This window comes from Rhodovarius crocodyli, assembly GCF_004005855.1.
Classification (GTDB): Bacteria; Pseudomonadota; Alphaproteobacteria; order Acetobacterales; family Acetobacteraceae; genus Rhodovarius; species Rhodovarius crocodyli.
This window is the reverse complement of sequence record NZ_SACL01000001.1, coordinates 669,227-779,631: the sequence shown is the minus strand read 5'-3', so window position 1 is coordinate 779,631 and position 110,405 is coordinate 669,227. Positions and strand designations below refer to the sequence as shown.

Below are 110,405 nucleotides of genomic sequence, written 5' to 3'. Positions count from 1 at the left end.
CAGGCCCGCCGCTGGCGTAGCGCAGCCCGCCCTGGCGGGCGAGGGCGAGGAATTCCGGCAGGGTATGCGCGGGCAGGGTGTTCCGCACCGCCATGATGAAGGGCATGCGCACCAGGCGGGTGATGTGCCCCAGGTTCAGCGCATCATAGGGCAGGCGGCGCAGGTGCGGCCCGGCCGTGATGGTGCCGGCGCCGTCCAGCGACAGGGTGTAGCCGTCGGGGGCGGCACGCGACATCGCCTCCACCCCGATCACACCGCCCGCCCCGCCGCGGTTTTCCACCACAACGGTCTGGCCCAGCTCATGCCCCAGGGGTTCCGCCAGCAGGCGGGCGGTCAGGTCCACGCCGCCGCCGGGCGGAAACGGGACGATCATGCGGATGGGACGGTTCGGCCAGGATTGCGCGCGGGCCATTCCGGGCGCCGACAGGAACGGGGCGGCAAGCGCCGCGCGGCGGGTGAGGCTGATCATCGGTTGATTTTCCCTCGGAGGAACGGCACACAGGCATAATGGAACGATGTTCCAGCCTAGACAACCTGCCAATGGGAGAAAACGGAACGGTGCCACCAGATGATGCCTTCCCGGCGCGCACATCATCCGGCCAGAATGATCGCATGAGCGACATCAGCCAGAATCAATCGCTTCAGCGCGGCCTCGCCATATTGGCCGAGCTGTCGGAGGCCGCCCCCCTGGGCGTGCGGGACCTGGCGCGCCGTTCCGGCCTGGCGCCGGCCATCGCCCAGCGCCTGATCAACACGATGGCGCATGAGGGCTGGCTGGAACAGGAGGAAGCCAGCCGCCGTTACCGGCTGGGCCCCAAACTGATGGCCATCGCGGCCCGGCTGGACGTGCGCGACCGCATGACCGAGGCCGCCGCCAAGGCCTTCGCCCCCATGGCGGCGCGGGGGTTCAATTCCTATCTGGGCGCCCTGCGCGGGGAACGCGCGCTGTACATGGTCACGCTGCAGTCCAACGGCCCCATCGGCATCCGCTCCGCCCCCGGCGACCTGGGCTGGCTGCATTCCACCGCCATGGGCAAATGCCTGCTGGCCGGCATGTCCGATGAGGCGGCGCTGGCCCTGCTGGGCCCCGGCCCGTTGCACCCCGTCACGGCCGACACGCTGACCGACCCGGCGGAGGTGGTGGCCCAGCTGCCCGGCATCCGCGCCCAGGGCTATGCCATGATCCAGGGCGAGAACCTGCCGGGCGTGACCAGCATCGGCGCGCCGGTGAAGGATGCGGCGGGCACCACGGTGGCGGCCATTTCCGTCGCCTGGATCCCGGCGGCCGCGCCCGGCCAATCCGTGCAGGAAGCCACCGACGCCGTGCTGGCGGCGGCGCGCGCCATATCGGGGGCTATCGGCGGCGAGGGCTGATCGCTCTATCCTCCGTTCAACGGAGGAAAACGATCATGACCCTGCTGCGCGAGGAGCGCCGGCCGGACGGCGTGGCGCTCATCACCCTGGACCGCCCGGCCCAGCGCAACGCGCTGTCGCTGGAGATGCTTCAGGCCCTGTCCGCCGCGCTGGCCCGCGCACAGGACGCCCGCGCCGTCGTGCTGCTGGCCGAAGGCCCGGCCTTCTGCGCCGGGCATGACCTGCGCGAACTGACCGCCGCCCGCGCGGAGCCCGATGGCGGGCGCGGCTTCTTCACCCGCACCATGGCGGCCTGTTCCGCCGCGATGCGCGCGGTGGTGGAACACCCCGTGCCGGTCATCGCCGCCGTGGAAGGCATCGCCACCGCCGCGGGCTGCCAGCTGGTGGCCAGCTGCGACCTGGCCGTGGCCACCCCCGCCGCGAAGTTCTGCACGCCCGGCGTGGATATCGGCCTGTTCTGTTCCACCCCTGCCGTCGCCCTTTCCCGCAATGCGGGGCGCAAGCAGGCCATGGAGATGCTGCTGACCGGCCGGCTGGTCCCCGCCGAGGAAGCCGCCGCCCTGGGGTTGGTCAACCGCGTGGTGCCCGATGCCCGCGCCGCCGCGCTGGAACTGGCCGCGGGCATCGCCGCGCGCGGCGAAACCACCATCCGCATGGGCAAGGCGGGCTTCCTGGCGCAGGAGGGGCGGTCGTTGCAGGAAGCCTATGACATCGCGTCGGCCGTCATGGTAGAAAACCTGATGGCCGCAGATGCCAGGGAAGGGATCGACGCCTTCCTGAATAAACGTCCAGGGAAAAAACAGTGATGGATCTCCATCCGCATCCTCGGAAATTCGAGGACGGGCTGGGCCAAATGCCCGCCAACCATCAGGCGCTGACGCCGCTGCATTTCATGGAGCGCGCGGCGTCCGTGCATCCGAAGCGGTTGGCCGTGGTGCATGGAACCATCAGGCGTAACTATGCCGAACTGCGCGACCGCTGCGTGAGGCTGGCCGATGCGCTGTCTCAGTTGGGGCTCGGCCGCGGGGACACCGTCGCCGCCCTGCTGCCCAACATTCCGGAGATGCTGGAGGCCCATTACGGCGTGCCCATGGCCGGCTGCGTGCTGAACGCCATCAACACGCGGCTCGATGCCGACACCATCGCCTATATCCTGGACCACGGAGAGGCACGGGCCATCCTGGTGGACCGGGAACTGGTGCCCCTGCTGCGCCAGGCGCTGGAACACACCGCCCGCCGCCCCACCATCATCGAGGTGAACGACCACACCGCCCCCAGCGAGGAAACGCTTGGCGGCGTGGATTACGAGGATTTCCTGCGGCGCGGCGATGCGCATTTCGCCTGGACGCCCCCGGCCGACGAATGGGACGCGATCACCCTCAACTACACCTCCGGCACCACGGGCCGGCCGAAGGGTGTCGTCTATCACCATCGCGGCGCGCATCTGCTGGCGATCGGCAATGTGCTGTCGGGGGATATTCCCCGCCACCCGTCCTATCTCTGGACGCTGCCGATGTTCCACTGCAACGGCTGGTGCTTCCCCTGGACCATCACCGCGCTGGCCGGCACCCATGTGTGCCTGCGCGCCGTGCGCGGGCCGCTGATGTGGCAGCTGATGGCCGAGCACGCCGTGACCCACATGTGCGGCGCGCCCATCGTGATGTCCACGCTGCTGGCCACCCCCGCCGAGGAGAAACGCGACCTGGGCCGTGAGGTCAGCTTCGTCGTGGCCGGCGCACCCCCGCCAGAGGCCGTGCTGGCCGCCATGCGCCAGGCGGGCTTCGGCGTGGTGCATGTCTATGGGCTGACGGAATGCTACGGCCCCTCGGTGGTGAATGAGTGGCACGCCGAATGGCGCGCCCTGCCTGGCCCCGACCAGGCCGCGCTGATGGCCCGCCAGGGCGTGCGCTATCACGCGCTGGAAGGGCTGGAGGTGCTGGACCCCGAAACCCTCGCCCCCGTGCCCGCCGACGGCGAGACGATGGGCGAGGTGATGATGCGCGGCAACGTCGTGATGAAGGGCTATCTGAAGGACGAGGCCGCCACGACCAAGGCCTTCGAGGGCGGCTGGTTCCACACCGGAGACCTCGCGGTGCGCCACCCCGGCGGCTACATCCAGCTGAAGGACCGCAGCAAGGACATCATCATCTCGGGCGGCGAGAACATCAGCAGCATCGAGGTGGAGGATGCGCTGTACAAGCATCCGGCGGTGGCCGTGGCGGCGGTGGTGGCCCAGCCGGACGACAAATGGGGCGAAGTTCCCTGCGCTTTCGTGGAACTGAAGGCGGGGGCCGAGGCATCGGACATGGAGCTGATCGCCCATGTCCGCACCGTGATCGCGCATTTCAAGGCGCCGAAACGGGTGATCTTCCAGGAAGTGCCCAAGACCAGCACGGGCAAGATCCAGAAGCATGTGCTGCGAAAGCAGATAAGGGGATAGGAGTATCGTTCTTTTTTGTAAAAAAGAACCAAAAAACTTTTGAGAGTTTGGGGTGCATCACTTCCAGGGATGCGCTCCACAACTCGAAAAGTCTTTTTGCTTCTTTTTCTTCAGAAAAAGAAGATTATCCCACCACGCTCAGCGCGATCAGCATCAGCACACCCAGCACGATCCGGTACCAGCCGAAGGGTGTGAACCCCACGCGGCCGATAAAGCCTACGGCCGCGCGCACCACCAGCAGCGCCACCACGAAGGCCACCACGAAGCCGATGATCACCAGGCCGAAGCCGTCCATCGAGATCTCGTCCCGCGCCTTCAGCAGGCTGTAGGCGGTGGCGGCCAGCATGGTGGGGATGGCCAGGATGAAGCTGAATTCGGCCGCCGTCTTGCGGTCTACGCGCAGCAGCAGGGCGGTGATGATGGTGGCGCCGGAGCGCGAGGTGCCCGGGATCATCGCCAGCGACTGGCCGAGGCCGATGATGACGGCGGCCAGCGGGCCGATCTGCGGCACGGAATGGATCTCGGGCTCGGGCATCTTGCGCTCGATCGCGATGATGGCGATGCCGCCCAGGATCAGCATGACGCTGACCACCCAGGGGTTGAACAGCAGCCGCGTGATGGGCCCATGCAGGGTCGCGCCCAGCACCATGGCCGGCAGGAAGGCCAGGATGATGTTGGTGGCGTAGAAGCGCTCGGCCGTGTTGGGGCGCGCCATGCCGGTCACGATGCCCCACAGCTTGCCCCAGTACAGCACCACCACCGCCAGGATGGCACCCAGCTGGATGCCGATCTCGAACACCTTGCCGGGCGGCCCCTCGAAGCCGATCACATGACCCAGCAGGATCAGGTGGCCGGTGGAGGAGATCGGGAGGAACTCGGTCAGCCCCTCGACCAGGCCCATGAGGATGGCGGAGGCAATGGCGGTGATGTCCATGGCCTGCGGTGTAGAACGGTCTGGCGGTTCAGGCCAGCGCGTCAGGGATGGCGGCCGGGTCGTCGTCCACGATGATCACATGCAGGTTACGCGGGCCATGGGCGCCGAGCTCCAGCGTCTGCTCGATGTCCGCGCTGCGAGAGGGGCCGGTGACCAGCATGACGTTGCGCGGCATGAAGCCGCCGGTCAGCGCATCCTGGTTGGTCGCGCGCAGCTTCGCCCAGGCTTCCTCATAGGCGCCCACGATGTCGCTGGCGCGCAGCACCACCATGGCGGCATCGGGCAGCAGGTTCAGGCTGGTCGGGCGCTCGGGGGCGCTGGGCAGCATCAGCGTGCCGGTCTCCGCGATGCCGGCGAAGCCGTGCTGCAGGCTGGCCTGGTCGCTGCCCTGGCCGCGCCGCGCCTCGAAGGAGAGCATCGGGAAGCGGTCCCACGGCATGGCCGCCAGCATCGGGTGCGGCGCCATGGCGAAGCGCGCCGGCAGGTTCTGTGCGGCCAGATAGTCCGCCACGGCGGCGGGCACGGAATCGGCATCGGGCACGCGCGCGGCGGTGGCGAATTCCTTTTCCAGATTGGCGATGAACAGCGCCACCTGCTGCGGCCGCGGCAGGCGTGAACGCGCGGGGATGATGTGCGTGGGGTGCGCCATCAGCCGCGAGTCCAGCATCGCCTTCTGGTCGGCCGGCAGCGGGCCGCGCTTCAGCCCGCGGCGGATGGAATTCAGGATTGTGTCACGGCTCATGCGCGGGGGCCTTGGGTTTCATCGCGGCCTCGGCGCGTTTCAGCGCGTCCTCGATGCGGTTCAGTTTCGCCTCGATCTCGGAAGGGGGCTGCTCGCCGGCCAGCAGCCATTGCAGCGTGGTCTGGTATCGGGCTTTCGGCGGTTCGGACATCGCTCATGTCTTGCCGCGCTGGCGCCGGGCGTATTGCGCCATGAAGGTGCCGCCCTCGGGCACCGGCAGGTCGCGCCCCGCGGTCCAGCCGCCGGCGAAGGGCAGGGACTGGAAGGCACCCCGCCCGCGCCCCAGCAGCTTCAGCGTGCGCGCCCCCAGCCTGGTGGCCAGCCGATAGGCCGCCGGCCGCTTGGCGAACCACGCCCAGAAGCCCAGCGCGCGGCGCGCAACCGGGGGTGTCAGGTGGCGCTCGAACTCGCGTTCCCGCCAATGCCGCATCAGGGATGGCAGCGGGATCTTCACCGGGCAGACGCTCTCGCACCGGCCGCAGAAGGTGCTGGCATTGGGCAGGTGGCCCGCCTTGTCCACGCCCTTCAGCGTGGGGGTCAGCACGCTGCCCATCGGCCCCGGATACACCCAGCCATAGGCATGCCCGCCGATCGCGCCATAGACCGGGCAGTGGTTCATGCAGGCGGCGCAGCGGATGCAGCGCAGCATGTCCTGGAACTCGGTGCCCAGCATGCCCGACCGGCCGTTGTCGATCAGCACCACATGGTATTCCTCGGGCCCGTCCAGATCGGGTTCGCGGCGGTGCCCGGTCGAGAAGGTGGTGTAGACCGACAGGTCCTGGCCGGTGGCGCTGCGCGCCAGCAGGCGGATGAAGGTGCAGGCATCCTCCAGCGTCGGGACCATCTTCTCGATGCTGGCCAGCACGATGTGGACGCGCGGCAGCGTCTGCGTCAGGTCGCCATTGCCCTCATTCGTGACGATGACGCTGGTGCCGGTTTCCGCGATCAGGAAGTTGGCGCCGGTGATGCCGACATCGGCGGTCAGGAACTTGTTGCGCAGCCGCGCGCGGGCCTCGGTCAGGATGTCCCGGCGTTCGTGGAATTCGCGGTCGGCCGGCAACTCGGTATGCGCGCGGCGGAAACTGTCCTCCCAATCCTCCCGGTTCAGGTGGAAGGCGGGGGCGATGATGTGGCTCGGCGGCTCATCGCGCACCTGCAGGATGTACTCGCCGAGGTCGGTCTCCACCGGCTCCATGCCATGCGCTTCGAGATGGGCGTTGATGCCCAGCTCCTCGCTGATCATGGACTTGCCCTTGGTGACGGTGCGCGCCCCGGCATCCTGGCAGATCTTGAGCACGGCGGCTCGCGCATCGTCGGCGGTCGGGCACCAGTGCACCACGCCGCCCGCGCGCTCCACATTGTCGGCATAGCGTTCCAGGTAGAAATCCAGATGCGCCAGCGTGTGGTTCTTGATGTCCCGCGCCACGTCGCGCAGCGCCTCGAATTCCGGCAGCCCGGCCACGGCGGCGGCCCGTTTGGCCTGGAAACCGTCGCGGAAGCGCGTCAGCGCCTTCTGCAATGGGGCATCGGCCAGGGCGGCGGATGCTCGTTCCTTGAACTGCGGCGAATGCACTTGCATCATGGCAGAGTAGCGCCCTGTCGACAGGTGCGACAGGGGTTGTTGCCCAAGGGGTTGTTGCAACGCCATGGCGCTTGGGCTTACCTCGGCCATCCGCCGCCGGAGTAGCGCCGCCATGAACGAGATCTCCATCCCGCGTCCCAACAACCTGGACGCCTACTGGATGCCCTTCAGCAACAATCGGGCCTTCAAGCAGAACCCGATGATGCTCGCCCGTGCCAAGGGCATGTTCTACTACACGCCGGAGGGCCGGGAGGTCATCGACGGCACCGCTGGCCTGTGGTGCTGCAACGCCGGCCACGGCCGCACCGAGATCACGGAAGCCATCCAGAAGCAGGCCGCCGTGATGGACTACGCGCCCACCTTCAACATGGGCCACCCCATCGCCTTCGAGGCCGCCGCCCGCGTGGCCGAGATGACGCCCGACGGCATGGACCGCGTCTTCTTCACCAATTCCGGCTCCGAGAGCGACGACACCGCGCTCAAGATCGCGCTGGCCTATCAGAAGGCCAAGGGCCAGAGCAGCCGCGTGCGCCTGATCGGGCGTGAGCGCGGCTATCACGGCGTGGGCTTCGGCGGCATGTCCGTCGGCGGCATCGGCGGCAACCGCCGCCAGTTCGGCGGCCAGCTTCCCTATGTGGACCACCTGCCGCACACCCATGGCCTGAAGGAGAACTTCTTCGCCAAGGGCATGCCCGAGCATGGCGCCTTCCTGGCCGACAAGCTGGAGGACCTGGTGGCCCTGCACGGCGCCGACACCATCGCCGCCGTGATGGTCGAGCCGGTGTCGGGCTCCACCGGCGTGCTGGTGCCCCCCGTGGGCTACCTGAAGCGCCTGCGTGAGATCTGCACCAAGCACGGCATCCTGCTGATCTTCGATGAGGTCATCACCGGCTTCAGCCGCATCGGTGCGCCCTTCGGCTGCGAGCGTCTGGAAGTGATCCCCGACATGATCACCATGGCCAAGGGCCTGACCAACGCCGCCGTGCCCATGGGTGCGGTCGCCGTGATGAACGAGGTGTACGACACCGTCGTGAACAACAGCCCGGCCGGCATCGAGCTGTTCCACGGCTACACCTATTCCGGCCACCCGCTGGCCGCCGCCGCCGCGATCGCGAGCGTGGACATCCACCAGAAGGAAGACCTGGCGGGCCGCGTGCGCGACATCGAGCCGTACTGGGAGCAGGCCGCGCACAGCCTGAAGGATGCGCCGAATGTGGTGGACATCCGCAACTTCGGCCTGATCGCGGGCATCGAGCTGTCCTCCCGCCCCGGCGCCCCGGGCGCCCGCGCGATGGACATCCTGCGCAGCTGCTTCGACGACGGCCTGCTGGTGCGCGTCACGGGCGACATCATCGCCCTGTCCCCGCCGCTGATCATCGAGAAGCCGCATGTGGACCGCATCTTCAACACGCTGGGCGACGCCCTGCGCAAGGCGGCCTGAACCGGTTTGAGGGGGGCGTGCCCCCCTCACTTTAAGTCTTTTGCAAGCCATGCTGCGTAAGCCTGTCCGGCAGGACGGCACAGGCAGCATGAGCGATACCACCACCCCCCATCGCCCCCTTGGTGAACGCGAGCGCTTCGTCGCCTTCGCCTTCGCCGCCGCGGATCTGCTGGTCGAGGCGGATCTCAGCGGGCGCATCATCTTCGCCACCGGCGCCTTCCGAGCCCGCCTGAACCGCAGGCCCGAGGAGCTGATCGGCCACCCGGTCGCAAGCGTCGTGGCACCGGCCGACCGCGCTGCCCTGACCGCCGCATTGGCCGTGCTGCCCCTGCGCGGCAGGCTTGAGCCCGCGACGCTTCACCTGGCGGACGCGGCGCAGACGCCCTTTGTCGTATCCGGCCTGCACCTGGCCCTTCCGGGCCACGTCGCGCGGCTGTGCCTCAGCTTCGCGCCCATGCCCGGGCGCCTGCCCGACGCACCCGCCGCCATCCCCGCCAGTGCCGCCATGCTGCAGGATGCCGAGGAAAGGATGCGCCGTGCCGCGACCGGCGAGCCGGTGCCCGACGCCCCCGACAAGCTCGGCATGGTCGAGATCCGGGGCGAGATCCCCGAGGCGCTGATGCCCGACATCCGCCGCGTGGTGGGCGATGCAGGCGGCGGTGCGTGCCTGGCGGCCGAGGTCGCGCCGGGCCGGTTCTCCCTGCTTCCCCGCGCCGGTGAACGGCTGCCCGACACCGCAGCCCTTGCCCAGCAGCTGGACGCCATGATGCCGGCGAACGCCAAGGGCAATGTCCGGGTGGATGCGCTGCCGCTCTCGGCGGCCGGGCTGTCACCGCTGCAGGCGGCCCGCGCGCTGCGCAACTGCCTGTCCGCCTTCGCCGCCGGCGGCATTCGCGGCGTGGCCGAAGCCGGTTTCCAGGACGGCCTGCCGGGCTTCGTCGCCGATGTCGCGCAGCGCAGCCAGGTGTTGCGCCGCGCCATCCGGGAAGGGCGCTTCGCCCTGGAATACCAGCCCATCGCCTCCCTCAGCGACCGCAGCATGCACCACTACGAGGCACTGCTGCGCCCGGAGCGCGGCCTGCTCGGCCGCAACCAGGGCCCCGCCGAATTCGTCAGCCTGGCCGAGATGGTGGGGCTGACCGAGGATCTGGACCTGGCGGTGCTGGAACACGCGCTGCGGGCCATTCCGCGCCTGGGCGCGGGCGAGCGTATCGCGATCAACATCTCCGGCCTGTCCATGCAGAGCGAGACCTTCCGTGCCGAGCTGCTGCGCCGGCTGGACATCGTGCCGGATGCCTGCCGGCGCATCATGGTCGAGCTGACGGAAACCGCCGAGATCGAGCATGAGGACGGTGCCGTGCGCACCCTGGCCGCGCTGTCCGAACGCGGCGTGCCGGCCTGCCTGGATGATTTCGGTGCCGGGGCGGCGGCCTTCCGTTACCTGAAGGCCTTCAAGGTGGATTACGTGAAGGTGGATGGCGCCTTCGTGGAGGCCGCAGTGAAGAACCCGCGTGACCGCAGCTTCGTCTCCTCCATGGTCGACCTTTCCCTGGCCGTCGGCGCCAAGGTGATCGCGGAGCGCATCGAGACCGAGGAGCACGCGGCCACCATGCTGGCGCTGGGGGTGGAATTCGGCCAGGGCTGGCACCTGGGCCGCCCCGGCCCGCTGCCTGAACGCCCTGCCGGCCGCGTGGCCGCCAAGGTGATTACCCGCCACGAGGACTGGAGCTGACCCACAAAAAAAAGCCGGCCCCCGCAGAGGGCCGGCTCTTAGTGGGTCTTGGGAAAAGGAAGTTTAGTCGGCCTGGGCCTTGAGAGCGGTCAGGCGAGCCCGGCCGGTCTGCTGGCGGTTGGCCAGCAGCGAGGCCAGGGAAGCGTCAGCCTTCAGCCGGCGAAGATGCGCGTTGCGCGCAGCCTTCCGGCCGTCGGACCAGACCAGGGCGAGGGGCGCCAGCGCCAACGCCAGCATGAACACGCCCAACACGACGGGGGTGAATTGGCTGGTCAGTTCGAACATGGCTTTATCTCCTGGTCTGCGGTGCGGCGTCGTCACGACGCTGACTGATGATGAGCTTTTAGCCATGTGCGTCTGAACCCACGCTGAGTGCGGCATTCAGCCTTGGTTCAGAGTGAGGGGTCTGTTATCGTCAATCATGCGACGCAAGTTGTTGTTAACGCTGGGGCTCGGGGCGCTGTTTGCGTCTGCTGCATTGCTGCCAGACCATTTTGCCTCGGCGCAGGATCGCAGAGATCATGAACGGGCGCGTGCCGCGCTTGAGGCCGGAGAGATCAGGCCCCTGTCGGAAATCCTGAAGCTGGTGGAAGCGCGCTTCCTGGGCCGCGTGATCGAGGCCGACCTCGACCGCGACGACGGCATATGGCTCTATGAATTCAAGATCCTGCCGCCCAATGGCCGCCTGTTCCGGGTGGAGGTGAATGCCGCCACCGGGGCGGTGCTGCGCACCAGCGGGGATGTCCAGTACCGGCGTTAGGCGCCGTAGAACTCCCGGTACCAAGCCACGAATTCCTGCACGCCCCGCGTCACCGGGGTTTCGGGCACTTCGCCGGTCAGGGCGCGCAGCAGGGCGGGTTCGGCCCAGGTTGTCTCCACCTCGCCGGGCTGGCGGTCGCGGTACAGCTTCTCCGCCTGGCGCCCCAGGGCGCTTTCCACCGCCGCGATGAAATCCATCAGCTGCACCGGATTGCCGCCGCCGATGTTCACCACGCGAAAGGGTGCGACCGGCGAAAGGCTGTCCATCTCGCCCACCTGGTGGCCTTCCACCGGCGGATGCGCGGCCAGGCGGGTGATCGCCTCCACCAGATCATCCACATAGGTGAAGTCACGCGCCATGCGGCCGTGGCCGTACACCTCGATGGGTTCACCGGCCAGGATCGCGCGGGTGAACCTGAACAGCGCCATGTCCGGCCGGCCCCAGGGGCCATAGACGGTGAAGAAGCGGAAGCAGGTGACGGGCAGCTTCCACAGATGCGCGTGGGAATGGGCCATCACCTCCATGCTGCGCTTGCTTGCGGCATAGATGTTCAGGGCGGTGTCGGCCTGGTCGTCCTCGCGGAAGGGCAGCTTGTCGGTCGCGCCATAGACGCTGCTGGTGCTGGCCATCAGCAGATGGGCGGGCGGGTGCTTCCGGCAGGCCTCCAGCACATGGAAGCTGCCCTGGATGTTGCTGGAGACATAGTCCTCCGGCGCCTTCAGCGCGTGGCGCACACCGGCCTGGGCGGCCAGATGCACCACCAGCTCCGGCCGCAGCCCGTCCACCACCGCCTCCAGCGCGGGGCGGTCGGTGATGTCCAGCACATGGGGGGTGAAGCGCGGGTCCTCGGAGAGGATGGCGTGGCGCGCCTGTTTCAGCGCCACGTCATAATAGGCGTTCATGTTGTCGATGCCGGCCACCGTATGGCCCTTCGCCAGCAGGCGACGGGCCAGGTGGAAGCCGATGAAGCCGGCGCTGCCGGTGATGAGAACGCGCATCCGGCAGCTCCGACGGGGGCGGTGCCCCTTACTTCTTGGCGCCCAGCGCCGCCTGCGCCGCCGCCAGACGCGCCACCGGCACGCGGTAGGGCGAGCAGGAAACGTAGTCGAGGCCGACGCTCTCGCAGAAGGTGATGGAGGCCGGGTCGCCGCCATGCTCGCCGCAGATGCCGAGCTTGAGGCCGTTCTTCACCGTCCGGCCCTTGCTGGAGCCGATCTTCACCAGCTCGCCCACGCCTTCCACGTCGATCGACACGAACGGGTCCTTCGGGAAGATGCCGTGCTCCAGATATTCCGGCAGGAACTTGCCGGCATCGTCGCGCGACAGGCCGAAGGTGGTCTGCGTCAGGTCGTTGGTGCCGAAGCTGAAGAAGTCCGCGTTCTCGGCGATCTTGTCGGCGTTGAGCGCCGCGCGCGGCAGCTCGATCATGGTGCCGACCAGGTATTCCAGCGTCGTGCCCGTCTCGGCGAAGACGGCGGCAGCCTGCTTCTCCACCTGGGCGCGGGTGATCTCCAGCTCACGCGTGGTGGCCACCAGCGGGATCATGATCTCGGGCACCGGGGCCTTGCCGGCTTCCTTGGCGACGATCACCGCGGCCTCGAAGATGGCACGCGCCTGCATCTCATAGATCTCCGGATAGGAGATGCCGAGGCGGCAGCCGCGATGGCCGAGCATCGGGTTGGCTTCCGCCAACTCCTCGCCGCGGCGCTTCATGGTGGCCAGGTCCGTGTTCAGGCTCTGCGCCACCTCGGCCATCTCGGCATCGGTGTGGGGCAGGAACTCGTGCAGCGGCGGGTCCAGCAGGCGGATCGTGACGGGCAGGCCGGCCATGATGCGGAACAGCTGGGCGAAGTCGTCACGCTGGAAGGGCAGCAGCTTGGCCAGCGCGTCGCGGCGGCCCTGCTCCGTCTCGGACATGATCATCTGGCGCACCGCGCCGATGCGCGCGGGGTCGAAGAACATGTGCTCGGTGCGGCACAGGCCAATGCCCTCGGCGCCGAACTTGCGGGCGGTGTCCGCGTCCAGCGGGGTTTCGGCGTTGGCGCGCACCTTCATGCGGCGCACCTGGTCGGCCCATTCCATCAGCGTGGCGAAGTCACCCGACAGCTTGGGCTCGATCATCGGCACGGAGCCGACGAAGATCTCACCGGTCGCGCCGTCGATGGTCAGGGTCTCACCGGCGCGGACGATGTGGCCGCCGGCCGACAGGGCCTGGGCGCTGTAGTCCACCGTGATGCCGCCGGCACCGGCCACGCAGGGCCGGCCCATGCCGCGGGCCACCACCGCCGCGTGGCTGGTCATGCCGCCGCGCGTGGTCAGGATGCCCTTTGCGGCGTGCATGCCGTGGATGTCCTCGGGCGAGGTCTCGATGCGGACGAGGATGACGGCCTCGCCCTTGGCGGCGCGCGTCTCGGCCTCATCGGCGGAGAACACGACCGCGCCGCAGGCAGCGCCCGGCGAGGCGGGCAGGCCCTTGGACAGCACGGTGCGCGGCGCCTTCGGGTCCAGCATCGGGTGCAGCAGCTGGTCGAGCGAGGCGGGCGGCACGCGGTTGATCGCTTCCTCGCGGCTGATCAGGCCTTCATTGGCCATCTCCACCGCGATGCGCAGGGCGGCGCCGGCGGTGCGCTTACCGGTGCGGGTCTGCAGCATGTACAGCTTGTTCTGCTGCACGGTGAACTCGATGTCCTGCATGTCCTGGTAGTGCTTTTCCAGGGTCTCGCGGACCTTCACCAGATCGGCATAGGCGCCGGGCATCACCTCTTCCATCGGCTTCTCGCCGGGCTTGGCGCGGCCCTTGCTCATGGGCTGCGGGGTGCGGATGCCCGCCACCACGTCCTCGCCCTGGGCGTTCACCAGATACTCGCCGTAGAAGATGTTCTCGCCGGTGGACGGGTCACGCGTGAAGCAGACGCCGGTCGCGCAATCCAGGCCCATGTTGCCGAACACCATCGCCTGGACGTTCACGGCGGTGCCCCAGCTGGCCGGGATTTCGTGCAGGCGGCGATAGGTGATGGCGCGCTGGTTCATCCAGGAGCCGAACACGGCGCCGATCGCGCGCCACAGCTGCTCCTTCGGGTCCTGCGGGAAGGGCTTGCCGGTGACTTCCTCGACCATCTCCTTGTACTCGGAGACGACGCCCTGCCAGTCGGCGGCGGTCAGGTCGGTGTCTTCCATCACGCCGCGCGTCAGCTTGGCGTGCTCGATGATTTCCTCGAAGCGGTGGTGATCGACCTCAAGCACCACATTGCCGAACATCTGGATGAAGCGGCGGTAGCTGTCCCAGGCGAAGCGGTCGTCCCCGCTCGCCTTGGCCAGGCCGGCCACGGTGATGTCGTTCAGGCCCAGGTTCAGCACCGTATCCATCATGCCGGGCATGGAGGCGCGGGCGCCGGAGCGCACGGAGACCAGCAGCGGCTTGGTGGCATCGCCGAACAGCAGGCCGACCGAGCTTTCGACATGGGCCAGGGCGGCTTCCACCTCGGCCGTCAGTTCCGCCGGGTAGGTTTCCTTGTTGGCATAGTAATAGGTGCAGACTTCGGTGGTAATCGTGAAGCCCGGGGGAACCGGCAGGCCGATGCTGGCCATCTCGGCCAGGTTGGCGCCCTTGCCGCCCAGCAGGTTACGCATATCGGCGCGGCCTTCGTTACGGCCGGCGCCGAAGCTGTACACCCATTTGGTCATCAGATGTTCCTCAGGCTTCAATCTGGGAGAGTTCTGCCACATCAGCCATGGATGTGGCGAGACGGTGGAGCAACCGCAGGCGGTTGGCCCGGAGGTCGGGATCGGGGGCGTTCACCATGACGCTTTCGAAAAACGCATCCAGGGGAACGCGCAGGGCGGCCAGGGTTTCCACCGCAACTGCGAAATTCTCAGCCTCCAGCGCGGCGCGGGCGGCGGGTTCCGCCGTCTCAAGCGCGGAAAACAGCGCTTTTTCGGCCTCGTCGGCCAGAAGGGCGGAATTCACCGGACCGTCATGCGGCCCGTCCTTCTTGTTCTCGATGCGCAGGATGTTCTGCGCCCGGCGCGCGGCGGCCAGAAGGGCGGCGCCGGTCTCGGTTTCAACCAGGGATTGCAGGGCCGATGCCCGGGCAAGGATGCGCAGGATGTCATCGTCGGTGCCGATGGAGGCGGCGACGAGATCATGGCGCCCGCCCTCGGCGCGGAGCTGGACGCGGAGGCGTTCGAGGATGAAGGCCGTGACATCGCTGGCGATGGCATTCAGGTCCAAGTCGACATCACTAATCTTACGGATAGACCTTTGAACGCCACCCGCCGCGAACAACACGTTGCTCCATAGGCGGAGCCGCAGATTGTTCTCACGGATAATTCGGATCACACCCAGCGCAGCACGACGTAGCGCGAAGGGGTCGCCCGAGCCGGTCGGCTTCTCGCCCACCGCGAAGAAGCCCGCCAGCTGGTCCAGCTTGTCAGCCAGCGCCACGGCGATGGCCACCGGGCCGGTCGGCACGGCGTCGGTCGGGCCCAGCGGACGATAGTGTTGGGAGACAGCCTCGGCCACTTCCGGTGTCTCGCCACCGCGCGCGGCATAGTAGCCACCCATGATGCCTTGTAGTTCCGGGAACTCGCCTACCATGCCGCTCGCAAGATCTGCTTTCGCGAGCTTGGCGGCACGCGCTGCGAGATCCGGGTCAGCGCCAACAAACGGGGCCAGACTACGACTCAGTTCTTCCAACCGTCGCACGCGGTCGCCCTGCGTGCCCAGCTTCGCGTGGAACACCGCGCCATCCAGCTTCGGCAGCAGGCTCTCCAGCGGCGCCTTCAGGTCATGGTCCCAGAAGAAGCGCGCATCGGACAGGCGCGCGCGCAGCACGCGCTCATTGCCCGCCACCAGCGCGGCACCGCCATCGGCCGCCGCGATGTTGGCCACCAGCGCGAAGCGCGGCGCCGCCGACCCATCAGCCTTGCGCAGCGCGAAATAGCGCTGGTTGACGCGCATGGAGGTGCGCATGACCTCCGCCGGCAGGTCCATGAAATCGTCGTCGATGCGGCCCAGCAGCGGCACCGGCCATTCGACCAACCCGGCCACCTCGTTCAGCAGACCCTCATCGGGCACCACGTCCAGCCCCTCGGCCGAGGCCAGCGCCGCGATGCCCTCGCGGATCGCGGCCAGCCGCTCCTCGGGCTCCACCACCACGAAACGGTCACGCAGCTTGCTCACGAAATCCGCATAGCCCGAGACGCGGAAGGCGCCGGGGCCGTGCACGCGATGCCCCTCGGTCTCGTCGCCGGAGGCGATGCCATGCGCCGCGTCGTCCTCGCGCGCCAGGGCAAAGGGCACTACCTGGCCATCCAGCAGGCACAGGATGCGTTGCAGCGGCCGCACCCAGGTGAAGCCGCTGATGCCCCAGCGCATGGATTTCGGCCAGGGGAAGGACCACAGCACCCCCGGCAGCGCGCCGGCGATCAGCGCCGCGGCCTCCGTGCTGGAACCGGGCTTCACCAGCACCCAGAAATCGCCCTGCTGGGTGAGGTCTTCCTTGGTCGCGCCATGCTTGCGCAGGAAGCCGGTCAGCGCGGCCTCGGGCGCGCTGGTGCGCGGGCCGCGCTCTTCCTTCGGCGCGGTCTCGGCACTGGCGGCCACCTGCATCACCAGGCCGATCCGGCGCGGACCATGGAAGCCGCGGGGCGCGCCCTGGGCGATCGGCGCCAGGGCGGCGCCCACCAGGCGGCACAGATCCTCTGCCGCGCGGGCCTGCATACGGGCCGGGATTTCCTCGGTGAGGAGCTCAAGAAGCAGTTCGGGCACTAGATCGCAGCCTTCACTTCGATGGTCGGAACGTCACGCGGGGTCATGGGTCAGGCGGCCTTGGCCAGCCAGCTTTCGCAGCAGGCCTTTGCCAGCGTGCGCACCCGGCCGATATAGGCCGCGCGCTCCGTCACGCTGATGGCGCCGCGCGCGTCCAGCAGGTTGAAGCGGTGGCTGGCCTTGATGCAGTGGTCATAGGCCGGCATGGCCAGGCCCTTCTCCACCAGCGCCAGGCATTCCTGCTCGGCTTCCTCGAACTGCTTCTTCAGCAGGTCGATGTTGGCGAATTCGAAGTTGTGGGCGCTGTATTCCTGCTCGGCACGCAGGAACACCTCGCCATAGGTCACGCCGTCGTCGTTGAAGCGCAGGTCGTACACGTTCTCGACGCCCTGGATGTACATGGCCAGCCGTTCCAGGCCGTAGGTCAGCTCGCAGCTCGGCACCTCGCACGGGATGCCGCCGACCTGCTGGAAATAGGTGAACTGCGTCACCTCCATGCCGTCGCACCAGACTTCCCAGCCCAGGCCCCAGGCGCCCAGCGTCGGGCTTTCCCAGTCATCCTCGACGAAGCGGATGTCGTGCAGGGCGGGGTCCAGCCCCAGCGCCTTGTAGCTTTCCAGCAGCAGGGCCTGCGGGTCACGCGGGCTCGGCTTCATGATGACCTGGTACTGGTAATAGTGCTGCAGCCGGTTCGGGTTCTCGCCATAGCGGCCATCCGACGGGCGGCGGGAAGGCTGGACATAGGCCGCCTTCCAGGGCGTGCCGCCCAGCGCGCGCAGCGTGGTGGCCGGGTGAAAGGTGCCCGCGCCCATTTCCATGTCATAGGGCTGGAGGATGAGGCAGCCCTGGCTGGACCAGTAGCGGTGCAGCGTCAGGATCATGTCCTGGAAGGAAAGAGCTTTGGTCATGTCCGGCTTGGTAACCCTGGGCTGGCGCAGTCTGAGGCGGTGCAACATAAACATGCAGCACCCATCCCGGAAGCCACATGACCGAGACCATCGACCTGATCCGCCGCTATTATGCCGCTTTCAACGCGGGCGAGTGGGAAACCATGCTCTCGCTGCTGACGGATGACGTGGCGCACGACATCAACCAGGGCGGGCGTGAGGTGGGCATGGACGCCTTCCGTGCCTTCCTGGCGCGCATGGACCGCTCCTATGCCGAGCAATTGCGGGACATCGTGGTGATGGCGGCGCCGGATGGCGCCCGGGCGTCGGCTGAGTTCGTGGTGCATGGCACCTATAAGGCAACCGACGAGGGGCTGCCGCCGGCCACGGGCCAGCGCTACGTTCTGCCGGCGGGCGCCTTCTTTGACATCCGCGGCGGGCGCATCGCGCGCGTCAGCAACTTCTACAACCTGGCCGACTGGCTGCAGCAGGTGGGTGCATGAAACTCCCGGAATCCCCGTTTACCGCGATCGACTGGTCCAAGGTCGAGCCCACCCGCCACGAAGGCACCACGGGCTTCGCCCTGTGGCGCACCGTGACCATGGGCGACGTCCGCATCCGCATCGTGGAGTATTCCCCGGGCTATCTGGCGGACCATTGGTGCGACCGCGGCCATGTGATGCTGCTGCTGGAAGGCGAGCTGACCAGCGAGCTGCAGGACGGCCGCGAATTCCCGATGACGCCGGGCCAGGGGTACAAGGTGTCCGATTTCGGCGACTCGCCCCACCGCTCCAAGACCGGCGACAAGGGCGCGAAGCTGTTCATTGTGGACTGAAATACCCCAGTAACACCCAGCCCACTGCAACGCGGCGCAAAAATGCCTACATTGGCTGGATGCGTCGCATCCTCCTGGCCGGCATCGCCGCCGTCTCCCTCGCCTGGGCCTTGCCCGCCACCGCTGCCGAACCGCAGGAGGGGGCGGGCGCCATGCTCGCCCACCGCGCGGCGTACCGGCTGAACCTGGACCGCGTGCGCGACCAGGGCGGCGTGCAGCGGGCCGAGGGCGCCATGGTCTTCGAGATCCAGGACGCCTGCGAAGGCTGGACCACGCGCCAGCGCTTCACCCTGGTGGTCACGGACCGCGACGGCAACCGCATCGAGACCAGCAGCGACTATTCCACCTTCGAGGCCAAGGACGGTTCCCGCCTGCGCTTCTCCCTGACGCAGATGACCGAGGGCGCCGTCACCCAGCGCATCTCCGGCGAGGCGACGCGCAACCCGGACGGCACCGGCCGCGTCACCTACCAGGACCCCGCGCCCAACGAGACCCAGCTGCCGCGCGGCACGCTGTTCCCGATGATGCACACCATCCGCGCCCTGGCCACCGCACGCGCCGGGCAGCGCATCCTGGCCGCGCCGTTGATGGACGGCACGGATGAGGACGGCGCGCAGGAAACCAGCACCTTCATGATCGGCGCGATGCAGGAGCCGCAGGCCAACCCCCGCTTCCCCGCCATGGCGGGCCAGGCAGCGCAGCGCATGCGCATTTCCTTCTTTGAGCCCGGCTCCCAGGCAGGCGCCGGCACGCCGAACTATGAGGTCGCGCTGCGCTACTATGCCAATGGCGTGGCCGATGACGTCCACATGGATTTCGGCGAGTTCAGCGTCGCCGGTGAGCTGCTGGAGCTGGCGCCAACCCCCGGTGGCTGTTGAGCGACCCAGGCTGGAACGCGCTGCTGGAGGGGCGGGCCGAGGGCCCGCTTGCCCCTCTGTTCGCGCCGCTGCTGGCGGCGCCTGACACCCCTGACGGATGCCTGGTGATCGGCCGCCTGGCACAGACGCTGGACGGCCGCATCGCGACCCGCAGCGGCTCATCCCAATGGATCGGCGGGCCGGGTGACCTCATGCACACCCATCGCCTGCGTGCCTTGTGCGACGTGGTGCTGGTGGGTGCCGCGACGGTCGCCAATGACGACCCGCAACTGACCACCCGGCTGGTGCCGGGGCCGGACCCGGTGCGCGTCATCCTCGACACCCGGCAGGAGCTGCCGCTGGAACGCAAGGTGTTCCAGGGCGGCCCGCGCACGATCCTGGCGGTGGCGGAGGACGCGGCGCGCGGCACCCGCCATGGCACCGCCGATATCCTGCCGGTGCCGCGCTGCGGGGAAGGGCGGCTGCATCTGCCGGCCTTGCTGGCCTCGCTGGCCGCCCAGGGCCTGACCCGGATCTTCGTGGAGGGCGGCGGCATCACGGTGTCCCGCTTTCTCATCGCCGGGCTGATCGACCGGCTGCATGTCACGGTCGCCCCCATCATCCTGGGCTCGGGTCGCCCGGCCTTTGCCCTCCCCGAGGCCGCGCGGATCAGCGACGGCCTCAAGCTCTCCTGGACCTGCCATGACATCGCCCCGGATGTGCTGTTCGATATGGCGGTGAACCGCGCCCGCCCCCCCATGGTCTGTCCCTGATGCCCCGCGCCCTTTGGGTGACCGCCGCCGGAGAGGTGGCGCTGCTCGACGCCCCCCTGCCGCCGCGCGCCGACGGCCAATTGCGCCTGCGCATGCTGGCCAGCGGCATTTCACGCGGGACGGAGCGGCTGGTGCTGCACCACCGCGTCCCCGAAAGCCAGTACGCCGTCATGCGCGCGCCTCTGCAACTGGGGGATTTCGGCGGGCCGGTCGCCTATGGCTATTGCGGCGTGGCGATGGTGGAGGAAGGGGCGCTGTCGGGCCGGCGTGTGTTTGTGCTGGCCCCGCATCAGGAGGCTCTGGTCGCCCCCGCCCATTTCTGCACGCCGCTGCCCGATGCCCTGCCGACGCACCGCGCGGTGCTGGGCGCGAATATGGAAACGGCGCTGAACATCATGTGGGATGCCCGGCCCCTGGCCGGCGAGCGCGCCCTGGTGATCGGTGCGGGGGTTGTCGGGCTGCTCGCGGCGTTTCTGCTGGCGCGGTTTCCGGGCGTGCAGGTCACGGTGGTGGACCCTGACGCCTCCCGTGCCGCCATTGCCCGCGCGCTGGGCGCGGATTTTCGCGCGCCGGCCGAGGCGCCGGCCGACCAGGAACTCATCATCCATGCCAGCGCCACGGAGGCCGGGCTGAACCTGGCCCTGTCGCGCGCGGGTTTCGAGGCACGCCTCATCGAAGCCAGCTGGTTCGGCGCCGCGCGCCCGGCCCTGCCGCTGGGTGAGGCCTTCCATCAGAAGCGCCTGCAGATCATCTCGACCCAGGTCGGCAGCGTCTCGCCCGCCATGCGGGGGCGGCGCACGCATGGAGAGCGCATGGCCCTCGCGCTGGATCTGCTGCGCGATGACAGGCTGGATGGCCTGCTGGAACCCCCCATCGCCTTTGCCGACCTGCCCCGGCATTATGCCGCGCTGCTGGAACGCCCAGCCCTCTGCCCGCTCGTGACCTATCCGGAGACCACCGCCTGATGTTCAGCCTGACCGTCGTCGACCACATCATGGTCGCGCACAGCTTCCGCGGTAAGGAATTCGGCCCGGCCCAGCGGCTGCATGGCGCGACCTTCGTGGTGGAGGCGGAGTTCCGCGCGCCGAAGCTGGACGATCTGCACCTGCTGATCGACATCGGGCTGGCGAAGGATGAGCTGCGGAAGATCCTCTCCGCGATCGACTACCGGAACCTGGACGAGGAACCCGTCTTCGCCGGCAAGAACACCACCACCGAGTATCTGTGCCTGCACATCCATGGCCTGCTGGCCGAGGCCTGCCGCGACGGCCGCATGGGCCCCGGCGGTGCGGGCGTGACCGGCATCAAGGTGCTGCTGCGTGAGAGCCATGTGGCCTGGGCCGCCTTCGAAGGGCCCGTCGCGTGAAGATCGCCCTGCTGGTCCCGGCCCCCATCGAGACGGTTTCGGGCGGCTACAACTACGACCGGCGGCTGATCGCGGGGCTGCGGGCCAACGGCCATGCGGTGCGGGTCATCGAACTGGCCGGCAACCACCCCATGCCGGACGACACGGCCGAGGCGGCCGCCCGTGCCGCCTGGGCCGGAATTGCCGAGGACGAGCTGCCGGTGATCGACGGCCTGGGCCTGCCCGCCTTCGCAGGGCTGGATCTGGGCCGCGCCGTGGGGCTGATCCATCACCCGACGGCGCTGGAAAAGGGCCTGAACCGCGACGCGCTGCGCGAGAAGGAGCTGGCGCTGTTCCCGGCCATGAAGCGCCTCGTCGCCACCTCGCGCCTGACCGCCGAGCGCCTGGCCGCCGACTTCGGCGTGGACGCCGCGAAGGTCGGGGTGGTGGAGCCGGGTACGGATGCCGCCGAGCGGGCGAAGGGCTCGGGCGGCCCCGGCGTGCGGATCCTGGCCGTGGGCACGCTGGTGCCGCGCAAGGGGCACGATGTGCTGCTGCGGGCGCTGGCCCGCCTGGCTGATCTCGACTGGTCCCTGGGCATTGCGGGCGGAGCGCGCGATGAGGTGCATGCGAACGGCCTGAAGGGGCTGGCCGAGGAGCTGGGTCTGGCCCAGCGAGTCGAGTTCCTGGGCGAGCTGGACGATGCCACGCTCGCCGCAGCGTATGACAGGACGGACCTGTTCGCCCTGGCGACCCACTGGGAAGGCTATGGCATGGCCGCCGCCGAGGCGATCGCACGCGGCCTGCCCTGTGCCCTGACGGCCGGTGGCGCCATTACCGATGTCGTTCCGCGTGCTGCCTGCGTGGTGGCGCAGCCGGGTGACGCCAATTCACTGTCGCGCGCCATGCGCCGCGTGATCTTTGACCCCGGCCTGCGGCAGGAGATGTCCGACGCGGCCTGGGAAGCCGCCGGCAGCCTGCCCCGCTGGGCCGATCGCGCCGAGGCCTTCGCACAGGAACTTGCCCGTGACTGAGAGTTTTTCCGCTGATTGGCTGACCCTGCGCGAGCCATTCGACGCCGCGGCCCGCGCCCCTGGCCTGGCTGAGGCGCTCTCCGCCGCGCTGCCGGCGCGGCCGCGCCTGCTCGATCTGGGCGCGGGCACCGGCTCGCTCACCCGCTGGCTGGGGCCCATCCTGGGCCGAGGGCAAAGCTGGACCCTGGTCGATGCCGATGCCGAGCTGGTCTACCGCGCCTTCGCCACCCTGGCCGACCGTGCCGATCTGGTCGGCTGGCAGACCGCCTGGCCCGATGCGCGCACCCTGGTGGTGAAGGCCCCGGGCGGGCATTGGCGCATCGAGGGCCTGCTGGCCGACCTGCGCGAGGCCGCGGACCAGCTTCCGCTGGAGAAGGTGGACGCGGTGGTGACGACCGCGCTGTGTGACCTGGTCACAACCGATTGGGTGGAGAAGGTGGCCGCCGGCTGTGCCGAGTATGGTCTGCCCTTCTATGCGGCGCTGAATGTCTCAGGCGGCACGCGCTTTTTCCCTGCTCATCCCGATGATGTGCTGGTGCGGCGCGGCTTCGCGCGTGATCAGGCGCGGGACAAGGGTTTCGGCGGCAAGGCGCTGGGTGAGGCCGCGCCCCAGGCCATCGCTGCCGCCTTTGCCCGCCATGGCTACAAGGTTCGGCTGGCGCCGAGCCCCTGGCAGATTGATCGCCGGCAGGTCGCCATGACCCATGAGCTGGCCATCGGTCATGCGGAGGCTGCTGCCCGCGCGCTGCCCGGCGCCCGCAAGCGGATCGCGGCCTGGGCCGAGATGCGCAGCCGCCACGCCGAATTGCGGCGGCTGTCGCTGGTCGTGCCCCATCTGGACCTGCTGGCGCTGCCCGCCTAGCGCGGATCCGCGGCGTGGGTGGTGATGGCCTGCTGCAGTTCTTCCGGTACGACGGCGCGCGGCTTCAGCAGCACCAGCGTGCCGGCTGACCCGACCACCTCGAAGAAGGGGGCCAGGGCCTCCTGATAGGCGCGACGGGGCCAGTAGTCGTGGATGGCGACATGGCCTTCAGCATCCAGCCGGCCATGGGCAGACAGGGCGCAGGCGATGCGGAAGCGGCCGTCGACCAGCACGAAATCCGCGCGCGGCATGCTGAACCAGGGGGCGCCCCAATAGCGCCAGCCGGTATCGGCCGAAGGCGCCATCAGCGGCCAGCCCCATTCCCGGGTCGGCCCGATTTCCGCATGCCATTGCGTCAGCCGGCCTTGGCGCAGCGCGCGAGCGGCGGCGGCACCCTCGGCCACGCGGTTCAGCCAGGCGCGGTCAGAATCGACCGACAGCAGGCGGCCCTCGCTCGCATCCAGCAACAGACCCGTGCTGCCGCCGCAACCGAACTCCAGCATGCTGCGTGCCCCTGCCGCGGCAGCGCGCAGCAGCGCCTGCTCGGCACCCGACATGGCGGGCTGCATGGGGGCGGGCGTCAGGCCCTGCGCCAGATCAGGAAGCGCGAAATCCGGCAGTGCCAGGCCGACGGTTTCCGGCACAGGAAGGGTCAGGGACATCGTCAACTCCTCGGCCAGATGTCGAGGAGGCGAGTGTCAGCCAGCTTGGTTAACAAAGCCTGACCAAGAAAAAAGCGCCCTGCCGGGACGGCGGGGCGCTTTGGTCAGCCTCAGAACTTCCGCGGTTCGCGGCGCGGCGGCCGGCGCGGCCCGCGTTCCTCGCGCGGGGGCGGGGCGGGCTGCTTCATTTCCTCGGACAGCTCGCGGATCTTGGTCGCGATGGACGCGCGCAGTTCCGGCGAGGTGTAAGGCTTCAGGTTGGCATAGACCTCCTTGAGGTCCCGCAGCTGCTTTTCCTTCTCCACCCGATTGCGCGGGATGGGACGGTTGTCGCTGAGCTGGCCTTCACGCGAGCGCATGGCGGTATCCGTGTGACTTGAGTGGTTACTGCCCGCAAGAAAGGGCCCGCTTTTGACGGACCCTTGCCAGCGGTGGCGGGCCGGTGGGTTCCGGCCCTGCCGTGATTAGATGTCGAGGATCAGACGACGCGGGTCCTCGATGCACTCCTTCACGCGCACCAGGAAGCTGACGGCTTCCTTGCCGTCGACGATGCGGTGATCGTAGCTGAGCGCGATGTACATCATCGGGCGGATCTCGACCTTGCCGCCGACGGCCATCGGGCGTTCCTGGATCTTGTGCATGCCCAGGATGCCGGACTGCGGCGGGTTCAGGATCGGGGTCGACATCAGGCTGCCGTAGACGCCGCCGTTGGTGATGGTGAAGCTGCCGCCCGCCATCTCCTCCAGCTTCAGCTGGCCGTCACGCACGCGCTTGCCGAAGTCGGCGATCGTCTTCTCGATGCCGGCGAAGGACAGCTGGTCCGCGTTCTTCAGCACGGGCACGACCAGGCCGTTCGGGCCACCGACGGCCACGCCCATGTTGACGAAGTTCTTGTAGACCACGCTGTCGCCGTCGATCTCGGCGTTGATCGCCGGGAATTCCTTCAGCGCCACGATGCAGGCGCGGACGAAGAAGGACATGAAGCCGAGGCGGGTGCCGTGCTTCTTCTCGAAGGCGTCCTTGTATTCGGCGCGCAGCGCCATCGCCGCACCCATGTCCACCTCGTTGAAGGTGGTGAGCATGGCGGCGGTGTTCTGCGCTTCCTTCAGGCGGCGCGCGATGGTCGCGCGCAGCTTGGTCATCTTCACCCGCTCCTCGCCGGCGGCCAGCGCACGGGCGGGCTTGGCGGCGGGGGCGGCGGCAGCGGCCGCCGGCGGGTTGGTCAGGAAGGACAGCACATCGCCCTTGGCGATGCGGCCGTCCTTGGCGGAGCCGGCGCCGATCTGGGCGGCGGACACGTTGTTCTCGGCCATCAGCTTCGCGGCGGCGGGCAGCGGGGCATGGCTGGAAGCGGCGGCGGGGGCCGCGGCAGGGGCGGCCGGGGCGGGCGCCGGGGCCGGCGGCGGAGCGGAGGCCGTGGCGGAGCCGGTGACGGAGCCGCCGGCGGTGCCGACGGGCTTGGCGGCGGCGTTGCCGGTGCCGGCAGCGATGCTGCCCAGCACGGCGCCGGGCTCAACCTCGGCGCCCTCGGCAGCCGCGATGGCTTCCAGCACGCCGGCGGCCGGCGCGTTCACCTCGACGGTGACCTTGTCGGTCTCGAGCTCGACCAGCGGCTCGTCGGCGGCAACCGCCTCGCCGGCCTGCTTCAGCCAGCGCGCCACGGTGGCGGAGCTGACGCTCTCGCCCAGGGTAGGAACCAGGATCTCGGTCATAGTATCTAGCCTCGTCTCGTTGGCGGCGTTTTACAGGCCGAGAGCCTGCTTCACCAGAGTGTCCTGCTCGGCAGCGTGAACCTTGGCGAGGCCGGTGGCCGGGCTCGCCGCTTCCTCGCGGCCGACGTATTCGGGGCGCTTCGCCTTGATGTCCAGCTTGGTCAGCACCTTCTCGATCTTGCGGTCGAGGAAGGTCCAGGCGCCCATGTTCTCGGGCTCCTCCTGGCACCAGATCACCTCCGCGTTCTTGTACGGGGCGAGCGTGGCGGCCAGGGACTTCGCCGGGAACGGGAACATCTGCTCCACGCGGACCAGCGCCACATCCTGCACATTGGCGTCGCGGCGGGCCTGCAGCAGGTCGTAGTAGACCTTGCCGGTGCAGAGCACGACGCGCTTCACCTTCTCCTCGGGCGCGATCGCGTCGATCTCGGGGATCACGTGGCGGAAGCCGGTGCCCGGACCGAACTCGGCGAGCGAGGAGACGGCCATCTTGTGGCGCAGCAGCGACTTCGGCGACATCACGACCAGCGGCTTGCGGTAGTTCGCCTTCAGCTGGCGGCGCAGCGCGTGGAAGTAGTTGGCCGGCGTCGTGAAGTTGCACACCCGCATGTTGCGCTCGGCGCACAGCTGCAGATAGCGCTCCAGGCGGGCGGAGGAGTGCTCCGGACCCTGGCCCTCATAGCCATGCGGCAGCAGCATCACCAGGCCCGACATGCGCAGCCACTTCGTCTCCGCGCTGGCGATGAACTGGTCGATGATGACCTGCGCGCCGTTCGCGAAGTCGCCGAACTGGCCTTCCCACAGCACCAGGGAGTTGGGGTCCGCCAGGGAGTAGCCGTAGTCGAAGCCCAGCACGCCGAACTCGGAGAGCAGGGAGTTGAAGGCCTCGAACTTCGGCTGGCCGTCCTTCAGGAAGTTCAGCGGCGCGTACTCGGCCTGGGTCTTCTGGTCGATCAGCACGCAATGGCGATGGCTGAAGGTGCCGCGCTGCACGTCCTCACCGGACAAGCGGACGCGATGGCCTTCCATCAGCAGGGTGCCGAAGGCCAGCGCCTCGCCGGTCGCCCAGTCCAGACCCTCGCCGGTGTCGATGGAGGTCTTCTTGGCCTCCATCTGGCGGGCGATCTTGGGGTTCAGGGTGAAGTCGGCCGGAACGCTGGTCAGGCGGGCGCCCACTTCGCGCAGGGTCTCGAGCGACACGGCGGTCGGCTCTTCCTGCTCCACGTCGCCGGTATCGGCCTTCAGCCCGGACCAGTGGCCTTCCAGCCACTCCGCCTTGTTGGGCTTGTAGTCCTGCGAGGCCTGGAAGGCCTCCTCCATCGTGGTGTTGAAGCCGTCCAGGATGGCCTTGGACTCGTCGGCCGTGATGCTGCCCTCGGTGGCCAGGCGGTCGGCGTAGACCGTGCGGGTCGACTTCAGGCCCTTGATGCGGGCGTACATGACGGGCTGCGTGAATGCCGGCTCGTCGTTCTCGTTGTGGCCGTGGCGGCGATAGCACACGATGTCCAGCACGATGTCCGCCTTGAACTTCTGGCGGTACTCGGCGGCCATGCGGCTGGCCCACACGACGGCTTCGGGGTTGTCCCCGTTCACGTGCAGGATCGGCGCCTGCACGCTCTTGGCGACATCGGTGCAGTACAGGCCGGAATAGGCATGCACCGGCACCGTGGTGAAGCCGATCTGGTTGTTGGTGACGATATGGATCGTGCCGCCGGTGCGGTAGCCGACCAGCTGGGACATCGCCAGCGTCTCGTACACCACGCCCTGGCCGGCGAAGGCCGCGTCGCCATGCAGCAGGATGCCCATGACCGACCCGCGATCCTTCACGTCGCCCGCCATGTCCTGGCGCGCGCGCACCTTGCCGGCGACCACGGGGTCGACGCATTCAAGGTGAGAGGGGTTGGGCTGCAGCGAGAGATGGACCTTGCGGCCGCCGATCTCGACGTCGGTGGAGGTACCCAGGTGGTACTTCACGTCGCCCGAGCCCTGCACGTCGTCGGGCTTGTAGCTGGCGCCCTTGAACTCGCTGAACACCTTGGTGAAGGACTTCTTCACCACGTTCACCAGCACGTTCAGGCGGCCGCGATGGGCCATGCCGATCGCGATCTCGTTCACGCCCAGGCCGGCCGCCACCTCGATCACGGTCTGGATCGAGGGGATGGTCGCCTCGCCGCCCTCAAGGCCGAAGCGCTTGGTGCCGACATACTTCTTGGCGCAGAAGGCCTCGAAGCCCTCGGCCTCGGTCAGCTGCGTCAGGATCTTGCGCTTGGCGTCCTTGTCGAAGGCCGTGTTCCAGGGCGCGCCCTCGACCTGCTGCTGGATCCAGCTCTTTTGGCCCGGATCCTGGATGTGCATGAACTCCACGCCGATCGGGCCGCAATAGGTCGCGCGGACCACCTGCAGGATCTGGCGGACGGAGGCGGTCTCCAGCCCCAGCACGCCGTCGATGAAGATCGGGCGGTCCATGTCGGCGGGGCCGAAACCCCAGAACTCCGGCGACAGCTCGGGGTGCGGCTTGGGCTGCTGCAGGCCGAGCGGGTCGAGCTGGGCTTCCAGATGGCCGCGCACGCGATAGCTGCGGATCAGCATCAGGGCGCGGATGCTGTCGAGCTGCGCCTTGCGCACGGTCTCGGCATCGGCGCCCGCGGGGGCGGCGGCGGCAGGCTTGCCGCCCTTCGCGCCCTTGGCGTCCTTGCCGGCGGCGGGCGCCGGCTCCTCAGGGGCGAAGCCGCCGCGGGCGCGGGGCTGCCAGGGTGCGCCGATGGCGTCCTGCATCACCGCATGGGCGTCGTCGTCGAGGGCAGCGAACAGCTCCGCGAAGGAGGGCTCCACGCTGTCGGGTTTCTCCACCCACCGCGCGTAGAGGTCAGCGAGATAGGCAGCATTGCCACCCGTCATCGCGCTCGCGAGGATGTCCACTCCGGCCATTCTTCAACCCGGGCCCGCCTTACGGCGGTCCGGCCCTTTCATTCCTGTCTGCGGCAGACGCTGCCGACCATGTCCTATGGCGGCGGTCGTTAACATAAGCATGATGGCGAAACCACGGCAGGGGCTGCTTGCAAGGGTGATATCGCAAAAACAGGATGCTGCGCCGCGAAATCAGGCAGTTGCCCATGGAGGCCGTGCAATGAGGGGGCCACGCCCCCCGTGAGGACCTATTTCCGCACCCACTCCCAATACATCGGGTGCCGCCCGGCTTCGATAGCCTTCGCTTCATAGCGCGTCGGCGGCCAGCCCTCGGGGCGTTCCTTCGCCGGTTCGGCGGCCTCGAACAGCGGCGAGGCGCGCAGCACCTCCTCCACCCATGCCTGATAGGTCGGGTCGTCAGAGGCGATGCGCCAGATCGCGCCCGGCTTCAGCGCGCGGGCGACGATGGGCAGGATTTCCGGATGCACGAAGCGGCGCTTGGAATGGCGCGCCTTGGGCCAGGGGTCCGGGAACATCAGGAACATCCGGTCCAGGCTGGCCTCGGGCAGGGACAGCAGCAGGGCGCGCGCGTCCTCGGGCCATAGCCGCAGGCGGGCAGGGACGTCGCAGGTCGCTTCCTGGCCATCCGGGATGATCTGCGTCAGCAGGGAGCACAGGCCGTGCTCATAGACCTCGCTGGCTATGATGGCGGTGTCGGGGTTCGCGGCCATCAGGGCCAGCGTGTGCTCGCCGCCGCCGAAGCCGACTTCCAGCCAGGTGCGCGCCGCGCCCTTGGCGAAATCCAGGCTCTCATAGCGCATGCGGGGCAGCGCCTCAGAGAGCAGCAGCTCCTGGCGCGGGCGCAGCTTGTGGCCACGGCGGCGGCCGTAGAGGCGGTTGGGGATGCCTTCGGGGAATTCGGGGTCGGTCACGGCGGGTGCTCTATAACGAAAAAGCGCCGGCCCGCGAGGGCCAGCGCCAAAAATCCTACCGGAAGGCGGATCAGCGGCCGAAGGCGCGCTTCAGCTCGTCCACCAGGTCGGTCTTTTCCCAGGTGAAGGTGCCCTTCTCCAGGTCCGGCGTGCGGCCGAAATGGCCGTAGCTGGACGTGGGGACATAGATCGCGCGGTTCAGGTGCAGATGCTCGCGGATGCCGCGCGGAGACAGGTTCACCAGCTCCTGCACCACCTTCGCCAGCTTCTCCTCATCCACGTCCTTCGCCGTGCCGTGCAGGTCGAAGTACACGGAGAGCGGCTTCGCCACGCCGATCGCGTAGCTGACCTGGATGGTGCACTTGTCGGCCAGGCCCGCGGCCACGACGTTCTTCGCGACATAACGCGCGGCATAGGCGGCCGAGCGGTCCACCTTGGTGGGGTCCTTGCCGGAGAACGCGCCGCCGCCATGCGGGGCCGCACCGCCGTAGGTGTCCACGATGATCTTGCGGCCGGTCAGGCCGCAGTCGCCGTCCGGGCCGCCGATCACGAAGGTGCCGGTCGGGTTCACGTACAGCTCGCTGTCGGCGGGCATCCAGCCGGCGGGCAGGCTGCTCTCGATGAGCGGCTTCACCATCGCCTTGATCTGGGCCTGGTCCATGCCTTCCTCGTGCTGGGTGGACAGCACGATGGAAGTGGCGCCCACGGGCTTGCCGTCGACATAGCGCAGGGTCACCTGGCTCTTCGCGTCGGGCAGCAGGCCCTTCACGGAAACGTCGCCGTTGCGGCGCAGCTCGCTGATACGGCGCAGGATCAGGTGCGCGTAGTACAGCGGGGCCGGCATCAGGTCCGGGGTTTCGGTGCAGGCATAACCGAACATGATGCCCTGGTCGCCGGCGCCTTCGTCCTTGTTACCGGCCGCGTCCACGCCCTGGGCGATGTGCGCGGACTGGGCATGCAGGTGGCATTCGACATGGGCGTTGGCCCAGTGGAAGCCTTCCTGCTCATAGCCGATGTCGGCCACGGCCAGGCGGGCGCGGTGCAGCAGCAGCTCGGGCGTGATGTGGCCCGGGCCGCGCGTCTCGCCGGCGATGATGATGCGGTTGGTGGTAACCAGGGTCTCACACGCGACGCGCGCGTAGGGATCGGCTTCCAGGAAGGTGTCCAGAACGGTGTCGCTGATCCGGTCCGCCACCTTATCCGGATGGCCTTCGGACACGCTCTCCGACGTGAAGAGATATTCGCCCTTGTCGCGCATGGCTTTGGTTCGGCCTCTTGTCGCTGCCCCGGGAGCACCCCGGCATGGCCCGCGCGGCATTCGGCCGCGTGTGCGACGGGTCGTGTGGCAGCGCAGCGAAAAGGGGTCAAGGCCCCGCCTGAGCACGCGGGACAGGGCTGACCCGTGCATGCCGCGCATGCCGTGCCCCGGCTGCCCCTTGCCCCTTCGCTGGAAACAGACCAAATGCAGTCCGGAATAGACCCCGAGGGCTGATCGCATGTTCATCGAGACCGAAGGCACCCCTAACCCCGCCACGCTCAAGTTCATTCCCGGCAAGGACGTGATGGGCGCGCTCGGAACGGCGGATTTCGCCTCGGCCGAGACTGCGGTTCGCAGCCCGCTGGCCACGCGCCTTTTCGCCCTGGAGGGCGTGGAGCGCGTGTTCCTCGGTGAGGATTTCGTGACCGTGACCAAGGGCGGGATGGCCGATTGGCGCGACCTGCGCCCCACCGTCCTGGCCGCCATCATGGCCCATTACATGGCCGAACTGCCCATCATCGAGGGTGAGGGCGACCCCGGCACCGCCGAGGATACCGACCCGGCCGATGCCGAGGTGGTCGCCATGATCAAGGACCTGCTGGACACCCGCGTGCGCCCGGCCGTCGCCGGCGACGGCGGTGACATCGTGTTCCGCGGCTTCCGTGAAGGTGTCGTGAAACTGAAGATGCAGGGCGCCTGCTCGGGCTGCCCGTCCTCCCGCGCCACGCTGAAGCATGGCGTGGAGAACATGCTGCGCCACTACATCCCGGAAGTTCTGTCCGTGGAACAGGTCGAGGCCTGATTATCCGGGGGGCGTAAGCCCCCCTTTTTCTTATCCGCTGACCGCCAGCAGCGCGACGACGCCCTGCTGCCACGCCTGCCAGGCGCGTTCCGCCGCGGCGCCTGTCCGTTCGGCGGCCTGGCTGGCCTGGTTCAGCAGCCGACGCGCCTCCTCACGTTCCGCGCCGGTGCGGTCCTGCACGGCGGCGCGGGCGCGTTCCAGCGCCGTCTCGGCCGCTTTCGCCTCGCCAACCGCCAGCCTCGCCGCGTCCAGCTGCTCGCGCAGCCGCGTCAGACGCGTCACCATGTCGGAAAGCAGCGCCCGACCCGGCGTGCCTTCGGCGGTCCGTGTCAGCACTTCCTGGATGCGCTCCAGGCTGCCAGGCCCGCCCGGCAGCCGCCGCAGGTCGCCGTCCAGCGCAGCCCCCCGCCACGGCAGCAATTGCGGCTGGCCCAGCCCCGGGTCCCACAGCACCAGCGTGCTGCGCGTGTCCCGGCGATAGGGCAGCCGCAGCGTCTGCTCGCCGGCAGTCAGCGCCACCTCGTGCCGAAGGCCGAAATCACCGCGAGAGGCGATGTCGAAGCGCGGCTCGTAGCCGGGCATGTTGGGCATATCCAGCACCAGCCGCCCCGCCGTGCGCGGATTGACGGCCAGGGCCCAGCTCACTTCCTCCTCACCCTGCAGCGTCAGCACCGCCCTGGAGAGCCCGACCCGCGTGACCCGCTGAACCGAGTCGCGACGGCTGTTCACCGTCACGTCGCGGTCGAGCGCATGGGCCAGCAGGCGTGTTTCGCCGTCCGGCATGGCGCGCAATTCCGCGTCGCCCAGAAAGGCCGGGCCGGAGATGGAGACCAGCCCGTCAGGCAGCGTGTTGCCGGTGTTGTTGGTGATGCGCACGGCGTTCAGCGGATTGCGGGCGCCGGGGTTCTGCATCCACCACACGCGCTGGGCCGGGATGCGTGCGTCCATGAAGGGAAAGTTCGCCGTCTCGCTGGCGCGGACGGAAACCGGGTTCGGCAGCGTGAAGGAAACGCGGCCGGAGGTGCTTTCGGCTGCCGCCTGGTCCACCTGCGCCATCTCGGCCGGTGCCGGCGGCGGTGCGGCGCGGGCCATGGCCGCCACGCCGCCGACCAGCGGCCGCACGGGCGCCACGGGGGCGGGTGCCGGCAGAAACGGCACCGGCGCGGTGTCGGCCTGGGGGCGGATCGTCTCGGCGCCGCGCACCGGCATCTCGGGCCGCGGCCGCATGATCGGGGTGTAGAGCGCCTGGGCAAAGGCCGCGGGATTGCCCGATACCAGGGACAGGCGGACATCCTGCCAATCGGCGCCCGACCGGTTCTCGACCACGGCCCATCCCTGCAGCCGGGCCTGATCGCCATCCAGCGTCAGGCGCCAGCTCGGCTTCCACAAAGGCGCCGCCGTTACATAGGCCAGCGCGACCTGCCGTGCCGCGGAGGCGCGGAAGGTGATCTCGGCGCGGCGGGTATCGGCCAGGCGGGCCGCGGCCATGGCGGCGGCGGCGCGTTCGACGCGACCGGCCAGCTCGCTGTCCGTCAGGCGCAGCGCGTCGCCTTCGCGCAGCATGACGTTGGCCAGGCCGCGCTCGCCCAGGACCGTCAGCGAGAGGGCGTTCTCAGCCTCGGCGGCATCGATCAGCAGCCCCCGCGTGCCGCCGACCTCGACCCGCTGCCCGCGCAGCGCTCGCAGCATCGAAAGCCGATCGGCGAAGTCGTCCGGCCGCAGCGGCAGGCCTCGAAAGGCCTCCTCCTCCAATTCGCGAGCCGGCAGGGACAGGCCGAGGACCGTTCCCTGGCTGTCGAGGACCAGCAAGGATTTCAGGATGTCGTCCACCTGGGGCGTGGGGATGGTCAGCGTGACCACCCCGTCGGCGGACAACTGGCCGGCGCGCTGGATTTCCACCAGGCCGGCATTGGAGAGTGTGACGGTGCGGACGGGCAGCTCTTCGGCATGCGCGGCCAGCGGCAACAGAAGGATCAGGGCCGGGAGACGTTTCATGGCGGCAGCCTATCCCGGCGATCATGCCGAAAAGAAGGCGAGGTTATGAAACTCCCCGTGTGGCCGGGCGTATATCCGATGCTCCCGATGCGGTAGCTTGACCCTATGCAGCCCATGGCCGGCACCACGCGCGACCTTCGGGCGGACCTGTTCCGCGGGATCGCCCTGTGGTTCATCTTCATTGACCATGTGCCCGGCAATGCGCTGGGCTGGTTCACCCTGCGCAACATCGCCTTCGCGGACGCCACCGAGCTGTTCGTCTTCCTGGCCGGCTATGCCGGCGGAATCGCCTATGGCCGGCAGATGGAGCGAGATGGCTGGCTGTTTGCCGCTGCGCGCGTCATGGGGCGGGTCGGCACCCTCTATGTGGCGCACATCTTCCTGTTCGTGGTGTTCACGGCCCAGGTCGGCTTCTCGGCCGCGCGGCTCGACCGCGGCATGTATCTCGATGAACTGCAGATGGACGCGTTGGGGGCAGATCCCTATCAGGCGCTGCTGCATGCCCTGCTGCTGAGCTTCCAGCCCGCATTCCTGAATATATTGCCGCTCTATGTCGCGCTGATGGCCATTTTCGCGCTTGTCATGCCGTTGTTGCGTTGGCCCTGGCTGCTGCTGGGCCTGTCTGCGCTGGGATACGCGCTGGTCCGTGCGACGGGCATCAACCTGCCCTCCGTGAATGGTGAGGGCTGGTACTTCAACCCGTTCGCCTGGCAGATCCTCTATATGTGCGGCGCCGTGGTCGGGTTCGCGCCGCATGGCGGGCGGCCCATCCTGCTGCCTTGGCGCTGGTGGGGGGCTGCCTTGTGCGCGCTTCTGCTGCTGCCCTGCGCGGGCACCATGCTGGCGGTCTGGCACGCGCCGGACTGGCTGGCGCAGTTGCCGGGCCCCTGGGCCACCTTCCTGGACGGCGTAGACAAGACCGCCCTGCATCCGCTGCGGCTGCTCTCTCTGCTGGCCCTGGCCTATCTGGCCGCGCATCTGCTGCCGCGAGGGGCCAGGCTGCTGGAAGGGCGGCTGGCAAGGCTGTTCATCCTGCTGGGGCAGCAATCCCTGCCGGTGTTCTGCGCGGGCATATTTCTTTCCTTCCTGGGGCGCCTGGCGCTGGAGGCGGATGACCGCGGGCCCATGCAGTTGGCGGTGAATGTCGCGGGCCTCGCGGCCCTGGCCGGGGTGGCGTGGCTGTCGCGCTGGTACGACCGGCGCGTTTCCGGTGCGCGGAAACCCTTGCCCCTGGCCCCTGTGGCGGATAGGGCATGAACATGGCTCGACGGGCGATCCTGCTGCTGATGCTGTGCATCGCCCCGTTGGGGGTCACCTCCGCCTGGGCGGCGGGCTGCGACGTGCCGCAGGACCTGCTGGACCCCACGATGCAGCCGCGTCTGCGCCGGGCGCTCGCCGGCCCCGAGTTCCGCGTGCTGATCGGCGGCAGTGCCAGCGCAGAGCAGGGCGGCAGCGCTGAACGTTATCCGGAACGTCTGCAGGCGCTGCTGCGGGAGCAGTATCCCGGCCTGCAGGTGCGGGTTGAGGCACGTGGAAGGCGCGGTGCCAACGCGCTGGAAATTCTGGCGCTCATCGCCCCGCTGCTGCCGGATTTCCGCCCGCATCTGGTCCTATGGCAGACAGGCACGGTCGAAGCCGTGCGCGGCCTGCCGATCGAGGCGATGACGGACACCCTGTCCACGGGCATCGCTCGCCTGCGCGCCGCCGGTGCGGAGGTGATGGTCATGGACCCCCAATTCAGCCGTTTTCTGCGCGCCAACGCAGACATCGACGCCTATCGCGACGCCCTGCGCCTGACCGCCGCCACGGAGGCGGTGCCCCTGCTGCGCCGCTGGGACTGGATGCGCGAATGGGCGGATGAAGGCGTGCTGGATGTCGAGCGCGCGCCCGCCCAGACCCGGCCCGTGACCGTGGCCCGCCTGCATGATTGCGTGGCGCGCGGCATCCTCGCCCAGATCCAGCTTTCCACGAGGCGCTGATGCCGGACGGTTCCCTGCCGCCACAGACACCGGCGGAACTCGGCGCGAAGCCCCGGCGCGGCCGCTGGGCCTCGCCTCTGCTGCGGCGCATCCTGTTGATGAACGCGCTGCCTCCGGCCCTTCTGGCGGCAGCCCTGCTGTATCTGGACCAGTATCAGAACGGCCTGCTGGCGGCGGATGTCGAGGCCCTGCGCACGCAGGCCCGCATCTATGCCGGCGCCATCGGTGAGGCCGCGGTGCGGGTGGAGAACGACCGCGCCATTCTCGTGCCGGAACTGGCCCGCCCGCTGCTGCGCCGCCTGGTCGAGCCGTCGGCCAATACCCAGGCACGGCTGTTCGACATCACGGGCCTCGTCGTTGCGGACAGCCGTGTGCGAGAGGGGCCCGGAGGCACGGTGGTGGCCGAGCCCCTGCCGCCGCCGGCGCAGCGCAGCCTGTTCTCGAACAGCATCGCCGGGCTCTACGATCGGCTGGTCCAGCTGCTGCCGCGCGGCGCGCGTACCTCGGTGGTGGTCGACACGGCCAACGATGCCGACAGCTTCGACTGGCAGCCGGCCCTGAGCCCCGATCGCCGGGAGGAACTGCGCACAGCACTCGAAGGTGGCGTGACACCCTATATCCGGCGCACGCCGGAGGGCCGCCTGCTGGTCTCGGTCGCGGAGCCCGCGCGGCGCGGCGGCCAGGCCGTGGGCATCATGCTGCTGACGCGTGAGGCGCGGGAGGTGGACCAGCGCCTGTTCGAGATCCGGCTGTCCGTGCTGGCGCTGTTCCTGCTCGCGCTGATCCTGACGACCGCTCTGTCGCTGTATCTGGCGCAGACCCTCGCCAGCCCGATCCTGCGCCTGGCGCGGTCGGCGGCGGATATGCGCCAGGGCAAGGGCCGGCAGGGCAGCGTGCCTGACGACGTGCTGGCCCGCCGCGACGAGATCGGCATCCTGGCGCGCGATCTGCAACGGGCCGCCCGCGACCTGTGGGCACGCATCGACGCCAATGAGCGCTTCGCCGCCGATGTGGCGCATGAGCTCAAGAACCCGCTGACCAGCGTGCGTTCCGCCATCGAGACCCTGCGCCGCATCGAGGACACCAACCAGCAGAAGCGCCTGCTGGAGATCATCGCCAATGACGTGACGCGCATGGACCGGCTGATCGGGGACATTGCCGATGCGTCGCGCGTCGATGCCGAGCTCAGCCGCACCGTGCCGGAGCCGGTGGATGTCTCCATGATCCTGTCGGTGCTGGCGGAACTGCACAACACCACCCGCAAGGACACCGACCCTACCATCGTGCCCGAGCTGCCGGAGGGGCCCTTGATGGCACTCGCGGTGGAGGACCGGCTGGTGCAGGTGATCCGCAACCTGATCGGCAACGCCCTGTCCTTCAGCCCGCAGGAAGGCCGCGTCTGGCTGCGTGGCCGCGTGGTCGGGCAGGAGATCGAGATCCAGGTCGAGGACGAAGGCCCCGGCATTCCGGAGGCCAAGCTCAGCGGCATCTTTGACCGCTTCTATACCGAGCGCCCGCAGGGTGAGCGCTTCGGCAACCACTCGGGCCTCGGCCTGTCGATCAGCAAGCAGATCGTGGAGGGGTTGCGTGGCCGGATCAGTGCCGACAACCGGCGTGACGCCGGCGGGAAGGTGCTGGGCGCGCGCTTCGTGGTGCGGCTGCCGCAGGGGTGACGGCGCACTGGCTTGAGATCTTCCTGGAAATGCTGGCGGCCGAGCGCAATGCCGCCCGCAACACCCTGCTGGCCTATCGCGCTGACCTCTCGGATTTCCTGACGCAGCACGGCGCGCAGGCCAGTGCCGACGATGTGCGTGACTATGTGCATCACCTGGCCGCCACCGGGCTGGCGGCGCGCAGCCAGGCGCGCAAGCTCTCGGCGTTGCGGCAGTTCTTCCGGTTCCTGGCGCGCGAGGGATACCGCAGCGATGACCCCACGGAGCTCATCGACAGCCCCCGCCTGCCGCCCAGCCTGCCCAAGGCGCTGACCGAGGCCGAGGTCGAGGCCCTGATCCTGGGTGCCGAACGCCTGCCGCCCACCCGCGCGCCCCTGGCCATTGCGGCGCTCGAACTGCTCTATGCCTCAGGGTTGCGCGCGTCGGAGCTCGTCACCCTGCCTGCCGGTGCACTGCGCCAGAACGCGCCGCTGATCGCGGTGCGCGGCAAGGGCGGCAAGGAGCGTCTGGTCCCGATTTCCCGCCGCGCGAGAGAGGCGGTGGCCGAAACCGCCGGTGATGCCGAACGTCGCGGACGCGGCCATGTGCAGGCAGCGCGATATCTGTTTCCGTCGCGCGGCAAGGCCGGGCATTTCACCCGGCAGGGTCTGGGGCTGCTGCTGAAGGAAGCCGCCCTGGCGGCGGGGATCGACCCCGAAAAGGTCTCGCCGCATGTGCTGCGGCATTCCTTCGCGACGCATCTGCTGGGGCGGGGGGCGGATCTGCGCAGCCTGCAGACGCTGCTCGGCCATGCCGATATCGCCACCACCCAGATCTACACCAAGGTGCTTGAGGAACATCTCAGGCATCTCGTGGAAACGCATCACCCCCTGGCGACAGAGGCGCCCGCGCCGCGCATCATGCGCCCTGAACCGCGCCCGGCACCCACGCGCCGGAAAAAGAGGACGTCTCCATGAGTTTCCGCACCGTCGTCGAGGCCACGCCCCGCCTGCACCGCAGCGAGCTGGCCGTGCCGGCCTCCCGCCCTGCCATCTTCGAGAAGGCCGCGGCCTCCGCCGCTGACCTGGTGTTCCTGGACCTGGAGGACGCGGTCGCCCCGGATGAGAAGGAAGCCGCCCGCCGCAATGCCATCGACGCGCTGCGTACCATCGACTGGGGCAGCAAGATCATGGCCGTGCGGATCAACGGCCTCGATACCCACTACATGTATCGCGATGTGGTGGACCTGATCGAGCAGGCGGGTGAGCGGCTGGATCTGTTCATCGTGCCCAAGGTGGGCGACGCGAAGGATGTCTACGCGCTGGACATGCTGACCAGCCAGGTCGAGGCAGCCATGGGCCGGCGCAAGCGCATGGGCTTTTCGCTGATCGTCGAGACGGCGCTGGGCCTGGCCAATGTCGAGCGCATCGCCGAGGAATCCCCGCGCATCGAGGCCCTGCAGATGGGCGTTGCCGACCTTGCGGCCAGCCTGCGCATGCGCACCACCAATATCGGCGGCCCCGTGGATGACTATGCCTCGGCGGCGGGCGTGCTGGATGCGTGGCAGTTCCCGATGTCGCGCGTCATCGCCGCCGCGCGTGCCGCCGGGCGCCGGCCGATCGCCGGCCCCTTCGGCAATTTCAAGGACGCCGAAGGCCTGGAGGCGGCCGCGCGCCGCGCCCGCGCGCTGGGTGCGGAGGGGATGATGGCCATCCACCCCAGCCAGATCGGCATCATCAATACCGTCTTTACGCCGAGCGAAGCCGAGATCCGTCAGGCACGCCGCATCCTGGAAGCCATGGAGGAAGCCACCCGCGCCGGGCGTGGCGCCGTGGCGCTGGATGGCCGCCTGCTGGACATCGCCAGCATCCGCCAGGCGGAGGCGCTGCTGGAAAAGGTGAAGATGCTTGGCTAGCCCGGCCTGGTCCGGCGCGGCCGCGACCTTCATCGGCAATGGCCTGGCCCGCTTCGCCTTCGTGCCGCTGTTCCCGGCCATGGTGGCTGCGGGCTGGGTCGATGGAACCGGTGCCGGGTTGCTCGGCGCCACCGCTTTGGCAGGGTATCTGCCCGGCGTGCTGATGGGGCAGTTCCTGGCGCGCCGGTTGGGTACGGCGCGGGTTCTGGACCTGGCGGTGCTGTTATTGGTGATCGGCTTCCTCGCCTGCTGTTGGAATGGCGGGCTGTGGTGGCTGTTGCCGTGGCGGGGGCTGGCCGGGGTGGCCGGTGGCTGGATCATGGCCGTGGCCCCGCCCGCCGCGCAGCTGGACTTGCCGCCGGAGCGCCGTGCGATGGCGGCGGGCATGGTCATCGCGGGTGTCGCGGGCGGCATTCTGGCCGGTGCGCTCGCCATGCCGTGGCTGCTGACCTGGGGGCCTGGTCCGGCCTGGATCGGCCTGGGCGTGATTGCCGCCTGCCTGTGGCTGGTGGCACGCCGAAGCGCCCCGCGTTCGGTCCTGCCGGCATTGGCGGGTGGGCGCGGCTGGTCGCCGTTGCTGACGGCCTATCTCCTGTCCTCCATCGGGATGGTGGCGCCGATGGTCTATCTGTCGGACCTGATCGCCCGTGGTCATGGGCTGGGCGTGGGGGCAGGCGCCTATGCCTGGGCGATGTTCGGCGCCGGCGGCCTGGTGGGCGCTCTGCTGAGCGGGCGGGTGGCCAGTGCCATCGGCAGCGCGCGGGCCGTGATGGGATGGCTGATGGTGCAGGTGGGCGGGCTGGCGCTGCTGTGCATGCCCTGGCACGCACTCGCCTGGCCCGGGGCAGCGATGGCGGGCTTTGCCGGCGTGGGCGTCACCGCCGTGCTGCTGGTGCTGCTGCGTGAGCGCTATGGGCCGGATGCCGCTGCCCTCTGGGCACGCGGGACGGCGGGCTATGCGGTGGGGCAGGCGGTCGGCGCCTTTGTGCTCGCGGGATTGTTCGGTTTGACGCGGGAAAGCCACCTGGCCGTCTTCGCGGTGGGGCTGCTGTTCTCGGCCTCTGCGGCGCTGATGATGCGCCGGGCCATGCATCCGTGACCACCCGGCGCGACAATCCCGGCCTGGCGCGCCCGCCCATCCGCTTTAGGCTGGGCATGCCCTAGGGAGGCAGTCCATGAAGTTCATCGACACCGACGTGCTGCACCAGGCCTATGAGGAGCACGGCCCCTCGGATGGCGAGGCCGTGATCCTGCTGCACGGCTTCCCCTATGACCCGCGCTGCTATGACGCCGTGGCGCCCGCCTTGGCCGCGCGCGGCTATCGCGTGATCGTGCCCTATCTGCGCGGTTACGGCCCCACGCGCTTCCTGTCGCGCGATACGTTGCGTTCCGGCCAGCAGGCGGCCCTGGCGCATGATCTGCGCGCGCTGATGGACGCCTTGGGCATAGGGCGTGCCGCCATGGCGGGATACGACTGGGGCGGCCGCGCCGCCTGCATCGCCGCCGCCCTGTGGCCCGAGCGGGTGACGGCCCTTGTCACCGGCAATGGCTATAACATCCAGAACATTCCGGCCTCTGTCGCACCCGGTGCGCCGGAGGCCGAGCACCGCCATTGGTACCAGTTCTATTTCCACACCCCGCGCGGCGAGGCAGGGCTCGAGGCCGACCGTTTCGGCCTCGGCCGGCTATTGTGGAAGCTGTGGTCGCCCAGTTGGCGCTTTACGCCGGAAGAATATGCCCGCAGCGCCGCAAGCTTCGAGAATCCGGACTTCGTGGCCGTCGTCATCCAGTCCTATCGCCACCGGTTCGGCTACGCCGCGGGCGATGCCGCCTTTGAGGCGATCGAGCGGGCTTTGGAGGCGCAGCCGCCCATCACCGTGCCCAGCATCAACCTGTGGGGCGACGATGACGGCGTGAACCCCCCGCCTGACATGGACACCACGGCCCATCGCTTCACCGGCCGGTACGAGCGCCGGCTGCTTCCGGGCATCGGCCACAACATTCCGCAGGAAGACCCGCAAGCGGTGGTGCGGGCCCTGCTGGATCTGATGGGCTAGCCCCCCTCGCCAAGCCCGCCCGCCCGCCGCATCATCGCGGGATGAACGACGTCCAGGATCTGCTGCGTGCCCGCTACGGCGCGCTGCCCTTCGAGCCCCCGGCGGAGATCGCCCCCGCCCTGTCCGCGCTGCTCGACCGGCGTGTGACGCGCCGCTACCGCGACGAGGCGATCCCGGACCCGCTGCTGTCCACCGTGCTGGCGGGCGCGCAGTCCGCGCCCAGCAAGTCGGACCTGCAGCAGTATTCCATCATCGTCCTGCGGGACCGGGCGAAGATCGCGGCGATCGCCGGCTGGATCGGCACCATGCCCTGGATCGCCGACGCGCCCGTGCTGCTGATTTTCTGCGGCGACCTGAACCGCGGGCGCCGCCTCGGCGCGCTGTACGGGCGAGAGAACGCCAACGACAACATGGACAGCTTCCTGAACGCCTCGGTGGATGCGGCGCTGGCCATGGGCTTCACCATCATGGCGGCGGATGCGGCGGGGCTGGGCACCTGCCCGATCAGCTATGTGCGCAACCACCTCGAAAAGATCGGCCCCATGTTGAAGCTGCCGAAGGGGGTGTTTCCGGTGGCGGGGCTGACGCTGGGCTGGCCGGTGGCGCGTAATGAGCCGTCGCCCCGCTTGCCGCAGAATGTGGTGGTGCATCAGGAAGTCTACGACGACAGCGGTCTGGAAGCGGCGCTGCCTGCCTATGACGCGCTGCGCCCGCCGGCCAATCCGCGCTATCCGGAGGTGTTCGGCCCGGCCAAGGAGAACTGGTCCGCCAACGCTTCCCGCCAGCTCGGCGTGCCTGAGCGCGCGGGGTTCCGCGCCTGGTTGCGACACCGGGGCTTCGCCCTTGACTGAGGGTTTCGACAATCCGGGCGGCGCCGATGTGGTCGGCCGTGCCCGGCGCCCGGTCCGGCCGCGCCATGCCGCATCGATCCTGGTGTGGCGCGACGGAGCCGATGGGCCTGAACTGCTGATGGGCAGGCGGCACCCTTCCTTGCGCTTCATGCCCGATGTCATGGTGTTCCCGGGCGGCCGCGTGGACCCCGCCGACGCACGCGCGCCTGCCCTGACGGAACTGCGCCCGGAAACCCTGCACGGCCTGACCCGGGTGGGCACGCCCGGTATCGGCCGCGCCTGTGCGATTGCCGCTGCGCGCGAGCTACAGGAGGAAACCGGCCTGGTGCTGGGCGAAATGCGCGGCCCGCACGTGCTGCCTGACCTGGCCGTGCTGGACTATCTGTGCCGCGCCGTGACGCCCGCCGACCGGCCGATGCGCTTCAACGCCCGCTTCCTGATCGCACCGGCGCAGGCTGCCCATGGCAAGATCCATGGCAGCGGCGAGTTGGGGGAGATCGGTTTCTATTCCGTCGAGGCCGCGAGGCGCGCCCGCATGGCCCGGATCACGGCCATGATCATGGAGGAGTTCCTGGCCTGGCACGCGCTGACCCCGGCGAAGCGCGCCAAGCGTGACCTGATCCGTTTCGTCGGGCGCGATTCCCGAAGGGTGGAGCGCTAACGCACCACCAGCGTTATCCCGTCGACGCCCACCACCGTCAGCGGCGTTCCCGGTTCGGGGTCTGCTCCGGCCTCTGCCAGCCGGGCCTGCCAGTCGGAGTCACCCAGCCTGACCCGTCCGCGCCCGTTGGCGAATTGCTGGGCCAGCACGGTCCGGCCGACCGTGCCGTTATCGGGTGCGTTCAGCCGGTCCATGCGGCGGCGATGGAAGCCGGTCTTCCAGATCACCGCCATGATGGCGCTCAGCACCACCACGAAGCTGACGACCTGCGCGGTGCCGCCCAGGACCAGCACCCAGGTCAGCCCGCCCGCAATCAGCGCCGACAGCCCTATCCATACCAGGTAGATGCCGGGCAGCAGCACCTCGGCCACCATCAGCGCGAGGCCGCCTGCCGCCCACATCATGGCCGCGTTCATCGCGGCCCCGGCGGTGCGAAGGGAGAGCCCGCGCTCGGCACGCTGCGCGGCGTGGCCGGCGGCACGGGAGAGGCCGGTGCACCGTCAGACGGGGTCGGCAGTCGCATCGCCTCCAGCGCCTGGGCGATGCCGCCGGCGAAGCCCGCCGTTTCCAGCGGCACCACCAGCGTGGTCTTGCCGGGTGCCGCGGCCAGCGCCTGCACGGCCTCGACGTATTTCTGGGCGATGAAGTAGCTCAGCGCGGCGTTGCCACCCTGGGCGGCCTCCGCGACCATACGCGTCGCCTTTGCCTCGGCTTCGGCCAGGCGCTCACGCGCCTCGGCGGCCCGGAAGGCGGCTTCGCGTTCGCCCTCGGCTTCCAGCACGGTGGCCATCTTCTCGCCCTCCGCCCGGGTGACGGCAGCCTGGCGTTCACCCTCGGCGCGGACAACGGCGGCGCGGCGCTCGCGTTCGGCGGTCATCTGCATGGCCATGGCGCGGCTCAGGCTTTCAGGCGGCTCCACCTTCTTGATCTCGACGCGGCTGACCTTCACGCCCCAGGGCTCCGTCGCGCCGTCCAGCGTCTTCAGCAGCTGGGAATTGATGCGCTCACGACCGGACAGGGTGGCGTCCAGTTCCATTTCGCCGATCACGGCGCGAATGTTGGTCATGGCCAGCGACGTCAGCGCGCTCTGCATGCTCTGCACCGCATAGGCTGCCTTCGCGGGTTCCAGCACGCGGTAATAGACGATGCCGTCCACCAGCACGGAGACGTTGTCGCCGGTGATGACCGACTGCTCGGGAATATCCAGCACGACTTCCTGGATGTTCACCTTGCGGCCGATGCCCTCAACGAAAGGAACGATGAAGCTCAGCCCCGGCTCCAGCAGCCGCGTGTAGGCGCCGAAGCGTTCCACGGTCCAGCTTTCGCCTTGCGGCACGGTCTTGATGCCCTTGTAGGCGACCAGCGCCGCCAGCACGACCAGGATGGTCAGCAGGATTTCCACCGGCGTTTCCCCATGTTGCCGGAATGAAAGCTGGTGGGGCGGGGGGCGCAAGTCAAACCGCAAACGAAGGATAGGACGGTTGGCAGCGCCGTTGCGCGCGATTACACAGCGCAACATGCGACGGTGACCCGCAAGGGTTGAAACGGGAACGCGCGACGGGGTGTCTGGCCCCTAGTCCGCGGCTGCCCCCGCAACTGTAGGCGGAGCTTGCCGCCCCTGAGCCATTGCCGCGCCACGAGGCGCGCGAGAAGGCGGGGCGGCCGGTGGATCCATCCACCAGCCCGCGAGCCAGGAGACCGGCCGGCGCAGAGTTGTCCTGCAGGTATCGGGCGGGGAGCACCGATGCCACGGAAAGGGGTTTTGCCCCATCTCCGTCTCGCGGGTGCGACGGCGCCTTCATCCCCGTTCCGGCCGGTGCCGGGGCGGGATCGTCCACACCTGTCTCGGAGCATCGCCCGATGCGTCGCGTTCTTCTCCTGGGCACCACCGCCCTCAGCCTCGCCAGCCTTTCAGCCAGCCCCGCCCTGGCCCAGATCGCCCTGCCGGATACCGTCGTGACCGCCACCCGCGTCGCGACCGACCCCGACCGCGTGCCGGTGGCCACGACCACCATCACGCGTCAGGACATCGAGGAGCGCGGCTATCAGACCCTGCCCGAGGCCCTCGCCGCCGTTCCCGGCCTGCGCCTGGTGCCGCAGGGCGGCCCCGGCACCCTGACCAGCGGCTTCTTCCGCGGCACCAACTCCCGCCATGTGCGCGTGCTGCTGGACGGCGTGCCGATGAACGACGCGGCCGACCCCAACGGTGCGTTCAACTTCGGCTCGTTCATGCTGGCCGGCATCGAGCGCATCGAGGTCCTGCGCGGCCCTGCCAGCTCGCTCTACGGCTCCGACGCGATCGGCGGCGTGGTGAACATCATCACGCGCCGCCCGCCCGCCGGTAAGGTGGCCGAGGTGTTCGGCTCGATCGCCGGCGGCACGCAGTCCACCTTCCGTGGCGATGGCGGCGTGGCCGGCACGCTGGGCGCCTTCGACTACCTGTTCGCGATGCAGCACATCTCGACCGAGGGCTTCAACATCACGCCCCAGCGCCTGACCACCAATCGTGGCGAGCGTGACGGCTATCGCGGCACGGCGGCCCTGGCGCGCCTCGGCTATCAGGTGAACCCGGATACCCGCATCGAGGGCACCCTGCGCTGGCAGCAGGCCAATTACGGCCTGGACCGCTTCCTGGCCGATGACCCGAACTACAGCGCCGAGGACCGCCGCTGGTCCGGCCAGGTCCGCGCCGAGACGCGCCTGTTCGACGGGCTTTGGACCACCGGCCTGCGCGTCGGCTACACGGATGACCGTCGCCGCGCCGTGAACCTGCCCGACCAGTATTCCTCCAGCCGCACCGACGACCTGTATCGCGGCAGCCGCACCATGGTGGATTGGGGCAACCAGATCCGCCTGCCGGCCATCGGCGGCGTGGCGAATGACGGTCTGCTGAGCTTCGGCGTGAACTGGCAGCACGAGACGAGCAACAGCGCCTTCGGCAACGCGCCCTTCCGCGGCATCATCAACCGCACGCAGGAAAGCACCGCCGGCTATGTGGCGCTGCAGTACCGCGTGCTGGAGCGGCTGGACCTGTCGGCCGGCGGGCGCGTGGATGCCGTCGCGGGCTTCGGCGAGACGCCGACCTATCGCCTGGGCGCGGTCTATCATCTGCCTGAATTCAACACCCGCCTCCGCGCGGCCATCGGCAGCGGCTTCGCGGCGCCCAGCCTGTTCCAGCGCTATGGCGTGCAGGGCAGCTTCCGCGGCAACCCGGACCTTCGGCCCGAGCGCAGCACGAGCTGGGAGTTCGGCGCGGATGTGGACGTGCCGGGCTTCGGCAACCCGCGCCTGGTCACGGCGGGCTTCACCTACTTCAACAGCCACTTCCGTGACCTGATCAACAGCAACGCCACCTTCACCAGCTACACCAATGTGGCTCGGGCCAATATCGAGGGTGCGGAGTTCTCGTTCACGGGCCGCATCGCGCCCTGGGCCGAGGCCCGCCTGGCCTACACCCTGACGCGCGCTTTCGACAGCACGACCGACCGCCAGCTGCTGCGCCGGCCGCAGGACGTGGTGAGCCTGGGTGCGACGCTGCGCCCGATCCGCCGTCTGACGGTGGCGCCGGAGCTGATCATCACCGGCCGCGCCGCCGATTATGTCTACACCAACAGCGGTGCCAGCTCCGGCCGGACCAACACGCCGGGTGGTATCACGGCCAACCTGACCGTCACCTACCAGGCGATGGACCAGGTCAGCCTGTTCATGGAGGCCCGCAACCTGGGCAACAGCCGTTACGAGCCGACCAGCGGCTATGTGACGCCCGGCCGCAGCGTGCTGTTCGGCACCCGCTTCGCGCTGTAATGCAACCGCGCGGGAGGGGGTTTATCCCTCCCGCGCTCCTCACCACATCCATCAGGCATGCGTCGCCTGATCCTTCCCAGCCTTCTGTTCATGGCGGCCCTCGGCGTCGGGCTGGGGCTGAAGTATCTGCCGCCCGCCTGGGACCCGCGAACGCCGCTCGACCTGACCGCCGCCCCCAACGCGCTGACAGGCTGGAAGCTGCGCTGGATGGCGCTGCGCCCTGAAGCCTGCCTCGCGGCCTTTTCGCACTCGGGCCTTGCCGTCAGCCGGGTTCCCGACCGCCCCTCTGACACGGGCTGCGAGATCGAGAATGCGATGCGCATGCCCAGCGAGTTGCGGATGTCTCCGGCGGGGCCGGTGGCGACCTGCAGGCTGGCTGCCGCCTGGACCCTGTTCGAGCGTCATGGCCTGCAGAGCGCTGCCCGGGAGGAGCTTGGCACCGGCATCGCCGGCGTTCGGCAAATGGGAACCCACGCCTGCCGGAACGTGAATCACGCAGCGACAGGCAGGCGCAGTCAGCACGCGACCGCGAATGCCATCGACATCGCGGGCTTCACTACTGTTGATGGTCGGGAGATCACGCTGACCCGGCACTGGCCGGGCAACTCGGCCGAAGCGCGGTTCCTGCGCCGATCACGGGATGCCGCATGCAGATACTTCGGGACGGTGTTGAGCCCGGACTACAATGCCGCGCATCGCGACCACTTCCACCTCGATATGGGTGGGTGGCACGCCTGCCGTTGAGTTAGCGCGGAACCCCGTTGGGGTCGCCAGAGCCTGCGCGATAGCGGTGCGTGCTGGCGCCATAGGCGATGATCTGCCCGTCCTCGCCCTTCACCTCGCTGCGCGCGAAATAGACGTTGCGCCCAGCGGTAACGAGATGCCCCTCGGCCGTCAGCAGCGTGCCGATGGCGGCCTGGCCGGTGAAGCGGCAGTCCAGATCCAGCGTGACGCCGCGCCGGACATGGCCCGGCACGGCGCAGTAAAGCCCGGCGAAGGCGCCGGCCTGATCGAGCAGGGAAAGCGCCACGCCGCCATGCGCGATGCCGCTGCGGTTCGCATGCTGCGGACCCAGGCGGCAATAGAGCTTCACATAGCCCGCGGACCACTCGACCACCTCGATGCCGAGAAGCTCGTGATAGGGCGAGTGCGTGGTGGCGTGGAAATCCGCGTCGTTCACAGGGTCGCGGTCCGGCCCATCTCAAGGAACTTCTCGCGGCGGCGGATGCGCAGCGTGGCGCCGTCCAGCGTCAGCAGCGGGTCCAACGCGATGGCGATGGCATTGCCGACGGCCTCCATCGCTTCCTCGCGGGAGCGGTGGGCGCCACCCATCGGCTCAGCCACCACCGTGTCGACCAGGTTCAGCTTCTTCAGGTCCTCAGCGGTCAGGCGCAGGGCCTCCGCGGCGGTGCTCGCCTGGGCCGCGTCGCGCCACAGGATGGAGGCACAGCCTTCAGGGCTGATGACGGAATAGATCGCATGTTCCAGCATCAGCACGCGGTCGGCGGCCGCCAGGGCGATCGCGCCGCCGGAACCGCCCTCACCGATGATGGTGGCGACAAAGGGGACAGGCGCCTCAAGGCCGGACTCGATGGAGCGCGCGATGGCCTCGGCCTGGCCGCGCGCCTCCGCCTCGATGCCCGGAAAGGCGCCGGAGGTGTCGACGAAGGAAATGATGGGCAGGCCGAAGCGGCCGGCGAGTTCCATGATGCGGCGGGCCTTGCGATAGCCCTCGGGCTTGGCCATGCCGAAATTGTGCTTCACGCGGGTCTCGGTGTCGTGGCCCTTTTCGGTGCCCAACACGGCCACCGCGCGGCCCCGGAAGCGGCCGATGCCGCCGATCACGGCCGCGTCGTCCGCGAAGGCGCGGTCACCCGCCAGCGGCACAAACCCCTGGATCAGGTGGTTCACGTAATCGAGCGCCTTGGGGCGCTCCGGATGACGCGCCACCTGCGCCTTCTGCCAAGGCGTGAGCTTGGCGTAGGTCGCGGCCAGAAGCTTATGCGCCTTGTCCTGCAGGCGGCCTACTTCCTCGGCGACATCGATGCCTCCGGCATCGGTCGTCCGGCGAAGTTCCTCCACCTTGCCTTCAAGCTCGGCGATCGGCTTTTCGAAGTCGAGAAAGTGACTCATGGGCGCCCGGGTATCAGCTTTTTCCGCAACGCGCCATGCCACGTCTCGTTTCGGTGAATGTCATGCTGCAACGCACAATTTTCTTTGACGGCGCAACCTCGGACAGGCTAAAGCGTTATCAGTGTTCAGTCCGGAGGACGTCCCATGCCCAGCCCGCAAGAAGAATTCATGAAGCTCTTCGGTGAGTTCCGCATGCCCGCCATGCCTGATTTTCAGGCCCTGGCCGAGGCCCAGCGCAAGAACATCGAAGCCATCACCGCTGCCAACAAGATCGCCATCGAAGGTGCCCAGGCCGTTGCCCGGCGCCAGGTGGAGATCCTGCAGAGCTCTGTTTCCGAACTGAGCAGCGCGGTTCAGAACATGTCCCGCGAGGAGAGCCCGGTCGGCAAGGTCGCTCGCCAGACCGACCTGATCAAGTCGAGCTACGAGAAGGCGGTTTCCAACGTGAAGGAACTGTCCGACCTGATCCAGAAGTCCAACAACGAGGCGCTGAACCTGCTGAACGCCCGCTTCAGCGCCGCGATGGACGAAGTGAAGAGCGCCGTTTCCAAGGGCTGACCGTTTCAGCACCAACGGTTCATGAGGCGGGGCCCGGCAGGGCGCCCGCCTTTTTCTTTGGCTGGGGCCTTGTTGCCCCGCCACGTCAGGCTCGCGCACCCGGGTACCGGAATCCATCCTGGCGCTCTGTTATGTTTCAGGCTTTCCGTTCGAAGCATCGGAAGGTTTCAAGCAGATTTCGGCGCGGATTGAGCTTCGGGCGAAAAAAATTCGGCCGCCACCCAATTCCCTCTTGCCTGCCGGGACCGCCTTGCCTATCTGCACGCCCTGAAGACGCAGTACGCACGTGCCTCTGGCCCCAGGCCCACGGAGCGCGGCCCGCAATACGGCCCGCCACCGCGGCGCAAGGTTTACGCAACGACGTCAAGCGTTCTGGCAACCCCGTCCGGGAAACCGGGCGGTTCTCTCTTGGTCGCTGGTTCGTTCGACCGTTCGTCAACTTGGGCCTCCCGGACAAACACCGGCTGGTTCCGCATGGAATTGGGAGTGCGCGATGACCCAGAAGGTCGCTCGCTATCTCGCTGAGACGTCGCCTGCGACGCCGTGCCTCGTCATGGACGTGGACCGGGTGGAGCAGAACTTCCAGCGCCTGCAGGCCGCGCTGCCGAACGCCCGTATCTATTACGCGGTGAAGGCGAACCCGGCTGCCCCGATCCTGGAGCGCCTGACCGGCCTCGGCTCCTTCTTCGACGCCGCCTCCTGGCAGGAGGTGCAGATGTGCATCGCCGCCGGTGCCGCGGCCGAGCACGTCAGCTACGGCAACACCATCAAGAAGGAGCGTGACATCGCCGCCGCCTATGCGGCCGGCGTGCGCATGTTCGCCTTCGACAGTGAGCCGGAGCTGCGCAAGATCGCGCGCGCCGCCCCGGGCAGCCGCGTCTACTGCCGCATCTTCGTGGAGAACGAGGGCGCCGAGTGGCCGCTGTCCAAGAAGTTCGGCTGCGAGGCCGATATGGCGAAGCGGCTGATGGTGCTGGCGGGTGAGCTGGGGCTGGATGCCTACGGCATCTCTTTCCATGTCGGCAGCCAGCAGACCTCTTCCGCGCCGTATCGCTCGGCGATCGCCAAGGTGGCGATGGTCTTTACCGACCTCGCGGCCGCGGGCGTGAAGTTGCGGATGGTGAACCTCGGTGGCGGCTACCCGGTCCGCTACAAGTCCGAAGTGCCCGAGATCGAGGAGATCGGGGCCGCGGTGATGGGCGCCTTCGCCCAGCATTTCGGCAACGACCTTCCGGAGATCGTGATCGAGCCTGGTCGCTTCCTGGTGGCCGACGCCGGCACGGTCTGCACTGAGGTCGTCCTCGTCTCCCGCAAGGGTGAGGCTGATCCCGTGCGTTGGGTCTATCTCGACATCGGCCGCTTCGGTGGCCTTGCCGAGACCGAGGGCGAGGCGATCCGCTATACCCTGCGCACGCCCCATGACGGCACGGCCGACGGCCCGGTGACGATCGCCGGCCCGACCTGCGACAGCGTGGACACGCTCTATGAGAAGTCGAACTACCGGCTTCCCATGGCGCTGACGGATGGCGACCGCATCGAGATCCTCTCGACCGGCGCCTATGTCACGACCTACGCCAGCCAGAAGTTCAACGGCTTCACGCCGCTGGAAGAGCACTACATCTGAGCATCCGGGGCGCGCGGGCGCGCCCCGTTATCCGATAACCCATCGGGCCTTGTGCGCCGCCCCGGCTTGGCTGGGGCGTGCCTGGATTGGTGGGGGTGGAGCCGCCTGGCGGCCTGCCCCTGGCCACGGGCTGTGCCAGGTCACGGTGGGTCCCGGGGGCCGGTGGCGCGCGATCAACGTGCAGCCGCCGGCCCCACCGTTTCCTCTGCGGGCGAGGAATTCCTTTTCACGAGCTGAAAGGCGGGATACTGTCCGGCCATGGACGAGATTGACCGAAAGATTGCCATTGCGGTGCAGAATGACGGTGCCGCGGGCCTCGCCGAGTTGGCGAAGATCGCGGGTCTGTCCGTCTCCGCGACGGCAGAGCGCCAAAAGCGCCTGGAGGAGCGGGGCGTCATCATCGGTTGGCATGCAGCGCTGGACCCGGTGCAGGTCGGCTGCCCTCTGTTGGCCTTCGTGCGGCTGGCGCTGAAGCCGGGAAGCGGCGAGGCAGCGTTTCGCGCCTCGATGCAGGACCACGAGGCGGTGCTCGAGTGTCACCACATGACCGGCAACTGGTCGTACCTGCTGAAGCTGCGTTTCGCCGATATGGCCGGGCTCGAGGCATTCGTCACGGCGGAGCTGCGTAGCCTGCCGGGTCTTGAGCGGCTGGCGGTGGACGTGGCGCTGTCCTCGGTGAAGGAAACGCGGCTTCTGCCGGTCGCGCCGGTCCCCGAGGAAGAGGAGGACTGAGGCCAGTCCCCCTCGCCCTAGGTCAGAGCGTGGCGCCCTGCGCGCGCCAGAAGGCCTCGGCGGCCGGGTGCCAGGGCACGCCGGCAGCGGCGCTCTTCTGAACCGCCAGGGTGAAGTCGCGGGCCGCGGAATGGACGCGTGCCCAGTCCTCACGGTTCTGCCAGGTGATCTCCAGCAGCTTGCGGACGGTATCGGCAGGCATGTCCTCGCGCACCGCGAGGATGTTGGCCACCGAGAGCTGCTTGTTGGGCGTCGTCTGCCCCGGATAGGTGCCGGCGGCGATCTCCTCGGCGAAATAGACCGGACCGTTCTTCTCCACGATCTTCGCCGCCAGATCGGCGTGGTCGATCAGGACAAGCTGAGTGCCGGGCGTCGCCGCCAGGTCGGTGATGGCGCTGGTCGGCACGCCGGAGACGAAGAAATACGCGTCGATCTTGCCGTCGCGGATCGCGGCCGTGCTCTCAGCCGGCGAGAGGCGCTCGCGGCCACGGAAATCACGGGCGAGGTCGAGGCCGGCGGCCTCGATGACGCGGGCGGCAAACAGCTCGGTCGCTGATTGCGGTGCGCCCGTGGAAATGCGCTTGCCCTTGAGATCCGCCATGGAATGGATGTTGCGGTCGGCAGTGGTCACGATCTGCATGCGGTTGGTGTAGAGCACCGCAATGGCGCGGGTCGGCACCACACGGCCGCGGAACTGACCGGCGCCTCGGATGGAATCGACCGCTGCATCGACCTGCCCAAAGACGATCTGCGCGCGGTTGGCGCCCAGCAGCTGGAAATTGGCGGTGGAGCCCGCGGTCACCTCCGCCGTGGCGGCGGAACCCGGGATTGCCCGGGTGATGTAGTTCGCGAGCGCCCCGCCGAGCGGATAGTACACGCCGCCCGTGGTGCCCGTGGCGATGGAGAACTGCTGGGCCTGCGCCTGGGCGCGCCCGATCAGCGGCAGGCTCAGCCCGGCACCCAGCAAGGCCCGACGAGGCGCGGCGAAAGTCTTGGTCATCTTGTTTCCTCCGGTGCGACAGGCACCAATCTTGAGAAAAGTTTAGGCAAGCGGAGCCGGGCTTGAAAGCCCTTTCCGTCGCTTGATGCGGATCAAGGCGGTGTTCTGCGGTGCAGGCCATGGTGCCCCCAGATCCGAAGGAGGTTCCCATGAGCGTCATGCCGAAGGCTGCGGAGTTGATGACGCGCAGCGTCATCGCCATCAGCCCTGAAATGAGCGTCGATGCCATCGCCCGGCTGTTGTCGGGCCGAGGCATCTCGGCGGCCCCGGTCCTCGACAAGGCCGGGCAGGTGCTGGGCGTGGTGACGGAGGCGGATTTGATCGCCCGTCTGGCGGGGCTCAAGGATGCGCCGATGGGCTTCTTCCGCAGCCTGTTCACCGACCCCGTGGCCCGCGCCGAGCGGTACGCGCGCACCCATGGCGTGACCGCCCGTGACGTGATGACCGAAGGCGCGATCTCCGTCGGGCCGGAGGCGACTGCCGACGAGATCGCCCATGTGATGGAGGAAAAGCACATCCGCCGCGTTCTGGTGGTGGAAGGCGGCCGCCTGCTGGGCCTCGTTTCCCGTGCCGATCTGCTGCGTGCGCTCGTCGGGCCCGTGACGGTTCCCCAGGAAGTGCCGGATGCGGAGCTGCGTGAGGCCGTTCTGATCGCGATGAAGCGCGAACCGTGGGCCAACGGTGTCTACACCACCGTGCAGGTCGAAGACGGGGTCGTGCGCTTCGAGGGTTTCACCCAGCATGACGGTGTCCGTCGCGGTCTGCAGGTGCTGGCGATGAACGTGCCTGGCGTGCGCGCCGTGCTGGACAATACCCAGCCGATGCCGGCCGGCATGATGGCGGCCGTCTAGCCCACTCGAAGCAATGCCGGGCCGTGGCGCTTGAGCCAGGCCTCGGCCGCGCGGCGATGCGGTGTCAGGCTTTCGACATGGGCCCAGAAGCGCGGGGAGTGATTCAGCTCCCTCAGATGGGCGATCTCATGGGCGACGACGTAGTCCAGCACCCAGTCAGGTGCCATGACGAGGCGCCAGGAAAACGCAAGCGTGCCGTCCGGCGCGCAGCTACCCCAACGGCTGCTCGTATCCTTCACCCGCAATGCGCGGGGGCGAACGCCGAGCGCTGCGGCATGGATAGGGGCCTGCGAGCGGACCCGGCGGGCGGCTTCCTCTCGCAGGAAGTCCAGAATGCGGCGCGGCAGGAATTCGAGGCCGCCGCTGACGACGATCCTGCCATCCTCGATCGCGACGCCCGCGCGGCGATCGGGTGCGTGCACGATCTCATGCTGAACGTCGCCTATCGGCAGGCTGGCACCGGGCTCCAGCTTCTGAACCGGGGTCAGCGCCGCGAGCCGCTGAAGAACCCATCCCGCATGCTGATGCAGCAGGGCCATGCCCATTCGACGGGCCGCGCGCTGCGGCAGGGTGACGACCACAGCGGCCTCGCGCGGATCTATTTTCAGCGAGACCCGCCGCGCCCGCGCCGAACGCCGCCAATGCACCGCACAGGGTGCCGGCGCGGCGAAAGGGTTGGGCTGCAGGAGGATGGTCTCCGACTCGGCCGGTTCCATGGCTTCCGTCCTGCCGGAAACGGCGCGAAGCGTCTAGGAAATCCTGGTGAGCGGATATCATAACGCGGGTGTCATATGCCCTTGACCAGAGGTCATTTGCAGCGCATCCGGCGTTATGGTCTGGTCCGTCGGCGTCATGCCGACAAATCGTGAAATGGTCCGTAATTGCTCACGCTCCGCATCATTCCCTGCCTGGATGTGAAGGAAGGCCGCGTCGTCAAAGGCGTGAACTTCGTGGATCTTCGCGATGCCGGAGATCCGGTGGAGCAGGCGACTGCCTATGGCGCGCAGGGGGCCGATGAGGTCACCTTCCTGGACATTGGCGCGACGCACGAGAACCGCGACACGATGCTTGATGTCGTCTCCCGCACGGCGGCGAGCCTGTTCATTCCCCTGACGGTGGGTGGCGGCGTGCGTAGCGTGGACGACGTGCGGCGGCTGCTGCTGGCCGGCGCAGACAAGGCCAGCATCAACTCGGCCGCTGTCGCGGAGCCCGAACTGGTGCGCCGCGCTGCCGAGGCCTTCGGCAGCCAGTGCATCGTGGTGGCCATCGACGCGAAGCAGGTCACGCCTGGGCGCTGGGAAATCTTCACCCATGGTGGGCGCAAGGCCACCGGTATCGATGCGGTCGGCTGGGCCGAGCGCATGGCCGAACTCGGCGCCGGTGAACTGCTCGTGACCTCCATGGACCGCGACGGGACCAAGAGGGGCTTCGACCTGGAGCTGCTGCGCCGGATCCGGCAGCGCGTGCGCCTGCCGCTGGTGGCGAGCGGTGGCGTGGGTTCCCTCGAACATTTCGTGGAAGGCGCGGAGGCGGGGGCCACCGGCCTGTTGGCCGCGAGCGTTTTCCACGACGGCGTGTATCGTATTGCTCAGGCCAAGGCGGCGCTGGCCGTCGCCGGTTGGCCTGTGCGACCTGAAGAGAAGGCGGCGTAGATGGCCAAACCCAGCAAGCCGAAGGCAAAGGCCGCCAAGGCCGCGAAGCCGGCAAAGAAGAAGGCTGCGCTGCCGCTGCCCACCGGCATCGAGGCTCCGAAGGCCAAGGCCCCGAAGCGCGTGAGCCGTGCCGAGGCCGCGCCGCTGGCCAGCTTCGAGCCGAGCGCCGCCGGCGCCACGGCCGAGGTGCTGGACCGCCTCTGGACTGTGATCGAGCAGCGCCGTGCCTCGGGCGATGTCGAGAACTCCCATTCCGCCCGTCTGCTGGCGCGCGGCACCGCGAAGGTTGCGCAGAAGCTGGGTGAGGAAGCGGTGGAGTGCGTGATCGAGGCCGTGGCCGGTAATCGCGCGGCGACCGTCGCCGAAAGCGCGGACGTGCTCTACCACCTGCTGGTGGTCTGGGTGGATGCCGGCATCAATCCGGGCGAGGTCTGGACCGAGCTTCACCGCCGCGAGGGCATCTCCGGCATCGCCGAGAAGGCCGCGCGGCCGAAGGCGCTGGTCAAGCTGGCCAATACCAAGAAGCTGCCCTGAGCACCGGAGAGTTCTGATGCCCGTCAATGGCCTGCCGCCCTACGACACCACCAACATCTTCGCCCGTATCCTCAAGGGCGAGATTCCGTGCCGCAAGGTGCTCGAAACCGAACATGCGCTGGCGTTCCACGACATCGCACCCCAGGCGCCGACGCATATCCTGATCATTCCCAAGGGCAGCTACGTCTCCGCCAGCGACTTCAGCACCCAGGCGAGTGCGGAGGAGGTGGCGGGGCTTTGGCGCGCGGTGGCCGAGGTGGCAAAGCCGCTTGAGGCGACCGGCTATCGCATCATCTGCAACATGGGCATGGATTCCGGCCAGGAAGTGCCGCATTTCCACGTGCATGTGCTGGGTGGCCGCCCGCTCGGCGTCATGGTCGCCAAGCAGGGCTGAAGCGAAGGGGGCTTGCCAGCGGCGCCCCAAGGTCTGATGTGACGGCAATGACCAGTACAGCCATTGCCGAGGCCCGCCTCGCGCTCGACGCCATCGGCAAGCTTCCTGACGCCGAGATCGACATCGGCGCCGCGGCTCTGCAGCTTGCCAGGATCGACGCGCCCGAGGCCGACTGGGCTGCCGCGAGCAGCATGCTCTCGGCCATTGCGCGTGAAGTGGTGGCCCAGGCGACCGCCGAGGCCGATGCGGGCGATGCCGAGGCGCGGCGCCAGGTCCTGGCGCAGGTGCTGCATGGCTATTTCGGCCTGGAAGGCGATGCCGAGAGCTATGACGATCTGGCCAATGCCAATCTGATCCGTGTGCTGGAGCGTTCTCGCGGCCTGCCTGTCGCGCTGGGCGTTCTGTGGCTGCACGCGGCGGAGGCCGCCGGCTGGGAAGCCTATGGCGTCGACTTCCCGGGCCATTTCCTGGTGGCCCTTCGCGGCGAGGAAAATCCCGTCCTGGTCGATGTGTTCCATGGGGGCGCGCGGCTGGAGGCACCGGATCTGCGCGCGCTGATCAAGCGTCTGGAAGGCGAGAAGGCCGAGCTGAAGCCCAACATGCTGACGGCGATGACGCGCCGTGCCGTGCTGCTGCGCCTTCAGAACAACATCAAGCTGCGGCGCCTGCGGGTGGGTGACGTGGCAGCGGCGCTCGACTGTGCCGAGGACATGCTGCGCATCTCCCCCGATCATCCCGGACTGTGGCGTGAGGTCGGGCTGATGAACCAGCGGCTGGAGCGCATCGGCGCGGCGCTGACGGCGCTGGAACGCGCCCTGCGCCTGGCGCCCGAGGATCGCCGGCTGCGCGGGTTGATCGATGAGCTCAGGAACCGCCTGAACTAAGGGGGGCCTTCCCGAAGCCCCTGCACCCTGGCAAGCATGTGACCGAGCGGTATTTGCCGTCACGCATTCCAGGGGATCCACCCATGTCCTTGCGCGTTGCGGTCCAGATGGACCCGATCGAAAGCATCAACATCGACGGCGACAGCACCTTCGCCATGATGCTGGAGGCCCAGAAGCGCGGCCACAAGCTGTGGCACTATCATGTCCGTCACCTGTCGCTGCGTGCAGGCCGCGTGGTGGCCTGGGCGCATCCGGTGGAACTGCGCCGCGAGAAGGGCAACCACTTCACTTTCGGCGAGCCGGTGGAACTGGACCTCGGCCAGGATGTGGACGTGGTGCTGATGCGCCAGGACCCGCCCTTCGACATGGCCTACATCACGGCCACCCATATCCTGGAGCACATCCACCCCAAGACCCTGGTGGTGAATGACCCTGCCCAGGTACGCAATGCACCCGAGAAGCTGTTCGTCACCCACTTCCCGGAACTGATGCCCGAGACGCTGATCACGACCAATATGGCCGAGATCGGCAAGTTCCGCGCCAAGCACGGCGATATCATCGTCAAGCCGCTGTTCGGCAATGGCGGTGCCGGCGTGTTCCACCTTCGCCCGGAGGACCCGAACCTCGGCGCGCTGATGGAGATGTTCACCGAGAAGTCGCGCGAACCCGTGATGGTGCAGCAGTATCTTCCCGCCGTCCGTCAGGGCGACAAGCGCGTCATCCTGATCAACGGCGAGGTGCTGGGTGCGATCAACCGCGTGCCCGCGGCCGGTGAGGCGCGCAGCAACATGCATGTGGGCGGCCGCCCGGAGAAGACGGAGCTGACGGACCGGGAGCGCGAGATCTGCGCGCGCATCGGTCCCGAGCTGCGTGACCGTGGGCTGATCTTCGTCGGTATCGACGTGATCGGTGGCTACCTGACCGAAATCAACGTCACGTCGCCCACCGGTCTGCAAGAATTGGCGCGCTTCGACGGCATCCAACTCGAACGCAACATCTGGGACGTCATTGAGGCCAAGCGGGCCTGACGTTCGACTGACACGGAGAATACGATGCGCATCGTCACCATGTCCCTCCTGGCGATCATGGCAGCCAGCGCGGCCCAGGCTCAGGAGGCAGGGGATGTCGAGGCCGGCCGCCGGGTGTTTGCCCAGTGCCGGGCCTGCCACCTGATCGACAATTCCGCCCGCAACGGCGTCGGCCCCAACCTGTACGGCATCATGGGCCGCCGGGCCGGCCAGCGCGAAGGCTTCCGGTATTCGGCCAACATGCAGGAACGCGCGGCAGCGGGCCTGACCTGGGATGACGCCACGCTGCGCGCCTATGTGGCCAACCCCAAGGCCGTGGTGCCGCAGGGTTCCATGACCTTCGCGGGGCTGCGAAACCCCGAGCAGATCAACAACCTGATGGCCTTCCTGGCGGAGGCCACGCGCCCGGCGCAGTGATGCGTCAGCCCAGCTGCCGGGCCAGGAATTCCAGGCTCCGGCGCTGGGCGAGCTCATAGTCGGGCGCCGAGTAGCTGCCGCGCTCGTCACAGCCGAACCCGTGCTGGGCGCCCTGATAGACATGGATGTCCACGCCGGGCTGGGCAGCGCGGATCGCCTCGACATCCGATAGCGGGATGGAGCTGTCCTTCTCGCCGAAATGCAGCTGGACGGGGCAGCCCGCCGTCTCGTCCTTCGCGGCCACGACGCCCCCGCCATACCAGCCCACAGCCGCCGAGAAGGCCGCGCTGCGGGTTGCGCCATGCCAGGCGACGGTGCCGCCCCAGCAATAGCCGATGATGCCGCGCTTCACGCCCGCAGGCAGGGCCGCCGCGGCGGCCAGGACATCGAGCAGCGTCTTGCCCGCGTCGATGCCCGCGCGCAGGTCACGCCCGCGCACCACATCCTCGGGCGTATAGCCCAGGGACACGCCGCGCTCCTTGCGGTCGAACAGGGCAGGGGCGATGACCGCGTAGCCCTGGGCGGCGAAGCGGTCGGCGACGTTGCGGATGTGGCTGTTGACCCCGAAGATTTCCTGCACGACGACCAGCGCGCGCTTCGCGTCAGCAGGGCCGGCGGCATAGGCGTTCAGCTGATGGCCGTCGGCGGCGGTAAGCGTGATGTCCGGCATGGTGGCCTCCCTCATTCCTGCCTATGCTGGACCCGTGGCCGAGATTTTCAACCTCAACAAGGCGCGCAAGGCGCGGGCGAAGCAGCAGGCCGAGCGCGACGCCGCCGCCAACCGCTTGGCCTTCGGCCGCACCGCAGCCGAAAAGCAGGCTGACCGCGAGGCGGAGGAACAGCGACGCCGTCTGCTGGACGGTGCCCGCCTTGATGACAGCCGCGACCGGAGCTGACAGTGCCCATCATCCGCCACGTCATCCCAGGCTTTCCGCCCAGCGCATCGCCTTCCCCGCATGCGACCGAGACCGATGGTTTCGTCTATCTGACCGGCCAGTTCCCGCGTGATCTCGATGCGCCCGACAGCCCCTTCCCCGAGGGCATCGAGGCGCAGACCGAAGCCACGCTGCGCAACATGGCGCGCGTGCTGGAGGCGTTGGATCTGGGTTGGGCCAACCTGGTGTCGATGCGCGTCTTCCTGACGGCGTTCGAGCGTGACTACGACGCCATGAACGCGGTCTATGGTCGCATCATCCCGGTGGAATGCCGCCCGGTGCGGACCTGCGTGGGCGTGACAGCGCTGGTGCGCGGCGCGCTGATCGAAATGGATTGCGTGCTGAAGCGGTAGGGAAGGGGGCTTGCCCCTTCCCCCGGGCGCTCAGCCCTTCTTGGCGAGATAGGCGTCGAAGAACGGCGTGCGGCGCAGGATGCGGTTTTCCATCTTCACCAGCACGTCCGCCTCGGCCACGGCCTTCGCGAACTCACCCCACTTCGGGTCGGCCGCCATGGCGTTGCGGCGGCGCTCACGGTCGCCCTGGTCAGTATAGCCCCACTGGTGAACGATGGTGTTCAGCTCACCCTCCACCGTCATGTACCAGCCCAGGCAGTTTTCCAGATACTGCAGCTGCAGCGGCCAGGCCTTTTCCTCATAGATCTTGAGGAAGACAGGCACCTTGTTCGGCTTGCAGGTGTAGATGCGCAGGTCAACGATCATCGGGAATCCCCCCTTTGGCCCCGTGCAGGGCGTGACGACCCGCGCATCCTTGTCCTGCTTCTACTGGATGTCCACGGGCACCAGGTCCTGGAACCAGGACTGGACGGAGGTGAAGCCGCGCACCCGGCGGCTCATCGCGCGCGGGTTCAGGTCGTGCACGATGTAGAGCCAGGGCGGATTGTCGACGAGGCGCGCATGGGCCTCTGCATAGGCCGCGTTGGCCTCGGCCGGGGTGCGCGCCGCTTCCAGCCTAGCGAAGGCCGCCTCGAACGCCTCATCCTGCCAGTTCGGCCAGTTGAAGCCGTTCGGCGGGCGCGAGGCATTGAGGAAGTAGCGCGCCATCACCGAGGGGTCGGAGGACGGGCTCGACGGGTTCAGCGACTGCACGTTGCGCACGGCCGCGCCGTCGGCGGAGGTCCGGGTGGCCGTGAGCAGGTTGGACCAGTCCGTCACTTCGAACTCGACATTCACGCCGCACGCCTCGCGCAGGTTCTGCTGCAGGTATTCGTTCATCGGCAGCGGCAGCATCTGGCCGGAGCCGGAGGGGCTGATCATCACCCGGAAGCTCAGCGGGCGCTGGGCGTTGAAGCCGGCTTCGGCCAGCAGGGCGCGGCCGCGCGCAGGGTCGAAGCGATAGCGGTTCTGCGGGTTGCCGAAATTCGGGTCATTGGGCTTGAGCCAGCCGACCGAGGGCTCCGCCGTGCCGGCCAGCAACTGCACCAGCCCGTCTCGGTCGATGCAGTAGTTCAGCGCCTGGCGCACCCGCACGTCGCGGAAGGGCGTGTTGTTGCCGCCCATCTGGAAGAACCAGGGCCAGACATGCGGATAGCTGCCGGTCGTGATCTGAAAGCCAGCCGCGCGAAGCGGCTGGATGGCGTCGGGAGGCGGCACCTCGATCCAGTCGACCTGACCCGACCGCAGGGCGGCAAGGCGCGTGTTCGCCTCTGGGATAGGCAGCAGCACGATGCGGTCCAAGCGGGCGCGGCGCGCGGTGTCCCAGTAATTGTCGTTTCGCGACAGCTCCACCGACTGGCGGGGCACGAAACGGGTGATGCGGAAGGGACCGGTGCCGGCCGCGCCGTTGGTCGCCACGCGCGCCCAGTCACGCCCCGCGGCCTCGAAGCTCTGCGGCGACGTGAACAGGATGAACACGACCATGTAGGGGAAGTAGCTGGCGGGACGGACCGTGGTCATCTCGATCGTGCGGTCGTCGATCTTGCGGTAGCTCTCAAGGATCGTGACGCGGGCGCGGGTGATGCCGCTGCCGCCGGCCTCGAACTGCGGCGAGTCGTTGCGGAAGTACCGGTCCAGGTTCCAGATCACGGAATCGGCCGTGAACGGCGTGCCGTCGTGGAAGGTGACGCCCTGGCGCAGGGTGAAGCGCCACACGCGGGGATTGGTGCTGTCCTGCTCCCAGCTTTCAGCCAGCCCGGGGCGCAGGCCGGCGGGCTTGGAGGGATCTGACAAGTCCCACAGCGTCAGCGCCTCGAAGATGGGGTAGCCGAGGAAGCGCATCCCCTCGAACCCGTTATTCGGCATGCCGGTCGTGGTCGGCACGTCGGAGGCGGTCATGGCGATGCGCAGGGTGCGCGGCTGCTGGGCTTCGGCGGTGCTGCCCAGCCCCAGCGCGGCCAGCCCGGCCAGCGCCATGCCGCGCAGATGTTTCCTGGTCACGTTCATCATGGCCCTCTCCGGGGTTCTTGGTGGCGAAAAGAAAAAAGGGGAGGGCGCTGCCCTCCCCCTTCAAGCGGGTTACTGGATCGAGACGGTCGTCAGATCGACGAACCAGCTTTGCGGGCTGACGAAGCCGCGCACCCGGCGGTGCATCGCGCGCGGATTCAGGTCGTGCACGATCCACATCCAGGGCGCGTCATCGACCAGCCGCTCATTCAGCGTGCGCATCAGGGTGGCGATGCGCGCGGGGTCCGTGGCGGTCTCGAGCTCACCGAAGGCCGTGTCGAAGGCCGCGTCGCGCCAGTGGCCCGCATTGGACCCGCGCGGCGTGAAGTTCTGCGAATAGAACCAGCGGCCCATCTGCGCCGCATCCGAGGAGACGAGGCTGATGTTCAGCGCATCGGCGTTCAACCAGGCGGGCTGCGTCGGCTCGGCGCGCAGGCCGCCCAGCAGGGTGTTCCACTCCACCACCTCGAAGTTCACGCGCACGCCGCAGTTCTCCTGCAGCTGCTGCTGCAGATACTCGTTCATCGGCAGGGGCAGCATCTGCCCTGAGCCGCTGTTGGAGATGCCGACGCGCAGCGTGAGCGGGCGCTGGGCGTTGTACCCGGCCTCATTCAGCAGGGCGCGGCCGCGTGCGGCGTCCAGGCGATAGCGGTTCTGCGGGCTGCCGAAATTCGGGTCGTTCGGCTTGAAGAAGCCGACCGAAGGTTCGGCGGTGCCATTCAGCAGCTGGACCATGCCCTCGCGGTCGAAGCAGTAGTTCAGCGCCTGGCGAACCCGCACATCGGCCACCGGGCTGTTCGGGCGGCCGGCGGCGAAGACCCAGGGCCAGACATGCGGATAGCTGCCGGTCGTGATCTGGAAGCCGGCCGAGCGCAGGGACTGGATGGCATCCGGCGGCGGCACCTCGATCCAGTCCACCTGGTTGGAGCGCAGCGCGGCTAGGCGGGTGTTGGCTTCGGGCATCGGCAGCAGCTGGACGCTGTCCACCTTCGCGCGGCGTTCCGGGTTCCAGTAGCTGTCATTGCGCGACAGCTCGACAGACTGGCGGGGCACGAAGCGGGTGATGCGGAAGGGGCCGGTGCCGGCCGCGCCGGTCGCGGCCACGCGGCCCCAATCCCGGCCCGCCGCTTCCCAGCTCTGCGGGGAGGCGAACAGGATCAGCGTCGCGAGATAGGGGAAGTAGGAAACGGGGCGGGCCGTCGTGATCTCGACGGTGCGGTCATCGATCTTGCGGTAGCTGTCCACACCCGCGACACGGCCGCGCGCGATGGCGGCGGCGCCGGCCTCGAACTGCGGCGAGTCATTGCGGAAGAAGCGGTCGAGGTTCCAGATCACCGCATCCGCGGTGAAGGGAGTGCCGTCATGGAAGGTCACGCCCTGGCGGAGGGTGAAGCGCCAGGCGCGCGGGTTGTCGGGTGCCTGGGCCCAGCTTTCGGCCAGCCCCGGCCGGAGCCCGGCGGGCTGTGACGCGTCGGTCAGGTTCCAGTCCACCAGCGGCTCGAAGATCGGGTAGCCGAGGAAGCGCATGCCCTCATAACCCTGGGTCGGCATGCCGGTCGTGGTCGGGATGTCAGCCGCGGTCATGCCGATGCGCAGCACGCGCTGTTGCGCCTGGACGGGGTTGGTGGCCAGCAATGCTCCCAGCAGCGCCAAAGCCGCGCCGAATTTCTTTTGCATACTGTCTACACTCCGGAATCTACCCGCTTATGCAACCAAGCCGCGGCATGGTCGGGCAATGCATGATTCCGGAGAATTGGCAGCCTTCGCCGCGCCTCTGCCTCATGCTCGGGCAGAGGGGTTTCAGGGCGGCGCTTAGTTGGTGCTCGACGGCGCCACGGCGCCTTGGCCTGCCAGGCAGCGGCGCATGAACTCCTTGCGGGCGTCGCCGCTCAGGTTGTTCGCGCGGGCATCCGTGTTGCACTGGCGCATGCGTTGCTGCTGGGCGGCCTGCGCCTCGCTGGGTTGGCGGGCTGGGCGCGTGCTTTCGGCCATGGCGGGCACGGCCAGGGCCAGCATGGCCGGAACCAGAAGAAGTACGCGCATCCCACAACCTCCTGTTGTCTGGTGCAGGATGCGATACAACTTGATGGGCTTCAATCGGCCCGGATGTTCGCGGCGCGGATGACCTCGGCCCAACGCGCGCGGTCCTCCTGGATCATCCGGCGGAACCCCGCAGGGCCGTCGAAGATGATCTCCATGGCGTTCTCCGCCATCCGGCGCCTGAATTCCGGGTTCTCGCTGACCTGCCGCAGGGCATTCTCCCAACCCAGCAACGCCTGCTCGGACATGTGGCCGGGGCCGAAGACGCCGAACCAGCTCCGCACCTCGAAGCCGGGGATCGTGGCCGAAATCAGGGGCAGATCCGGCATCAGAGGGCTGGCGCGTGAGGCGCCGTATGCCAGGGGCCGCAGGCCGCCGTCCCGGATCTGGCCCAGGAACTCGGGCATGTTGCCGAACATCATGTCCACGCGCCCGGCGGCGATCTCGACAATGGCCGGCGCGCCGCCCCGGAAGGGCACATGCAGCATCTCCGCACCCGCCGCGCGGGCGAACATCGCGCCCGCCAGGTGCTGGGAGCTGCCGTTGCCGGTGCTGGCATAGCTGAGCCGGGCGCCGCTGGCGCGCGCGGCCGTGAGCACGTCCTGCACGCTGCGCATCGAGGAGTTCGGACCCACCACGAGCATGTTGTAGACGTTGGCGATGCTGGCGATGGGCGTGATGTCCCGATCGACATCGAAGGGGATGCGCACCCCGGGCGTCACCGGCATGACGGATGGCAGGTTCATGGGCACGAGAATGACAAGGTGCCCGTCCGGATTGCCGCGGGCCACGACTTCGGCCGCGATGGTGCCGGTGGCGCCTGTGCGGTTCTCCACCACCACGCGCTGCCCGACCACGGGTGTCAGCTGATCCGCCAGCAGCCGCGACAGGATGTCGCATGTGCCGCCAGGGGCGAAGCCGCAAAGCAGCCTGACCTCTCGCTCTGCACGGAAAGGCGCCTGCGCGAAGGCGGGCGCGGCCAGCAGCAGCGCCGCCAGCAGGGGAAGCAGTCGTTTAGACATAGCCTGGACCCTCGATGGCGGGATGTGCCCGCAGCCAATCCTCGTCAACCTCGACGCCGATCCCCGGCGCCTCGTTCGGCAGCACCGTGCCATCGGGGCGGATGGCCCAGGGCGTGCTGCACATCTCGTCGCGGAACTTGTTGGCGGTGCTGATGTCCGCCTCGAAGTAGCCCCCATTGTCGATGGCCGCGAGCAGGTGGATCGACGCCGCCTGGTTTACCCCGGTCATCGATGAATGGGGGTGGAAGGGAATCTTGAAGGCGCTGCCCATGGCGGCGATGCGCAGGCATTCCGTGATGCCGCCCGATTTCGACAGGTCACCCTGCCAGATGCGGATTACCCCATCCTCCAGCACGCGGTTGAACTCATAGCGTGTGAAGTGGTTCTCGCCGGCGGCCAGGGGCGTGCGGCCATAGCCGGCGGCCTGGCGGTAGAGGTGATGGTCATAGGCCGGGAAGGGCTCCTCCAGCCAACCGATCCCCAGCGCGTCCATGGCCGGCATCACCCGGCGAACATCCTCGATCGTATAGCCGATATTGGCGTCGGTCAGGATTTCGACGTCGGGATGTGCCTTCCGGGTCGCCTCCATGCGGGCGATGTCGGCCGCCACCGTGTCGCCCACCCGCAGCTTCACCGCGCGGTAGCCGGCGGCCAGATGCGGTGCCATCTCATCGAGCAGCGCCGCGGGCTCCTGGTAGCCGAGCGCCACGCCGCCCGCGTAGGCAGGAATGGGCCGCCGCCCCCCGCCCAACAGCCGGTAGAGCGGCCAGCCGGCGGCTTTGCCCCGGATGTCCCACAACGCCATGTCGATGCCGCTCATCGCCAGCGACGCGCCCGCACCCATGCCGTGCGACGCCAGTGATACTTGTACATCCGCGCCCACAGGCCGGTCGTATCCAGCGCGTCCTGGCCCAGCAGCAACTGCCGCAACGTGGTTTCGATCAATCGCGCCACGGCGGTGTGGGCGCGGCCGTGATGGGCCTCTCCCCAGCCGCTGATGCCGTCCTCCGTGGTGATCTTCACCATGACGGCATCGCGTTTCACCGCCTGACCGATACCCAGTTTCGGCCCGCCCTTCGGCAGGGGGAAACTGGTCGGATAGGCCTTCACTTCGACGATCTTCATGCGCGTGGACATCCTCCCGGGGTGGACCCCGTTGTTGAGCGAAGCCTGTGGCCCCGCATTTGCTTGATGAACTCCCTGGCAGGCAGCGTCGCATCTCGTGCCCCGGGCCTGCAAGCAGGAGATAACGATGGAAGAACCGGCACTGGTGCCACCCACCATGGAGCAGATCGCGCGCTGGCAGGGCGTGCAACTGCCCAATGCCACGGCACGTCATGGCCTCGGTGAGATGCAGGGGCTGATCGACGCTATGGCGGCGCTGCGCGGCACCATGGTGTTCGAGGACGAGCCCAGCAGCTTCGAAGCCGCGCTCCGTGACTGCAGGGAGAAGGAGGCATGAGCGCCCTCACCTCCCTCTCCATGACCGAGGCCGCCGATGCCGTGGCACGCGGCGAGGTGACTTCCGAGGTGCTGGTCGACGCCTGCCTGGCGCGTATCGCGGCCCATGATGGTCAGGTGAACGCCGTGATCCGGCTGGATGCGGAGGAGGCGAAAGCCGCCGCCCGCGCCGTCGACCAGGCGCGTGCCGCCGGCAAGGTGCTCGGCCCGCTCGCCGGCGTGCCGATGATGCACAAGGACATGTATTATCGCGCGGGCAAGGTCAGCACCTGCGGCAGCAAGATCCGCAAGGACTTCGTGCCCGGCGTGACCGCCACCGTGCTGAACCGCCTGGACGATGCCGGCGCCGTGGACATGGGCACGCTGAACATGGCGGAGTTCGCGCAGAACCCGACCGGCCACAACGCGCATTTCGGCCACTGCCATAACCCCTGGAGCCTGCCCTACTGCACGGGCGGCTCGTCCTCGGGTTCTGGCGCGGCGGTCGCGGCGCGCTTCGCCTTTGCGGCACTCGGCTCGGACACGGGCGGTTCGATCCGCCTGCCTGCCACCATCTGCGGCGTGACGGGCCTCAAGGGCACGCAGACCCGCGTGCCCCGAACCGGCGTGATGCCGCTGTCCTTCTCGGCGGACAATGTCGGCCCGCTGGTACGCACCGCGCGCGATGCGGCGCGTTTCCTCAAGGTCACGGCCGGCGCCTGCCCGAAGGACCCCACCAGCGCGAAGGAACCGGTGCCCGATTATGAGGCCGCGCTGACCGGCAGTGTCGCCGGGCTCAAGATCGCGGTGGTCGAGGACTGGTTCCTGGACGGCATTGATGCCGAGGTGCTGAAGGCCTTTGAGGCCGCGCTGGATGTGCTGAAGGGGCTCGGCGCCAGCGTCACCCGCATCTCGGTGCCCGAGATGGCGGCGATCGGCACCTACACGGCGCTGGTCTCGCGTTCTGAGGGTGCGGCCATTCACGCCAACTGGATGCGCGAATACCCGCAGGACTATGCGGTGCACCTGAATGCGCGCCTGTTCGGCGGGTATTCCCTGCCGGCGACCTTCTACATCGAGGCGCTGTCGCGCCGCGGGCCCCTTCTGCGGGCCTTCTGCGAGCGGGCGCTGACGCCGTACCATCTGGTTGCGACGCCCACCCTGCGTACCAAGGTGCCGACGCTTGCCGAGACGGACATCGATGTGGAGCCGGCCAACTGGGACCGCTTCATGGGCGTGTCGGCCAACACCCGGCCGTTCAACTATCTCGGCCTGCCGACATTGAGCGTGCCCTGCGGCTTCGACAGCAATGGCCTGCCCATCGGCCTTCAGCTCTCGGCCCGGCCCTTTGCCGAGGCGCGCGTGCTTCAGGCCGGCGACGCCTTCCAGCGCGCCACCGACTGGCACAAGCGCGAACCCGCGCTGTGACGGCCAGGTGAGGGGCTTCGGCCCCTCGCCACCTTTCGGGCGCCGTGCGACGCTCGCGACAACTTCAGGGAGTTACGTGGATGGCCGAACTGGCGCCAGATGCCGAGATCGGGCTGATGCCCGCTGCCCAACTCGCCGCGATGATCGCCGCGAAGAAGATTTCGCCGGTCGAGGCGACCGCGGCCATCATCGCCCGGGTCGAGCGGCTGGACCCTGAGCTGAACGCCTTCGTGAAGCTGGATGCGGAAGGCGCCATGGCGGCCGCCCGCCAGGCCGAAGCCGCCGTGATGCGCGGTGATGAGCTGGGTCCGCTGCACGGTCTGACCGTGACGATCAAGGACGTGACGGCGGCCAAGGGCCTGCCGCTGGAGCGCGGATCACTGGCGCATAAGGGCGAAATCGCCGCAGCTGATGCGCCGGTCACGGCGCGGATGCGCGATGCCGGTGCGATCGTGCTGGGCAAGACAACCACCTCCGAATTCGGCTGGACGGCGGTGAGCCGCAGCCCGGCCAGCGGCATCACCCATAACCCCTGGAAGAAGGGCATGAATGCCGGGGCTTCCTCGGCCGGGGCGGCGGCGGCGGCGGGTGCCGGGTTCGGTGCGCTCCATCAAGGGTCGGACGGTGCGGGCTCCGTGCGGCTGCCGGGGCATTTTTCCGGCATTGTGGGCTTCAAGCCGGGCTTCGGCCGGGTGCCTTACGCGCCGCCCGGCAACAACGACTACATGAGCCATATCGGGCCCGACTGCCGCACGGTGGCCGATGCCGCGCTCATGTTCCATGTCATGGCCGGCCATCACCACCTCGACTTCACCACCCTCGATGGGGTGCTGGATGCCAGGCCGGAAAAGCTGGTCGCGAGCGTGAAGGGCTTGCGCGTCGCCTATAGCCCCGACCTGGGCCTGGCGCGGGTCGATCCCGAAGTGGCCGAACTGGTGGCGGCCGCTGCCCGCAAGTTCGAGGAACTGGGTGCCATCGTCCAGGAGGTGCCGACCCCCTGGGCCGCCCCAGGGCCGGAAATCGTGCGCGGCATGTGGTCCGCCCATATGGGGGCCTATGTCCATCTGCTGCCGGAATGGGCGGACAAGATGGATCCCGGCCTGGTGGCGTGCATCACCTCCGCCCTGGACATGAAGGCCACGGACTATGTGGCGCTGCGCGGGCGCAAGCACCTTTATTCGATGGCGTGCAACGCCTGGTTCGAGGATTGGGACCTGTTGCTGACGCCGGCCGCGTCCGTGGCGGCCTTCCCTGTCGAACGCCTGGCGCCCGAGCATTGGCCGGAGCCCGAATGGGATTGGCTGAGCTGGGCCGAGTTCAGCCACCCGTTCAACATGGCGCAGAACCCCGCGATCTCCGTGCCTTGTGGCCTGACGCCATCCGGCCTGCCGGTGGGGCTACAGATCGTCGGTCGCAGGACGGACGATCTGGGTGTTCTGCGGGCCGCGATGGCGTTTGAGGCGGCCGGACCCTGGCTGCCGGGCCCGGCACCCGCTGCGCACGGCTAGGATTATCCACCGCTGAGCGGGGGTTGACTCGGTGGTTGTCCACAGAAAACTGATTCGCGTCCCTTCCCACCGCTTGTGTTCCCCATGTGGCTTCCCCTACCGTATCTAGTGTCAGGGGAAGCTGAAGGGGGCCACATATGGACTGGACCGTGGAAGCCATCGACCGGCTTCGTGCCCTTTGGTCTGAGGGGCACAGCACCGCCGAAATCGGCCGTCGCATGGGTGTTTCTAAGAATGCGGTAGTGGGCAAGGCGCATCGCCTCAACTTGCCCGCGCGCCCGAGCCCGATCCGTCGGGACGCTGCTGCGCCGCCGAAGCCGGCGCCCGCGCGTCGGCATACCTTGCCGCCGCTGCGCGCCGCGCTGCGTGAGCCGCCGCCGATGCTGCGCCGGCCTGAAGTGCCTGCGGGTGTCCCCACGGCGGCGTCCTCGCCGTTGTCGGTGCCTGTGCGCCCGGTGGTCGAGGTCCCGGCCCCGGTCGTGGAGCGCCCTGTGCAGCGCGTGGCGCAGCCCGCTCCGCGTCCCTTCGGCACGCTCGGTTCCAAGACCTGCTGCTGGCCGATCGGGGAGCCGGGCACGAAGGGCTTCACCTTCTGCACCTCGGCCGCGATGGGCGGGAAGCCCTACTGCCAGGAACACGCCTCGATCGCCTATGTCCGTGTTAAGGACAAGCGCGAGGACGCCGCCTGATGAAACCACTGCCCGAGCGAGGCTACGGCTACGCTCCGGGAGTGTTTCAATATTCCTGTGGCGTGGCTGCCCTGCCGGGCTACAGGTTGGAACGGGCCCGCTTCCGCAGGCCTGTCGAGTTGGGTGAGGGGTTCGCCCGTATCAAAGCCCATCTGATCGCGCGCGGAGTGCCGTTGACGGCCTTCGCTGCCTGCGAGTTGCGCAGCCCCGGGCAATTCACCGAGGCCGGCTTTGCCGAATTCAACCGCGTCTACGCCGGAACCCTGCAGGATTGGGGTGTCTTCGTGGGCGAAGAAAATCCCGTAGCGCGCAGCAATGTATGTCCGGAGGTCTCACCACCGGCGGCACCCGGGTTCCACGCCTTTTCCTATGCCGTGCCGGATGCGGCTTCGGTCGCCAGCTTTGTCATCGCAGGCAATTGCGAGGCGAAGGAAGGCGGTGCCACCTATCGCGAAAGCATCGTGGCCTTCGGCGACACCTCGCCTGCCGGCCTGTCCGCCAAATGCCACCATGTGATGTCCGAGATGGAATCACGCATGCGCACGCTGGGCGTGGGCTACGACGCGGCGACCGCGATGAATCTCTACACAGTCTACGACCCGCACCCGATCCTGGCCCGGGAGATTCTGGGCCGTGCAGCGCCTGCGCTCGGCCTCGAATGGCATCTCTGCCGCCCGCCCATCGAAGGGCTGGACTGGGAGATGGATTGCCGGGGGATTTCCCACGAATTGGTGCTGTGATCGGGGGGAATGGGCGCAACAGGGATCGAACCTGTGACCCCCACCATGTCAAGGTGGTGCTCTACCGCTGAGCTATGCGCCCGAAGTGGAGGCGTGATTACCCCGACATCTTCGACTGCACAAGGGTGGGGGAGCATATTCCGGTGATGACATCCTTCGCAGGCTGGGTTCAAATCCCGTCAGACCTATGGACATGAACACCGCCACCCAGGAGCGCCTGGCTCCTGCCCCCTCAATGGAAGCCGGCTGCGACGCCTTCAGCCTGTTGCGGCCCGCGCGCGCGCTGAGCCCCGTGATCTTCGCCTCGGGACATTCCGGCCGAAATTATCCCGCCGAATTCGTTGCCGCCGCGCGGCTCGATGCATTGGCATTGAGGCGCTCCGAGGATTGCTTCGTGGATCAGCTCTTCGCCTCGGCGCCAGAGCTGGGCGCACCGCTGCTGTTGGCCCATTTTCCGCGCGCCTATTGCGATGCCAACCGGGAGCCCTGGGAGCTAGACCCTGCGATGTTCGAGGGCGTGCTGCCTCCCTGGGTCAACAGTGCGAGCCCGAGGGTCGGTGCCGGGCTGGGGACCATCGCGCGCGTCGTCTCGACCGGTGAGCCCATCTATCGTGGAAAGCTGCCCTTCGCGGAGGCCGAGGCGCGCGTCCGGAACTGTTGGCAGCCCTACCACGCGGCCCTGGCCGCACTCATTGCCGAAACGCGCGCTCAGTTCGGGGTCTGCATCCTGATCGACTGCCATTCGATGCCCAGTGCGCCGACCGTCTATGGGCCCTTGCCCGACATGGTGCTGGGCGATGCGCACGGCACCACCTGCTCACCCCGGATCACGCGGCTGGTGGAGCAGACCCTCGGCGGCTTTGGGTATCGCCTCGGCCGAAATGATCCCTACGCCGGCGGCTACGTCACGCGCCACTATGGTCGCCCGCGTGAGGCGGTGCATGTGCTGCAGCTCGAACTGTGCCGGAAACTGTACATGGACGAGGCGCAGATCCGCCCGAATGACGGGATGGAACGTCTGGCTGGCGACCTGAGGCGCCTTACCAGCACATTGGTGGGCGCCGATTGGGGATTTCTGGGCTAGGCGCCCTATATGCGCCGGATCGTCGCGTTCAGAAGAACGCCGCCCAGAGCATCTTCACGCCCAGCAGCGCCATCAGGCCGGCGAACCCCTTCCTGAGCACCATCGGTGGAAGCCGATGCGCAGCCCGTGCGCCGATCGGGGTGGCCAATAACGCCAGCGGCAGAACCACCACCATGGCGGCCAGATCAAGGTAGCCGAGGCCGTAGAGCGGCGTGCCCGAGGCGCCCCAGCCGGCCCAGATCAACGTCAGCGTGGCCGGAGCGGCAATCAGGACCCCGAAGCCCGACCCGAGCGCCACCGCTTCCCCGATATTGGTGCCGAAAAGGACGAGGGCGGGGACGCCCAGCGTGCCGCCCCCCACGCCCATCATGGCGGAGATCGCACCCACCACCGCGGCCAGGGCGGCGCGGGCCGGTTCACCGGGCAGGCTGTCTGCAAGGCGGGACTGCGGGCCGGCCAGACCGAGCCAGAGCCCGACGAGCAGCGCGACCAGGCCGAACACGGCCTGCAGGACCGAGGCCGGAAGCGTGACCGCCCCCCAGCAGCCCAGCAGCACGCCGGCCAGCATCCCTGGCGCCAGCCGCTTCAGCAACGGCATGTTCAGGGATCCGCGCCGCGCGTGGGCCGCCATGGCGAGGGCTGATGTCGGCACGGTCACCGCCAGGGAAACAGCGAGCGCCACAGGCATCCGGTTGCCCTCGGTGACGCCGGGCATCAGCGGCAGCGCCGTCATCACCGGGACCAGGACGACGCCGACACCAAGGCCGAAAAGCCCTGCCAGGAAGCCTCCCGCTGCGCCGGCGATCGCCAGACAGGCAGCGAGGGCGACGGCATCCATCAGACGAACAGCTTGTAGAACATGCGGATGCTGGTGACCGCGAGGAAGATCGCGAAGGCGCGCTTCAGCCACAACGGGGGAATGGTGTGCGCGAGCGTCACGCCCCAGGGCGTCGCGATGATGGAGCTCGGGACGATCAGCGCGAAGCCGATCAGGTTCACCCAGCCCAGCGAGTAGGGGGGGCGGCCCTCAGCACCGATGCCCGCGAAGATCAGGCCAATGGTGGCCGGCACGGAGATGATGAGGCCGAAGGCCGAGGCTGTGGACACGGCGGCGCGGATCGGCGCGCCGAACATGGTCATGATCGGCACGCCCACCGTGCCCCCGCCAATGCCCATCATCGTCGAAAATGCGCCGATCGACGCTGCAATGCCCGCACGCGGCGCGCCGGTCGGCATCGAATCACGGATTTTGAAGTCGGTGCCGGTGAAGCCCATGTTCAGTGCAACCAGCAGCGCGATGGTGGCGAAGACGAGAGAGAGCGCCGGCCCGCGCAGATAGATCGCCAGCACGGTGCCGACCAGCACGCCGACCAGCATGGGTACCGCCATGCTCTTGAGGAGCGGCACATCCATCGTGCCTTTGGCAAAATGCTTCCGCGCGGAGATGATGGAGGTGGGAATGATGGTGGCCAGCGACGTGGCCACGGCGACCTTCATCTGCGTGGCCTCGGGCACGCCGAGCAGGGGCAGCACATAGGACAGCACCGGCACGATCACGATGCCGCCGCCGACCCCGAGCAAGCCGGCCAATACCCCGGAGACAAGGCCTGTCGCCATCATCGCGGCAGCCATGCCGATCAGCCAGGTCACGCTGTGTTCCATAAACCCCCCACCTTCGCCAAACTGGGTCAACGCGTTGCACTCTGCCGCGCCAGGCGCAAGGGACCTTGGTGTTGATTCTGATTACGGATCCTCTGTTCTACGCGCTGGCGATACCGGCCGTGTTGTTGACGGCGATCGGCAAGGGCGGGTTTGCCGGTTCGGCGGGCGGTCTTGCCGTGCCGGCCATGGCCGTGGTGCTGCCGGTGCCCCAGGCCGCCGCGATTTCTCTGGTCCTTCTTTGCGCCATGGACCTTTCCGGCCTGAAGGCCTGGTGGGGGCTTTGGGACAAGCGGGAGATGCGCGTCATCATTCCGGGCGGTATCGTGGGCGTCGGGCTGGGGGCGCTGCTGCTGGGCAGCCTGTCGCCGCAGATGGTCGCAGGCCTGTTGGGCGTCATCACGCTTGGCTTCGTGGCCTACCGGCTATGGTCCACGCGGCGAGGCTTGCCGCCGGCCGCACCGCATTCGGTGGTGAAGGGCGCGATCTGCTCGGCGGCTTCAGGCATCACCAGCACGCTGGCGCATGCGGGCGCCCCTCCTCTGCAGATCTACATGCTGCCGCGCCGCCTGCCGCGTGCCACCTTCGCCGCCACCAACGTCGTGTTCTTCGGCGTCATCAACTACGTGAAGCTGGTGCCCTATGGGATGCTCGGCCTGTTCGACTGGACGAACCTCCTGACCTCGCTCGTGCTGTTGCCGCTCTGTCCTATCGGCGTGCATCTGGGCATCTGGATGCAGAAGCGTATTCCTGAGGCACTGTTCTATCGAATCGTGGTCTGGGCCCTGCTGGCCTCCGGCCTCAAACTTGTCTGGGATGGATTCATCGCATGAGCGATCGCATTCTTGGTGTGCTGGGCGGCATGGGGCCCTTGGCCTCGGCGGAGTTCATGCGGCGGTTGACGTTGCTGACGCCTGCGGAGCGTGACCAGGATCATGTCCCGGCCTTGCTCGTCAGCGATCCGCGGGTGCCTGACCGCACGGCCGCCAGGCTGCATGGAGGCGAAGATCCGTTGCCGGCGCTGGTCCGCGGCATCCGCGTGCTTGAGGCCGCGGGGTGCGGCGCCATCGCCATTCCCTGCAACACTGCCCATGGCTGGTATGACGGCATGACCGCCGCCACCGCGCTGCCGATCATTCATATCGTGGATGCGGCAGAGGCCGACCTGCTGCGGCAAGGCGTGCGTCCCGGCCGCATCGGCCTGATGGGAACGGCGGGCACGCTTGCCATGCGGCTCTATCAGGACAGGCTGGAAAGCCGCGGCTGGGAATGCATGGTGCCGACGCCGGAGGAGATGGCGAGCCATGTCTCGCCCGCCATCGCGCAGGTGAAGGCCAATGATATCACCGGTGCCTACGCGCCGTTGGCGGAGATCGCGGGCCGGCTGATGGCGCGTGGCGCCACGGCCGTCGTGCTGGGCTGCACCGAAATACCGCTGGGCATCGATGCAGGCCCCGTGCTGCCGTTTCCGGTGACGGACACCATCGCGGCCCTGGCCCGGGCCTCTATCGCCTGGGCCAAGGCGTAGATCAGGTCAGATCCAGCAGCAGCGTCTTGGTGGCGATGGCGCCCAGCGCGGCTGCGGCGATCGCCCCGCCGGCACCGAAGCGCGGCATGGCGTAGTTGAACATCACGGCGGCAGCGACGATGGCCCATCCGATCAGCGCGCCATACTGAAAGGCGTCAGGCAGGTTGTGGAACATGATGACCTCCCATTAAGAGCGCATTACATAAAAGAAAAGTTCTGTAAAATCAAGCGAAACCTTGGTCGCCCAGGCGCCGGCGGGGCGACCCGTCCGGCCCGAAATTGCTATCGTCCAGCCAGGCGGCGATGCGCGCCCCCGCGACGGGCCATTCATCCGCCAACAGGCTGAACCAGGCGGTGCTGCGGCTGCGGCCCTTGGTAACCAGCACGTCGCGCAGCGTCCCCTCATAGGTGAAGCCCAGGCGCGCCGCTGCGCGCATCGACGGCTCGTTCAGCGCATTGCATTTCCAGGTCAGCCGGCGGTAGCCGAGATCCTCCATGGCGTGGCGCATCAGCAGGTACATGGCCTCCGTTGCTGCCCGGCTGCGCTGCATTCGCGGGCTGAACCAGATATTGCCGAGCTCGATGTGAGCATCTCCCGGATGCACCTCCATCAAGGTCAGCCAGCCATCGGCGGTGCCGGTGCGATGAGGCCGAACCGCCCAGGCGTAACGGTCCTGCGCGGAGACGAACTGCCCGATGAATGCCTTGAGCGCGGCCGCATCGGCGAAGGGGCCATAGCTCATATAGGCCCAGGAGGCCCCCGTCGCGTCGCTTTGCGCCGCCTGCCACAGCTCCTGGGCATGGCGCAGGTGCAGCGGCTCCAGATCGACCTGCCGCCCCTTATGGGGAATGCGCGCGGGAAGGGGGCGCGGTGTCGTGTCCACCTTGCGGCCGACGGGAGGGGTGCTGCCGGGTTCGGCTTCAGGCGGATGCAGGATCATGCCGGCATGCTGGCGCCGCACCGAACCACGCACAACCCAGCCCCTCTGAGATTGCCGCTTGCGATGCTCTCGCAACCGCAGCATACGGGTCGGTCATGAGCGAAACTGCCACGCAGACCATTCCTGCCGCCTATTACGGTGAGCGTGTGACCTGGGTCCATCACTGGACCGATCGCCTGTTCAGCTTCCGCTGTACGCGCAATCCGGCGCTGCGCTTCGTGGCAGGCCAGTTCTGCATGATCGGGCTGATGGTCGACGGCAAGCCGCTGACGCGCGCCTATTCCGTCGTCTCCCCGCCGTGGGATGAGGAACTGGAGTTCCTGTCGATCAAGGTGCCCGACGGGCCGCTGACCTCGCGCCTTCAGCACATCAAGGTGGGCGATACCGTGCTGATCGGCCGCAAGCCGGTGGGCACGCTGATCGCCGAAAGCCTGCTGCCCGGCCGCAATCTGTGGATGATGTGCACCGGTACCGGCCTGGCACCCTTCATGTCGCTGCTGCGCGACCCGGACACCTACGACAAGTTCGACCGCGTGATCGTGGCCCACACCGTGCGCGACGTGAATGAGCTTGCCTATCGAGAGTTCATCACGGCCGAGATGCCGAGCCACGAGCTGCTGGGTGAGCTGGCTGCCGAGAAGCTGTTCTATGCCCCGGCCGTGACGCGTGAGGACTTCCCGTTCAAGGGGCGCATCACCGACCGCATCCGCACCGGCCAGCTGTACACCGATACCGGGCTGGAGCCGCTGGACCCCGCCAAGGATCGTGTGATGCTGTGCGGCAGCGAGGCCTTCAACTCCGATATGGAGAAGCTGCTGGAAGAGGCCGGCTTCGAGGAAGGCACCAACAACAAGCCCGGCACCTATGTGCTGGAGAAGGCCTTCGTCACGAAGTGACGTTCCGGCGGCACCTTAATGGTGCCGCCACACCAGCTCCTGCGGCGCGGGCTCGCGCGGGTCGATCTCCAGCCACTCGCCGTTGCCGAGAGAACGGCCGGTGCAGGCCAGGATGAAGCCCCAGTGGCTCACCACCACCGTATGCGCCCAATCGTCGCGCAGCGCGGCCTCGGCACGGAAATCTCGCGCACGGTCCGCCACGCTGTGCTCAGGCTCGTCTTCCGACGGCCACCACACATCATCGATGTGATCGAGCGCGACCTCGGGGAACTCAGCCGCCACCATCCGGGCAGGGCGCCCCACATCGCAGGTGAAGGCGTAGCGCTCCCGAACCAGCGGCGTGACGTGGATGGAAAGCCCCAGGCGGCGAGCCAAGGGCAGCGCCGTCTGCAGCGCGCGTGTGTAGGGAGACGCCATGATGCGCCGGACCCCGCGCGAAACCAGCGCATCAGCGGCGCGTTCCGCCTGTTCATGGCCCAGCTCGGTCAGCTTGGGGTCAATGATGCCCGGATCGATGCGGGTACGGGTGAAATGCAGGTTGAACTCACTCTGCCCATGGCGCAGCAGGATCATGAAGGGCCCTCCGGTCCTCAGCGATAGCGGGCATTCCGCCGGGCGGTCCAGACCAATGATTGCAGTTTGGTCAGCTACTTCTTAAGTAGAGGCGCGGAGAACGGAACCATCATGCAAGGCACATTTCCTTTCGATCTTATCCTTTTCGGCATGGTGGCGGCCTTCCTGGTGCTGCGTCTGCGGAGTGTTCTCGGCAAGCGGCAGGGATTCGAGCGGCCGCCCCAGGCCGCGAGCGGGCCCGTTCCGGCCAGCAGGCAGGAGGCAGCCGCGCCGCCCGCGACCAAGGTGCCCCTGTCCGGCCCGGTGGCGCAGACCGTCAGCCGGATCCGCGCGGTGGATCCCGGCTTTGACCCCGCGCACTTCCTGGCGGGTGCGGAAGGTGCATTCCGCATGATCGTCGGGGGTTTTGCCGCCGGCGACCGCGCGACGCTGCGCAACCTGCTGGCCGACGAGGTCTATGGCGGGTTTGAGCAGGCGATCAGCGAGCGTGAGAGCCAGGGCCATTCGCAGCGCACGGAAGTGCGGAACATCCAGGCGATGACCGTGGAAGACGCGAGCCTGTCCGGCACCGTCGCCACCATCACAGTGCGTTTCGTGACCGACCAGGTGAACATGACCACCGCCAGCAGCGGTGAGATCGTGAGCGGCTCCGACGCCATTACGGAGCTGACCGATGTCTGGACCTTCCAGCGCGACCTCAAGAGCAGCGACCCTGCCTGGCGTCTGGTGGCGACGCGCAGCCTGTAGCGCGGCGCTCACGGCTCTGGTCGGCTGTGCCGGCGGCGGGCCGCCGGGCAGCCTGGCCGTCACGTCACTCCCGTCCTGGCCCGGCGAGGCGCCGTCCGAAGCGCATGGTGCGCTTGCGGCCAACTGCACGACCTTGGCCGGCATGGCCGATGACGCGATGCTGGGTGGTATCGGGCCCGGCGGCACGCCCGGCCGTTGGCGTGAATTCTGCAGCGAACTCGCCGTCACTCCCCCTTCCGGTCTTCAGCGCCTGATCGAGCGCCGCCTGGTCGCGATCGACCAGGGTGACGGCCGCATGACGGGCTATTACGAGCCCATGCTGCGCGGTTCCCGCACCCGCTCCGCCGCTTATCCGGTGCCATTGCTGCGCCGGCCCGATGCCACGGGGCAATTGCCTTCTCGTGCCCAGATCGATGCCGGCGCCCTCTCCGGGCGGGGCCTGGAGCTTCTCTACGTGGACAGCGAGGAAGACCTGTTTTTCCTGCAGATCCAGGGCAGTGGCCGCGTTCAGCTGGAGAACGGCGACATCGTCCGCGTCTCCTACGCCGGTTCCAACGGTCATCCTTATGTGGCGGTCGGGCGGCTGCTGATCGAGCGTGGGGAAGTCCCGCGCGAACAGATGAGCATGCAGGCCATTCGGGGCTGGATGCGCCGATCGGGGCATCGCGCGGCGCTGGACCTCATGCACCGCAACCCGAGCTACATCTTCTTTCGCGAAGTCACCGGCAGCTCCGCCGACGCAGGTCCGCCCGGCACGCTGGGGGCGCCGCTTACCCCTGGGCGCAGCGTGGCGGTGGACCGGGATTTCGTGCCGCTCGGCGTGCCGGTGTTTCTGGTACCTGAGGGCGGTGTCGGTCCTCGGATAGCCGCCGCCCAGGACACGGGCGGGGCCATTCGGGGCCAGGCGCGCGCGGACTTCTTCACCGGCTGGGGCGATGTGGCCGGAGAGCAGGCAGGCACCATGAACCAGCCCTTACGGCTGTTCGTGCTGGTGCCGCGCTGACCGTCAGCCCAGCAAGGTCCGCCGGCCGAACTCGGGGTCTTCGTCGATGACCGGTGCGCAGGCCGAGGCGATGGCCAGCAGACGCGCATCATTCAGCCGCGGTCCGACCAGCTGAACGCCGACGGGCAATCCTGCGGGGCCACGCGTGCACGGAATGCCCACGCAGGGCACATGCAGCAACGTCCACATGCCGTTGAACACCCAGTCACCCACGGTGTGCAGGCCCTCAGGCGCCTCGCCCGGGGCGGCGGGGGTGAGCACCACGTCGAGTTCCGCGCCGAACAGCGCATCGAAGCGCGGCCTGCAGGCATCAGCGAGGTTGTAGGCGGCCATGACGTCGCTGGTCGACAGCTTGGCCCTGTCGGTCGCCTTGCTGCGCAGGGCAGGGGCGAAGGCATCCCCGAAGACCAGCGCCTCGGGCAGGAACGCGGCCCCGCCCTCGTAGTCGCCGATCAGCGTCCGTGCATCGGGCAGACCGGCGAACTCGCCAGGCAGGGTCAGGTCGGTCACGATGGCTCCCGCGCGCTCAAGCCGCTGCGCCGCCGCAGACAGCGCCGCTTCGCCTGAGGGTTCGATGCGGTTCCAGACCGGGCTGCGGCACAGGCCGACCCGCAGGCCCCGGACGGAGGGTGCCTCCGGGGTAACGACGCCGTAGGCGCTCGCCACCAGGGCCAGGTCGGCCACCGAACGCCCATACCAGCCCACGGTGTCCAGCGTCGCGGATGAGTTCTTCAACCCCTCCCGGCTGACCAGCTGCCAGCTGGGCTTCATGCCGTAAATGCCGCAGAAGCTCGCGGGGCGGATCAAGGACCCCGCCGTCTGCGTGCCGAAGCTGAGCGGGGCCATGAAGTCGCCCACCGCCGCGGCCGAGCCCGAGGAGGAACCACCCGGCGTGTGCCTGGCATTGTAGGGGTTGGTCGACAGCGCCTTTCGGCCCGTCGAGGCGAACTCCACCGTATCGGCCTTGCCGATGATCAGCGCGCCCAGCGCCCGCACGACCGCCACGGCGGCAGCATCGCGTCCTGCCTGGAAACCCTCGTAGATCGGGGAGTTCAGGGTGGTCGGCATGTCCTTGGTGTCGAACACGTCCTTCACGGCAAAGGGCAGGCCGTGCAGCGGGCCCATGGCCGCACCGAAGGCCTGGCGCTTGTCCAGCTCGCGCGCGCGGCGCAGAGCCAGCTCCACGTCCAGGTGCAGGAAGGCACGCGTGACCGGTTCCCGCGCCTCGATGCGTTCGAGGCAGGAACGCAGCAAGGCTTCAGCGGTCAGGCTGCCTGCGCGGATCTGCGCGGCGGCCTCGGCGGCGGTAAGGGCATGGGGCTGCATGGCGTGCTCCGGCGATGGTTGGTCGAAGTCTGCGTCATTGCCGCGTCGCGGCAAGAGGACCGGCGTGGCCCCCTTGCGTCACGCAGGCGCTTTGGTGCCTATCCTCGCGGCATGCGCATCTGCCAGGTCACCAACGTCGATTTCTCGCTGCGGCACTTTCTGCTGCCGCTGATGCGCGGCGCGCGTGACCGTGGGCATGAGGTTGTCGGCGTATGTGCTGAAGGCCCGCTCCTGGACCTGCCGCGAAGCGAGGGGTTCCGCATCGTTCCGATGCCCTTTGCCCGCAGCTTGAACCCCATTGCGCAGGCCCGGGCCTTCTCGGCCTTGCGGAGCTTCATGCGTGCCGAAAAATTCGACCTGGTGCATGGGCACATGCCGATTTCCGGGTTGCTGGCGCGGGCGGCAGCGCGCGCGGCGGGCGTGCCGCGCATTGCCTATACCTGCCACGGCTTCCTGTTCAATCAACCGGGGCCCGCCTGGCGCCGGCACCTGGCGCTCACGTTGGAACGCGCCGCCGGCCGCATCACCGACGTCTACATGACCGTCAGCGATGAGGAGGCAGCCGATGCCCGCCGCCTGGGTATTCATCCCGGTGCGGTCGGAATCGGAAACGGCCGCGACCCGGCGGTGTTTCGCCCAGATCCCGAAGCCCGTACCCGATTGCGTGCGGAGCTCGGCGCGACAGGCCCTGTCGTGATGGCGACGGCGCGCCTCGTGCGGCACAAGGGCTGGCCGGAGTTGCTTGAGGCCATGCGCGACGTACCCGCCACGCTCTGGGTCGTCGGCAGCCGACTCGCGTCAGACCACGGGGATGCGATGGAGCGCGAGTTTGCCGAGGCCGAGGCGGCATTGGGTGGACGGCTGAAGCTGCTGGGCTATCGCCACGATGTGCCGGCCCTGCTCGCCGCCGCCGACATCTTCTGCCTGCCGAGCCACTTCGAAGGGCTGCCGATGAGCATCATCGAGGCGATGCTGACCGGCCTGCCCGTGGTCGCCACCGACATCCGTGGCTGCCGTGAGCAGGTGCAGGAAGGTGTTACGGGCCATCTGGTGCCGGCGGGGCAGGTCGCCCCGCTCTCGCGCGCGCTGGCATCCTTGGCGACGGACCCCGCGGCCGCCGCCCGCATGGGTGCGGCCGGGCGCGAGATCGCGCTCGACCGCTATGATGAAGCCAAGGTCGTGAGCAGGACGCTCGACCTGCTGGGGCTTTAGCGCCCCACCGCGTAGCCCTGCATGCCGCGGGGGTTGGCACCCGCATGCAGCTGGCCATCGGCCTCGCGACGCGCGCCGGTCAGGCGCCCTTCGGACCAGTCGCCGCCACGTTCCACCAGATGCCCCTTGGCCTTCAGCGCGGCCTCGGCCTCGGCGCTGTAGCGGCCCTCCAGCACCAGCTTGCCCGGCTTGGCGCCACGCGGCCAGAAGCTGGAGATCCAGTGCTCGGAATGGAAGGCCGGGGCGTCGATCGCCTCCTGGATATTCAGTCCATAGCGGTTCATCCGCAGCAGCATCAGCGGCTGCCACTGGTCCTGCTGCTCGCCACCCGGCGTGCCGAAGCTCATCCAGGGCTTGCCGTCCTTCAGCGCCATGGCGGGGCTCAAGGTCGTGCGCGGACGCTTGCCGGGGGCGAGGGAGTTGGCCATCCCTTCCTCCAGCCAGAACATCTGGCAACGACTGCCGAGGCAGAAGCCGAGGCCCGGGACGGTGGGCGAAGACTGCAGCCAGCCCGCCGACGGCGTGGCCGAGACCATGTTGCCCCACTGATCGATGACATCGATGTGGCAGGTATCGCCCGAGGAGGCCCCGAGGCGCGACACGGTCGGCTCGCCGCTGCCGGCGGCGGCCCTGGCTTCCTGGGAACGGCGGATGGCATCCGCGAAGCTCGGTGCATTCGGCGCACGGCCGTCCGGGCTGCCGGGCAGAAGCTCCATCGACGCGGTCTCGCCGATCAGCTTGCGGCGCTCGGCCGCGTAGGCCTCGCTCAGAAGCGTCTCCATCGGCACGTCCACGAAGTCCGGGTCGCCGCACCAGGCCTCACGATCCGCGAAGGCCAGCTTCTGGGCCTCGACGAACAGATGCACCAGTTCCGGGCCGTTCGGGTCCAGAGAGGCCAGGTCGAAGCCGCGCAGGATGGCCAGCGTCATCAGCATGGCCGGTCCCTGGCTCCAGGGACCGCACTTCAGCACCGTCGTGCCGTGGAAGTCCACGCTGGCCGGCTTGTCGTAGCTGGCGCGCCAGCTGGCCATGTCCTGCCCGGTCAGCACTGCCTTGTGGCGGCGGCCGGAGGTGTCGAGTGCCTCGAAGCTGCGGCCGAAGCTGTCGATCGCCTCGGCGACGAAGCCTTCGTACCAGCAGCGGCGGGCGGCCTCGATCTGGGCGATGCGATCCCCGCCGGCGGCCTCGGCCTCACGCACCACGCGCTCATAGGTGTCGGCCAGGATGGGGTTGGCGAACAGCTTGCCGGGCTGCGGCCCGCCGTCGCGCAGCCAGAGCTGGGCAGAGGTCGGCCAGGCTTCCTCGAACAGCGGCTTGACCGTGTCTAGGGTCGCGCGCACGCGCCCGACCATATGCGCGCCGCGGCGGGCATAGCCGATGGCGTATTCCAGGATCTCGCGGGGCTTCCAGGTGCCGTGGTCGCGCAGCATCAGCATCCAGGCATCGAAGGCCCCGGGGATGGGGGCGGCGAGGAAGCCCGTGCCGGGAATGAGGTCGAGACCCAGGTGATCCCGCACATGGCTGATGGTCAGCCCCGCCGGGGCCGGCCCCTGGCCGCAGATGACCTGCTGCTGCCCGGTCTTTTCGGAGTGGATGATGATCGGGCAATCGCCGCCGGGCCCGTTCAGGTGCGGCTCCACGATCTGCAGCGTGAAGCCGGCGGCGGCGGCGGCGTCGAAGGCGTTGCCCCCGTGCTCCAGCACCGCCATGCCGACCTGGCTGGCGATCCAGTGGGTGGAAGCGACGACACCGAAGGTGCCGGCGATCTCGGGGCGGGTGGTGAAGGCCATGGCGGGTGCTTTCAGCTCAGGAAGGAATCCACCAGGGCCAGGAACCCGTTCGGGTCCTCTGCGTGTACCCAGTGGCCGGTGTCCAGGCTCTCATGCCGGACGAAAGGGAACAGTTCCGCGATGCGGTCCATGTGCTTCTCGCGCACATAGGGGCTGCGGGTGCCGCGGATGAACAGGGTTGGGCCGGTATAGCGGGCGCCCTCGGGCGCGTTAAAGGCTTCGATCTGCGGCATGCCGGTCGCGATGTGGTCGAGGCCCACTCGCCAGCGAGGCTGGCCGCCATCGAAGGTCAGGTTCTGCACCAGGAAGGCGCGCACCCCTTCCTCCGGCACGGCGGCGGTCAGCTGGGCCGCGGCCTCGCGCCTGGTCATGCCGGTGCTCAGTTCCATCGCCTGCATGGCGGCGACGTATTCGCGGCTGTCGGCGCGATACTGGGCGGGCGCGATATCGGCCACCACCAGGCGCTCGACCACCTCGGGGCGCGTCAGCGCCAACATCATCGCGATCTTGCCGCCCATCGAGTGGCCGACGACCCGCGCCTTTTCCACCCCATGAGCCGCCATGGTTTCCGCCACATCGGCCGCCAGATCCCGATAGTCCATGCCTTCGGCGTGGGGGCTGGAGCCATGGTTGCGCGCGTCGAAGGCCAGGACGCGGTAACGCTGGCCCAGCCGCTTCGCGAGGCCGCCCCAATTCTGCGCAGCGCCGAACAGCCCGTGCAGCAGAACCAGCGGCGCGCCCGCGCCCGTCTCGATCGAGTTGAGGATCATCCCTTAGCCGCCACCACCACGCTTGCCACGATCAGGGCCCCTCCGAGCATCAGGTCCCATCCCATCGGCTCATGCAACCAGAAGGCTGACAGGCCAAGCCCCAAAACCGGCACGAGCAGGAAGCCGACCGATGCCGTGACGGCGTTGAGCAGCCTTCCGCTCTCGATCACGGCCCAGGTGCCGACCGGGGCCGCGATCAGACCCACAAAAGCCGCATGCCACAGCGCGCCCGAACCGATGCCCCCCTGCGGCTCACGTATCGTGGCCGCCAGCAGCAACATGCTGCCGGCCAGCGCAAAGCAGAAGGGCAGCAGCCGCATCATCGGTGAGACGGGCGGAAAACGACGCGTCATGAGAATGGCGAAGGACCAGGACAGCGATGCCGCGAGCAGCCAGAGGTGCCCGGCCAGCATGCCGGGGGCCGACGTATCCATCGTCCAGGGGTTCAGCATGACGAACACCCCAAGCGCAGCCAGCCCGACCGCGACCCATCGCCTGGGTGAGACCTTTTCCCCCAGCACCAGCATGGACATCGGCACCAGCCACATGAGCGTGACGTTGCCCAGCACCGCGGTGCGGGCGGCACCCACCATCGGCAAGGCGATGTGAGAGGCCAGGAAGAAGCCCGCCAGCTGGAAGGTGGCGATCGACAGAATGGCCGGCCAGTCGCCGCGCGCGGGCAGCCGGAAGCGACCCATCGCCAGCAGGAACAGGCTGCTGGCCAAGGCCGCCAGACCCGCACGCGACGTGGCGAACCACACCGGCGTCGCATCATGCATCAGCGCGTGCTTGGAGATGGGCCACACGCCGCCGAACAGCAGCACCGAGATCAGGAGAAGCCGGAGCCCCTTGGCCTGGTTCACGCCACGGTCAGCATGATCTTGCCGACATGGGCGCTGCTTTCCATCAGGGCGTGGGCCTCTGCCGCGCGTTCCAGCGGCAGCACGGTGTGAATCACAGGTGCCAGGTCGCCCGCATCCAGGCGCGGCCAGACTTCCTCGGCCAGATCCATCGCGATGCGGCCCTTCTGCGCCGTGGTGCGGGGGCGCATCGTGCTGCCGGTCACGGTCAGCCGACGCAGCATGATGGGACGAAGATCCACCTTCTCGGCGATCTCACCGCCCAGGAAGGCGATGATCACAAGCCGTCCGTCGGTGCCGAGGCAGCGCAGGTTCCGGGCGAAATAGTCCGCGCCGACCATATCCAGAATGACGTCGCACAGCCTGCCTTCGGTCAGGGCCTTCACCTCGGCGACGAAATCCTGCTCACGGTAATTGATGGCGGCGTCGGCGCCGAGCTTCAGGCATTCCGCGCATTTCTCGGCGGAGCCGGCGGTCGCGAAAACCCGCGCGCCGAAGGCCTTGGCCAGCATGATGGCCGTGGTGCCGATGCCGGAAGTGCCGCCATGCACCAGCACCGTCTCGCCCTGCTTCAGCTTGCCGTGGCCGAACAGGTTGGCCCAGACGGTGAAGAAGGTTTCCGGCAGGGCGGCCGCGCGGACAGCGTCATAGCCCTTGGGCCAGGGCAGGCATTGGGTGCCGGGGGCGGTGCAATACTGGGCATAGGCGCCGCCATTGGTCAGCGCGCAGACCTTGTCGCCCACCTTCCACTCGCCGGCATTGGGGCCGACCTCGACGACCGTGCCGGCGCATTCCAGGCCGAGCACCGGGCTGGCGCCCGGCGGAGGCGGATAGAGACCCTTGCGCTGCTGCACGTCCGGGCGGTTCACGCCCACGGCTTCCACGCGGATGAGAACCTCATCGGGCTTGGGGGTCGGCAGGGGCCCGTGGGCAGGAACCAGCACTTCGGGCTCACCGCCGGAGCCATGGGTGATGTAGGTCATCTCCGCCGGAAGGGCGGTGTGGGTGCTCGACATGGCTTGTCCCTCCGGGATTCTCACCCACACCTCGCCCTTCGGCGCCGATATCGTCAAGCCGTGCCTTGTCGCACTCGGCGCGGGTTGCGATGCTGGCGCCACAGATGTCCCGCCCCAGTCGCCGTCATGTCATTGCGCTGTTGAGCGTGCCCGCCGTGGTGCGCAGCGTACCCGTGCACGCCCAGGGTGAAACCCGTGCCTTCGACTTCTTCAGGGCACAGGCGGAAACCCCGCGCCAGGCAGAGTTGCGCCTCGCCGCCGTTCTTCCCTTGTCGGGCCCCTTCGCGCTGCTGGGGGACGAGACCTGGCGAGGGCTGGAACTGGCGGCCCAGGCAGCCGAGGCACCGCTTCGTTTCCTGCGCCTGGACAGTCCCGACCCCGCACAAGCGGTTGCGGAGATCCGAAGGATGCAGGGGGCGGAGAAGCCGGTGGCCATATTCGGCTCCGTCTCCTCCGCCCTCGCCCTGGCTGCGAGCCAGGCTGCGGACGCTGCCGGCATCATGTTCTTTGAGCTGAATGCCACCGCCAATGCGATCACGGATCGTGGATTGCGGCATGTCTGGCGCCTTGGCGTGCCGGCGCGCGATATCGGCCTGGCGGGTCTTGAGGCGCTGCAGGGACCCCTGGCGCGCCAGTCCAGAGGCCTGAAGATCGCGATGCTGAGTGATGGCGGCGGGTCCGCTGAGAGCATCGCCGACGCCTTGCAGGCCTCGCTGGAATCGGCCGGCATGGGCCTGGATTTCCGTTTCGCGGCCCCGGCGGCCGAGATGGGCGGCGCTGTCCAGCGATTGCGTGCGTCGGGAGCGGAGGTGCTGTTTCACACCGGGCAGGAGGGCGACATAGCCGCGCTGTTCCGCGTGTTTCGGGAGGCCAGCTGGCGCCCGCGCATCGTCGTCGGTCTCGGCGGAGCGCATGCGGTCGAAGACGCCGCGCGCGCCGCCGGAGAGGGCCATGACGGCTGCTGGGTGGTTGATGTGCCGCCCACGCCGGCGGCGCATCCCTTCGTGGACAGCTATCGCCGGCGGTACGGCGCCGCGCCGCGATCGGGGCATTCATTCGCCGCTTTCAGCCTGGCGCAGCCCATTTTGACCGCGCTGCGCGCGGCCGACCCGCGCTCGGCTGTCGCGGCCCTGGATGAGCGGCCGGGGGCGCTGCCGAATGGCTGGGGCATCGGCTTCGACAGCCGCCAGCAGAATACCCGCGCCAAGCCCGTGCTGGCGCGCTGGGAAGACGGGCGGCTCAGCCCGCCCTGATGCCGGCGGCGCGGACGATCGGCTCCCACTTGGCGATTTCCCGTGCCAGAAAATCCGAGGAGGATTCCGGTGTCGATCCCCGGACCACCTGGATGGCCAGCTCCGTCATTCGGTTTGTGACGGCCGGATTTGCCACTGCACGGTTCACGGCGGCATTTGCCGCCAGAATGGTCCTCGCGGGGGTGCCGGCGGGCGCCATCACCATGTGCCATGTATAGGCCTCGTATCCGGCCACCCCTGATTCCTGGAAGGTAGGGATATCCGGCGCCAGGGGGCTGCGCTGCGGCGTCGAGATCGCCAGGGCCCTGACCTCACCGCGGGCCGCATAAGGCAGCGCCGTCGCGGCCACGTCCAGGATCAGCGGAATGCGGCCGGACAGGATTTCCGGCATCGCGGGGGCGGAGCCGCGGAACGCGATGTGGTTCATCCGCAGCCCGCCGGCCTGGTGCAGAAACAGCTCCGTGCCGAGATGGACGGCCCCGCCATTGCCCGAGGAAGCGTAGTCGTATCGCCCCGGATTGGCGCGGACCAGGGCGATGAACTCGCGGAAGTCCCTGACCGGGAAATCCTTGTTCACCAAGGCGACCAACGGCACCTGACCGACCAGGGCCACCGGGGAGAAATCCGCCACGGGATCAAAGGGCAGCCGGTCGAACATCGCGCGGAGCACGGCATGCCCGACCGTCGTGTACAGCAGCGTCTGCCCATCCTTCGGCGCCTTGGCGACCATGTCCGTCCCGATCAGAACGCCGGAGCCGGTGCGGTTCTCCACCACGACGCGCTGCGGAAGCAGGCGGGACATCTCGTCGGCCAGCAGGCGCGCCGGAATGTCCGTCGGGCCGCCGGCGGCAAAGGGAACGACGAGGCGCACAGGCGCCTGCGGCCAGTCAGTATCGGCATTCTGGGCATTTGCCGCCGTGGCGGCACCCGCGCACAGCCCGGCCAAGAGTGAACGACGCTGCATGGACATTGCTCCCGGTTTATTTCCGAGGAGCATGGTCCGTGCGGCGCGGAACCATCAAGCGGAAATGCGCCGGCCTGTCTCGCGGTCGAATACATGCAGCCAGGCGGAGTCAGGGCGCAGCAGCAGGTCGGTGCCTTCCGGAACCATGCCGGGCAGCTTTGCCGTGAGCGCCGTGCCATCGGGCATGCGGCCGTGCACGACGGTCTCGCTGCCGAGAGGTTCCAGCAGCTCCACCCGGAGCGCGAGCCCGGCCTCGGCGGGTGAAAGGTGCTCGGGTCTGATGCCGAGCGTGACCGCGCGACCGGTAGAGCCCGGAATGGGCGTCACCAATGTCAGCCGCTCACCGCTGTCGAGCAGGACGACGCCATCCTGTTCCATCGTCGCCGGCAGGAAGTTCATCGAAGGGCTGCCGATGAAGCCCGCGACATAGGTGTCGGCGGGCTTGGACCAGACCTCCATCGGGCTGGCGACCTGGGCGGCCCGCCCCTGGTGCATGACGACCAGCCGGTCGCCCAGCGTCATCGCCTCCACCTGGTCATGCGTGACGAAAAGGGATGTGACGGCCAGGCGGCGCTGCAGGCGGCGGATCTCAGCGCGCATGGTCACGCGCAGCTTGGCATCGAGGTTGGAGAGCGGCTCGTCGAACAGGAACAGGTGCGGTTCCCGCACGATCGCCCGGCCCATCGCCACGCGCTGGCGCTGACCGCCGGAGAGCTGCCTGGGCTTGCGGTCCAGCAGATGGCCGATGTCGAGCAGCTTGGCGGCCTCGGCGACGCGGCTCTCGATTTCCGCCTTCGGCAGGCCGCGGATCTTCAGGCCATAGGCCATGTTCTGAAAGACGCTCATGTGGGGGTAGAGCGCGTAGTTCTGGAACACCATGGCGATGTCGCGTTCGGCGGGTTCCAGCGCCGTCACATCCCGGCCGCCGATCAGGATCTGGCCCTCGGTGGCGCTTTCCAGGCCCGAGACGATGCGCAGCAGCGTCGACTTGCCGCAGCCGGAAGCGCCGACGATGACGATCATCTCGCCGTCCGCGACGTCCAGGTCGATACCGTGCAGCACCTGCGTGTCACCGAAGCGCTTCTTGATGCCGCGCAGGTTCAGGGTGGCCATCTACTTCTCCGTCTCCACCAACCCCTTGATGAACCAGCGCTGCATCAACAGCACCACGCCCACGGGCGGCAACAGGGCCATCACGGCGGTCGCCATGATGACGTTCCACTCATTCTGCGAATCACCGCCGCCGATCATCTTCGTCAGGCCGACGATGATCGTCTCCAGCCCCCGATCGTTGATGATCAGCAGCGGCCAGAGATACTGGTTCCAGCCATAGATGAAGAGGATGACGAACAGCGCCGCGATGTTGGTGATCGACAGCGGCAGCACGACGTCCTTGAAGAAGCGCATCGGCCCGGCGCCGTCGATCTTCGCGGCCTCCACGAACTCGGGCGGGATGGTCATGAAAAACTGCCGGAACAGCAGGGTGGCCGTTGCCGAGGCAATAAGCGGGATGACGAGGCCGGCCATCGTGTTCACGAGCGACAGGTTCACCATGACCTCAAAGGTCGGGATGATCCGCACCTCCACCGGCAGCATCAGGGTGATGAAGATCGCCCAGAAGCAGATCATCCTGCCAGGGAAGCGGAAGAACACCACGGCGAAGGCAGAGAGCAGCGAGATCACGATCTTGCCCGCCGCGATCAACAGCGCCATGGCCAACGAGTTGGCCAGCATCTGGACAGCAGGCGTTCCCATGTAACGCCCACCGCCTGAGCCCCACGCCTGCGCGTAGTTCTCCAACGCGTGAGGCCCCGGCAGGAGCGGCACGTCACCACGACCTATGGTCGAGGCATCATGGGTCGAGCCGATGAGGGTGATGTAGATGGGGAAGCTGAAGATCAGCACCCCCAGCACGAGCCAGACATGCGGCCAGATGTTCCGTGCCCGCATCAGTAATGGACCCGACGTTCGACGAAGCGGAACTGCACGAAGGTGAGGGCGATGACCAGCAGCATCAGGATGACGCTCTGCGCCGCCGAGGTCCCGAGGTTGAGGTTCATCACGCCATCGGAATAGGCGCGGTAGATGAGCGTTTCGGTCGACTTGCCGGGGCCGCCCTGAGTCAGGCTGTGAATGACGCCGAAGGTCTCGAAGAAGGCATAGGTCAGATTCACGACCAGCAGGAAGAAGGCCGTGGGTGACAGCAGGGGAAACACCACGGTCCAGAAGCGGTAGCGTGGGCTGGCGCCGTCGATGGCCGCTGCCTCGAGTACTGATTTCGGGATGGCCTGAAGCCCGGCGAGAAAGAAGATGAAATTGTAGCTGACCTGCTTCCAGGCGCTGGCGAAGATCACCAGCGTCATCGCCTGGGCGCCGTTCAGTCGATAATCCCAGGTAATGCCAAGCGCGTTCAATGCACGCCCGAACACGCCGATGTTCGGATGAAACATGAACAGCCACAGCACCGCCGCAACGGCGGGCGCCACCGCATATGGCCATATCAGCAGGGTCTTGTAGGTCGTCGCGCCGCGTATGTTCCGGTCGGCCTGGACGGCCAGGAACAGGGCCGAGCCCAGGGCCAGAGTGGCAACCGAGACGGAAAACAGTGCAGTCCTGAGGGCCGCGTCCAGCCAGGTCGGGTCGGTCAGGACCTCGACGAAGTTTTCGAACCAGACGAAATCGCTGTTGAGCCCGAAGGCATCCTCGCGCAGCAGCGACTGCCAGATGGCCTGGGCGGCCGGCCAGAAGAAAAACACGGCCGTGACCAGCAGCTGAGGCGCGAGGAGCAGGTAGGGAACCACCACCCCCTTGAAGATGGCGGATTGGCTCATCAGCCGCGATTCGCCCGCTCGAAGTTGCGCAGCACCACGTTGCCGCGCGTCACGGTGTTGTTCAGCGCCGCCTCGGCCGTCTGCTGACCCTGCAGGGCGCGCTCCATTTCCTCCTGCATGATCACGCGGATTTCGACGAAGCCGCCGAGGCGGATGCCGCGGGTGTTGCCCGTCATCTGCCCGCCGCCCCGCAGAAGCTGCTGGATCGGAATGTCGGCACCGGGGTTCTGCGTGTAGAAGCCGCTGGCACGAACCTGTTCGAAGGCCTTCTTCGTCACCGGCAGGAAGCCCGTATCGGTGTGCCACTTGGCCGCGACATCGGTGCTGGCCAGATGTGCGAAGAACTCCGCGATGCCGCGGTTCTCATCCGCGCTGCGGCGCGCGTTCGGGCCCCGGTTCATGGCCCAGAAGGCCGCGCCGCCGATGATGCTATTATAGGGCGCGCCCTGCACGTCGGGGTGATAGGGCAGCATGGCCGCGCCGACATTCGCCGCACCGCCGGGAACTTCGCGAAGGAAGCGGGCCCGCGCGCCGGAGCTGGCATGGACGATCGCTGCCTGGCCCGAGGCGAACACGCCATCACCGGCGGAATCGCGGCCACCCCAGCGGAATCCGCCTTCACGGCCCATTTCCATCAGCATCGCGAGCTGCTGGGTCATGCGCGGATTGTTGATCTGCAGCTGGGTGCCGAGGCCGCCGAAACCATTGTCCAGCGACGCCAGCGGCATGTTGTGGATCGCGCTGAACTGCTCGATCTGGCACCAGGTGGGCCAGGCGGAGGTGAACGGCATCTGATGCCCGGAGGCCTTGAGCTTCAGCGCGGCCTCACGCAGTTCCGCCCAGGTGGCCGGAGCGACATCAGGGTTCAGGCCGGCGCGGCGGAACGCATCCTTGTTGTAGAACATGATGGCCGTGCTGCTGTTGAACGGCATGCCCATCATGCGGCCGTCGGAGAGGCTGTAATAGCCTTTGACGGCTGGCAGGTAGTCATCGAAGTCGATGCTCACCCCGGTCTCAGAGAGCAGCTCATGCACGGGCTTGATGGCGCGCCCGGCGGCCATCATCGTGCCCGTGCCGACCTCGAACATCTGCACGATGTGCGGGGCTGTGCCCGCGCGGAACGCCGCGATCGCCGCGACCATGGTTTCCGGATAGCCGCCGCGGAAGCTCGGCACGATGCGGAAGCGCTGCTGCTTCTGATTGAATTCGGCGGAGATGGCTTCGAGAAGCCCGCCCAACGGCTGGGCCAGCCCGTGCCAGAACTGGATCTCGATGGGACCGCCCTGGGCGAGGGCAGGAGCGCTGAGGGCCATGCCTGCGCTGGCAAGGCCGAGGGTGCGGCGCTTCATCAAAACTCTCCCGACATTGTTGGCCGCGCGGCCATAGCCCCGCAGCATTGCGAAGCTATGACATATTCATGTCAGACAGGTGAAGCGGTACCGATCAACTTGGCATACAGCTCGGGGTCCGTCGCACCCTCCGTGCCGAAGACGAGCACATGGCTGTCAGGCCCAAGGCCCAGCGCGCCGTCACGCGCGGCAAGCCACGCGCCCACGAGCCCGGCCACCGCCGATTCACCAGCCGTGACGCCCAGCCCGGCCAGGACGCGCATGGCCTCGACGGCCGCATCGTCCGGTACCGCCATGAAGGCGTAGGCGGCGCGTTCCAGTTCCTGCCATGCCAGCAACGACGGCTCTCCGCAGGCCAAGCCGGCCATCAGGGTCGGCAGATCGCCCTCGACGACAGAAAGTGCGCCAGCCTTGGCCGATTTGAGCAGGCAGGCCGCCTCATCCGGTTCCACGACGACCAGCTTCGCATCCAGGCCCATGCTGCGCAGCTGAACGGAAACCGCCGCTGCCACGCCGCCCACACCACCCTGGACGAAAACATGGGTCGGCGGCGCCGGAAGCGCAGTCAGCGCCTCCTCGGCCATCAGCCGGTAGCCCTGCATGACGTCACGAGGCACCTCCGTGTAGCCGGGCCAGGAGGTGTCGCTGACGACGTGCCAGCCGTGCTCGGCGGCCGCACGCGATGCTTCTCGGACCGCATCGTCGTAATTTCCGGGCACCTCACGGACCTCCGCGCCATAGGCAGCGATCGCATCACGCCGCCCCTGGCTCACGGTCTCATGCACATAGATCACACAGCGCGCCCCGATATTCTGCGCGCCCCAGGCAACGGAGCGCCCATGATTGCCATCCGTGGCGCATGTCACCGTGATGTCTCCGGCATCGCGACGGGACATCAGTTCCGCACCGGTGACCTGCCGGCCCTGCTTCGCGAGCTCACTGACGACCAGCCGCAGCACGGCGTAGGCGCCGCCAAGCGCCTTGAAGGATCCGAGGCCGAACCGGCCGCCCTCATCCTTGTAGTGCAGAGCCGCGAAGGGCGAGGCGGGCAGCTCACGCAGAGGCGTCGGCGCATAGCCGGGCCAGGAAGTGATCTCGGCCTTTGCTCTCCGCCAACCGCCATCGGGCAGGACGACGACGCCGGGTGTGCCGTGGCGTGGGTTGAGAAAGAGGCTGTATGAATAGGGTCCGATCATGCGGCCATGGTGCGCGTGGCGGCAGGAAGCGCAAAGGGGGATCGATGCACATAACCATACTCGGCGGCGGTGGCTTTCTGGGCCGCAAGCTGGCCGCCAGGCTGAGCGAGACAGGAACGCTCGCCGGCGAAACGATTTCCAGCCTGACATTGTTCGACATGGCGCCGCCCCCGGCACCTGAGAAGGCACCGTTTCCAGTTCGCTGCCTGACGGGCGACGTGGCGGACCCGCAGGCCTTGGGCGAGGCAATCCCGCCCGAAACCCGTGTCGTGTTTCAACTCGCTGCTGTCGTGAGCGCCGCGGCAGAGGCTGATTTCGACCTCGGCGTCAGGGTCAACCTTCAGGGAAGCCTGGCGCTCATCGAAGTCGCGCGGCGCTGCGGAGTCCCGCCCCGCATCGTCTTCACCAGCTCTGTGGCCAGCTTCTCAGGTGATCAGAGCACCGTCATGGCAGACGATGCGCGCCAGATGCCGCTGAACAGCTATGGCGCAGAGAAAGCCGCGGCAGAGTTGATGCTGCAGGATGCCTCACGTCGGGGAATGCTGGACGCGGTGAATATCCGGCTGCCGACCGTGATCGTCCGGCCGGGCCGACCGAATAAGGCAGCATCGAGCTTTGTGTCGGCGATCCTGCGGGAGCCGCTGTTGGGGTTGGAAACCAGCCTGCCGGTGGATGAGGCGTTCGCCCTGTGGGTCAGCTCGCCGCGCGTCGTGGTTGGCTGGCTGCTCAAGGCAGCGGAAATGGACACATCCGCCTTGGGAACGGACCGCGGCATCAACCCGCCGGGGCTCACGGTAACGGTGGGTGAGATGCTGGCGGCGCTTTCGCCGGCCGAGCGTGCATTGGTGAAGTCGGAGCCTGATCCGGTCGTCGCCGGGATTGTCGGCGGCTGGCCCGCACGATTCGCGGCTACTCGCGCATTGGCGCTTGGCTTCCAGCCTCAGGTCGGGCTCGCCGAGATCCTGCAGGCCTTTCGTGAGGATGACCTGGCGCAGACCCGCGCGGAACGCGGCCATTAGGCACAAAAAAAGGGGAGGCTTTCGCCTCCCCTCTCGAACTCGTCGAAGAGTTCGTCCCGATTAGCGCAGGACGATCTCAACGCGGCGGTTCTGGGGCTCACGCACGCCGTCGGCGGTCGGGACCAGCGGGCGGCTCTCGCCGAACGCCTGGATGACCATCTCGCTGCGCGGCACGCCACGGCGAGCGAGCTCGGCGGCAACCGCCTCGGCGCGACGCATGGACAGAGCCTGGTTGTACTGCGGCGTACCGGAGCGGTCGGCGTGGCCGGACACTTCGATGCGGGTCGAGGACACCGTGGTGCGGGCCGTCGCGGCCTCGGCGATGATCTGGCGAGCGCGATCGGTCAGATCAGCGCGGTTCCAGTCAAAGAACACGAGGTAGGTGCGAGCAACCTGCTGCACGGGGGCCGGAGCCGGAGCCGGAGCAACCACCGGAGCGGGGCGCGGCGCGTTGAAGGCGTAGCGCAGACCGATCAGGCCGGTGTGGTTGTAGTTCGTGCCCTCGGCGCGAACCGCACGGCCGTTCAGGGTGCCGTTGATCGTGGGCTCAAGCGTGCCCATGAAACGGTACTCGACGGTCAGAGCCAGGCCGGGGACGACGTCGCCCAGGCCGAAGGCGCCACCGACGATGCCCTGGTAGGCGAACTGGCCGTCCGTGTCGTTCAGGCGCAGGGAAGCACCCGGCACAGCGCCGCGCACGTTGCGGTACTGCGACCAGACGTAGCCGACGCCAACGCCCAGGTACGGGCTGAAGGTGCGCGGGGACACGCCGAAGCCGGACAGGTCGAAGTCATACAGCGCGTTCACCATCGCGCCGTACTGGTGCACGCCACCGCCGTTCAGACGCGAGCCACGGAAAGCGTGGTCGACCTGGTTGAAGCGGTAGTTGCCTTCGATCTCAGCGCGGAAGCCGTTGCCGAAGCCCCAGCCGATGCTGCCCACGCCGGCCCAACCCACGCGGGTCTCGGAGCGGTCACGCAGGTTGATGCCCGCGCCACGCAGGTCAAAGTTGCTGTCCTGGCGATAGTTCACGCCGGCGCCGGCACCAACATACAGGCCGGTGATCGGCTGCGCCTGCGCAGCGATCGGCAGCGACAGCACCGTCGCGGCCAGAAGCGCCTTCTTGAGGCTCATGTCATCTCTCCTCGATGCAAACCCAAGCTGATCGCGGTGTCGAGCACCCCACGTAGCAAGGGCCGATCACTGCGTTCGTCAAACATAACGCGGTAGCGCCCATTTGGGCACTACCAAGCAGACCATTTCCACACACTGTGGCTAAAACACCACAGGGGCCGGTCACGCCCCTGTAGCGAACCCTTCTTAGCGCATGGTGCCCATGGCCCACAACTCATTGGCGTGACCAAGTTTTCTGCCCTTTCGGACATCGTTCTTGCCATACCAGTGAGGGACCACATTCGGTGCGGCAACGAAGCCAGACCAGGCCTCCGCGCCTTCCTGGCCCACCAAATTGTGCATCACGACATCGAAATGACGTTCAGTAGCGCCGAGCGGCAATCCGGCTACGGCGCGAATATGCTGATCGAATTGACTGCATACGCAGGCATCCATCGTCCAGTGCCCAGAGTTGTGCGGGCGCGGCGCTATTTCGTTTCCGACAATGCCGCCATCAGGCAGGACGAACATCTCGAGCGCCATCACGCCCACGAAGTCCAGCGCCTGAGCAAGGCGGGCGGCATAGCCCAGACAGACGTCCTTCTGCTCTGCCGAGAGCCGGGAGGGGACAATGGACTGGTGCAGGATGTGATGCTGATGAACGTTCTCGACCGGCTCATACAGCGCCAACTCGCCGCCGACGCCGCGCGCCAGGACAACGGAGACCTCACGCTCGAACGGTACGAAGGCCTCTGCGATCAGCGGATGGGGCGCCAGGGCGTGGAACGCCGCGACGGCGTCCTCCCGGTTTCGCGCCACGGCCTGACCCTTGCCGTCGTAGCCCATGCGGGTGGTCTTCAGCACGAAGGGAAAGCCGAGGCTCTCGCATGCGGCGTCGATATCGACGAGCGACGAGATCTCCAGCCATCTGGCAACCGAAACCGCCGACTTTTCCATCCAGCGCTTCTCGGCGATGCGATCCTGGCAAATCTGGATGGCGCCGACATGCGGGCGGCAGTGCGGCTGTGTCGCCAGAAAATCGAGCGTCGCGCCGGGAATGTTCTCGAACTCGAAGGTGATCACATCTGCCTGGGCGGCGAAGCGCGCCACGGCCTCCAGATCGTCGAAGGCGCCATAGGTCACCTGGGCCGCAACCTGCGCGCCGGGCGAGTCCTGCTCGACGGAATAGATGTGGGTGCGATAGCCCAGCCGCTGTGCCGCCATGGCAGACATGCGGCCGAGCTGGCCCCCGCCCAAAATGCCGATCGTGGAGCCGAGGGGAAGGGCGCCGTTACCGAGGGTCATGGGCCACGCCATCCGTCTGCCGGGTGCGCCAGGCCGCAAGGCGCTCCGCGAGCGCCGGATCGGAGAGCGCCAGAATGGCCGCGGCCAGCAGGGCGGCGTTGATGGCGCCGGCCTTGCCGATGGCCAGCGTGCCGACAGGAATGCCGCCCGGCATCTGCACGATGGAGAGAAGGCTATCCATGCCCTTCAGCGCATGGGATTCGACAGGAACCCCCAGCACCGGCAGCGCCGTCATGCTGGCGGCCATGCCGGGCAGATGTGCCGCGCCGCCCGCGCCGGCGATGACGACCTTGAGCCCGCGCCCCGCCGCCGACTTGGCGTAGCTCACCAGACGATCCGGCGTCCGGTGTGCCGAGACCACCTTGGTTTCGTGCGGGATGTCGAGTTGCTGGAGCACAGCTGCCGCATGCTCCATGGTCTGCCAGTCTGACGTGCTGCCCATGATGATGCCCACCAACGGGGCTGCGGCGCTGGTCTCTGATGTCACGCGGGGATATCCGGCAGTAGCTGGCTCTCAAGCCAGGCGATTTCGTCCTTGAGGCGCAGCTTGCGCTTCTTCAGTCGCTGGACGTGCAACTGGTCCATGGCGCCATCGGCGCTACGGGTGATGACGGTGTCCAGGTCTCGATGTTCGCTGCGAAGCTGATGCAACTGACGTTGCAGACTCTCCCGATCAGCCAACATCATCCTGGCTCCCCTGCGCCACCACGCGGAAAAACCCGCATGGATGACAGTGAACAAGTCATCAAGTGAACGGAAGTGGTGGGCGCTCACGGGCTCGAACCGTGGACCCGCTGATTAAGAGTCAGCTGCTCTACCAACTGAGCTAAGCGCCCGTCCGGGGCGCTTTCTACACTGGGATCAGGGAATGTCCAGCCCTATCACCGTACTGAAATTTTTTTCGTGCGCGTGGCTGCCATGCGGAAATATGAGGCGCCGGCAGCTGTCTTAGCTGGCGAATGTCTGGGCGCGCACGAGGCGGGCATAAACCCCGTCCTGCTCGATCAGGGAGCGGTGTGTCCCGCGTTCGACGATGCGGCCGTCCTCCATCACCAAAATGGTGTCGGCGTTCTGCACCGTGGAAAGCCGATGAGCGATCACCAGGCTGGTGCGGTTATGGCGCAGCCGGCTCAGGGCTTCCTGCACCGCCGCCTCATTGTCGGCATCAAGCGCGCTCGTGGCTTCATCCAGCAGCAAGACGCGCGGGTTGCGCAGCAGGGCGCGGGCCAATGAGATCCGCTGGCGCTGACCACCCGACAGCCGGCTGCCGCCAGATCCGAGGCGGGTGTGATAGCCCTCGGGCAGTGCCGCGATGAAATCATGCGCCTGCGCCGCCCTGGCTGCCTCGATAACCTCGGCCTCCGAGGCATCGGGCCGGCCGCACAGGATGTTGGCGGAGGCGGTATCGTCAAAGATCAGGCTATCCTGACCGACATAGGCGATGGACAGGCGGAGGCTATCGAGCGTCGTCTTCCGCACATCCTGCCCGTCCAGGGTGATCAGCCCTTCAGAGGCATCAAATAGGCGCGGCAGCAGCATCAGCGCCGTGGACTTGCCGGCGCCGGAAGGGCCGACCAGGGCCAGGGTGCTGCCGGGTTCAGCTGCGAAGGAGATGTCCTTCAGGGCCAGCGGTTCCGATTCGGCGTATCGGAAGCTGACATTGCGGAACTCCACGCGGCCGGGCCCTTCGGCCAAAACCGCCGCATCCGGCGCCGAGCTGATCCGGCGGGGCTCATCACACACCGCAAAGACCCGCGAGAGGCCGGCAAGCCCTTCCTGAAGCACGGCATTCATCGCGCCCAGCGAGCGCACGGGCCGCGAGGCGATCAACAGGGCGGCGACGAAGCCCGTGAACTCGCCGATCGTCCCGTAGCCTGCCGCCACGCGCCAACCCACGACGCCCAGCACGGCAGCGACGGTAAGGCCGCCCAATGCTTCCAGTACGGGATCCACCCGCGCGCGGGTGACGGCAATGGCGAACAGCGATTCACGCAACTGGGCAAAAACGCCGAAGGCGCGCTGTTCCTCAACCTTTTCGAGGCCATAGGCCCGCACGACCCGCGCGCCCGCGAAGCTTTCGGTCACCAGTGCGGCCGTCTCGCCGATCCTGTCCTGCATGCCGGAGCTGGCGCGCCTGATGCGCTTGCCCAGATTGACGATGGGCCAGGCGGCGATCGGGTAGAGCAGGGCCGCCATGGCGGCCAGCTGCCAGTCGAGCCAGAGCATGGAGCCGATCAGTCCGATCACGGTGAAGACGTCGCCCAGGCCGTTCAGGGCGCGGGAGAGGGCATCACGAATGACCGTGGCATCGGTGGTGAAGCGGGATGCCTGCCGGGCGGGCGCCCAGCGCCCTACGACATTCAGATCCGCTCGCGTCAGCGCCGAGAACATCCTGCGCTGCAGCGTTTCGATGGCCCGCAGGACCGTGCCATGCAGCACATACTGCTGCAGGTAGAGAAATGCGCCGCGCAGGCTCGTCACGACGATGATGGTCGGGGGCAGAACCCAGATCACAGAGGCATCGCCCGCCGTGAAGCGGTCGAAGGCCTGCTGGATGACGACCGGATACAAGGCCGTGATGCCGGCCAGCCCCAGGGTCGCCAGGATCGCCAGAGCGATCCGGCTCCGGAGGGGAGAGAGAACCTCGCGCCAAAGCCGGCCGAGCAGCGGAAGGGTGCCTTGCATGTCAGCCGCCTAACAGGCGCCGCCCGGCTTGGCGAGTTCCGCAAGGCGCAGCAGGCATGCGTCCCGATCGGCCGCCGCGCCGTCGGACACCCACCAGTCTTTCACGGATTGCAGCTTCCGACCCAATTCCGGGCCGGGTGTATGGCCCAGCGCGATCAGGTCTCGGCCCTGCAGGGGGAAGATAGGTGTCGGGATGTCCCTCAAGGCCTCGCGAATGGAAGCGGAGACGCCGTCCCTCGCCTCACGCAATCGCAGCCAGGCGGCCGCATCGTGTTGCGCGTCACCGCCGGGCCGCCCCGCGGCCAGGAGCAGCAGCCGCATTCCCCGCCGATCAGAGGCCTCCGCCGGGACCGGCAAGGCCTCATTCAGCAGCAAGCGCAGCCGCGCCGCCTCATCCCCCGACATCTTGAGCCGAGTCGCGAGCGTGTTTGCGGCGCCTGCGTCCGGCAGAAGTGATGCCAGCCGCAGCAGCACGTCGTTCGCCGAGGACTGCGCCGCCAGCAGACGGAGAAGGTCGATCCTGAGCGGCGTGGCCTCGGGAAACAGCGCCGTCCAGAGCCCGCAGCCCTGCATCTGGACCAGGGCATCGCAGGGATCAGGGGCTTCCAGCAGCCGCTTCAGCTCCATCCAGATGCGCTCGACCGACAGGATGCGCAGCCCATCCAGATTGGCCGCGATGGCCGAAATGGCCTCGCTGTCCGGTGCGCCGCGGCCGTATCTCGCCCAAAACCGGAAGAACCGGAGTGAGCGGAGGTAATCCTCCCTGATCCGCATCGTGGCGTTCGCAATGAAGCGGACGCATCCGTCCCGGAGGTCCGCCATACCGCCGAAATAGTCGTAGATGTTGCCGTGAACGTCCATGCTCATGGCGTTGATGGTGAAGTCGCGGCGCAGCGCGTCCTCTTGCCAGCTGTCAGTCCAGATGACGTCGGCGTGCCGGCCGTCTGCCTCGACATCTCGCCGCAAGGTGGTCACTTCCAGCGGCAACCCGTTCCTGACCGCGGTAATGGTCCCGTGGGCGAGGCCCGTCTCGAAGACCTTGAAGCCGGATCGACGGAGCATGGAGGCGGCGATCTCAGGCGGGTAAGCTGAGCTCAGATCGATGTCGTTGACCGGGCGCCCGGCCAGATGGTCGCGCACCGCGCCCCCCACGATGCGCGCGCCGGGCAAGGCAGCAAGGGCCTGGCGCACCACCATCAGGTGCGTCGGCGGGGTAAGGCTCAATTCTCCCCCCGCAAGACTGTGGCGAGGTTGACCAGGATCGCGGCGGTTGCGCCCCAGATGAAATGCTTCTCATGCGGCCACACCCAGTATTCCCGCATGCGGCCCGACCACATCCGCGATTCGCGGCGCGGCGAGGCGGGGTCCAGGATCATGCGGAGGGGGACCTCGAAGATATCATCGACTTCGTCCACCTCCGGGGTGGCTTGGAATTCCGGCCTCACAAGACCGACGATCGGCGTGACGAGATACCCGGTGCCTGTCACATGCTCGGGCAGGTGGCCTATCTTCTGCACCAGTTCCGGCGGCAGCCCGATCTCCTCCTGGGCTTCTCGCAGGGCTGCCTCGTCAGGCGTTTCGCCGGGCTCTATCCGGCCGCCGGGGAAAGCGACCTGCCCCGCGTGGCTGGAAAGCGTGGCGGTCCGCAGGGTCAGCAGCACCGTCGGCTCAGGATGCATGACCAGAGGCACAAGGACCGCCGCCGGCTTGAGCGGCGACGCCGGCTCAATGACGGGCGAGGCGGTCCGCTCCAGCAGGCGGCTCAGGGAGGCCGGGTCGAGGATCAAGCAGCATCCCCTGGCAGGTCATCGATCGGAAAGAAAACGCCCTCGCTCCAGACGCCCAGCATCGTCCGCCCGTTGACGTCCTCGGTGCAGGCGAGCGCCACCAATTCATAGAACACGGCGCGGTTGATTTTTGCCTGCAAGCCGGGGCGAACCGTAACATAGGGGCGCGGTTCCCGAGAAATGGGGCAGACATGCACAGTGATCGGATGATCGCTGTCAGCCGTGACCATCTGATCCAGATTGGTCCGGAAGCTCAGGGACTGCTTGCCGTTGTCGATTTTCCAGAACAACTCGACAGCTACGAACGGCGCGTCCTCGACCTTGACAAGACCGCGTTCCACCGGCGTCTCCAGCCAATAGGAACCGTCTTCCTCTCTTTTGAGGACTGAGGCGAAGAGGCAGACCAGCTCTTTCCGCCCAATAGGCGAACCTTTGTAGAACCACGTACCATCGCGCGATATGAACATGTCCAGATCGCCGCAGTTCCATTTGCCGTCTGGGCGAGCCAGCGGCTTCTGGTCCGGCGCCGAGAGGCACCCTCCGCGCATGATGTTGTGAAACAGGTCGGCCACCCTAAAATTCCTACTCAAGCTCGCCCTCTGCGGGCCAATATAGGAAGGACGCCGCCTGGATGGGAGAGCGCACCGACGTGGCTGCAATGGATCAGGCTATGGAAATGGCGTCGCAGGCTGAAGCGATCGCAGATCAGCTCGTTCGGGTCAGGGAGGAGGTCGGTAAGGTCATCCTCGGGCAGGAGGGCGTCATCGAGCAGGTGACGGTCACCATCCTCTCGGGTGGTCACGTGCTGCTGGTCGGCGTGCCGGGCCTCGGGAAGACCAAATTGGTCGAAACGCTAGCCGTCGTGCTCGGCCTTGATGCCCGTCGGGTTCAGTTCACCCCAGATCTGATGCCCGCTGACATTCTCGGCAGCGAGGTGCTGGAGGAAGCGGCCGACGGCAGGCGCAGCTTCCGCTTCATCAAGGGGCCGGTCTTCTGCCAGCTTCTGATGGCCGATGAGATCAACCGTGCCTCGCCCCGCACCCAATCGGCATTGCTGCAGTCGATGCAGGAGGGGCGGGTGGCCATCGGCGGAGAGGTGATGGCGCTGCCACGGCCCTTCCATGTCCTGGCGACCCAGAATCCCATCGAGCAGGAGGGAACCTATCCCCTTCCGGAGGCGCAGCTGGACCGCTTCCTGCTGGAAGTCGAGGTCCGCTACCCTGACGAGGCCGCCGAACGGCAGATGTTGCTGGCGACGACGGGCGCGCAGGAAGCCCAGGCGGTACCGGTGCTGTCCGGCCAGGATCTCATGGCTGCCCAGGCGCTGGTGCGCCGGCTGCCGGTTCCCGATGACGTGGTCACGGCCATTCTGCGCCTGGTGAGAGGCGCCAGGCCGGATAGCGCCGCATCGCGTCGTTTGGCGGACAGCCTGGCCTGGGGCCCCGGGCCCCGTGCTGCTCAGGCACTGATGCTGGCCACCCGGGCGCGTGCCCTGTTTTCCGGTCGCCTGGCGCCCAGCGTCGATGATGTCATCGCGCTGGCTGAGCCGGTGCTCCGGCACCGAATGGCGCTGACCTTCTCGGCGCGCGCCGACGGCGTCACCATCTCCAGCCTGATCGATGAATTGAAGGCGACCATTGGCTGAGCAACTCGCCGCCGCGCAGGCCCTGGCCGCAAGGCTGCCGGCCCTGCTCGTGGAGGCTGAACGCGTAGCCTCCACGGTCATGCAGGGCAGTCACGGACGCCGCCGCAGCGGGGTGGGTGACAGTTTCTGGCAGTATCGCCCCTTTCTGCCCGGCGATCCGATCAACCGGATCGACTGGCGGCGAAGCGCGCGATCGGATCGGGTATCGATCCGCGAAACCGAGTGGGAAGCCGCGCAGACGGTGGTGCTGTGGGTGGATTCCAGTTCCCGGCTTGATTGGCGCAGCAAGGATGCGCCGGTTACGAAACGAATGCGTGCGCAACTGCTTGCCTTGGCCTGCGGGATCATGCTCCTCCGCGCGGGCGAAAGGGTCCGGCTGGCGGGTGGAGAGCATCGCAACTTCCACGGCCGGTCCGCGATCGAGCGGTTGGCGCAGGCCATCCTGGCCTATGACTTCAGCCTGGACGCCGCCGCGGTGCCGCGCAATGCGCGCCTGCTGCTGCTGAGTGACTTCATGTTCGAACTGCCTGAGATCACTTCGATGCTGGCGCCGTTGTCAGGGCTCGCGCCCCGGCCGGTGCTCATGCAGATACTGGATCCTGCCGAGGCCCAACTGCCCTATTCGGGGCGTATCGAGCTGCTGGATGCATCCGGCGAGCATCGGGAGTTGCTGCGTAACGCCCGCACGGCGGCCGCGACCTATGCGTTGCGTTTCCAGGCACATCAGGAAGGTCTTCGCCATCTGGCAACGCAAATGGGCGGAACGCTGGTGACCGGTGGAACGGCGGAATCGGCGTCTCCGTCGTTGCTCGCGGTCTGGCATGCGTTGGCGAGCCAGCGATGAGCTTCGCCTCTCCCTTTCTGCTGCTGGCGCTGCTGGCCCTGCCGGTGCTGTGGTGGCTTCTGCGCGTGCTGCCGCCGCAGCCGCGGCGAGAAACCTTCCCGGCGCTGTTCCTGCTGCGCGCCTTGCCGCTGCAGGAGGAAACGGTAGCCCGGACCCCGTGGTACATCCTGCTGCTGCGATGCCTCGTGGTGATCGGCTTCATCATCGGGCTTGCCAATCCCATCATCGGCCTGCGTGACCTGGAAGCCTCGGATGCCGTGAGGCTGCTGGTGGTGGATGACGGATGGGCCTCCGGTCGCGACTGGTCCGCCCGCCGGGCACGCGCCCTGGCGGATGTGGATGCGGCCGGGCGCGACGGTGCGCGGGTGGCCTTGGCGACCACGGCTTTCCGTGGGCCGGACCTGCCTCCGGTGGTGACCCCGCCCATGCCGGCACCCGAACTGCGGGCGACATTGGAGCAACTTCTGCCCAAGCCCTGGCCGCGGGACCACCGGGCCGCGGCCACAGCGATAAACGCATGGCGCGCCAATCACCGGGCTCCGCTCCGTGTCACCTATCTGGCGGATGGTCTCGCGGATGAGGGGCTCGTTCAAAGCCTGCGCGATCTCGGGCGGCTGGAAGTTCGGGGTGCCTTCACGCAGCCTCGCCGCATTCTTGTGCAGCCCCGGCAGGAAGGGGAGGCGCTGGTCGTCTCGATCGTCCAGACGCCCGGCCCTCTGGCCAGTGATCGCCAGGTCGTCGCCCGTACCGCCGATGGCCGGGCGGTCGGCAGGGTGACCCTGCGATCGGAGGCGGGTTCGGATGCCGCGGGCGCCGTGCTCCAGCTGCCGACCGAAATCCGCAATCAGGTCACCAGTCTCGAGATCGAAGGCGAAGCCTCGGCCGGCAGCGTGTTTCTGCTCGATGAGCGCTTCCGGCGCCGTCCGGTCGGGCTGTTGAGTGGGGCGGTCGCGGGGGCCGAAACCCCTTTGCTGGGTGAATTCTATTATCTGGAACGGGCTCTGCAGCCTTTTGCCGAGATCAGGCGCGGTGGGCTTGAGACCTTGCTCTCGCGGGCGCTTTCGGTGCTCGTGGTCCCGGATCGCGCCATCGCTGCCCCCTCAGACCAGGCGCTGGTCGCTGATTGGGTCAATAGGGGAGGTGTGCTGCTACGCTTCGCGGGCTCGGTGGTGGCGGAACATCCTGACCCCCTGCTGCCGGTGAGACTTCGTAACGAGCGTGCGCTCGGCGGCGGCATGAGCTGGGAGACACCGCAGACCCTCGGCAGATTTCCCGAGGCTTCGCCCTTCGCCGGTCTGGTTCCTCCGCCCGATGTCACTATCCGCCGGCAGGTGCTGGCCGACCCTTCGCCACGGCTGAATGAGCGCACCTGGGCCAGATTGGCCGATGGCACGCCCCTGATCACGGCAGAGCAGCGTGGGGCGGGTTGGATCGTGCTGTTCCATGTGCCGCCGACCGCCGAGTGGTCCAATCTGGTTCTCTCCGGCACGTTTGTGCGGATGTTGCGCCTCATCGTGGCGCAGGCGAACGGCACGGGCTCGGAGGCGACGGCGGATGGCCTGCTGCCGCCCAATCGGCTGCTGGACGGGTTTGGTCAGCTCGGGCGTCCGTCGGCCACCGCCGGGCCCCTGAATGCCGCCAGTCGCGGTACCCCTTCGCCACGCAACCCGCCTGGCTGGTATGGCAACGGCAGCTTGGAGAATGGCGGGCTCGTGGCCTTCAACCTCGGCGACCATGTTCAGCGGCTGGAGCCGCTGCGCTTGCCCGACGGCCTCGTGGCAATGGAAATGAGCGAGGCCACGCAGGGACAGGCACTCGGGCCCTGGTTCCTGTTGGGAGCGATGGCTCTGCTGCTGCTGGATCTTCTGGTGGCGGCCAGGCTGCGCGGTCTGCTGGGGGTGCGGCAGGTGTCGGCAGTGGGCTGCGCGCTGCTGCTGCTCGGCGTGCCTTTGGCTCATGGGCAGGAGGGTGGCTTCGCCAATGCGCCCAGGCTGGCCTATGTCGCGACCGGCGACGCCGCGCTGGACGATACGTTGCGGCGTGGCATGGCCGGGCTCAGCGACTATGTGAACCGGCGAACCTCGGTCAGCCTGGCGGAGCCGCAGGGGGTGGAGCCGGGATCGTCGGATCTGTCACTTTTCCCCCTGTTGTACTGGGCCGTGACGGCCAACACGCCGACACCGAACGCAGCCGCCCGCGCGGCGCTGAATGGCTTCATGCAGAATGGCGGCATTCTACTGCTCGACACGCGGGACGAGGGTGCCGGCGAAGGTCAGGCGCCGGGTGCGCGAGAGGCGCTGCGCCGCGTCACTGCGGGCCTATCCGTGCCGGCCCTGGCGCCTGTGCCGGAGGATCATGTTCTGCGGCGAGCCTTCTATCTGCTGAATGACCTGCCGGGACGCTTCACCGGCGGAACGGTCTGGGCCGCGCGAGACCAGGACCGGGCGAATGACAGTGTCAGCCCCATCATTGTCGGCGGGCATGATTGGGCCGGTGCGTGGGCGGTGGATGACCGGGGGCAGAACCTGCATGCGGCCATTCCGGGCGGCAGCCGGCAGCGGACCTTGGCCTATCGTTTCGGTGTCAACCTGGTCATTTACGCGCTGACGGGCAACTACAAGGGCGATCAGGTGCATATCCCGGCCATTCTAGAGCGTTTGGGGAACTGACGGTGCGGGGGAAGTCGCTGTGATCCGTTCCGCCTTCCGCATCGATGTGGCGCCGCTGCTGCCTGAATGGCTGTTGCTGGCCGCCGCGATCCTGGCGCTGCTGCTGATCGGGTTCATGCTGTACCGCCGGGCGGCCGGCACCGGGTACAGGCTGGCGGCCCTGGCGATGTGCCTGTTGGCGCTGATCAATCCGCGCTGGGTCAGCGAGGTGCGTGAGGAACGGCCGGACATCGCACTCGTGGTGATCGACCAGTCCGACAGCACAAGGCTGGTGGCCAATCGCGCGCAATCCATCGCCGCGGCCCGGCAGCTGCTGATGCGGCGTCTGGAGGGGCTGGATCGGCTGGAGACCCGCGTCGTCGAGGTCCCTGAGCAGGGGCAGCAAGGGACCCGCCTGCTGCAGGCCGTCGAAAGGGCCTTGGCCGAGATCCCGCGCGCGCGTCTGGCCGGGATCGTGGCCATCACCGACGGCCAGGTGCACGATGTCGCGGAGCACGCGGCCGCGCTGTCCGCACCGTTCCATGTGCTGCTGCCGGGCGCGTCGGGCGAGGTCGACCGCCGCCTGCGTCTTGTCGAGGGGCCGAGCTTCGGCATCATCGGCCGGAATGTCGACCTGCGGGTCATGGCCGAGGATCTGGGCGTCGCCGGCGCCTCCGGCAATGCACGCATGACCGTTCGGATCGACGGCGGTGCGCCGCGGACCGAAACGGTTCCGATCGGGCGTGAGTACAGCTTCTCCGTACCCATAGAGCGTGGCGGCCCGATGGTGGTCGAGGCCGTGCTCGAAGAGCGGCCCGGCGAGGTCAGCGCAGAGAACAACCGGCTGCTGATGACCATCAACGGCATTCGCGACCGACTTCGTGTCCTGCTGGTCAGCGGTGAGCCGCATGCGGGTGAGCGGACATGGCGGCGCCTTCTGAAGTCCGACCCGGGCGTCGATCTGGTTCACTTCACCATTCTGCGCCCGCCTGAAAAGGATGATCTGACGCCGCTGAATGAGCTGGCGCTCATTGCTTTCCCCGTGCGCGAGCTGTTTCAGGTCAAGCTTCGTGAGTTCGATCTGATCATCTTCGACCGCTTCTCCAACCGCGGCATCCTCCCGCCTGCCTATCTGCGCAACATTGCGGAGTATGTGAGAGCCGGTGGCGCGCTGCTGGTGTCGGTGGGGCCGGAGTTCATGGGCGGCACCAGCCTGGCCAACACCCCCCTGGGGCCGGTGCTGCCCGCGCGCCCCCTGGCCGGCGGGCAGGCGCTGCTGGAGGAACCCTATCGTCCGCAGATCTCGGATATCGGGCGCCGGCACCCGGTCACGAGCGACCTGCTTGCCGGCGCTACGCCGAGCTGGGGGCGTTGGTATCGGCTGCTTCGATCGACACAGACGTCCGGCAATGCGGTCATGCAGGCCCCCAACGGTGCACCGTTGCTGATTCTCGACCGGGTGGGGGAAGGGCGCGTCGCTCTCATGCTGTCCGACCACATCTGGCTTTGGGCGCGTGGGCATGACGGTGGCGGCCCGCACCAGGAACTGTTGCGGCGGCTGGCGCATTGGCTGATGCGGGAGCCTCAGCTGGAGGAGGAGGAACTGCGTGCCCGATACGCACAGGGGGCGCTTCAGCTCGAACATCGAACCCTGCAGGTGCCCGGGCCGCGTGAATTCGAGGTGACGGCGCCTGACGGAGCCGTGACCCGGCTGCCGGCGCAGGATGACGGCAGGGGCCGCAGTGTGGCGGAACTGCCTGCCTCGGCCTCTGGCGTGTGGCGCGTGGCGGCGGGACAGCGGACGACCCTGGTCGCGGTGCCGCCGGGCAACCCGCCCGAGTATCAGGATCTCAGGGCATCTCCGGAGCCTTTGCGCCTGGCGATGGCGGAAACCGGCGGCTCCTTTCGCTGGCTCGGTGACGGTAGCCAGGTGCCTGAATTGCGCCGTGTCGCCGCCGGGCGGGCAATGGCGGCCAGCAGCGCCGCCGGCTGGATCGGTCTGCGCCGAAATGAGGATCACCTCGTCACCGAGGTCCGGGCGACCTCGCTCATGCCGCCGTGGTTGGCCCTGGCGCTGATTGTGGGCTTCACCATGCTGGCTTGGCGCCGCGAAGGGCGCTAGAAGACCGGCATGCGACATATCGTCCTGCTCATCGCCGCGATCGTCGCGGCCCCTTCGGTCGGTTTTGCGCAAGGGCGCTTCGGGTCGGCTGCTTCCGCGCCAGGCGGGTCCAGCGACCCGCGGCTTCAGCCACAGCAGCGCGAGCGTCCGCCAGGCCTTCCCGGTCTGCTGGGACGGCAGGCCCCGGTGATTCCGGCGCAGACCCCGGGTTCCTCGATGAACCCGAACGATGCGCTGTTCGACGCGATTTCGCGCGGCGATGTGCCGGCGGCGCGCGACGCCGTGGCGCGGGGCGCGGAGCCTACGGCCCGCAATGCGCTGGGCCTTACTGCCTATGACTCGGCGGTGGACCAGGGTCGCCCGGAAATGATCTTCTATGTCCTGTCGCTGCGCGGCGGATCCATATCGGGGTCAAGCGCTGCGCCCGCCGAACCGCCGCGCCTTTCCGGTCCTGCCTCGCGTCCGGCCGCAGGGCGTGGCCGAGAAGCCGCTCGCGCGGCTCCGGCGGCGGAACCGGCCCGCCAGGCGCCTCAGCGTGCGCGCCTCTGGGCGCACGATGGCGGTGCCGCGCGTGAGGAAGTCGGCTTCCTGGGTTTTGATGCCGGCCAGACGGGCAGCGGCCCGGCTGTTGCTCCGGAACGCGATTCCACCCCTGTGCGCCGCCGCAGGGGCTGAGGGAAAAAATTTCCCAGGGCGGTAATTTCACTTGCCTTGGGAAAAACGATCCCGCTATGGGGTCGTCATGCGCAGCGTCGAAGACATTCTTTCCCTGCTCGGCGGTCCTGATGCGGCCGCTCAGCGCCTGAGTCTCGGCACGGAGGCGCTGCGAAAGTGGCGCCAAGCCAAGGCCATTCCCTCCAAGCATTGGGCCGCCATTGTGGCCGCAACCGGTCTGGAGTTCTCTGACATGCCTGGTGCTGAACAGCCCGCCGTGAATACCGAGGTGCCCGAGGGCGCGACCGCCGCGCTGGTTCTGGCCGATGGGAGTGTGCTGTGGGGCCGTGGCTTCGGCGCCTATGGCACCCAGGTCGCCGAGATCTGCTTCAACACCGGCATGACGGGTTATCAGGAAACCCTGACCGACCCCTCCTACGCGGGCCAGATCATCAGCTTCACCTTCCCGCACATCGGTAATGTCGGCACCAACGGTGAGGACGAGGAGGCGACGAACCCCGTCGCCCGCGGCCTGATCGTGAAGCAGGACGTGACCGAGCCCGCCAACTACCGCGCGATCGCGCATCTGGATGCGTGGCTGAAGCGCCATGGCGTGCCGGGCATCGCCGGTGTGGACACGCGCTCCCTCACGGCGCGGATCCGTGACCTCGGCGCCCCGAACGGCGTGCTGCATTTCCCGGAAAACGGCCGATTCGACCTGCCCGCCCTGGTGGCGCAGGCGCGTGAATGGCCGGGGCTTGAGGGAATGGACCTCGCCAAGGAAGTGACGACCCGCCAGAGCTACAAGTGGTCCGAGGGCACCTGGCGCTGGGGCGAGGGCTTCCAGCCTGCCGCCACCCCGCGCTACCGCGTTGTGGCTCTGGATTACGGCGCGAAGCGCAACATCCTGCGCAGCCTGGTTGAAGTCGGCTGCGACGTGACGGTGCTGCCCGCCACGTCGACCACCGAGGACATTCTGCGCCACCAGCCCGACGGCGTGTTCCTGAGCAATGGTCCCGGCG

Annotated in this window: 113 protein-coding genes, 2 tRNA genes and 1 riboswitch (2 of these 116 running past the window's edge); of the genes, 58 read left to right on the top strand and 57 right to left on the bottom strand. The window is 68.1% G+C overall.

What is annotated here, in order from left to right; translation table 11 throughout:
- On the bottom strand, positions 1-469 hold the 5' end (the start) of the coding sequence (locus EOD42_RS03765) for a Bug family tripartite tricarboxylate transporter substrate binding protein (protein ID WP_164867763.1). 488 nt of this gene lie to the left of the window's left edge; 469 of the gene's 957 nt are visible here — the first part of the coding sequence; its start codon is at positions 467-469; its stop codon lies beyond the left edge, outside the window.
- A 143-nt stretch (positions 470-612) separates the two neighbouring features.
- Here EOD42_RS03765 and EOD42_RS03760 point away from each other — a divergent pair, with 143 nt between their 5' ends.
- Genes EOD42_RS03760 through EOD42_RS03750 form a run of 3 tightly spaced genes read left to right on the top strand, consistent with a single transcriptional unit; the run spans position 613 to position 3,814 of the window.
- Positions 613-1,374, top strand: a complete 762-nt coding sequence (locus EOD42_RS03760; protein ID WP_164867762.1) for an IclR family transcriptional regulator — start codon at positions 613-615, stop codon at positions 1,372-1,374.
- 35 nt (positions 1,375-1,409) lie between these two features.
- Positions 1,410-2,180, top strand: a complete 771-nt coding sequence (locus EOD42_RS03755; protein WP_127786025.1) for an enoyl-CoA hydratase — start codon at positions 1,410-1,412, stop codon at positions 2,178-2,180.
- On the top strand, positions 2,180-3,814 hold the full coding sequence (locus EOD42_RS03750) for an acyl-CoA synthetase (protein WP_127786023.1): 1,635 nt from the start codon (positions 2,180-2,182) through the stop codon (positions 3,812-3,814). The genes EOD42_RS03755 and EOD42_RS03750 overlap by 1 nt, the downstream gene beginning before the upstream one ends.
- 124 nt (positions 3,815-3,938) lie before the next feature.
- Here EOD42_RS03750 and EOD42_RS03745 read toward each other — a convergent pair whose 3' ends face one another.
- Genes EOD42_RS03745 through EOD42_RS03735 form a run of 4 tightly spaced genes read right to left on the bottom strand, consistent with a single transcriptional unit; the run spans position 3,939 to position 7,072 of the window.
- Positions 3,939-4,748, bottom strand: coding sequence for an undecaprenyl-diphosphate phosphatase (locus EOD42_RS03745; RefSeq protein ID WP_127786021.1), 810 nt, complete (start codon positions 4,746-4,748; stop codon positions 3,939-3,941).
- Positions 4,749-4,776: 28 nt separating this feature from the next.
- Positions 4,777-5,490 carry a LutC/YkgG family protein gene (locus EOD42_RS03740; protein ID WP_127786019.1) on the bottom strand — a complete coding sequence of 238 codons (714 nt, stop codon included), beginning with the start codon at positions 5,488-5,490 and terminating at the stop codon, positions 4,777-4,779.
- Positions 5,480-5,641: a hypothetical protein gene (locus tag EOD42_RS25800; RefSeq protein ID WP_164867761.1), complete on the bottom strand. Its 162-nt coding sequence runs from the start codon at positions 5,639-5,641 to the stop codon at positions 5,480-5,482. Before EOD42_RS25800 ends, EOD42_RS03740 begins: the two co-directional genes overlap by 11 nt.
- A gap of 3 nt (positions 5,642-5,644) precedes the next feature.
- Complete coding sequence (locus tag EOD42_RS03735; protein WP_456307939.1) at positions 5,645-7,072, bottom strand: LutB/LldF family L-lactate oxidation iron-sulfur protein; 1,428 nt, start codon at positions 7,070-7,072, stop codon at positions 5,645-5,647.
- 112 nt (positions 7,073-7,184) lie between these two features.
- On the opposite strand from EOD42_RS03735, the gene EOD42_RS03730 reads away from it, so the two are divergent.
- Both EOD42_RS03730 and EOD42_RS03725 read left to right on the top strand, forming a co-directional pair.
- Positions 7,185-8,513, top strand: coding sequence for an aspartate aminotransferase family protein (locus tag EOD42_RS03730; RefSeq protein WP_127786017.1), 1,329 nt, complete (start codon positions 7,185-7,187; stop codon positions 8,511-8,513).
- Positions 8,514-8,601: 88 nt separating this feature from the next.
- Positions 8,602-10,245, top strand: a complete 1,644-nt coding sequence (locus EOD42_RS03725) for a sensor domain-containing phosphodiesterase (protein ID WP_127786015.1) — start codon at positions 8,602-8,604, stop codon at positions 10,243-10,245.
- A 63-nt stretch (positions 10,246-10,308) separates the two neighbouring features.
- On the opposite strand, the gene EOD42_RS03720 is transcribed toward EOD42_RS03725, so the two are convergent.
- On the bottom strand, positions 10,309-10,530 hold the full coding sequence (locus EOD42_RS03720; protein ID WP_127786013.1) for a hypothetical protein: 222 nt from the start codon (positions 10,528-10,530) through the stop codon (positions 10,309-10,311).
- Between the two features lie 136 nt (positions 10,531-10,666).
- Here EOD42_RS03720 and EOD42_RS03715 point away from each other — a divergent pair, with 136 nt between their 5' ends.
- A complete protein-coding gene (locus EOD42_RS03715; protein ID WP_127786011.1) occupies positions 10,667-11,005 on the top strand; it encodes a PepSY domain-containing protein in 339 nt (112 codons plus the stop codon).
- Here EOD42_RS03715 and EOD42_RS03710 read toward each other — a convergent pair.
- From EOD42_RS03710 to EOD42_RS03695, 4 genes are read right to left on the bottom strand one after another with little or no spacing between them, the layout of a single operon-like run.
- A complete protein-coding gene (locus tag EOD42_RS03710) occupies positions 11,002-12,003 on the bottom strand; it encodes an SDR family NAD(P)-dependent oxidoreductase (protein ID WP_127786009.1) in 1,002 nt (333 codons plus the stop codon). The two genes, EOD42_RS03715 and EOD42_RS03710, sit on opposite strands and share 4 nt — an antisense overlap.
- 28 nt (positions 12,004-12,031) lie before the next feature.
- Positions 12,032-14,689 carry a pyruvate, phosphate dikinase gene (ppdK, locus tag EOD42_RS03705; RefSeq protein ID WP_127786007.1) on the bottom strand — a complete coding sequence of 886 codons (2,658 nt, stop codon included), beginning with the start codon at positions 14,687-14,689 and terminating at the stop codon, positions 12,032-12,034.
- A gap of 10 nt (positions 14,690-14,699) precedes the next feature.
- Positions 14,700-16,775 (bottom strand): glycine--tRNA ligase subunit beta, encoded by a 2,076-nt coding sequence (glyS, locus tag EOD42_RS03700; RefSeq protein ID WP_127786005.1) that lies wholly within the window; start codon positions 16,773-16,775, stop codon positions 14,700-14,702.
- 50 nt (positions 16,776-16,825) lie between these two features.
- Positions 16,826-17,683 (bottom strand): glycine--tRNA ligase subunit alpha, encoded by an 858-nt coding sequence (locus tag EOD42_RS03695; RefSeq protein WP_127786003.1) that lies wholly within the window; start codon positions 17,681-17,683, stop codon positions 16,826-16,828.
- A gap of 77 nt (positions 17,684-17,760) precedes the next feature.
- Between EOD42_RS03695 and EOD42_RS03690 the strand changes: the two genes are divergently transcribed.
- From EOD42_RS03690 to EOD42_RS03655, 8 genes are read left to right on the top strand one after another with little or no spacing between them, the layout of a single operon-like run.
- A complete protein-coding gene (locus EOD42_RS03690) occupies positions 17,761-18,165 on the top strand; it encodes a ketosteroid isomerase-related protein (protein WP_127786001.1) in 405 nt (134 codons plus the stop codon).
- Positions 18,162-18,497 (top strand): DHCW motif cupin fold protein, encoded by a 336-nt coding sequence (locus tag EOD42_RS03685; protein ID WP_127785999.1) that lies wholly within the window; start codon positions 18,162-18,164, stop codon positions 18,495-18,497. Before EOD42_RS03690 ends, EOD42_RS03685 begins: the two co-directional genes overlap by 4 nt.
- Before the next feature lie 59 nt (positions 18,498-18,556).
- The gene (locus EOD42_RS03680; protein WP_127785997.1) at positions 18,557-19,375 is read left to right on the top strand and encodes an EipB family protein; all 819 of its coding nucleotides are present in this window, start codon (positions 18,557-18,559) and stop codon (positions 19,373-19,375) included.
- The gene (locus tag EOD42_RS03675; RefSeq protein WP_240654854.1) at positions 19,372-20,127 is read left to right on the top strand and encodes a RibD family protein; all 756 of its coding nucleotides are present in this window, start codon (positions 19,372-19,374) and stop codon (positions 20,125-20,127) included. The genes EOD42_RS03680 and EOD42_RS03675 overlap by 4 nt, the downstream gene beginning before the upstream one ends.
- The gene (locus EOD42_RS03670; protein ID WP_127785995.1) at positions 20,127-21,092 is read left to right on the top strand and encodes a zinc-dependent alcohol dehydrogenase; all 966 of its coding nucleotides are present in this window, start codon (positions 20,127-20,129) and stop codon (positions 21,090-21,092) included. The genes EOD42_RS03675 and EOD42_RS03670 overlap by 1 nt, the downstream gene beginning before the upstream one ends.
- A complete protein-coding gene (locus EOD42_RS03665; RefSeq protein WP_127785993.1) occupies positions 21,092-21,493 on the top strand; it encodes a 6-pyruvoyl trahydropterin synthase family protein in 402 nt (133 codons plus the stop codon). Before EOD42_RS03670 ends, EOD42_RS03665 begins: the two co-directional genes overlap by 1 nt.
- On the top strand, positions 21,490-22,506 hold the full coding sequence (locus EOD42_RS03660; protein WP_127785991.1) for a glycosyltransferase family 4 protein: 1,017 nt from the start codon (positions 21,490-21,492) through the stop codon (positions 22,504-22,506). The genes EOD42_RS03665 and EOD42_RS03660 overlap by 4 nt, the downstream gene beginning before the upstream one ends.
- Entirely contained in the window at positions 22,499-23,368 is an 870-nt protein-coding gene (locus EOD42_RS03655) for a class I SAM-dependent methyltransferase (RefSeq protein ID WP_127785989.1), read from the top strand. Before EOD42_RS03660 ends, EOD42_RS03655 begins: the two co-directional genes overlap by 8 nt.
- Here EOD42_RS03655 and EOD42_RS03650 read toward each other — a convergent pair.
- The 6 genes from EOD42_RS03650 to metK all read right to left on the bottom strand — a co-directional run bounded on the left by EOD42_RS03650 (position 23,365) and on the right by metK (position 30,839).
- Complete coding sequence (locus EOD42_RS03650) at positions 23,365-24,030, bottom strand: hypothetical protein (RefSeq protein WP_127785987.1); 666 nt, start codon at positions 24,028-24,030, stop codon at positions 23,365-23,367. The two genes, EOD42_RS03655 and EOD42_RS03650, sit on opposite strands and share 4 nt — an antisense overlap.
- Before the next feature lie 110 nt (positions 24,031-24,140).
- Complete coding sequence (locus tag EOD42_RS03645; RefSeq protein ID WP_127785985.1) at positions 24,141-24,389, bottom strand: hypothetical protein; 249 nt, start codon at positions 24,387-24,389, stop codon at positions 24,141-24,143.
- 105 nt (positions 24,390-24,494) lie between these two features.
- Entirely contained in the window at positions 24,495-25,742 is a 1,248-nt protein-coding gene (gene odhB / locus EOD42_RS03640) for a 2-oxoglutarate dehydrogenase complex dihydrolipoyllysine-residue succinyltransferase (RefSeq protein ID WP_127785983.1), read from the bottom strand.
- Positions 25,743-25,772: 30 nt separating this feature from the next.
- Positions 25,773-28,670 (bottom strand): 2-oxoglutarate dehydrogenase E1 component, encoded by a 2,898-nt coding sequence (locus EOD42_RS03635; protein WP_127785981.1) that lies wholly within the window; start codon positions 28,668-28,670, stop codon positions 25,773-25,775.
- A gap of 227 nt (positions 28,671-28,897) precedes the next feature.
- On the bottom strand, positions 28,898-29,581 hold the full coding sequence (trmB, locus tag EOD42_RS03630) for a tRNA (guanine(46)-N(7))-methyltransferase TrmB (protein WP_127785979.1): 684 nt from the start codon (positions 29,579-29,581) through the stop codon (positions 28,898-28,900).
- A 70-nt stretch (positions 29,582-29,651) separates the two neighbouring features.
- Positions 29,652-30,839, bottom strand: a complete 1,188-nt coding sequence (gene metK / locus EOD42_RS03625) for a methionine adenosyltransferase (RefSeq protein WP_127785977.1) — start codon at positions 30,837-30,839, stop codon at positions 29,652-29,654.
- A gap of 238 nt (positions 30,840-31,077) precedes the next feature.
- Between metK and EOD42_RS03620 the strand changes: the two genes are divergently transcribed.
- A complete protein-coding gene (locus tag EOD42_RS03620; protein ID WP_127785975.1) occupies positions 31,078-31,641 on the top strand; it encodes a NifU family protein in 564 nt (187 codons plus the stop codon).
- 30 nt (positions 31,642-31,671) lie between these two features.
- Here the strand turns inward: EOD42_RS03620 and EOD42_RS03615 are convergent, their stop codons facing one another.
- A complete protein-coding gene (locus tag EOD42_RS03615) occupies positions 31,672-33,636 on the bottom strand; it encodes a DUF4139 domain-containing protein (RefSeq protein WP_127785973.1) in 1,965 nt (654 codons plus the stop codon).
- 105 nt (positions 33,637-33,741) lie between these two features.
- Here EOD42_RS03615 and EOD42_RS03610 point away from each other — a divergent pair, with 105 nt between their 5' ends.
- The 9 genes from EOD42_RS03610 to EOD42_RS03570 all read left to right on the top strand — a co-directional run bounded on the left by EOD42_RS03610 (position 33,742) and on the right by EOD42_RS03570 (position 42,751).
- Positions 33,742-34,893: an OpgC family protein gene (locus EOD42_RS03610; RefSeq protein WP_127785971.1), complete on the top strand. Its 1,152-nt coding sequence runs from the start codon at positions 33,742-33,744 to the stop codon at positions 34,891-34,893.
- Positions 34,890-35,615, top strand: coding sequence for an SGNH/GDSL hydrolase family protein (locus tag EOD42_RS03605; protein WP_127785969.1), 726 nt, complete (start codon positions 34,890-34,892; stop codon positions 35,613-35,615). Before EOD42_RS03610 ends, EOD42_RS03605 begins: the two co-directional genes overlap by 4 nt.
- Positions 35,615-37,288 carry a stimulus-sensing domain-containing protein gene (locus EOD42_RS03600; protein ID WP_127785967.1) on the top strand — a complete coding sequence of 558 codons (1,674 nt, stop codon included), beginning with the start codon at positions 35,615-35,617 and terminating at the stop codon, positions 37,286-37,288. The genes EOD42_RS03605 and EOD42_RS03600 overlap by 1 nt, the downstream gene beginning before the upstream one ends.
- A complete protein-coding gene (locus EOD42_RS03595) occupies positions 37,285-38,244 on the top strand; it encodes a tyrosine recombinase (protein ID WP_127785965.1) in 960 nt (319 codons plus the stop codon). Before EOD42_RS03600 ends, EOD42_RS03595 begins: the two co-directional genes overlap by 4 nt.
- Positions 38,241-39,182: an HpcH/HpaI aldolase/citrate lyase family protein gene (locus EOD42_RS03590; protein ID WP_127785963.1), complete on the top strand. Its 942-nt coding sequence runs from the start codon at positions 38,241-38,243 to the stop codon at positions 39,180-39,182. The genes EOD42_RS03595 and EOD42_RS03590 overlap by 4 nt, the downstream gene beginning before the upstream one ends.
- Positions 39,175-40,281: a YbfB/YjiJ family MFS transporter gene (locus EOD42_RS03585; RefSeq protein ID WP_127785961.1), complete on the top strand. Its 1,107-nt coding sequence runs from the start codon at positions 39,175-39,177 to the stop codon at positions 40,279-40,281. Before EOD42_RS03590 ends, EOD42_RS03585 begins: the two co-directional genes overlap by 8 nt.
- A 76-nt stretch (positions 40,282-40,357) precedes the next feature.
- Complete coding sequence (locus tag EOD42_RS03580; RefSeq protein WP_127785959.1) at positions 40,358-41,239, top strand: alpha/beta fold hydrolase; 882 nt, start codon at positions 40,358-40,360, stop codon at positions 41,237-41,239.
- Positions 41,240-41,280: 41 nt separating this feature from the next.
- The gene (locus tag EOD42_RS03575; protein ID WP_127785957.1) at positions 41,281-42,090 is read left to right on the top strand and encodes a nitroreductase family protein; all 810 of its coding nucleotides are present in this window, start codon (positions 41,281-41,283) and stop codon (positions 42,088-42,090) included.
- A complete protein-coding gene (locus tag EOD42_RS03570; RefSeq protein ID WP_206020270.1) occupies positions 42,083-42,751 on the top strand; it encodes an NUDIX hydrolase in 669 nt (222 codons plus the stop codon). The genes EOD42_RS03575 and EOD42_RS03570 overlap by 8 nt, the downstream gene beginning before the upstream one ends.
- On the opposite strand, the gene EOD42_RS03565 is transcribed toward EOD42_RS03570, so the two are convergent.
- Together EOD42_RS03565 and EOD42_RS03560 are read right to left on the bottom strand one after the other, a co-directional pair.
- Positions 42,748-43,155, bottom strand: a complete 408-nt coding sequence (locus tag EOD42_RS03565) for an NfeD family protein (protein ID WP_164867760.1) — start codon at positions 43,153-43,155, stop codon at positions 42,748-42,750. The two genes, EOD42_RS03570 and EOD42_RS03565, sit on opposite strands and share 4 nt — an antisense overlap.
- 8 nt (positions 43,156-43,163) lie before the next feature.
- Positions 43,164-44,153, bottom strand: a complete 990-nt coding sequence (locus EOD42_RS03560; RefSeq protein ID WP_240654851.1) for an SPFH domain-containing protein — start codon at positions 44,151-44,153, stop codon at positions 43,164-43,166.
- A 104-nt stretch (positions 44,154-44,257) separates the two neighbouring features.
- Positions 44,258-44,472, top strand: a riboswitch (cobalamin riboswitch).
- Between the two features lie 139 nt (positions 44,473-44,611).
- On the opposite strand from EOD42_RS03560, the gene EOD42_RS03555 reads away from it, so the two are divergent.
- Together EOD42_RS03555 and EOD42_RS03550 are read left to right on the top strand one after the other, a co-directional pair.
- Positions 44,612-46,555 carry a TonB-dependent receptor plug domain-containing protein gene (locus EOD42_RS03555; protein WP_127785949.1) on the top strand — a complete coding sequence of 648 codons (1,944 nt, stop codon included), beginning with the start codon at positions 44,612-44,614 and terminating at the stop codon, positions 46,553-46,555.
- A gap of 57 nt (positions 46,556-46,612) precedes the next feature.
- Entirely contained in the window at positions 46,613-47,299 is a 687-nt protein-coding gene (locus tag EOD42_RS03550) for an extensin-like domain-containing protein (RefSeq protein ID WP_127785947.1), read from the top strand.
- 1 nt (position 47,300) lies between these two features.
- Here the strand turns inward: EOD42_RS03550 and EOD42_RS03545 are convergent, their stop codons facing one another.
- The gene (locus EOD42_RS03545; protein WP_127785945.1) at positions 47,301-47,735 is read right to left on the bottom strand and encodes a PaaI family thioesterase; all 435 of its coding nucleotides are present in this window, start codon (positions 47,733-47,735) and stop codon (positions 47,301-47,303) included.
- Positions 47,732-48,688, bottom strand: coding sequence for an acetyl-CoA carboxylase carboxyltransferase subunit alpha (locus tag EOD42_RS03540; protein ID WP_127785943.1), 957 nt, complete (start codon positions 48,686-48,688; stop codon positions 47,732-47,734). Before EOD42_RS03540 ends, EOD42_RS03545 begins: the two co-directional genes overlap by 4 nt.
- 168 nt (positions 48,689-48,856) lie before the next feature.
- On the opposite strand from EOD42_RS03540, the gene EOD42_RS03535 reads away from it, so the two are divergent.
- The 3 genes from EOD42_RS03535 (at position 48,857) to EOD42_RS03525 (ending at position 51,602) form a co-directional block, all read left to right on the top strand.
- A complete protein-coding gene (locus EOD42_RS03535) occupies positions 48,857-49,246 on the top strand; it encodes a phasin family protein (RefSeq protein WP_127785941.1) in 390 nt (129 codons plus the stop codon).
- A gap of 493 nt (positions 49,247-49,739) precedes the next feature.
- A complete protein-coding gene (locus tag EOD42_RS03530; protein ID WP_127785939.1) occupies positions 49,740-50,870 on the top strand; it encodes a type III PLP-dependent enzyme in 1,131 nt (376 codons plus the stop codon).
- Positions 50,871-51,128: 258 nt separating this feature from the next.
- Positions 51,129-51,602 (top strand): Lrp/AsnC family transcriptional regulator, encoded by a 474-nt coding sequence (locus EOD42_RS03525; protein WP_127785937.1) that lies wholly within the window; start codon positions 51,129-51,131, stop codon positions 51,600-51,602.
- 22 nt (positions 51,603-51,624) lie between these two features.
- On the opposite strand, the gene EOD42_RS03520 is transcribed toward EOD42_RS03525, so the two are convergent.
- Positions 51,625-52,602, bottom strand: coding sequence for a TAXI family TRAP transporter solute-binding subunit (locus tag EOD42_RS03520; RefSeq protein ID WP_127785935.1), 978 nt, complete (start codon positions 52,600-52,602; stop codon positions 51,625-51,627).
- A gap of 149 nt (positions 52,603-52,751) precedes the next feature.
- Here EOD42_RS03520 and EOD42_RS03515 point away from each other — a divergent pair, with 149 nt between their 5' ends.
- Positions 52,752-53,453: a CBS domain-containing protein gene (locus EOD42_RS03515; RefSeq protein WP_240654849.1), complete on the top strand. Its 702-nt coding sequence runs from the start codon at positions 52,752-52,754 to the stop codon at positions 53,451-53,453.
- Here EOD42_RS03515 and EOD42_RS03510 read toward each other — a convergent pair.
- Positions 53,450-54,169: a M48 family metallopeptidase gene (locus EOD42_RS03510; RefSeq protein WP_127785931.1), complete on the bottom strand. Its 720-nt coding sequence runs from the start codon at positions 54,167-54,169 to the stop codon at positions 53,450-53,452. The genes EOD42_RS03515 and EOD42_RS03510 overlap by 4 nt on opposite strands.
- Before the next feature lie 165 nt (positions 54,170-54,334).
- Here EOD42_RS03510 and hisF point away from each other — a divergent pair, with 165 nt between their 5' ends.
- The 6 genes from hisF to EOD42_RS03480 all read left to right on the top strand — a co-directional run bounded on the left by hisF (position 54,335) and on the right by EOD42_RS03480 (position 58,362).
- Positions 54,335-55,105, top strand: coding sequence for an imidazole glycerol phosphate synthase subunit HisF (gene hisF / locus EOD42_RS03505; protein ID WP_127785929.1), 771 nt, complete (start codon positions 54,335-54,337; stop codon positions 55,103-55,105).
- A complete protein-coding gene (locus tag EOD42_RS03500) occupies positions 55,106-55,639 on the top strand; it encodes a phosphoribosyl-ATP diphosphatase (RefSeq protein ID WP_127785927.1) in 534 nt (177 codons plus the stop codon).
- Positions 55,640-55,655: 16 nt separating this feature from the next.
- A complete protein-coding gene (locus tag EOD42_RS03495) occupies positions 55,656-56,033 on the top strand; it encodes a histidine triad nucleotide-binding protein (protein WP_127785925.1) in 378 nt (125 codons plus the stop codon).
- A 47-nt stretch (positions 56,034-56,080) separates the two neighbouring features.
- Positions 56,081-56,917, top strand: coding sequence for a SirB1 family protein (locus EOD42_RS03490; protein WP_127785923.1), 837 nt, complete (start codon positions 56,081-56,083; stop codon positions 56,915-56,917).
- 83 nt (positions 56,918-57,000) lie between these two features.
- Positions 57,001-57,945: a glutathione synthase gene (gshB, locus tag EOD42_RS03485; protein WP_127785921.1), complete on the top strand. Its 945-nt coding sequence runs from the start codon at positions 57,001-57,003 to the stop codon at positions 57,943-57,945.
- Positions 57,946-57,969: 24 nt separating this feature from the next.
- Complete coding sequence (locus tag EOD42_RS03480; protein WP_127785919.1) at positions 57,970-58,362, top strand: c-type cytochrome; 393 nt, start codon at positions 57,970-57,972, stop codon at positions 58,360-58,362.
- A gap of 4 nt (positions 58,363-58,366) precedes the next feature.
- Here the strand turns inward: EOD42_RS03480 and EOD42_RS03475 are convergent, their stop codons facing one another.
- On the bottom strand, positions 58,367-59,032 hold the full coding sequence (locus EOD42_RS03475; RefSeq protein WP_127785917.1) for a dienelactone hydrolase family protein: 666 nt from the start codon (positions 59,030-59,032) through the stop codon (positions 58,367-58,369).
- A gap of 34 nt (positions 59,033-59,066) precedes the next feature.
- Between EOD42_RS03475 and EOD42_RS03470 the strand changes: the two genes are divergently transcribed.
- Positions 59,067-59,258 carry a DUF4169 family protein gene (locus EOD42_RS03470; RefSeq protein WP_127785915.1) on the top strand — a complete coding sequence of 64 codons (192 nt, stop codon included), beginning with the start codon at positions 59,067-59,069 and terminating at the stop codon, positions 59,256-59,258.
- Between the two features lie 2 nt (positions 59,259-59,260).
- Positions 59,261-59,650, top strand: coding sequence for a RidA family protein (locus tag EOD42_RS03465; RefSeq protein WP_206020226.1), 390 nt, complete (start codon positions 59,261-59,263; stop codon positions 59,648-59,650).
- 30 nt (positions 59,651-59,680) lie between these two features.
- Here EOD42_RS03465 and EOD42_RS03460 read toward each other — a convergent pair whose 3' ends face one another.
- The 7 genes from EOD42_RS03460 to EOD42_RS26280 form a co-directional block, all read right to left on the bottom strand.
- On the bottom strand, positions 59,681-60,016 hold the full coding sequence (locus tag EOD42_RS03460) for an NIPSNAP family protein (protein WP_127785911.1): 336 nt from the start codon (positions 60,014-60,016) through the stop codon (positions 59,681-59,683).
- A 60-nt stretch (positions 60,017-60,076) separates the two neighbouring features.
- Positions 60,077-61,699 (bottom strand): ABC transporter substrate-binding protein, encoded by a 1,623-nt coding sequence (locus tag EOD42_RS03455; protein ID WP_206020225.1) that lies wholly within the window; start codon positions 61,697-61,699, stop codon positions 60,077-60,079.
- A gap of 69 nt (positions 61,700-61,768) precedes the next feature.
- Positions 61,769-63,373: an ABC transporter substrate-binding protein gene (locus tag EOD42_RS03450; RefSeq protein ID WP_127785909.1), complete on the bottom strand. Its 1,605-nt coding sequence runs from the start codon at positions 63,371-63,373 to the stop codon at positions 61,769-61,771.
- Positions 63,374-63,508: 135 nt separating this feature from the next.
- Positions 63,509-63,739 (bottom strand): PsiF family protein, encoded by a 231-nt coding sequence (locus tag EOD42_RS03445; protein ID WP_127785907.1) that lies wholly within the window; start codon positions 63,737-63,739, stop codon positions 63,509-63,511.
- Positions 63,740-63,789: 50 nt separating this feature from the next.
- A complete protein-coding gene (locus EOD42_RS03440) occupies positions 63,790-64,758 on the bottom strand; it encodes a Bug family tripartite tricarboxylate transporter substrate binding protein (protein ID WP_164867759.1) in 969 nt (322 codons plus the stop codon).
- Positions 64,751-65,602 carry a mandelate racemase/muconate lactonizing enzyme family protein gene (locus tag EOD42_RS26285; protein WP_276318123.1) on the bottom strand — a complete coding sequence of 284 codons (852 nt, stop codon included), beginning with the start codon at positions 65,600-65,602 and terminating at the stop codon, positions 64,751-64,753. The genes EOD42_RS03440 and EOD42_RS26285 overlap by 8 nt, the downstream gene beginning before the upstream one ends.
- Complete coding sequence (locus EOD42_RS26280; protein WP_276318122.1) at positions 65,575-65,883, bottom strand: enolase-like domain-containing protein; 309 nt, start codon at positions 65,881-65,883, stop codon at positions 65,575-65,577. Before EOD42_RS26280 ends, EOD42_RS26285 begins: the two co-directional genes overlap by 28 nt.
- 127 nt (positions 65,884-66,010) lie before the next feature.
- Between EOD42_RS26280 and EOD42_RS03430 the strand changes: the two genes are divergently transcribed.
- The 5 genes from EOD42_RS03430 (at position 66,011) to cnbZ (ending at position 70,563) form a co-directional block, all read left to right on the top strand.
- Positions 66,011-66,220, top strand: a complete 210-nt coding sequence (locus EOD42_RS03430; protein WP_127785904.1) for a hypothetical protein — start codon at positions 66,011-66,013, stop codon at positions 66,218-66,220.
- Positions 66,217-67,626 carry an amidase gene (locus EOD42_RS03425; protein WP_127785902.1) on the top strand — a complete coding sequence of 470 codons (1,410 nt, stop codon included), beginning with the start codon at positions 66,217-66,219 and terminating at the stop codon, positions 67,624-67,626. Before EOD42_RS03430 ends, EOD42_RS03425 begins: the two co-directional genes overlap by 4 nt.
- An 80-nt stretch (positions 67,627-67,706) precedes the next feature.
- A complete protein-coding gene (locus EOD42_RS03420; RefSeq protein ID WP_127785900.1) occupies positions 67,707-69,134 on the top strand; it encodes an amidase family protein in 1,428 nt (475 codons plus the stop codon).
- Positions 69,135-69,271: 137 nt separating this feature from the next.
- On the top strand, positions 69,272-69,823 hold the full coding sequence (locus EOD42_RS03415) for a GcrA family cell cycle regulator (RefSeq protein WP_127785898.1): 552 nt from the start codon (positions 69,272-69,274) through the stop codon (positions 69,821-69,823).
- Positions 69,823-70,563, top strand: a complete 741-nt coding sequence (gene cnbZ, locus EOD42_RS03410) for a 2-amino-5-chloromuconate deaminase CnbZ (protein ID WP_206020224.1) — start codon at positions 69,823-69,825, stop codon at positions 70,561-70,563. The genes EOD42_RS03415 and cnbZ overlap by 1 nt, the downstream gene beginning before the upstream one ends.
- A 10-nt stretch (positions 70,564-70,573) precedes the next feature.
- Here cnbZ and EOD42_RS03405 read toward each other — a convergent pair.
- A tRNA-Val gene (locus EOD42_RS03405) sits at positions 70,574-70,645 on the bottom strand.
- Positions 70,646-70,798: 153 nt separating this feature from the next.
- Here EOD42_RS03405 and EOD42_RS03400 point away from each other — a divergent pair.
- A complete protein-coding gene (locus EOD42_RS03400) occupies positions 70,799-71,647 on the top strand; it encodes an N-formylglutamate amidohydrolase (protein ID WP_127786567.1) in 849 nt (282 codons plus the stop codon).
- Positions 71,648-71,675: 28 nt separating this feature from the next.
- On the opposite strand, the gene EOD42_RS03395 is transcribed toward EOD42_RS03400, so the two are convergent.
- Complete coding sequence (locus tag EOD42_RS03395; RefSeq protein WP_127785895.1) at positions 71,676-72,485, bottom strand: sulfite exporter TauE/SafE family protein; 810 nt, start codon at positions 72,483-72,485, stop codon at positions 71,676-71,678.
- Entirely contained in the window at positions 72,485-73,297 is an 813-nt protein-coding gene (locus EOD42_RS03390) for a sulfite exporter TauE/SafE family protein (RefSeq protein ID WP_338069626.1), read from the bottom strand. The genes EOD42_RS03395 and EOD42_RS03390 overlap by 1 nt, the downstream gene beginning before the upstream one ends.
- An 80-nt stretch (positions 73,298-73,377) precedes the next feature.
- Between EOD42_RS03390 and EOD42_RS03385 the strand changes: the two genes are divergently transcribed.
- A complete protein-coding gene (locus EOD42_RS03385) occupies positions 73,378-74,139 on the top strand; it encodes a sulfite exporter TauE/SafE family protein (RefSeq protein WP_240654948.1) in 762 nt (253 codons plus the stop codon).
- Complete coding sequence (cuyB, locus tag EOD42_RS03380; RefSeq protein ID WP_127785893.1) at positions 74,136-74,834, top strand: cysteate racemase; 699 nt, start codon at positions 74,136-74,138, stop codon at positions 74,832-74,834. Before EOD42_RS03385 ends, cuyB begins: the two co-directional genes overlap by 4 nt.
- A 1-nt stretch (position 74,835) precedes the next feature.
- Here cuyB and EOD42_RS25795 read toward each other — a convergent pair whose 3' ends face one another.
- Together EOD42_RS25795 and EOD42_RS03375 are read right to left on the bottom strand one after the other, a co-directional pair.
- Positions 74,836-75,009, bottom strand: a complete 174-nt coding sequence (locus tag EOD42_RS25795) for a hypothetical protein (RefSeq protein WP_164867758.1) — start codon at positions 75,007-75,009, stop codon at positions 74,836-74,838.
- A 49-nt stretch (positions 75,010-75,058) separates the two neighbouring features.
- Entirely contained in the window at positions 75,059-75,775 is a 717-nt protein-coding gene (locus tag EOD42_RS03375) for a GNAT family N-acetyltransferase (RefSeq protein WP_127785891.1), read from the bottom strand.
- A gap of 95 nt (positions 75,776-75,870) precedes the next feature.
- Here EOD42_RS03375 and EOD42_RS03370 point away from each other — a divergent pair, with 95 nt between their 5' ends.
- On the top strand, positions 75,871-76,671 hold the full coding sequence (locus EOD42_RS03370; RefSeq protein WP_127785889.1) for a ferredoxin--NADP reductase: 801 nt from the start codon (positions 75,871-75,873) through the stop codon (positions 76,669-76,671).
- Positions 76,672-76,686: 15 nt separating this feature from the next.
- Here the strand turns inward: EOD42_RS03370 and EOD42_RS03365 are convergent, their stop codons facing one another.
- Positions 76,687-77,244 carry a histidine phosphatase family protein gene (locus EOD42_RS03365; RefSeq protein WP_127785888.1) on the bottom strand — a complete coding sequence of 186 codons (558 nt, stop codon included), beginning with the start codon at positions 77,242-77,244 and terminating at the stop codon, positions 76,687-76,689.
- Positions 77,245-77,355: 111 nt separating this feature from the next.
- Here EOD42_RS03365 and EOD42_RS03360 point away from each other — a divergent pair, with 111 nt between their 5' ends.
- On the top strand, positions 77,356-77,991 hold the full coding sequence (locus tag EOD42_RS03360; protein WP_127785886.1) for a Tim44/TimA family putative adaptor protein: 636 nt from the start codon (positions 77,356-77,358) through the stop codon (positions 77,989-77,991).
- Between the two features lie 142 nt (positions 77,992-78,133).
- Positions 78,134-78,994: a murein transglycosylase A gene (gene mltA, locus EOD42_RS03355; protein WP_240654846.1), complete on the top strand. Its 861-nt coding sequence runs from the start codon at positions 78,134-78,136 to the stop codon at positions 78,992-78,994.
- 3 nt (positions 78,995-78,997) lie between these two features.
- On the opposite strand, the gene EOD42_RS03350 is transcribed toward mltA, so the two are convergent.
- Entirely contained in the window at positions 78,998-80,320 is a 1,323-nt protein-coding gene (locus tag EOD42_RS03350) for an amidase (protein ID WP_127785883.1), read from the bottom strand.
- 111 nt (positions 80,321-80,431) lie between these two features.
- Here EOD42_RS03350 and EOD42_RS03345 point away from each other — a divergent pair, with 111 nt between their 5' ends.
- Positions 80,432-81,532 carry a glycosyltransferase family 4 protein gene (locus EOD42_RS03345; RefSeq protein ID WP_127785881.1) on the top strand — a complete coding sequence of 367 codons (1,101 nt, stop codon included), beginning with the start codon at positions 80,432-80,434 and terminating at the stop codon, positions 81,530-81,532.
- On the opposite strand, the gene EOD42_RS03340 is transcribed toward EOD42_RS03345, so the two are convergent.
- Genes EOD42_RS03340 through EOD42_RS03325 form a run of 4 tightly spaced genes read right to left on the bottom strand, consistent with a single transcriptional unit; the run spans position 81,529 to position 85,968 of the window.
- The gene (locus EOD42_RS03340; protein WP_127785879.1) at positions 81,529-83,322 is read right to left on the bottom strand and encodes a gamma-glutamyltransferase family protein; all 1,794 of its coding nucleotides are present in this window, start codon (positions 83,320-83,322) and stop codon (positions 81,529-81,531) included. The genes EOD42_RS03345 and EOD42_RS03340 overlap by 4 nt on opposite strands.
- Positions 83,323-83,333: 11 nt before the next feature.
- On the bottom strand, positions 83,334-84,092 hold the full coding sequence (locus tag EOD42_RS03335; protein WP_127785877.1) for an alpha/beta fold hydrolase: 759 nt from the start codon (positions 84,090-84,092) through the stop codon (positions 83,334-83,336).
- Positions 84,089-84,955, bottom strand: a complete 867-nt coding sequence (locus EOD42_RS03330) for a DMT family transporter (protein ID WP_240654844.1) — start codon at positions 84,953-84,955, stop codon at positions 84,089-84,091. The genes EOD42_RS03335 and EOD42_RS03330 overlap by 4 nt, the downstream gene beginning before the upstream one ends.
- Entirely contained in the window at positions 84,952-85,968 is a 1,017-nt protein-coding gene (locus EOD42_RS03325; protein WP_127785875.1) for an NAD(P)H-quinone oxidoreductase, read from the bottom strand. The genes EOD42_RS03330 and EOD42_RS03325 overlap by 4 nt, the downstream gene beginning before the upstream one ends.
- 146 nt (positions 85,969-86,114) lie before the next feature.
- Here EOD42_RS03325 and EOD42_RS03320 point away from each other — a divergent pair, with 146 nt between their 5' ends.
- Positions 86,115-87,221, top strand: coding sequence for an ABC transporter substrate-binding protein (locus EOD42_RS03320; RefSeq protein ID WP_240654945.1), 1,107 nt, complete (start codon positions 86,115-86,117; stop codon positions 87,219-87,221).
- Here EOD42_RS03320 and EOD42_RS03315 read toward each other — a convergent pair.
- From EOD42_RS03315 to EOD42_RS03290, 6 genes are all read right to left on the bottom strand, one after another.
- On the bottom strand, positions 87,208-88,185 hold the full coding sequence (locus tag EOD42_RS03315; protein ID WP_127785871.1) for a Bug family tripartite tricarboxylate transporter substrate binding protein: 978 nt from the start codon (positions 88,183-88,185) through the stop codon (positions 87,208-87,210). The genes EOD42_RS03320 and EOD42_RS03315 overlap by 14 nt on opposite strands.
- 54 nt (positions 88,186-88,239) lie before the next feature.
- The gene (locus tag EOD42_RS03310; RefSeq protein WP_127785869.1) at positions 88,240-89,298 is read right to left on the bottom strand and encodes an ABC transporter ATP-binding protein; all 1,059 of its coding nucleotides are present in this window, start codon (positions 89,296-89,298) and stop codon (positions 88,240-88,242) included.
- Complete coding sequence (ugpE, locus tag EOD42_RS03305; protein ID WP_456307923.1) at positions 89,299-90,099, bottom strand: sn-glycerol-3-phosphate ABC transporter permease UgpE; 801 nt, start codon at positions 90,097-90,099, stop codon at positions 89,299-89,301.
- A gap of 35 nt (positions 90,100-90,134) precedes the next feature.
- Positions 90,135-91,016, bottom strand: a complete 882-nt coding sequence (ugpA, locus tag EOD42_RS03300; protein ID WP_127785865.1) for a sn-glycerol-3-phosphate ABC transporter permease UgpA — start codon at positions 91,014-91,016, stop codon at positions 90,135-90,137.
- Positions 91,016-92,365 (bottom strand): sn-glycerol-3-phosphate ABC transporter substrate-binding protein UgpB, encoded by a 1,350-nt coding sequence (gene ugpB / locus EOD42_RS03295; protein WP_127785863.1) that lies wholly within the window; start codon positions 92,363-92,365, stop codon positions 91,016-91,018. Before ugpB ends, ugpA begins: the two co-directional genes overlap by 1 nt.
- 71 nt (positions 92,366-92,436) lie before the next feature.
- Positions 92,437-93,561, bottom strand: coding sequence for a diaminopropionate ammonia-lyase (locus EOD42_RS03290; RefSeq protein WP_127785861.1), 1,125 nt, complete (start codon positions 93,559-93,561; stop codon positions 92,437-92,439).
- 44 nt (positions 93,562-93,605) lie between these two features.
- Here EOD42_RS03290 and denD point away from each other — a divergent pair, with 44 nt between their 5' ends.
- Positions 93,606-94,580 (top strand): D-erythronate dehydrogenase, encoded by a 975-nt coding sequence (gene denD / locus EOD42_RS03285; protein WP_127785859.1) that lies wholly within the window; start codon positions 93,606-93,608, stop codon positions 94,578-94,580.
- Between the two features lie 60 nt (positions 94,581-94,640).
- Here the strand turns inward: denD and EOD42_RS03280 are convergent, their stop codons facing one another.
- From EOD42_RS03280 to EOD42_RS03240, 9 genes are all read right to left on the bottom strand, one after another.
- Entirely contained in the window at positions 94,641-95,714 is a 1,074-nt protein-coding gene (locus EOD42_RS03280) for an OmpA family protein (protein ID WP_127785857.1), read from the bottom strand.
- Between the two features lie 186 nt (positions 95,715-95,900).
- Complete coding sequence (locus tag EOD42_RS03275; protein ID WP_127785855.1) at positions 95,901-96,998, bottom strand: 5-(carboxyamino)imidazole ribonucleotide synthase; 1,098 nt, start codon at positions 96,996-96,998, stop codon at positions 95,901-95,903.
- Positions 96,985-97,440, bottom strand: a complete 456-nt coding sequence (gene purE / locus EOD42_RS03270; RefSeq protein ID WP_127786564.1) for a 5-(carboxyamino)imidazole ribonucleotide mutase — start codon at positions 97,438-97,440, stop codon at positions 96,985-96,987. The genes EOD42_RS03275 and purE overlap by 14 nt, the downstream gene beginning before the upstream one ends.
- Before the next feature lie 41 nt (positions 97,441-97,481).
- Positions 97,482-97,682 (bottom strand): YdcH family protein, encoded by a 201-nt coding sequence (locus EOD42_RS03265; protein ID WP_127786563.1) that lies wholly within the window; start codon positions 97,680-97,682, stop codon positions 97,482-97,484.
- A gap of 76 nt (positions 97,683-97,758) precedes the next feature.
- Positions 97,759-97,834, bottom strand: a tRNA-Lys gene (locus EOD42_RS03260).
- A 112-nt stretch (positions 97,835-97,946) separates the two neighbouring features.
- A complete protein-coding gene (locus EOD42_RS03255; protein WP_127785853.1) occupies positions 97,947-99,683 on the bottom strand; it encodes an ABC transporter ATP-binding protein in 1,737 nt (578 codons plus the stop codon).
- Positions 99,684-99,692: 9 nt separating this feature from the next.
- Positions 99,693-100,907 (bottom strand): CCA tRNA nucleotidyltransferase, encoded by a 1,215-nt coding sequence (locus EOD42_RS03250; RefSeq protein ID WP_127785851.1) that lies wholly within the window; start codon positions 100,905-100,907, stop codon positions 99,693-99,695.
- Positions 100,904-101,470 carry a CoA pyrophosphatase gene (locus EOD42_RS03245; protein ID WP_127785849.1) on the bottom strand — a complete coding sequence of 189 codons (567 nt, stop codon included), beginning with the start codon at positions 101,468-101,470 and terminating at the stop codon, positions 100,904-100,906. The genes EOD42_RS03250 and EOD42_RS03245 overlap by 4 nt, the downstream gene beginning before the upstream one ends.
- Positions 101,467-102,042, bottom strand: coding sequence for a DUF1285 domain-containing protein (locus tag EOD42_RS03240; RefSeq protein ID WP_240654842.1), 576 nt, complete (start codon positions 102,040-102,042; stop codon positions 101,467-101,469). The genes EOD42_RS03245 and EOD42_RS03240 overlap by 4 nt, the downstream gene beginning before the upstream one ends.
- Positions 102,043-102,101: 59 nt before the next feature.
- Between EOD42_RS03240 and EOD42_RS03235 the strand changes: the two genes are divergently transcribed.
- From EOD42_RS03235 to carA, 6 genes are all read left to right on the top strand, one after another.
- Positions 102,102-103,115 (top strand): AAA family ATPase, encoded by a 1,014-nt coding sequence (locus tag EOD42_RS03235; protein ID WP_127785846.1) that lies wholly within the window; start codon positions 102,102-102,104, stop codon positions 103,113-103,115.
- Positions 103,108-103,959 (top strand): DUF58 domain-containing protein, encoded by an 852-nt coding sequence (locus EOD42_RS03230; RefSeq protein ID WP_127785844.1) that lies wholly within the window; start codon positions 103,108-103,110, stop codon positions 103,957-103,959. Before EOD42_RS03235 ends, EOD42_RS03230 begins: the two co-directional genes overlap by 8 nt.
- Positions 103,956-106,628, top strand: a complete 2,673-nt coding sequence (locus EOD42_RS03225; RefSeq protein WP_127785842.1) for a DUF4159 domain-containing protein — start codon at positions 103,956-103,958, stop codon at positions 106,626-106,628. Before EOD42_RS03230 ends, EOD42_RS03225 begins: the two co-directional genes overlap by 4 nt.
- Positions 106,629-106,647: 19 nt before the next feature.
- Positions 106,648-108,729: a hypothetical protein gene (locus EOD42_RS03220; protein WP_127785840.1), complete on the top strand. Its 2,082-nt coding sequence runs from the start codon at positions 106,648-106,650 to the stop codon at positions 108,727-108,729.
- Between the two features lie 9 nt (positions 108,730-108,738).
- Positions 108,739-109,404 carry an ankyrin repeat domain-containing protein gene (locus EOD42_RS03215; RefSeq protein WP_127785838.1) on the top strand — a complete coding sequence of 222 codons (666 nt, stop codon included), beginning with the start codon at positions 108,739-108,741 and terminating at the stop codon, positions 109,402-109,404.
- A 67-nt stretch (positions 109,405-109,471) separates the two neighbouring features.
- Positions 109,472-110,405 carry the 5' portion of a glutamine-hydrolyzing carbamoyl-phosphate synthase small subunit gene (carA, locus tag EOD42_RS03210; RefSeq protein ID WP_127785836.1) on the top strand. It continues 416 nt past the right edge of the window, so the window shows 934 of its 1,350 coding nt (coding positions 1-934); the start codon lies at positions 109,472-109,474; the stop codon falls past the right edge of the window.

Bases quoted from the DNA above. Each gene is read 5' to 3' on its own strand.
- EOD42_RS03760 (WP_164867762.1), top strand. From the start codon at position 613: ATGAGCGACATCAGCCAGAATCAATCGCTTCAGCGCGGCCTCGCCATA.
- EOD42_RS03755 (WP_127786025.1), top strand. From the start codon at position 1,410: ATGACCCTGCTGCGCGAGGAGCGCCGGCCGGACGGCGTGGCGCTCATC.
- EOD42_RS03750 (WP_127786023.1), top strand. From the start codon at position 2,180: ATGGATCTCCATCCGCATCCTCGGAAATTCGAGGACGGGCTGGGCCAA.
- EOD42_RS03745 (WP_127786021.1), bottom strand. From the start codon at position 4,748: ATGGACATCACCGCCATTGCCTCCGCCATCCTCATGGGCCTGGTCGAG.
- EOD42_RS03740 (WP_127786019.1), bottom strand. From the start codon at position 5,490: ATGAGCCGTGACACAATCCTGAATTCCATCCGCCGCGGGCTGAAGCGC.
- EOD42_RS25800 (WP_164867761.1), bottom strand. From the start codon at position 5,641: ATGTCCGAACCGCCGAAAGCCCGATACCAGACCACGCTGCAATGGCTG.
- EOD42_RS03735 (WP_456307939.1), bottom strand. From the start codon at position 7,072: ATGATGCAAGTGCATTCGCCGCAGTTCAAGGAACGAGCATCCGCCGCC.
- EOD42_RS03730 (WP_127786017.1), top strand. From the start codon at position 7,185: ATGAACGAGATCTCCATCCCGCGTCCCAACAACCTGGACGCCTACTGG.
- EOD42_RS03725 (WP_127786015.1), top strand. From the start codon at position 8,602: ATGAGCGATACCACCACCCCCCATCGCCCCCTTGGTGAACGCGAGCGC.
- EOD42_RS03720 (WP_127786013.1), bottom strand. From the start codon at position 10,530: ATGTTCGAACTGACCAGCCAATTCACCCCCGTCGTGTTGGGCGTGTTC.
- EOD42_RS03715 (WP_127786011.1), top strand. From the start codon at position 10,667: ATGCGACGCAAGTTGTTGTTAACGCTGGGGCTCGGGGCGCTGTTTGCG.
- EOD42_RS03710 (WP_127786009.1), bottom strand. From the start codon at position 12,003: ATGCGCGTTCTCATCACCGGCAGCGCCGGCTTCATCGGCTTCCACCTG.
- ppdK (WP_127786007.1), bottom strand. From the start codon at position 14,689: ATGACCAAATGGGTGTACAGCTTCGGCGCCGGCCGTAACGAAGGCCGC.
- EOD42_RS03695 (WP_127786003.1), bottom strand. From the start codon at position 17,683: ATGACCAAAGCTCTTTCCTTCCAGGACATGATCCTGACGCTGCACCGC.
- EOD42_RS03690 (WP_127786001.1), top strand. From the start codon at position 17,761: ATGACCGAGACCATCGACCTGATCCGCCGCTATTATGCCGCTTTCAAC.
- EOD42_RS03685 (WP_127785999.1), top strand. From the start codon at position 18,162: ATGAAACTCCCGGAATCCCCGTTTACCGCGATCGACTGGTCCAAGGTC.
- EOD42_RS03680 (WP_127785997.1), top strand. From the start codon at position 18,557: ATGCGTCGCATCCTCCTGGCCGGCATCGCCGCCGTCTCCCTCGCCTGG.
- EOD42_RS03670 (WP_127785995.1), top strand. From the start codon at position 20,127: ATGCCCCGCGCCCTTTGGGTGACCGCCGCCGGAGAGGTGGCGCTGCTC.
- EOD42_RS03665 (WP_127785993.1), top strand. From the start codon at position 21,092: ATGTTCAGCCTGACCGTCGTCGACCACATCATGGTCGCGCACAGCTTC.
- EOD42_RS03650 (WP_127785987.1), bottom strand. From the start codon at position 24,030: ATGTCCCTGACCCTTCCTGTGCCGGAAACCGTCGGCCTGGCACTGCCG.
- EOD42_RS03645 (WP_127785985.1), bottom strand. From the start codon at position 24,389: ATGCGCTCGCGTGAAGGCCAGCTCAGCGACAACCGTCCCATCCCGCGC.
- odhB (WP_127785983.1), bottom strand. From the start codon at position 25,742: ATGACCGAGATCCTGGTTCCTACCCTGGGCGAGAGCGTCAGCTCCGCC.
- EOD42_RS03635 (WP_127785981.1), bottom strand. From the start codon at position 28,670: ATGGCCGGAGTGGACATCCTCGCGAGCGCGATGACGGGTGGCAATGCT.
- metK (WP_127785977.1), bottom strand. From the start codon at position 30,839: ATGCGCGACAAGGGCGAATATCTCTTCACGTCGGAGAGCGTGTCCGAA.
- EOD42_RS03620 (WP_127785975.1), top strand. From the start codon at position 31,078: ATGTTCATCGAGACCGAAGGCACCCCTAACCCCGCCACGCTCAAGTTC.
- EOD42_RS03615 (WP_127785973.1), bottom strand. From the start codon at position 33,636: ATGAAACGTCTCCCGGCCCTGATCCTTCTGTTGCCGCTGGCCGCGCAT.
- EOD42_RS03610 (WP_127785971.1), top strand. From the start codon at position 33,742: ATGCAGCCCATGGCCGGCACCACGCGCGACCTTCGGGCGGACCTGTTC.
- EOD42_RS03605 (WP_127785969.1), top strand. From the start codon at position 34,890: ATGAACATGGCTCGACGGGCGATCCTGCTGCTGATGCTGTGCATCGCC.
- EOD42_RS03600 (WP_127785967.1), top strand. From the start codon at position 35,615: ATGCCGGACGGTTCCCTGCCGCCACAGACACCGGCGGAACTCGGCGCG.
- EOD42_RS03590 (WP_127785963.1), top strand. From the start codon at position 38,241: ATGAGTTTCCGCACCGTCGTCGAGGCCACGCCCCGCCTGCACCGCAGC.
- EOD42_RS03580 (WP_127785959.1), top strand. From the start codon at position 40,358: ATGAAGTTCATCGACACCGACGTGCTGCACCAGGCCTATGAGGAGCAC.
- EOD42_RS03575 (WP_127785957.1), top strand. From the start codon at position 41,281: ATGAACGACGTCCAGGATCTGCTGCGTGCCCGCTACGGCGCGCTGCCC.
- EOD42_RS03565 (WP_164867760.1), bottom strand. From the start codon at position 43,155: ATGATGTGGGCGGCAGGCGGCCTCGCGCTGATGGTGGCCGAGGTGCTG.
- EOD42_RS03555 (WP_127785949.1), top strand. From the start codon at position 44,612: ATGCGTCGCGTTCTTCTCCTGGGCACCACCGCCCTCAGCCTCGCCAGC.
- EOD42_RS03550 (WP_127785947.1), top strand. From the start codon at position 46,613: ATGCGTCGCCTGATCCTTCCCAGCCTTCTGTTCATGGCGGCCCTCGGC.
- EOD42_RS03540 (WP_127785943.1), bottom strand. From the start codon at position 48,688: ATGAGTCACTTTCTCGACTTCGAAAAGCCGATCGCCGAGCTTGAAGGC.
- EOD42_RS03535 (WP_127785941.1), top strand. From the start codon at position 48,857: ATGAAGCTCTTCGGTGAGTTCCGCATGCCCGCCATGCCTGATTTTCAG.
- EOD42_RS03530 (WP_127785939.1), top strand. From the start codon at position 49,740: ATGACCCAGAAGGTCGCTCGCTATCTCGCTGAGACGTCGCCTGCGACG.
- EOD42_RS03525 (WP_127785937.1), top strand. From the start codon at position 51,129: ATGGACGAGATTGACCGAAAGATTGCCATTGCGGTGCAGAATGACGGT.
- EOD42_RS03520 (WP_127785935.1), bottom strand. From the start codon at position 52,602: ATGACCAAGACTTTCGCCGCGCCTCGTCGGGCCTTGCTGGGTGCCGGG.
- EOD42_RS03515 (WP_240654849.1), top strand. From the start codon at position 52,752: ATGAGCGTCATGCCGAAGGCTGCGGAGTTGATGACGCGCAGCGTCATC.
- EOD42_RS03510 (WP_127785931.1), bottom strand. From the start codon at position 54,169: ATGGAACCGGCCGAGTCGGAGACCATCCTCCTGCAGCCCAACCCTTTC.
- EOD42_RS03500 (WP_127785927.1), top strand. From the start codon at position 55,106: ATGGCCAAACCCAGCAAGCCGAAGGCAAAGGCCGCCAAGGCCGCGAAG.
- EOD42_RS03495 (WP_127785925.1), top strand. From the start codon at position 55,656: ATGCCCGTCAATGGCCTGCCGCCCTACGACACCACCAACATCTTCGCC.
- EOD42_RS03490 (WP_127785923.1), top strand. From the start codon at position 56,081: ATGACCAGTACAGCCATTGCCGAGGCCCGCCTCGCGCTCGACGCCATC.
- gshB (WP_127785921.1), top strand. From the start codon at position 57,001: ATGTCCTTGCGCGTTGCGGTCCAGATGGACCCGATCGAAAGCATCAAC.
- EOD42_RS03480 (WP_127785919.1), top strand. From the start codon at position 57,970: ATGCGCATCGTCACCATGTCCCTCCTGGCGATCATGGCAGCCAGCGCG.
- EOD42_RS03475 (WP_127785917.1), bottom strand. From the start codon at position 59,032: ATGCCGGACATCACGCTTACCGCCGCCGACGGCCATCAGCTGAACGCC.
- EOD42_RS03460 (WP_127785911.1), bottom strand. From the start codon at position 60,016: ATGATCGTTGACCTGCGCATCTACACCTGCAAGCCGAACAAGGTGCCT.
- EOD42_RS03455 (WP_206020225.1), bottom strand. From the start codon at position 61,699: ATGATGAACGTGACCAGGAAACATCTGCGCGGCATGGCGCTGGCCGGG.
- EOD42_RS03450 (WP_127785909.1), bottom strand. From the start codon at position 63,373: ATGCAAAAGAAATTCGGCGCGGCTTTGGCGCTGCTGGGAGCATTGCTG.
- EOD42_RS03445 (WP_127785907.1), bottom strand. From the start codon at position 63,739: ATGCGCGTACTTCTTCTGGTTCCGGCCATGCTGGCCCTGGCCGTGCCC.
- EOD42_RS03440 (WP_164867759.1), bottom strand. From the start codon at position 64,758: ATGTCTAAACGACTGCTTCCCCTGCTGGCGGCGCTGCTGCTGGCCGCG.
- EOD42_RS26285 (WP_276318123.1), bottom strand. From the start codon at position 65,602: ATGGGTGCGGGCGCGTCGCTGGCGATGAGCGGCATCGACATGGCGTTG.
- EOD42_RS26280 (WP_276318122.1), bottom strand. From the start codon at position 65,883: ATGAAGATCGTCGAAGTGAAGGCCTATCCGACCAGTTTCCCCCTGCCG.
- EOD42_RS03430 (WP_127785904.1), top strand. From the start codon at position 66,011: ATGGAAGAACCGGCACTGGTGCCACCCACCATGGAGCAGATCGCGCGC.
- EOD42_RS03425 (WP_127785902.1), top strand. From the start codon at position 66,217: ATGAGCGCCCTCACCTCCCTCTCCATGACCGAGGCCGCCGATGCCGTG.
- EOD42_RS03420 (WP_127785900.1), top strand. From the start codon at position 67,707: ATGGCCGAACTGGCGCCAGATGCCGAGATCGGGCTGATGCCCGCTGCC.
- EOD42_RS03415 (WP_127785898.1), top strand. From the start codon at position 69,272: ATGGACTGGACCGTGGAAGCCATCGACCGGCTTCGTGCCCTTTGGTCT.
- cnbZ (WP_206020224.1), top strand. From the start codon at position 69,823: ATGAAACCACTGCCCGAGCGAGGCTACGGCTACGCTCCGGGAGTGTTT.
- EOD42_RS03400 (WP_127786567.1), top strand. From the start codon at position 70,799: ATGGAAGCCGGCTGCGACGCCTTCAGCCTGTTGCGGCCCGCGCGCGCG.
- EOD42_RS03395 (WP_127785895.1), bottom strand. From the start codon at position 72,485: ATGGATGCCGTCGCCCTCGCTGCCTGTCTGGCGATCGCCGGCGCAGCG.
- cuyB (WP_127785893.1), top strand. From the start codon at position 74,136: ATGAGCGATCGCATTCTTGGTGTGCTGGGCGGCATGGGGCCCTTGGCC.
- EOD42_RS25795 (WP_164867758.1), bottom strand. From the start codon at position 75,009: ATGTTCCACAACCTGCCTGACGCCTTTCAGTATGGCGCGCTGATCGGA.
- EOD42_RS03375 (WP_127785891.1), bottom strand. From the start codon at position 75,775: ATGATCCTGCATCCGCCTGAAGCCGAACCCGGCAGCACCCCTCCCGTC.
- EOD42_RS03370 (WP_127785889.1), top strand. From the start codon at position 75,871: ATGAGCGAAACTGCCACGCAGACCATTCCTGCCGCCTATTACGGTGAG.
- EOD42_RS03365 (WP_127785888.1), bottom strand. From the start codon at position 77,244: ATGATCCTGCTGCGCCATGGGCAGAGTGAGTTCAACCTGCATTTCACC.
- EOD42_RS03360 (WP_127785886.1), top strand. From the start codon at position 77,356: ATGCAAGGCACATTTCCTTTCGATCTTATCCTTTTCGGCATGGTGGCG.
- mltA (WP_240654846.1), top strand. From the start codon at position 78,134: ATGGCCGATGACGCGATGCTGGGTGGTATCGGGCCCGGCGGCACGCCC.
- EOD42_RS03350 (WP_127785883.1), bottom strand. From the start codon at position 80,320: ATGCAGCCCCATGCCCTTACCGCCGCCGAGGCCGCCGCGCAGATCCGC.
- EOD42_RS03345 (WP_127785881.1), top strand. From the start codon at position 80,432: ATGCGCATCTGCCAGGTCACCAACGTCGATTTCTCGCTGCGGCACTTT.
- EOD42_RS03340 (WP_127785879.1), bottom strand. From the start codon at position 83,322: ATGGCCTTCACCACCCGCCCCGAGATCGCCGGCACCTTCGGTGTCGTC.
- EOD42_RS03335 (WP_127785877.1), bottom strand. From the start codon at position 84,092: ATGATCCTCAACTCGATCGAGACGGGCGCGGGCGCGCCGCTGGTTCTG.
- EOD42_RS03325 (WP_127785875.1), bottom strand. From the start codon at position 85,968: ATGTCGAGCACCCACACCGCCCTTCCGGCGGAGATGACCTACATCACC.
- EOD42_RS03315 (WP_127785871.1), bottom strand. From the start codon at position 88,185: ATGCAGCGTCGTTCACTCTTGGCCGGGCTGTGCGCGGGTGCCGCCACG.
- EOD42_RS03310 (WP_127785869.1), bottom strand. From the start codon at position 89,298: ATGGCCACCCTGAACCTGCGCGGCATCAAGAAGCGCTTCGGTGACACG.
- ugpA (WP_127785865.1), bottom strand. From the start codon at position 91,016: ATGAGCCAATCCGCCATCTTCAAGGGGGTGGTGGTTCCCTACCTGCTC.
- ugpB (WP_127785863.1), bottom strand. From the start codon at position 92,365: ATGAAGCGCCGCACCCTCGGCCTTGCCAGCGCAGGCATGGCCCTCAGC.
- EOD42_RS03290 (WP_127785861.1), bottom strand. From the start codon at position 93,561: ATGATCGGACCCTATTCATACAGCCTCTTTCTCAACCCACGCCACGGC.
- denD (WP_127785859.1), top strand. From the start codon at position 93,606: ATGCACATAACCATACTCGGCGGCGGTGGCTTTCTGGGCCGCAAGCTG.
- EOD42_RS03280 (WP_127785857.1), bottom strand. From the start codon at position 95,714: ATGAGCCTCAAGAAGGCGCTTCTGGCCGCGACGGTGCTGTCGCTGCCG.
- EOD42_RS03275 (WP_127785855.1), bottom strand. From the start codon at position 96,998: ATGACCCTCGGTAACGGCGCCCTTCCCCTCGGCTCCACGATCGGCATT.
- purE (WP_127786564.1), bottom strand. From the start codon at position 97,440: ATGGGCAGCACGTCAGACTGGCAGACCATGGAGCATGCGGCAGCTGTG.
- EOD42_RS03265 (WP_127786563.1), bottom strand. From the start codon at position 97,682: ATGTTGGCTGATCGGGAGAGTCTGCAACGTCAGTTGCATCAGCTTCGC.
- EOD42_RS03255 (WP_127785853.1), bottom strand. From the start codon at position 99,683: ATGCAAGGCACCCTTCCGCTGCTCGGCCGGCTTTGGCGCGAGGTTCTC.
- EOD42_RS03235 (WP_127785846.1), top strand. From the start codon at position 102,102: ATGGGAGAGCGCACCGACGTGGCTGCAATGGATCAGGCTATGGAAATG.
- EOD42_RS03225 (WP_127785842.1), top strand. From the start codon at position 103,956: ATGAGCTTCGCCTCTCCCTTTCTGCTGCTGGCGCTGCTGGCCCTGCCG.
- EOD42_RS03215 (WP_127785838.1), top strand. From the start codon at position 108,739: ATGCGACATATCGTCCTGCTCATCGCCGCGATCGTCGCGGCCCCTTCG.